The organism is Olleya marilimosa CAM030 (assembly GCF_000518485.1).
GTDB classification, from domain to species: Bacteria; Bacteroidota; Bacteroidia; order Flavobacteriales; family Flavobacteriaceae; genus Olleya; species Olleya marilimosa.
Map to the genome: position 1 here is coordinate 57,672 of NZ_JADR01000002.1, position 115,343 is coordinate 173,014.

Sequence of the window (115,343 nt, forward strand, 5' to 3'; positions counted from 1 at the left end):
ACTACAAATAGCACTGCTTTTGTAGATATTAGCGACCCAATAAACCCTTTATTTTTAGGTCGCATAGAAACCGTAAACAACAACACATCGTTTTGGCGAGATGTTAAAGTATACAATAATCATGCTTACATAGTGGCAGATGGTGTTGGTGCGCATGGTATGCAAGTTTTTGACTTAACCATCTTAAGAAACGGAGTTGATAGTGACTTAACCTTTGATGGTCCTCAGGTATTACGGTTTACTGGTAACGGAGGAACTGGTGATTTAACTATTGGAAGTTGTCATAATATTGTAATTAACGAGTCTGAAGGTGTTGCCTATTTAGTTGGCTGTAGTGGAGCTGCAAGTGGAGGACCTGTATTTGTAGATATTACTAATCCATCAAATCCAACTGTGGTTGGTAGCTATGCTGCAAAAGGATATACACATGACGCACAAGTTATAACCTACAATGGGACAGATAATAACGTCACTAGCCCAACAGTAAGTGGAGTTTCTAGTTACATTGGACGCGAAATTTTACTTGCCAGCAATGGTGGCTCTAATGACAGAGTTGTATTATTAGATGTTACAGAAAAGAATAACCCTCAATTTATTTCAGAAATCACCTATCCTAATCCTGGTTACGCACATCAAGGTTGGTTTACAGACGACCACAGATATTTTATTTTTGGTGATGAAACAGATGAGCAAAACTTTGGCTTTGGAACCAGAACATTTGTTTTTGACATGTTAGATTTGGACAACCCAGTTTTAATTTCGACTTATGAAGCTTCTTTTACTGCGATAGACCATAATGGATATGTAAAAGATGATAAGTTTTATTTGGCAAATTACCGAGCAGGTTTGCGTGTTTTGGATATTCCTACATTAATTTCGACTAACAATTCTAATTCAGAAATTGGATATTTTGACACATATCCAGCTAGTAATAGTGCTAATTTTAATGGCGCATGGAGTATTTACCCTTATTTTTCAAGCGGAAATATTATTGTTAGTGATATAGAAAGAGGCTTGTTTGTATTAAGACCAAGCGACATGGCTTTAAGCACAGACACTTTTAAAATAGATAATACATTTTCTATTTCTCCAAATCCAGCAACACAATCTAATATAACAATCAAAGCTTCAACAACAATAAACACAGTAGAAGTTTATAGTATACTTGGTAAAAAGCTAATTTCTAAAAGCAATATAAACACAGATTCGTACGTTTTACCTATTCCTGATTTATCTAACGGAATTTATTTAGTAAAAATCAACAATTCTGTATCCAAAAAACTAATAGTCAACAATTAACACCATGAAAAACATTACTAAAACAGTAAAACCATTTTTGCTTAGCCTAAGCGTTCTTTGTTTTTTTATCATATACCAAAGTTGTTCTAAAGATGACGAAAACGGAACAGGAGAACCTGTAGCAACAATTGCTGATATTGATCAAGATGGTATAGCAGATAATATTGACAACTGTATTAATATAGCAAATCCAAATCAAGAAGATACTGACAACGATGGTATTGGAGATGTTTGTGATGATGACTTAGATAACGATGGAATCCCTAATAATTTAGACAACTGTCCTTTAACTCCTAATCCAGGACAAGAAGATGAAAACAATAACGGAATTGGAGATGCATGTGATGTAGAAAATGCTCCTCTGTATCCATGTGTAGATGGTATGGCAGGACCTTATCCTTGCAATGGTTATGATTTATTAGGACAAATTAATGTTAATATATTAAGCGGTAGCACTAACCAAGAAGGAAGTGACATTTGGGGTTGGACAGACCCTTTAGATGGAAAAGAATATGCCATTATTGGATTATCTAATAGTACAGCTTTTGTGGATGTAACTGACCCAATAAATCCAATATTTTTAGGTCGATTAAACTCAAGTGCTGGATCAAACGCCTGGAGAGATGTTAAAACTTATAATAATCATGCATTTATAGTAGCAGATAATGTTGGAGCACATGGTATGCAAGTCTTTGATTTAACGCGATTAAGAAATGTAATTAACGCGCCACAAAATTTTACTGAAGACGCTCTATTTAATGACGTTGGTAGCTGCCATAATATTGTAATTAACGAATCTGAAGGTGTGGCTTACCTTGTAGGATGCACCTCTACAAATGGCGGAGGACCTATATTTGTGGATATTAGCAATCCTACAAATCCGGTAAATTTGGGAGATTACACAGCTGTAGGATACACGCATGATGCACAAGTAGTCACTTATTCTGGTCCTGATTTAGATTATACTGGAAAACAAATCTATGTTGGTAGCAATGGTAACACAGATCAAGTCGTAATATTAGATGTTACAGATAAATCCAATGTCATAGAAATAAGCAGTTTTACCTACCCTCAAACCGCTTATGCGCATCAAGGTTGGTTTACAGAAGACCAAAAATATTTTATTTTAGGTGACGAACAAGACGAACTTAATTTTGGTTTTAATACTAAAACACTTGTTTTCGACTTTACAGACTTAGACAATCCAATTGCACACGCAACCTATCTTGGACCAACAGCTGCTATTGACCACAATGGTTACGTTAAGGGTAACGAATATTATTTAGCAAATTACAGAGCAGGATTACGAGTTTTAGATATTTCTAACATAGCATCTACAACTAATTCTATGACAGAAACCGGATATTTTGACACTTATCCATCAAGTAATAGTGCTGCATTTAATGGTGTTTGGAGTATTTATCCTTATTTTGAAAGTGGCAATATAATTATAGGTGATATTGAAGGAGGACTACTAATTGTTCGTAAAAGCAATTAATTAAATGAAGCACAAAACAATACATAAAACACTAATATTTTGTTTAGCCACAATTCTATTATCGTGTAATAACGATACTGATAACGCATCACCAAATATCACCACATCCACTCAAGGTGTTATCGAAAATGTAAAAACTTTTGGTGGCTCCAAAAACGAAAGCGGACAAGCAGTCAAAAAAACAACAGATGGTGGATACATTATATTAGGTTTTACTCAGTCAACAGATGGAGATGTAACAACTAAATTAGACAACAGTTATGATGTTTGGGTTTTAAAGTATAATCAAGACAACCAATTAGAATGGTCTAAAACTTATGGTGGATCAGGTGATGAGAGAGGTAATGACATTATTCAAACCAATGATGGTGGTTATGCTATAACCGGCTTTACATATAGTAATGATGGAGATGTCAGCAATAACAATGGGCAAGAAGATTTTTGGATATTAAAAATAGATGCTCAGGGTAACTTGATTTGGCAAAAAACATATGGATTTTCCGGAATAGATACTGGGTATTCTATTTTACAAACCAATGATGGTGGTTATTTTTTAACTGGAGTTTTAGATGTTACAGCATCAAATGGAGCAGGAAACACTAAAAGCAATCAAACATTACATGCTGGTGGAGATTATTGGGCTTTAAAAATAGACCAATCCGGAACATTAGAATGGAGTAAATATTTTGGTGGTTTTTTCTCGGATACTGCCTACGATGCTATTCAGACAACAGATCAAGGCTTTATTATTGTAGGATCTTCAGATAGTGCAGATACAGATATTTCTAACAATAAAGGGTCATATGATTATTGGGTTGTTAAAATTTCAAGCTCAGGAAACTTAGAGTGGGAGAAAAATTTTGGAGGAGATGAAATTGATGAAGCAAGAGCAATAACACCTTCAGGAGATGGTAATTATTTTATAATTGGAGATACGCGTAGCGAAGATATTGATGTAAGCACCAATTTTGGAGCTGCAGATGTTTGGCTAATAAAAATTTCACCGCAAGGTGAATTACTATGGGAGAAAACCTATGGAGGAGAAGACTTTGACGTTGGTAGAGCAATATCTCCCACTCAAGATAATGGTTTTGTTATCTGCGGAAGTTCAAGAAGTTTAACTGGAGATTTAACTAATAACCAAGGTCAAAATGATGGTTGGATTTTAAAAATCGATGCCAATGGACTTATAAAATGGCAACAAAGTATTGGAGGCAGTAATATTGACTTTTTATACGGAGTAACACAACTTAATAATGGAACAATCATAACTGTAGGAGAATCAAGTAGTAATGATTTTGATATAACTGAAAATAAAGGGTTTACAGACTTACTTTTAATTGAAATTAAATAAGATGAAAAAAACAATTGCACTTTTATTGCTTTTAGCAATTACATTTTCTTGTAATGAAGACATGGATGATAACACAACATTGTCTGCAAGTGTTAACTTTAAATTTACTCATAATTGGAACAATACACCAATTAATAGTGCTAATCTAGATACTGAAACAGTCACAAACGCTAATGGAGAAGTTATAAACATGATTAGATTTAGATACTTAACTTCAAAATTCAAACTAACAAACACTGCAGGTGACACCTATAGTTTTGATGGCTTTAAATTTACAGATTTAGCACAAGACGATTCATACAATTTCATACCAGACATTAATGGTATTCCTTCCGGAACATATACCTTAAGCTTTATTTGGGGATTTAATGAAGAAGACAATATTGATGGAGCCTATCCAACACTAAATTCTGCTAGCTGGAATTGGCCAGAAATGCTAGGTGGTGGTTATCATTTTTTACAATTTGATGGTATGTATAATGTAGACACACCAAACCCTTCACCATTTAACTTCCATAATGGTACAGCAAGAGTTACAGATGGATTATTTGAACAAAATTTTGCAACCATAGTATTAGACACACCAATAATTATCACTAATGAAGCTACTATAGAGGTAAAAATGAATATTGCAGAGTTATTCACCAACCCTAATACATGGGATTTAAACGTATTAGACACTCCTTTAATGCCTAATTATGACGCTCAAAAAATGATGCAAGAAAATATTTTAAGTGTTTTTAGTATCGGTGAAATAACGCAATAATTATGAAAAATTGGTTAACATACAGCCTTCTTTTTATTACACTAATTAGCTGCTCTTCCGAAGAAAATTCGGAAGAAAACGCGTATGTTCCTATTCCTTTTCAATTAGAAATACCACCACTTTTTGAAGAAAAACTAATTGATCCAATAATTCCTGTAACTAATAAATTAACAGTTGAAGGCGTAGCTTTAGGTAAACGTTTATTTTTTGATAACATACTATCTGTTAATAACACAAAAGCTTGTGCAAGTTGCCATTCACCACAACATGCTTTTGCTGATCCAAGTCAATTTAGTGTTGGTGTAACAAATATTGAAGGCACCAGAAATAGTATGCCTTTATTTAATTTAGCTTGGAATTTTGACGACAGATATTTCTGGGATGGTCACGCCTTAGGGTTAGAAAACCAAGCGCTAGAACCTGTAGTGGATGCTAACGAGCTTGGAAACGATAGCTGGCAACCAATAGAGGCTAAGCTTAACAACCACCCAGAATACCCACAACTTTTTAAGCAAGCATTTGGATCCTCAACAATTACTAAAACTTTAGTAACAAAAGCAATCGCTCAATTTGAACGCACTTTAATTTCAGGAAACTCAAAATTTGATAAATTCTCTAACGGAGAAGTAGCTCTAACACCACAAGAGCAAAATGGATTAGATGTCTTTATGGACGAAACTCGTGGAGATTGTTTTCATTGTCATGGCAATCCAAATAATCCACTTTGGACAGATAACAAGTTCCACAACAACGGTTTAGACGCCACATTTTCAGATTTAGGCTTTGGCCTAGTAACAGGCAACCCTAACGATAACGGTAAATTTAAATCGCCATCATTACGCAACTTAGCTTACACTGCTCCTTTTATGCATGATGGAAGATTTGCAACCTTGGATCAAGTTATAGAGCATTATAGCACAGGACTTCAGGCTTCTTCTACCATTGACCCTTTAATGAAAAAAGTAGCACAAGGAGGTGTCAATCTTTCTGAGCAAGATAAAGCAGACTTAAAAGCCTTTTTACTGACACTTTCAGACCCTTCATTTTTAAACAACCAAGCTTTTCTTCCTGAATAAGAAAAACCTATAAAACCATATACTAATATAATGTTAGTTGATATGGTAAAAAGCGACTGATGTTGTATCTTTGCACTCTATTTAGATAAAATCTAATTAACAAGTATGATAAAAGTTTCTGATACAGCTAAAAAGAAAGTCATCGAATTGATGAATGATGATGGCTTTAACCCAAGCACAGACTACGTTCGCGTTGGTGTAAAAAGTGGTGGTTGTTCTGGATTGTCTTATGATTTAAAATTTGACAAAGCAAAAGAAGATGAAGACAAAGTCTTTGAAGATAATGACGTTAAAATTATTGTAGACAAGAAAAGTTTTCTTTACCTTATAGGTACCACTTTAGAATACTCTGGCGGATTAAACGGAACTGGGTTTGTGTTTAATAACCCTAACGCTAACCGTACTTGCGGTTGTGGCGAATCATTTTCACTATAATTAAACTGATAGACAAATTATGTCAAAATATACAGAGGACGACCTTAGAGAAGAATTAAAAACCAAAGAATACGAATATGGTTTTTTTACAGATATTGAATCTGAAACATTCCCTATTGGTTTAAACGAAGATATCGTTCGTGCTATTTCTATGAAAAAAGAAGAGCCAGAATGGATGACAGAATGGAGACTTGAAGCATTTAAGGTGTGGAAAGCAATGGAAGAGCCTGATTGGGCTAATGTAAATTATACAAAACCGGATTTTCAGGCTATAGCATACTACTCTGCTCCTGTTGCTGTAGATCCCAACAAAACCTTAGATGATGTAGATCCAGATTTACTAGCAATGTATAAAAAGCTAGGAATATCTGTAGACGAACAAAAAAAGATGAACAATGTAGCTATGGATATTGTTGTTGATTCTGTTTCGGTTGCTACAACTTTTAAAAAGACTTTAGCCGAAAAAGGTATTATTTTTATGCCAATTTCTGAGGCCATAAAAGAACATCCAGAATTAGTAAGAAAATATATTGGTACCATCGTACCAACAACAGACAACTTTTATGCAGCTTTAAATAGTGCTGTATTTAGTGATGGATCATTTTGTTATATTCCAAAAGGAGTGAAATGCCCAATGGAATTATCAACTTACTTTAGGATTAATCAAGGTGGTACTGGACAATTTGAACGCACATTATTAGTTGCAGACAAAGGTAGTTATGTATCATACCTAGAGGGTTGTACTGCACCAAGTAGAGACGAAAACCAATTACACGCAGCAGTTGTAGAGCTTATTGCTTTAGAGGATGCTGAAATAAAATACAGTACAGTACAAAACTGGTATCCTGGAAATGCCGAAGGAAAAGGTGGTGTTTACAACTTTGTAACTAAACGTGGTTTATGCGAAAAAAACGCTAAAATCTCTTGGACTCAAGTAGAAACAGGAAGTGCTGTGACATGGAAGTATCCTAGTTGTATTTTAAAAGGTGACAACTCTGTAGGTGAATTTTACTCTATTGCAGTTACTAATAATCACCAACAAGCAGACACTGGAACTAAAATGATTCATTTGGGTAAAAACACCAAATCAACTATTATTTCCAAAGGTATCTCTGCAGGAAAATCACAAAACTCTTATCGTGGTTTAGTTCAAATTAGTAGTCGTGCAGACAATGCTAGAAACTTTTCACAATGTGATAGTTTGTTAATGGGTAACGAGTGTGGTGCACACACCTTCCCATATATAGAAGCTAAAAATAAGACTGCACAAATAGAGCACGAAGCAACAACAAGCAAAATTGGTGAAGACCAAATATTTTATTGCAACCAACGTGGTATAGATACTGAAAAAGCAATTGCTTTAATTGTAAATGGATTTAGTAAAGAAGTACTAAATAAACTACCAATGGAGTTTGCTATTGAAGCTCAAAAACTATTAGAAATCTCGTTAGAAGGATCTGTCGGATAATACAAATACTATGAAAAAACTAACCCTAATTTTATTAAGCTTAACCTTTATGGTAGCTTGTAAAAAAGATAATAAACAAACTGAGGTTACTACCCAAACAAAAGCAGAACCAATCAAACTATTTATGTTTGATGGCGGAACAGTTCAGGTTAACAAATTAGAGATCTTTTCTCAAGACGATTTGTATAAAGGTGAAAGCAAAACTTTTGCTGATATGTTTTTTGTAGTACAACACCCAAAAGGCAATTTGCTTTGGGATGCTGGATTAGCAGAAGGTTTAGTAGGACAACAACCATTTACTACTCCTGATGGTGCGTTTACTGTTTCTAGAAATCAAGGTATTGAAGAGCAACTAAAAATTATAGGATTAGAAGCTAAGGATATTGATTACATAGCCTTATCACACACACATTTTGATCACTCTGGATCAGCATCTAAATTAGCACATGCCACTTGGATTGTACAAGAAGTAGAATATGACTTTGTAACAAGTATAGAGCAACAAAAAAACAATCCTGATAACTACAATGCTATTAAGGATTTAAAAACAACTAAAAAAATCAATGGAGATTTAGATGTCTTTGGCGATGGTAAAGTAGTTATCAAGTCAACTCCAGGTCACACACCAGGTCATCAATCTTTATTTTTAGATTTAGAGCAAGAAGGACCATTATTTTTAGCAGGAGATTTATATCATTTTGAAGAAAACAGAACTAATCATATCGTACCAAGTTTCAACTTTAGTGTAGAAGACACAAAAGCATCTATGGAAGCTTTTGAAACTTTTGCAAAACAAAAAGGAGCACGAGTGATTATTCAGCATTCAACAAAAGATTACAATAGTTTAAACCACGCACCAGAACCTATCCAATAAATTTAAGCATGAAAAAAGCAGCTATTTTTTTAATTTTTATTGCATTTATAAGTTGTAAAAAAGATCAAGGGACATCCTTTAAAGGAGATTTTGTGTATTATGCTAATGCTGCAGTATTCCAAGTTGGAAATGATATACATGGTGTAGTTTTAAATGATCAGGCAAATGCATTGGCAGAACAAGCTAAACAATATCAACAAGAGCCAACAGACATGGTAACCATTGAGGTTTTAGGAGAATTAATTCCTAAAAAAGAAAATGAAGACAGCTGGCCTTTTAAATTAAAAATAAATAAAATAGTAAGCGTTAGCGCTTTAGACCCGAATAAAAACGACGTTATCAAACTAGGAAAATAAACAGTATGTTACAAATAAAAAATTTACACGCAAGTGTTGAAGATAAATCTATTTTAAAAGGTATTAACCTTGAAGTTAAAGCAGGAGAAGTACATGCTATTATGGGACCAAACGGTTCTGGTAAAAGTACATTGGCTTCTGTAATAGCAGGAAAAGAAGAATATGAAGTAACAGATGGAACTATTCTTTTAGAAGGTGAAGACATTGAAGATTTAGCAGCAGAAGAGCGTGCGCATAAAGGTGTGTTTTTATCGTTTCAATATCCAGTAGAAATTCCTGGAGTTAGTGTGACTAACTTTATGAAAACTGCAATTAACGAAACACGTAAAGCTAAAGGTTTACCTGATATGCCAGCAAACGAAATGCTAAAAATGATTCGTGAAAAATCTGAACTTTTAGAGATTGATCGTAAGTTTTTATCTAGATCTTTAAACGAAGGATTCTCTGGTGGAGAAAAAAAGCGTAACGAGATTTTCCAAATGGCTATGTTAGAGCCTAAATTGGCTATACTAGATGAAACTGATTCAGGATTAGACATTGATGCCTTACGTATAGTAGCAAATGGTGTAAACAAGTTAAAAAGCAAGGATAATGCAGTTATTGTTATAACGCACTACCAACGCCTATTAGACTACATCGTACCAGATTTTGTACACGTACTTTACAAAGGTCGTATTGTTAAATCTGGAGGAAAAGAATTAGCACACGAGTTAGAAGAAAAAGGTTACGACTGGATCAAAGAAGAAGTAGACGCTTAAAAAGTTTGTAATGGTAATGTAATTTAACAGAAAGATTACCCTTAAAAACACAAATAATTATAATACGTTACAGCCTTACTAGACAATTATTGTTTTTTAAAAGCTGAATACCGAAGACTTACAATATGAGTTTAAAAGAAAAATTAGTATCCTCTTTTTTAGCATTCGAAAATCAAGTGGATTTAGAGTCTAAAATACACGATGTTAGAAGCGAAGCAATAAAAACGTTTGAGGCTAAAGGCTTTCCTACCAAAAAGGATGAAGCTTGGAAGTACACCTCATTAAATAGCGTTTTAAAACACGATTACAGTCTGTTTCCTAAACAAGACAATGCCTTAGAGTACAGTGATATTAAAAAATATTTTCTAGATGATATTGACACTTATAAAATCGTGTTTATAGATGGTAAATATTCGTCTAATTTATCTCAAACTACTCATGATGGTATTGATGTTTGCCTAATGTCTTCAGCATTACACAAACCTAAATACCAACTAATTATTGAAAACTACTTTAATAAAGTAGCAGGTAAAGAAGGATTAACCTCTTTAAATACCGCTTTTTCTAAAGAAGGTGCCTACATACACATTCCTAAAAACAAAGTGGTTGCAAAACCAATACAAATTGTTCATTTTTCTACAGGTAATGAAGCTGCATTAATGCTTCAACCACGTAACTTAATAGTTGTAGATGAAAATTCTCATGTACAAATTATTGAACGTCACCAAAGTTTGACAGATAATCCTGTTTTAACAAACTCGGTTACAGAAATTGTTGCTAACAAACGTGCCATAGTTGATTACTATAAAGTACAAAATGACAACATTAATGCATCATTAATAGACAGCACTTTTGTAGAGCAAAAACGCGAAAGCCATGTATCTGTGCATACATTTAGCTTTGGAGGAAAGTTAACTCGTAACAACTTAAACTTCTATCAAAACGGAGAGTATATGGACTCTACATTAAACGGAGTTACTATTATTGGAGATAAACAACATGTTGACCACAACACTTTAGTACATCACATAGAGCCTAATTGTGAAAGTCACCAAGATTATAAAGGGATTTTTAACGATAGCTCAACAGGAGTTTTTAATGGTAAGGTTGTTGTAAACAAGGAAGCACAAAAAACCAATGCATTTCAATCAAACAACAACATATTATTAAGCGATAAAGCAACAATAAACTCTAAACCTCAACTAGAAATTTTTGCAGATGATGTAAAATGTTCTCATGGTTGTACCATAGGACAATTAGACGAAAGCGCTTTATTTTATATGAAATCAAGAGGTATTCCTGAAAAAGAAGCTAAAGGGCTATTAATGTACGCCTTTAGTAATAACGTTTTAAAATCTGTGAAAATTCCAGAATTAAAACAACGAATAACTAAAATTATTGCCAACAAACTAGGTGTTAATATAGGTTTTGACTTGTAACAAATATGGATATTTTAAACACTTCAAACAAAACCTTTATTAAATTAATTAGTATTTGTTTAGTAATAGCTACTGTAACAGGCACGCTGTTTTATTTTACAAAAGGTGGTTTTTTTGATGGTATATTATTAACATTTGTAGGTCTATCTTGTACTTACATGTTATTAGTTTTATCTGTATTTGTATTTAAAAACTTAATTAACTTTATGGCAAAAGGTAACATAAAGCTAATCCATGTGGCTTTGTCACTTATTATAACTTTAGTAATGTGTGTTTATCTTTTTATACAACTGTTTAACATTGTAGCTAAACAGTTTTAAAAATACTATCAATTATGTTAGACATCAACTTAATACGTAAAGATTTTCCAATACTTAAAAGACAAGTAAATGGTAAACCGTTGGTGTATTTTGATAATGCAGCAACATCACAAACACCACAACAGGTTATTGATGTTATTGTAGATTACTACTCTAATTACAACGCAAACATACATCGTGGTGTCCACGCACTAAGTCAAGAAGCTACAGACAAATATGAAGCAGCTAGACATACAATACAAAACCATTTTAATGCTAAAAAAGCACAGGAGATTATATTTACTTCTGGTACAACACATGCTATTAACTTAGTTGCTAATGGTTTTAGCAAATTAATAAACCAAGATGATGAGCTTATCGTTTCGGCTTTAGAACATCATAGCAATATAGTACCTTGGCAAATGCTTTGCGAAAAAACTGGAGCAAAACTTAAGGTAATACCAATGACTTTAGAAGGTGAACTGGATATGGAAGCTTATACAGCTTTGCTTTCTGAAAAAACAAAACTTGTTTTTGTAAACCATATATCAAACGCTTTAGGAACCATAAATCCTATAAAAACAATAATCAATCAAGCTCATAATTTTGGCGCTGCTGTGCTGATAGATGGTGCACAAGCTTGTCCACACATCAAACCTGATGTACAAGCATTAGATGTAGATTTTTATGTAACATCTGCCCACAAAATTTGTGGTCCAACTGGTGTTGGTATGTTATACGGAAAAGAAGAGTGGCTTAACAAAATGGAACCCTATCAAGGTGGTGGAGAAATGATTGACCAAGTTACTTTTGAAAAAACAACTTATGCAGGCTTACCTCATAAATTTGAAGCTGGAACACCTAATATTTGTGGTGGTATTGCTTTTGGAGCAGCATTGGATTATATGAATGCTATTGGTTTTGATAAAATAGCTACTTATGAAAAAGAACTATTAGATTATGGAACAGAAAAATTGTTAGAAATTGAAGGTCTTAAAATTTATGGCACTTCAAACAATAAAACGTCTGTAATATCCTTTAATTTAGAAGGCATTCACCCTTATGACGTTGGTACATTACTAGACAAAATGGGAATCGCTGTTCGTACAGGTCACCATTGTGCGCAACCAATAATGAGCTTTTATAATATACCTGGAACCATTAGAGCGTCGTTTGCATTTTATAATACTAAAGCAGAAATTGATGCTTTAGTTTCTGGAGTTAAAAAAGCAAAAATGATGCTTTCATAAAATAACAACTATAAATTATATTAAAAACGCTCAATAGAAATATTGAGCATTTTTATATTCATATGTATTTTGTCGAAAATGTTTTAATACTTTATATAAAAAGTGAAAAATTTATATATTTCACAAATGTTTAACAAAATATTAATACATATGAAGAAAACACTTTTATGCATGGCTACTATTGCAATGCTATTTACATCATGTAGTAATGACAAATCAGAAAACCTATCACAAGATCAAACACAAATAGACATGTCTGACTTTTATCTTTACTCTGATGCAGATGTAGACGAAGCTTCCAGACAAGCTCAAGGTAGACCTGTATGTCACTCGATGGTTAACTTAAACAGACTACTTAACGAAAACCCTGGATTGGACAAAAAAATGTATGATATTGAATACCAAACTAGGTCACTAATCAGTGCAAAAGGGAAACCTGGAGGAGGAAATGGAAACGGAAATGGTGGAGGCTCTGGTGGAGGTGATCCAGTTGACAATTTAGGTGTTGTTAATATTCCTGTTTATGTTCATGTTGTATATAGTAATGCACAACAAAATGTAAGTGATCAACAAATTAACTCACAAATTAATGTTCTAAATAATGATTTTAGAGCATCAAATAATGATATAAATCAAGTACCTTCAGAATTTGCTGGATTAGTAGCAGATTCTGAGATAAACTTTACGCTAGCAGGAACATTTAGACACTCAAATTCTACTTCTGCTTGGAGTACAAATGATGCAGTAAAAGCTGCTTATCCACCTGTAACACCATCAACTCACTTAAATATTTGGGTTTGTAATATTAGTGGTGGAATCTTAGGTTATGCACAGTTTCCAGGTGGACCATCAGCTACGGATGGTGTAGTAGTACTTTACTCTAGCTTACCAGGAGGTTCTGCAGCACCTTATAACCAAGGAAGAACATTAACTCACGAAGTTGGGCATTACTTAAACCTTCGTCATATCTGGGGAGATGGAAGATGTAAACAAGATGACTTTGTTGCAGATACACCTTCTTCAGATGGACCAAATTATGGTTGTCCTTCTTTCCCTACAGTAAACTGTAGATCTACAGACATGACAATGAATTATATGGATTATGTAGATGATGCTTGCATGTATATGTTTTCAGAAGGTCAAAAATCTAGAATGAGAACCATATTTCAATCTGGAGGAGCAAGAGCTGCTTTAGTAGGAAATTAATATTTTATTGTTTTTATTTAAAAAGACGCCAACTTTGGCGTCTTTTTTGTATTATTAAGTTAAACAATCAATATTTTATTTATAATGAAAACAATTACTATAATTCTATTTTCTATACTTCTTAATAGTTGTGGTGCAACTCAAGATTCAAAAAGCAACTTAAATCCAGATATGGACAAAGCGACTCAAACATTAAATGGTGATTATAAAGTCACTTTATTAGACAATCAATCTATAACAAGTCAAGAAATAACACTAACATTTGATGATTCAAATAAACGCGTTTCTGGATTTTCAGGATGCAACAATTTTTTTGGAACGTATAATTTGGATAATGAGAGTTTAACTTTCAGTAATTTAGCATCAACTAAAAAATTCTGCCAAGAAGAGGCTAACACTTTAGAACAAAATTATTTAAAAGCGTTAGAAAAAACTACAAACTTTAAAGTTGCAAACAATACTATTTCACTTTTAAATAATGACACAGTTGTACTAAATGCAACACCTGTTATAGTTACTTCAGGTCAAAAACAAGACCAATCACTGTCTTTTAAATACACTGCTTTTGCAAGAGGAAGCTATACCATGATAAACATAGACCAAACCACAGTTACCTCTCAGTTTAGTAGATCAGAAAAGGAAAACACAAAAGCATGTAGTACGCAGGACTGGGACACGATAACTACACTGTCTAAAGCTATAGATATCAAATCTTTAAATACACTAGAACCACCAAGTACTGCTCACCAATATGATGGAGCAGCTTCATCCAACCTGACGATAACATTAAATGGCGAACAATACAGCACACCTACTTTTGATGCTGGTAATCCTCCTAAAGAAATTGCAGCATTAATAACAAAAATTTGGGAAATCGCTAAACCTGATACCAAAAAATAGATCAATAAATTCAAATCTATCTTTAAGAGTTATTTAGCAACTAATCAATGAATATTGATTAATTTTGCATTCTAAATTATTTTGATAAATGCAGACGATAAAAGAAATACAAGATGAAATTGTAGACGAATTTTCAATGTTTGAAGATTGGGAAGAACGCTATCAATACATGATTGATTTAGGAAAAACTTTACCACTTATTGCTCCAGAGTATAAAACTGAAGACAATATCATTAAAGGCTGTCAAAGTAAAGTTTGGGTACATGCCGAAATGGATGACAATAAAATTACTTTTACTGCAGATAGTGATGCTATAATAACAAAAGGGATTATAGCCATATTAATCAGAACGTTCTCTAATCAACATCCAAAAGACATATTAGATGCCAACACTGATTTTATTGATCAAATAGGTTTAAAAGAACATTTATCACCAACTAGAGCAAATGGTTTAGTTAGTATGATAAAACAAATAAAATTATATGCCATAGCATATCAAACACAACTACAATAACTATGAGTGATACAACTATAGATACAGCAGAATTAGGAGAAAAAATAGTAAAGGTTTTAAAAACTATTTATGATCCAGAAATCCCAGTCGATATATATGAACTAGGATTAATCTATGATGTATTTGTTAACGAAGATTATGATGTAAAAATCCTAATGACATTAACTACGCCTAACTGTCCTGTAGCAGAAACGCTTCCTTTAGAAGTTGAAGAAAAAGTAAAATCTTTAAACGAAGTTAAAGATGCCGAAGTAGAAATTACTTTTGATCCACCTTGGACTCAAGACTTAATGAGCGAAGAAGCTAAACTAGAACTTGGTATGCTTTAATGCCTTAAAAAATGGCTAGACATGCACCAAAATCGTTAAAAGAAAAAAACAAAACCAGTTTAAAAAAATCGTTTAGTGCGTTAATTTATATTCCTCGTTTTTTCAAAGAAATCTGGAATACCAATAAAAAACTTTTTTTAGGCTCAGCGTTTTGTAGGCTAATTGGTGCAGTTTTACCAGTAATTATTTTATGGATTGGTAAAATAATTATTGATGAAATTATACTTCAAACTAAATTAGAAGTTACAGATTTAACCCAACTTTGGACTTATGTTGGTGTTGAGTTTGGATTAATTGTTTTATCAGATCTAGTTAGTCGTGCCATACAATTAACAGACAGTTTATTAGGCGACGCCTACTCTATTGATACTTCCGTTAGGATTATTAAAAAGACTAATCAAATTGATATTAGCTTATTAGAGGACTCAGAGTTTTATGATAAACTAGAACGTGCAAGAACACAAACCACAAGTCGTGTTGGATTAATGTCTAACGCATTAGGCGAAGTACAAAGCTTAATATCCATAGCAACTTTGGTCGCAGGTTTAATCTACTTTGAACCGTATTTAATTATACTTTTAGTGCTTAGTATTATTCCTGCATTTATCAACGAGATTTGGTTTAGCCAACAACAATACTCATTAGCTCGAGGTTGGACTGCTGAAAGACGAGAATTAGACTACCTAAGGTTTATTGGAGCCAATGACAAAACAGCCAAAGAAATTAAATTATTTGGTTTAACAGACTTTGTTGTAGATCGTTTTAAAAACCTATCTCAAGAGTATTACGACCTCAACAAAAAACTAGCTATAAAGCGATCTGCTTTAGGTTTTGCTTTTAATGTTTTGGGGACTTTAAGTTATTATGGCGCTTACGTATTTATTATATATCGTGTAATATCTGGCGTGATAACTTTAGGAGAATTAACTTTCTTGTCAGGTGCTTTTAATAGACTAACTAGAAATTTACAAGACTTCTTTTCTAAATTTACCCGTATTTCAGAAAGCGCTTTATACTTAAAAGATTATTTTGAATTTATAGATATTTCAATTCAACCAAAACATAACGAGGATATACCTCTTCCTGAAAAAATAAAAGAAGGATTTGAATTTATAAATGTTAGATTTTCATACCCAGAATCTGACAACGAAATATTAAAAGGTATCAGTTTTAAAATTAAAGCAGGAGAAAAATTAGCTTTTGTAGGACAAAATGGAGCAGGAAAAACCACATTAACCAAATTATTATTACGTTTTTACGAACCCACTTCTGGCGAAATACTTTTAGATGGTATAAATATTAATCGTTTTGACAAAGCGCAATACCAAGCTTTTTTTGGTGTTATTTTTCAAGACTTTTTTAAATACGAATTTACAGTTAGAGAAAATATTGCAATAGGTGATATAAGTCAGATTGATAACCAAGAAAAAATTGAAAATGCAGCCGAACTAAGTTTAGCTAATCAAGTGGTGTCAGAACTAAAAAAAGGTTACGACCAACAACTAGGTAAACGTTTTGCAAAAGGACAAGAATTGTCTGGTGGACAGTGGCAAAAGGTAGCATTAGCTAGAGCTTACATGAAAGACGCTAAAGTGATGATTTTAGACGAACCAACGTCTGCATTAGATGCTAAAGCTGAAAGCGATGTTTTTGAACGCTTTATAGGCCTAACCGAAGACAAAACTAGTATAATAATATCGCACAGATTTAGCACTGTAAGACAAGCAAATAAAATTTTAGTATTAGATGAAGGTCGTGTACTAGAAATGGGTACACACGAGGATTTAATGGCTAATAAGTCATTATATGCTGACTTATTTAAACTACAAGCAGAAGGATACCAATAATTATTACTTATTTTAAATTATGGCTGAAGAGATTATTAATCGCGTTGCGAACAGCAAATTAATTACATTAGACCTTGAGGATTACTATCCAAAAGGACAGCGTGTTGTATTAGACATTAAAGATTGGTTGTTTCAAGAACTAGTTTTAAAGGAAAAAGATTTTAGAGAATATATTAAAAACCATGACTGGAGTCAGTACCAAAACCAATATGTAGCAATCACATGTAGTGCAGATGCTATCATTCCGGATTGGGCTTTTATGTTATTGGTCGTAAATCTCGAGCCTTTTGTCGAAAAGTGCCATATTGGAACACTAGAGGATTTAGAGACCGCTATATATCAAGACATAATTCAGGCTATTGATGGCACATTTTACCAAGATAAACCAGTTATAATTAAAGGTTGTAGTAACAAGCCAGTGCCTATAAACGCTTACGTTATGATAACAAATAAGCTTAAACCTTATGCTAAATCTATTATGTATGGAGAGGCCTGTTCTTTTGTGCCATTATACAAGCGTTAACAATTATGTTAATTATTCAACTTATTGATTTTTAGTTATTTACAAAATGTACGTGTTGTAGAAAAAATATATCTAAAGCGTATATTTGCAACCGTTTTATTAAAAACTTAAGATTTATGAAAAAATTATTATTAGTAGGTGCATTCTTTATTGGATTGGTTTCAATGAATGCCCAAACAAAAGAAGAGTTACAAACTCAAAAAGCAGAAAAACAAGCAGCAGCAGATGCTTTACAAAGCGAAGCTAACGCATTACAAGCACAAATTGACGCACTTCCAGGTTGGAGAAAAGGTCTTTTTGGTACTATTGGTGGAAGTATTTCTAACTTTAGCAACTGGTATTCTCAAGGTACACCAAACAACGCTTCTGGAAACATCGGAATCTCTTTAAATGCTTACGCTAACTTAATTGAAGATAAATTTTTCTGGAGAAACTCTTTAACCTCTAACCTTAACTGGGTAAAATTAGACGACAAAGACAATCCATATGATGATGATAATTTTAACCCAACTACAGACGTCTTTAACATCTCTTCTTTATACGGAAGAAACATTACAAAAAACTTTGCTGTTTCTGGTTTAGCAGAATATAGAACAACGTTATTAGACAACTTTAACGATCCTGGATATTTAGATGTTGGAGTTGGAGGAACTTGGACACCTTTAGAAAATCTAATCGTTGTTATTCACCCATTAAACTACAACTTTGTATTTGCAGAAAATGATGCTGTTTTTCAATCTTCTTTAGGTGCAAAAATAGTTGCAGATTACACAAGACAAATTGGTGCTGTTAGTTTTAAATCTAACTTATCTACTTTCCAAAGCTACAAAAGCGGAGATTTATCTAACGTAACTTGGACAAACTCTTTTAGCTACACGTTATGGAAAATGATTGGTGTTGGTTTTGACTTTGGTTTAAGAAGCAACAAACAAGAAGCTTTAAATTACGAGTTAGGTCAGTATGATCCTTTAGCATTACCATTACAAGCGGTTCCTACTTTTGGAAACGTTGATAACAAATTACAATCTTATTGGTTATTAGGTTTAAGCTACAACTTATAATCTATAACACTATAAAATAAAAAAGCGCGTTTCTAATCGAAACGCGTTTTTTTGTGTCTTAAAATTAAATAACACTAAATGTTTAAGTTACCAAAATAAGCTATTTAGGTTGACCACTAATTGTCCTTATTAAATTGACGCTGGTTATCTTTTTTGCTAAACAACCGTTTAAAAAAACCATCACGTTTTTCTTCTTCGCAATTCAACGCCTCTAAAACCTCACTTGAAGGTGATTCAAAACGACTTTTTGTAATTGTATTGTAATTTGAATCTGCATTTAATTTTTGATAAAACTTAGCAAAAATTGGTAATGCCGAGTTTGCTCCTTGTCCCATTCCTGTGGTTTTAAAACCAATGTTGTAATTATCATTACCAACCCAATTAACCGTTACCAAATTTGGAGTAATACCAACAAACCATCCGTCCTTATTGTCTTGTGTTGTCCCTGTTTTACCTGCTATATTATTGCTAAGTCCATAGGTAGAACGTAATCTAGCTGCAGTACCAGAATTAACTGTAGATTGCATTATTTGTAACATGACCTGTCTGGTAAAATTGTTGTAAGCTTTATCGGGATTTACTTCTGGTTTAAAGGATACGATTTCTACACCATTTTTATCTTCAATTTTTGTAATAAAATAAGGCTTTACAGACTGACTATTATTAACATAACTAGCATAAGCTCCTGCTAACTCTAAAATATTAATTTCAGCAACACCTAAAGCTAATGACGGTTGGTTTGGAAGCATACTAGATATCCCTAATCTCTTGGCTTGCTTTAAAACCTTATCAATACCAACTTGTTTTAAAACCTTAACTGCAATTGTGTTTAACGATTGACTTAACGCTTTTTCTAGATTATAATTAATATGTGGATCTACATTAGAAACTCCAGAATTGGTTGGTGTCCAGTTTTTATAATCCGTATATGTTATTGCTTCTGGCGAAAAATAGGTACAAGGTTCCATACCATTATCTATTGCTGCTGTATATACAAAAGGTTTAAATGTTGATCCTACTTGACGTTGACTTTGTGCTACGTGATCATATTTATAAAAACGATAATCTATACCTCCAATATATGATCTGATGGCTCCAGACTTTGGATCTAAAGCAATCATACCTGTATTTAAAAACTTTAAATGATGTTTTAAACTATCTATAGTAGAGATATTATGTTTTTTAGTTTCTGACCAATCAAATAATTGGACGTCATGCTTTATAGACAGTGAATCTATAATTTGCTCATGCTCCAAATCCATAGCTTCAAATCGTTTATACTCTGGAAGTGTTTTAATAGCGTTGTCGATTACCTTTTTATTAGTTTGCCAAGGTGCTTTATCACCATAAGAGGCTTCATAGTCTTGCTGCAATTTTGATAAATGTGATTGCATGGCTTGTTCAGCATATTTTTGCATTTGAGAGTCTAACGTTGTATGCACAATTAAACCGTCCTTATACAAGTCATAAGCCTCTCCATTTGGCTTTTTGTACGCTTGTAAGGTTGTTGCTAATTCTTTTTTTAATTGTGCCCTAAAATAAGGTGCTAATCCTAAATCGTGATTAAAGGATTGATAATCTAATAGTATAGGTTTTTGTTTGGCTTGTGTAAATTGATTTTGATCTATGTAATTATACTTAAGCATTTGCTTTAGGACTACATTACGTCTTGTTGTACTACTTTGTAAATTGCGTCTTGGATTGTAATAATTATTTGCTTTTAATGTCCCAACTAAAGTTGCTGCTTGTGGTAACGTTAAGTTTGTTGCAGATACATTAAAAAATTTACGTGCAGCACTTTCTATACCATAGGTATTATCCGGAAAAGGTACTGTATTTAGGTATAGAGTAAGAATTTCTTGTTTAGAATATATTGTTTCTATTCGTTTAGCAACTATTGCTTCTTTTACTTTGTTTATAATGGTACTAAAGACTATATGTTTATCTCTTCCAAATAAGTTTTTTGCTAGTTGCAAGGTTATGGTACTACCACCACCAGAGGATTGGTCCTGAAATAAAATGGTTTTAAAAAACACACGCATTAGACTTATATTATCTATTCCGTTGTGATCATAAAACCTAACATCTTCTGTTGCTATTAGTGCGTCCAATAGGTGTTTAGGAAACTGATTATAGGTTAAGGGTTGCCTATCGTAGATATAATATTTACCTATTAATTTACTGTCTTTATCTAATATTTGGGTCGCTTCTGCCTGTCTTAAATTTGTTAATTGGGACGTGTTTGGTAGTTTACCAAATGCACCAAAATAGATGCTGATGTAAAAAACAACTGCTAAAAGGACAGCTGCTACTATGGCTATTGAAGCCCTTTTTACCCATTTATTTTTAAATAACACGTGTAGTTTTTGTTGTATCATGTGTTGTTATAACGCTAAATTATTAGTTTTATTTGTTTACAAAATTATCTAAATAATTCTGTTTTATAAGTACCTAATTGCATTTACACGACTTACTTACTAGCTAACCTAATAGCGTTAAATTACATTGGGAAGTAAACTAAACTTGGCGGATTATTGCGATAAGGATTGAAACGGTATCCTTTTTTGAGGCACGAAAAAAAGATTTAGTGTAAAGCCTGGTTGCTTTTGGCTGTTTTCTGCCAAAAGCAAATTGCCCAAAATTTAAGTAGTCCTTTTTTTTAATAAAAAAACCCAAACTTAGTGGTTTGGGTTTTAGTAATATATTTTATTCTTCTTCGCCTAGATTATCGTAATCATAATCTGGATACAGGAAGTGATTGTAAGGAAAACGTGTGACGTGTATGTCTCTAACCTCATCATATACGCGTTTTTTAAAGTCTTCTAGATTACGTTTGTTTAAAGCTGAGATAAATAATGCGTTGTCCTCTCCTACACGATTCATCCAAGTCTTTTTCCACTCGGCAAGACTGTAATGCTCTTCTGTACGTTGGGCAATTAAGTCGGTCTCGTCAAAAGGTTTTGCTTGATAAGCATCAATCTTATTAAAGACCATGATTATTGGTTTGTCTGCACTTTTAATTTCGCCTAAAACTTTATTTACAGACTCAATGTGGTCTTCAAAATTTGGATGAGAAATGTCAACTACGTGTAATAGTAAATCTGCTTCTCTGACCTCATCCAATGTGCTTTTAAAACTGTCTACTAACTGTGTTGGTAACTTGCGTATAAATCCTACGGTATCTGTTAATAAAAAGGGTAAATTTTGGATGACTACTTTTCTAACGGTTGTGTCTAGGGTTGCAAAAAGTTTGTTTTCGGCAAAGACCTCTGACTTGCTAATGGTATTCATTAAAGTAGATTTACCAACGTTGGTATATCCAACTAATGCAACACGTACCATTTGTCCACGATTACCACGTTGGACAGACATTTGCTTATCTATAGTTTTAATTTTGTCTTTTAATAAGGCTATCCTGTCGCGCACGATACGTCTATCTGTTTCGATTTCGGTTTCTCCAGGTCCACGCATACCAATACCTCCTTTTTGACGCTCAAGGTGTGTCCACATACCTCTAAGTCTTGGTAGTAGGTACTCGCATTGCGCCAACTCGACTTGCGTTCTGGCATAACTAGTTTGTGCACGTTGTGCAAAAATGTCTAATATTAAATTGGTACGATCTAAAACTTTTACATTTAAAATCTTACTTATATTACGCTCTTGAGATGAGGATAACTCGTCATCAAAAATTGCTGTGGTTATATTATTTTCTTCTATATATAACCTTACCTCTTCCATTTTACCAGTTCCAATATACGTTTTTGGATTAGGCATTTCCATTTTTTGGGTGAAGCGTTTTTTTACTTCTCCACCAGCAGTGAACGTCAAAAATTCAAGCTCGTCAAGATATTCTTTAGATTTCTCTTCGTTTTGCTCTTTAGTAACGACACCAATTAATACTGCTTTTTCAAGCTCTATATCTTTTTTCTCTAACATATAATAATTTATACTACAAAGTTACATAATTGTATCCATAATAAAATCGCTATTTTTAGCCTTCTAAATTTAAGACATTGAATTTTAATTTTTTTAAATCTAAAACTAACAAACAGACCATAGCTTTTTATAATATCGAAAATTTATTTGATATTTATAAAGATGATTTAACACGTGATACTGATTTTAACCCAACATCCGAAAAGCGTTGGACCATTAAAAGATACAATAATAAATTAAGAAAAATTGGTTATGCTATATCTAATATTGGCAGAAAAGAAACCAACTCGCATCCAGCAATTATTGGTCTAGCCGAAATTGAAAATGAAGCTGTTTTAAAAGATTTAATAAGCTCTAAACATTTAAAGGAATATCCATACCAATTTGTACACTACGATAGTAAAGATGAACGAGGTATTGATGTTGCATTTATTTATGATACGACTAAATTTAAAGTTACAAACTCTGAAAGCTTTACCTTTAGTTTTACCGAAGCAGATGGGTCGCCTGATTACACAAGAGACATTTTATTAGTATCAGGATTATTTTTGGATGAACCTGTACACTTTTTAGTTAACCATTGGCCTTCAAGACGCACAGGAGATATAGAAACTGAATACAAACGCATTACAGCATCTTCCAATCTTCAAGCTATTGTTGGCACTTTAAAAGAAAACATAACTAACGCCAAAATTATTATTATGGGAGATTTTAACGATGATCCTGCAAGTAATAGTATTGAGCAATTAGTAGCTAATCAAGGTTTATTTAATCCAATGGAGACCTTACTATCTATTGACAGAGGTACCACAAGCCATAACTTTGAATGGAATTTATTTGACCAAATTATTATAACACATAACTTTTTAGAACGTCAATCCAATACCTTAAGATTTGTAAAAGCAGATATTTATGATGCTGATTTTTTAAAACAAATGGATGGCAAATATAAAGGCACACCTTATAGAACTTATGTAGGTAAGCGCTATAAAGGTGGATACAGTGATCATTTTCCGGTTTACATGATTTTAAATAAAAAATAAAATTATATAACGTTTGGCAAAAATCTTGTAAGGTTTAAAATACACTATGTATTTAACTTTGAGAAAAATAAACACTACAAGATGGATAATATAATTAGATATGAGGTTGGTAGCAATGCAATACAGCATCTACTTGCTGTAAGCAATACGATAGAATTGTCCTATCAATATTTAAAATCTGAGACCAAAAACGACATGGTTAAATCTTGGATTGATAATAAACTAAGTTTTATACATGCTTTTAAACAGCAGTCTTTATCCATATTAAACACAGTAACCATCCAAAAACCAAGCAAGCCTAGTGTGTTAATGAAGCTTAACATGTTATGGTTTAACATAAAACGTAAGTTTTATAAAAACGATAGTCAGATTATTATTAATGAGTGTTTAAAACTTAACTCGTATTTTTTAAATGAAGTTAATAAGGAAATTAAATCTGGTATTTTATCTAAACCAGCTTATTCATTATTAAACAATTTGAAAAACGAGCTTTTAATTACTAAACAGGAGTTTTACATCTCTAAATTAAAACTTAGTTAAAACCCAATTGGTTTACTTTGTTTTTAAACATAATGGCAGCACTAGTATATCCTCCTTCTGTACCATCTACAAAATGGATGTGCTTTTCTTCCCTATCTTCAATGTAACAAGACATTATTGATGCATGTGTGGTGTGTAAACCATAAATGATTTTTTTCTTAGACTCCAAATCATCTAAAAATATTTGTAAACGCTTAATTTGCTTTTCATTACCAGAAATTACAGTATTAATTGAACCGTCTAACATAATAGTATCTGATAATTGACTAACACGATAAATGTATAATTTTCCAGCTTTAAAAAACTTAAAGTAGTATTTACCAAACACTGTAATTAACCAATTATTAATTAAATACTTTGATTGGTTTTTACCAACTTTAACATACATCTCTTTGCGGATCTTTTCAAGCGTAGTATTTAATTTTAGCTTTAATGTAGTAATAGGGTTTCGATTATCTAAATTACCAAAAATATAGTTAATCTCATTCATTATTGTGCCATAAATCTCAGCTTGCTTTTTTTCATCTTCGCAATTAACAAGCAGGCAAATTACTTTTTTTTGAGGCTCATTTGGATAGATCTCGTCCCATCTACACTCCATTCCTTCCAAGTTTAATGCAATGTTTTTATCCTTAATAGGATCGGCTATTTCAAAACTTTGCTTAATATAATTTTCAGCAAATTTTATTCCGTTGCCTAAAACAACAGGAGTTGTAAGATATTTATTATGTCTTAGCTTTGTAATTCTTAAGGTGACCTTATTATTGTACACCTCTTCCACTTTGATATGTCCTACCCTAAGATTTAACTTAAGTGTATTAGCTATATGCTGACTATAATTATTTAAAGCTTGTATTATAGGTTGCACCAAATTATTAGGAATAATAAAAGTAGAACCATCACCTCCAAAAAAGTAAGGAATTTGGATTTTTTTATCAATACCTTTTATAGTGTTTAATACAGTAATAATACTTCCTGTTGCACACAAGTTTACATCATTATGCAAGCCATTAGCAACTGCAACTGTAGAGTTTTTAATATCTGTAACTACAATGGACCAATTTTTAGGCACACTGGAAAACAAACTTTCGTCCTTTAAAAGCTCGGTTAAAGGTAATTTGTTTTTTAGAATACTCTTATAAAAATTAATATCATCTTTCATATGTGCGTAAAGCATTCTATAAATAACACTTAGCTGACAAAGGTAGTCCTTAATTTTATATAAAATTCATCCTTTTGTGAAATCATATAACAACTTGACAAAATTGTGTAACAAATAAATTAGTGTCCCAATTTATCTTTGTAACACAATATTAATACTACTTGAAAGCTTCATTAAGGATAGTTTCATATTCTGATCTTGGTTGGTTATAAATATAGTTAGTAGAGTAGTATTTATTTAAAACTAAAATTATGAAACCTAATAAACTTCTTTTAATAATTACATTAATTTGTATCACTCCATTATTAATTATGTCTACTAATAATGATGTAGAAATTGTGAGTCATTTACAACCTATAAATAACTCAAATACTAAAGTCACTAAAAATAACACCTTAGATTTAGAAATTGGTGATGAGTATTTTGATATTAAAATTAAAGTACCACATTATAGCGTGTCTAAAAATGCTAATCAAAATGTAGTTATTAACACCAAAAAACACACATTTATTTTAGACGAAAAAGCAACTGAAAACACCAATAAATATAACGTGTCAAACATTGCTAAAATCACCAACATTATTATTAAAAAGTAAATTACATAGATTAGTTTATTAATAAGTATTATCTTTATTTTGCAACTAAATTTTTAATATGACCTTGTTTTTTAAATTCGATTTTAATGCCATTTGTCAAATTGTTTTAGAACAAACCTTAAAGGACAATGACATTAAATATAAACTTGTTGGATTTGGAGAAATTGAAGTATTAGAGAAACTAACCTCTGATAAACAAGCCACATTACAAGCTGCTTTAGATAAATACCAGATAGAAATTGTTGAAAACCAAAAAAGCATCTTAGTCCAAAAAATTAAGGATACTATTATTGATATGGTATTTAATGAAGACACTGTGGTAAACGTTAAAAGCTCAGTTTACTTAGCAGATACTTTAGGACACAGCTATGGTTATTTATCTAACTTGTTTTCGGAAGTGACTTACACGTCTATTGAAAATTTTATAATTCTACAAAAAATAGAATACGCCAAACAACTTGTAATCAAACAAGATTTAAGTTTAACCGAAATAGCTTTTAGGTTAAACTACTCTAGCGTTGCACATTTAAGTACTCAATTTAAAAACACTACAGGAATTACTCCTTCTGCTTTCCAGAGGATAATTGCTAAAAGAAAGGCGTTTAATCAAGATAACAACCAAGACTAGCTATGCAAGAGGATTATATAAATATAACGTTAGCAGATGATGATGAAGATGACAGATTGTTTTTTACAGATGCTTTTGACGAGATTAAAATAACCACTAGAGTTAAAACTTTTAATGATGGTGTTTACCTAATGGACTATTTAAATAGTAAAGATGCTACCTTACCAAACGTATTGTTTTTGGATTTAAACATGCCAAGAAAATCTGGTTTGGAGTGTTTAAAAGAAATTAAACAGAATCCTAAATTTAAGGATATTGCAATTGCAATTTATTCTACCTCAGCATCAGAAGAAGATATAGAAAACACTTTTGTTCAAGGAGCTAATATTTACATTAAAAAGCCAAGTGATTTTAAAACTTTAAAAAAAGTTCTTTCGGAAGTAGTTACAATTAACTGGCAATATCATACCAATAGCATGAATAAAGATAACTTTTTACTTCGTTTTTAAAATATGATTAAGACGCTTTCAAATAATATTTCATTTTTAAGGACCACCTTATATATAAGTGCATTTGTAATTTTGGTAGTCGGAGCATTAACCTACAGAAGTATTACGGAAGTAACAAAATCTTCCGAGTTAATTACACATACTTACAAAGTAAATGTCGAGCTAGAACAGATTTTATCAAATCTTAAAGATGCAGAAACTGGTCAACGAGGTTATATAATTACCAAAGACTCTGTTTTTTTAGAACCTTACATTTCTGGTCGAAGCAAAATTAATAACAGTTTTGCAGAGCTAAAAGTATTAACCAAAGATGATACCATATTAAAAGAAAGCTTAATCAAGGTAAACAGCCTTATTAACAAACGGTTATTAGCTTTTCAAACCTCCTACAGGTCTTTACCAAAAGGTGATATTGAGGATCCAAATTTTATTGAAAATTTTAGAAATGGTAGAGCCTTAATGGACTCTATCAGAGACAATATTAAAGGAATTATTAAACTTCAAAACAATTTATTGAAGCAACGACGTAGTGAATATGAAAGCGACTTAATGGCAACACCATTATTACTATTTTCATTATTACTTTGCTCTTTAATCTTAATGTATGTTGCCTACAATAGTATTTACAAAAACATTAAACGTCTAAAAGCGACTAACGAGGAGTTAGAGATTTTTAAAGAATCCACAAACCAATCAGAAATTGTTAGTAAACACGGAAGCTGGACCTATAATGTTAAAAGGGACGAGTTTACCTATTCCGATAATTTATACAGATTATTAGGCGAGCAACCACAATCTTTTAAACCTACCATTGAAAACTTTTTGACTTACGTACACCCAGATGATGTAGAAAAGCTAACCATGCAAGTTGAGCAAATGAAGGAAAACATTGAGTTACCTTACATTTACTATCGTGTTGTACATAAAAATGGTAATATTAAGCATTTAAAAGCCTACGGAAAATCTGTTGTAAATGAAGATGACGAAACCGTATTACTAGGGACCACTGCAGATATTACCGATGAGATTATTAGCTTTAGAATATTAGAAGAACGTAATGCAGAACTAGAACGTAATAACAAAGAATTATCTTCTTTTAACTACGTAGCCAGTCATGATTTACAAGAACCACTAAGAAAAATCCAAACCTTTTTATCTAGACTGATAGACGAGGAAGAGGGCAAACTATCTGCAAAAGGAAATAAATATATTGATCGTATACAAAATGCTGCTACCAGAATGCGTTTGTTAATCGATGATTTATTACAATTTTCTAGATCTAACAAAGCAGACAAAGTCTTTGAGGAGTCTAACATTAATCTGCTTTTAGAAGCTGCAAAACAGGATTTAGCAGAAGTTATTTCTGCAGAAAACGCTGTAATAACCTCAGACACATTCCCTACTATAACCGTTATACCTTTTCAAATTCAGCAATTATTTGTAAACTTAATAGGTAATGCGATCAAGTACAGAATGGAAGGGAAAATTCCTAAAATAAATATAACACATCAAATTGTCGAAGCAGAAAACGAGGATAATATCATAAAACCTAAATACTCTCACTACCATAAAATAACATTTACAGATAATGGTATTGGTTTTGACAACCAATACGCAGACCAAATATTTGTGCTTTTTAGTAGGCTACACAACAAAGATCAATATTCTGGTACTGGAATAGGGTTATCCATTTGTAAAAAAATAGTAGAAAACCACAAAGGGTACATTACTGCTAGTGGTCAACCAGAAAAAGGAGCTGTATTTACAGTATATTTACCAATAGCCTAATAAACTCCTGTAATATTAGTTACAAAACCTTACCAACGTAAGGTTTTTTTTGTGCCCAATTTTAATTAAAATTTTAATAAAGGTTGAAATCATATAACCATCACTTAAAATGATGTAACAGCAAAAGTGTTGTTATATCTCATCTTTGCACTGTAGTTATAGAGCAATTTATTTGAAAATGATAATTCTATAAACAAAACAAAAAATGATGTAACATAAAAATTTGAAGTCGGTTGCATCTTTGTAATATCAAAATGTAGAAATGAAAAATGAAGTATTTTAAAAACAGAAAGATTACAGTCTTATTCATATTTATTGTAATCATGATTGGTATCAGTTTTAATTCATGTGACGAACTTATAAAAAGTAAAAAACTAGAAAATAAAAAATCAGAATTAAAAACTCAAGCGATTAACGAAAATAAAAATGAAGCTAAATTACTTTTAATGTTATCTAAAGACAACCAAGAAGTTATTAACCTAACCAAAGCGTTGCAAGAAGTAATTAATAAAGATAGTATTGTTGATTTAGCTAAAAAAATTGAAGAAACACACGTCCAGTTTGCAGAGGATTTACAAGAAGTAGCTACAGATAAATTAATTTCAATACCAAATTACCCTGAGGCACCTTTAAATAAATCAATAGTAAACTTAACAGAAGAAGATAAGTTTAAAGCGCTAAATAAACTTAAATCAATAATTGACAATCAATTATTTATACTTAATAAATTATCTAAAACATCAAACAGTAAAGACTTTAAAACATTAATTGTCAAAGCAGATTCAAAAATAAATGACAGCTTAAATAAGACAAAAAATATTTTAAACGTACTAAACACAAACAGCTAATAAAAATCAAACTAACTATGAAAAAATTAATATTTACCCTAGCAATTATAACATCAACGATCTTTTCTGTAAATGCTGCAGAGTTGGATTTATTAGACACACAGTTATTTAATAATAACACTACAATAATAAATAAGGACCCAGAAAAGAAAAAGGTTGTAAAAACTAAAATATACCAATGGACTGTAAAAACATCGACAGGTGTTTTTACAGGGACAGCAGATAATTTAGAAGCTGCTAACAACCAGATAGCATCACTAACACAATCTTCAACAATCTTACAAAAAGAAATCTCTAGTATTTACCTAAACAATGCTAAAAATACAGATCGTATTTATACTTGGGGAGTCGTAACAGATCGTGGATTTGCAACTGGTGTTGCAACATCATTAGACCAGGCAAATAAAATGGTAAAACTTATGGGAAATACTGAAGTTGCCAAATCAAAAATTATCGAATCATTTAAATCAACTAAATAATAATAACAACTAAAACACAATATCATGAGAGGACTACTTTATATCATAGCAGTAATACTTGTAATTGGATGGGCATTAGGATTTTTTGTCTATAGCGCAAGTGGATTAATACACATTTTATTAGTAATCGCAGTAATTGCAATATTACTAAGATTAATAGGTGGACGAGGCGTATAAACCCTACCTAAAAAGCAATCATACTTTAAACAAATTCAATTAACAAATAAATTATAAAATGAAAAAATTAATATTATCAGCCATAGCCATAACAATAACTGCTTTTACAGTAAACGCTCAAGACATCTCAAAAAATGCATTGGGTTTAAGATTAGGAGATAATGACGGTTTAGGAGGAGAAATTTCTTACCAAAGACACCTAAACGATAATAATAGGCTAGAGTTTGACTTGGGTTGGAGAGACTCAGACAACCTTGATGTTTTTAAACTTGTAGGTTTATACCAATGGGTAATGCCTTTAGACGAAAGCTTTAATTGGTACGTTGGTGCTGGTGCAGGAGTTGGATCTTATGACTCAGGTAATAACGACGGAACTTTTGCTTTAGTAGCTGGAGATATTGGTATCGAGTATAATTTTAATATCCCATTACAACTATCCTTAGACTTTAGACCAGAATTAGGATTTGATGATAATTACAGCGACGATGTAGATTTTGATATCGCTTTAGGGATACGTTACAGATTCTAAAAAAACAATAACACACAAAAACAAAACATTATGAAAACGACAAAAAATAATCAAGACTTAGTTAATTCATTACAAGAATTATTACAAAAAAATTACGATGCAGAAGCTGGTTACAAACAAGTTATGACCAAAGCGCAAAGCGAACCTTTAAAAAATTGGTTACAACAAAAAGCTTTACAACGTAACACTTTTGCTACAGAGTTAGATTTTCAAATTAGAAAGCACAACGCAGAGCCTAAAGCTTCTGGAACTATTAAAGGAGACTTACACAGAGGGTGGATTAACGTTAAATCTAGCTTGACTACAGATACAGATGAAGCCTTAATGGAAGAATGTATTAGAGGAGAAAAAGCTAGTGTAAAAGAATATGAAGATCAATTAGAAAACTTTGCTTCAGACACAGAAATCAAAACCATTGTGCAGTCACAATTAACCACTGTAAAATCTGCATTAAACACAGTTAAAAGGTTAGAAGACATCATAGGATAATCCTACCTTTTACAACAACCACTAAAAACCAAAAATTATGAAAAAGCTAATTTATACCGTATTGACTTTAGCTGTATTAACTACCTCTTTTATGGCTTGTAGAGAGCAATCAGAGAAAGAAGAAGTTATGCAAGAGATGAAAGACGAAGGCGCTGAAGTTAAAGTCAAGGACGACAAAATCAAGATGGAAACCGAAGATAAAAAGGTGAAAATCACTGATGACGAAATAAAAACCAAAGAAAAATCTTAAAACATAAAATCATGAAAAAATTATCATATACCTTTTTAGTTATGTTTTGTTTAGCATTAACGCTATCAGGATGTAGAGAAGAGACCACAGGAGAAAAAGTTGAAGATGCTGTAGAGAGTGTAGCAGACGATGTTGAAGATGCAGTAGACTAAATATCAATTATAAACAATCCAATATAAGGCTCGCAATTTGTGAGCCTTTTTTATAAACTAATAGCAAATGACATCAAAAACAAAAAAACGTAGGGGCTTAAAAAAGAAAAGGTACATCGTACCAATAGCTATTGTAGTCATAATAATTGCTTTTAGATTATACTTACCAATACTTGTAAAAGATAACGTTAATAAAGTTTTAGCAGACATACCTGGTTATTATGGACAAGTAGACGATATAGACATCGCTTTAATTAGAGGTGCTTATGTAATTAATGGGATGTATTTAAATAAAGTAAATGCCAAAACACAAGTGCCTTTTTTAAAATTTCCTAAAACAGACATTTCAATAGAATGGAAATCATTATTTACAGGACACATTGTTAGTGAGATTATAATGTATAGTCCAGAAGTAATTTATGTAAAAGAAGATCAAACTAAAACTGCTAATGATGCAGACGTGGACGATTGGACAAAAGCACTAACCGACTTAGTTCCTATTAATATTAACCATCTAACAGTTAACAATGGTAAACTAGCTTATGTAGAGCTTAACACAGATCCTAACATAGATATACAGTTTAACAATATTATTCTTAAAGCAGACAACCTAAGAAATGTAAAAGAGAACAATCGCATACTACCCTCTCCTATTACAGCAACAGCAACTTCAATTGGAAAAGGTAACGTCACACTAAATGGTAACATAAATATTATAAAACAAATTCCGGACATGGATATCTCCTTTGCTTTAGAAGATGCAGATGTTACAAGTCTAAACCCATTTACTAGACACTATAGTGGTATTGACTTTGAAGAAGGCAAATTTGGGCTTTACAGCGAAATAGCTATTGCAGATGGGTATTTTAAAGGTTACATGAAACCGCTTTTAAAAGACTCTAAATTAATAGGAAAAGATGATGGTGTACTTGGTGTTATTTGGGAAGGTTTTGTAGGTTTTTTCAAATTTGTTTTAAAAAATCAAAGTACAGATACTATTGCCACAAAAATACCAATGGAAGGTGATTTAAATAATATACAATCTGGTATACTTCCAACCATAGGTGGTATATTTAAAAATGCTTGGATTAGCGCTTTTAAAGGCGAAATTGATGATGACATAGAGTTTAAAGACGCTTTTACAGAACAAGATTTAACTAGAAAAGAAAAAAGAGCTCTAAAAAAACAAGAAAAACAAAAAGAGAAAGAGAAGAAAAATAATGAAGAAGAAAAATAAATTAAAAAAGGAGGCAAATCGCCTCCTTTTTTTTTAACCTATAGGTATTATAGTAAATTACTTTCCTAACATTAATAACTCATTACAAACCACCTCAGTAGTGTAACGTTTCATACCATCTTTATCTTGCCAAGTTCTAGTTGTTAATTTACCATCAATTGCAACCTCTTTCCCTTTAACAACATATTTTTCTATTATATCAGCAGTTTTTCCCCAAGCAACTATTTGATGCCACTGTGTATCTGTAATTTTTTCGCCATTAGTATTTTTATAACTCTCGTTAGTAGCTAATGTAAATCTTGCTAATTTTTTACCAGATTCAAGATTAATAATTTCTGGATCTTGACCAAGATTTCCAATTAACTGTACTTTGTTTCTTAACGTATTCATAAGATAAGGTTTTTAAAAAGCCAAATATCATTAGTTCCATTTGACACTGCAAAGATGAAACAACACCCTAATTTTAGTCGGTAGTTACGCATTTAATGTCGGTTGTAAACGTTTGTTGTCGTTTGTAAACGGAAAAAGCGTATATTAGTAAACCAATTAACACATTATGAAACAGTCAATTACCATACTTATTTTGTTGTTTATTTCAATAAGCTACTCACAAACTAATACTGTAAAATTTGAAGACCACATGACGTCTCCAAAAGCCAATTTAAGTCAAGTCTCATGGATAGCTGGTCACTGGAAAGGTGAAGCTTTTGGTGGTATTACTGAAGAAATATGGAGTCCTCCTCTAGGTGACTCCATGATGTTTAGTTTTAAATTAATCAACGATGGTAAAGTTATTTTTTACGAACTTGGTGGTATTAGACAAGTGGATGACACCTTAATTTTTCAGCTTAAACATTTTGGTAACGACTTTAAAGGTTGGGAAGAAAAGGACGAAACTGTAGATGCTAAATTGATAAAAATAGATAACAATCGTGCATATTTTGATCAATTTACATTTGAAAGAATTAGTGAAACCGAAATTAATATCTACGTTGTAATTGAAGAAAATGGACAAACCGAAGAAGTAAAATTTAATTACAAAAAAGACTAATGACTTTTAATATAGAAACCGAAAGATTACTACTTCGCGAGTTAAGAGCTACCGATTTAGAAGGTATGTTTGAGTTAGATGCTAATCCAAATGTACATAGATATTTGGGTAACAAACCCATTAAAACTAAAGCCGAAGCTAAAAAAATATTAGACAGTGTTAAACAACAATATGCAGATCGTGGTATTGGTAGATTTGCTGTTATTGAAAAAGCAACAGGTGATTTTATTGGCTGGTCTGGTATTAGATTAAACACAGAATACAACATGAATGGATTTACAAAATACTATGATGTTGGTTATAGATTAATTGAACGTTATTGGGGAAAAGGCTATGCTACCGAGACTGGTAAAGCTGCTGTAGATTATGCCTTTAAAGTCATGAAACTACCTGTACTTTATGCAACCACTGAGGCTGGTAACCAAGCCTCACACAAGGCACTTTTAAAAATAGGATTACAATATGTCAACGATTTTTATTTTGAACAAGAACAATTAAACTTACGTTGGTATAAAATTGAAAACAAATAAATTATGATTAAAACCTGTCCAGAATGTGGAGATAAAATAGTTGGACGTATAGATAAAAAATTCTGTAGTGACGGTTGCAGGAATGCGTATAACAACAAAGTTAATAAGGATGGTAAAAACTTAATCCGCAACATTAACAATCGTTTACGCAAAAATTGGCGCATATTAGAAAGTCTTAATCCTGAGCAAAAAACCAAAACCACAAAAACTAAACTTGAAGCTAAAGGTTTTGATTTTAACTATTTTACAAGCACATATACAACCAAAGCTGGTACAATATATTACTTTGTTTATGACCAAGGCTATTTACCTTTAGAAAACGACTTTTATGCTTTAGTAAAACGTCAATAAGCATACTAAATCTATTTCCAATTATGTCCTTTAAGTTGCATTGCAGCTTTTAAAATATCCTTTTGGCTAATTTGACCAACCAGTTTTCCATCTTCAACAATTGGAAAACGTCGTCGTTTAGACTCTAAAAACTTGGCAGCAGCATCAAACACATTTAAATTACCATCAATGGTTTCAACATTTTTAACCATATGTTTTTCAACGCTATTATTTTCAGTTGGCATATTATAATAGCGACTGTCACTAATCTGCTTAATACAATCACCTTCGGATATAATACCTATCAATTCATTTTTATCATTTACAACTGGTCCTCCAGAAATTTTATACTTAATTAAAGTATCAATAACGTCTTCCACACTTTGCGTGGATTTAAAAGTTATTAAATCTCTAGTCATGTAATCACTAACCTTTAAAGATTGATTAGTGTCTAACTGTTGTCCCTTTCTTGGACCTTCAAAACTTTTAATTCCCATAATTTTAATTTTTTATTCACTTAAAGTTACTGATTTTTAAACTTTTAACCTAAACCATTAACAAACTAAATATTCAATTTTATAATATTATAAGATAAAAACACAGCTTAACAGCAATTAAAATCAACCTATTAATAATTAGTTATTTAAGAAAAATACTTCAAAAAAAAATTATAGTTTTGAAGCAATTAAAATATTTAAAATGAAAAACATACTTTATCTAGTAATTTTATGCTTCGGTCTTGGAGCAACTGCACAAACTAATGATGCTTTATCAAAACATTATGAAGCTTATTATAAACAAATGAAGGCTCAAGGAGATGTACAAGGTATAATTAATGCTTTGACGCATCTTAACCTTTTAAAACCATCTGAAGCAAGAAAAGACACTTTAGCTTACGTATATTTAAACGAAGGTAAGTTTACGCAAGCCTTAAATACTATTGGTATTGCGCAAAAGTCTACAGACTCTGACATTGCTTTAGAAGTAAAAGCTGTAGCTTTAAAAGCTTTAGGTGATTTAAATAAGTCTATTCCTTTTTTCAAGGCTATGCATGACAAATCTCCAAACGCTCCTGTGGCTTATGAGATTGCTGAAATTTATTTAAACTTGAACAACCTAACTGAAGCTAAAAAATATATTGATTTAGGTTTAGCGACTGTAAAAGACACGCAAGGAAAAACATTTTACGAAACACAACAACCTTATGCTGTACCTTTAAAAGCAGGTTTATATTATTTAGATGCTTTAGTTTTATTAAATAAAAATAAAGACACTAATATTAGTGCTGCATTATTAATTCTAGATAAAGCTTTAGCAATTGAGCCTGAGTTTAACATGGCATTAATAGCAAAAAACGCGTTAACAGCTCAACAAAATCAACCTAAAAACTAAGCTAGTTATTGGTTATAAAAAAAGCCTTCCCAATGGGAAGGCTTTTTTTTATGTTAGAGTATACTACCAGATTCTTACACGATCTTCTGGTGCGATATACATTTTATCTCCTTCTTTAATATCAAACGCTTTATAAAATGCATCAATATTTAATAAAGGTTGCACAGCTCTTGTCATTCCTGGAGAATGTGGATCTGTTTTTATTCTAGTTTTTAATGCATCATCACGCATTTTGGTTCTCCAAACGGTAGCCCAAGACATAAAGAAACGTTGTTCTGCAGTAAAACCATCAATATCTTCTGGTCTTCCATTTTGCTCAAAACTCATTTGTAAAGCGTCATAAGCAGCTAAAACACCACCTAAATCTCCAATGTTTTCTCCTAATGTAAAAGCACCATTAATATTGGTTTCTGGTAATACTTCAATACCTGAATATTGATCAGCTAAAGCTTTTCCTAAACCTTCAAATTGTTTTAAATCTTCATCGGTCCACCAGTTATTTAGGTTTCCATCTTTATCATAACGTGATCCTGAATCATCAAAACTGTGTGAAATTTCATGTCCAATTACAGCTCCAATTCCTCCATAGTTTACAGCATCGTCTGCAGTATAATTATAAAAAGGTGGTTGTAAAATAGCAGCTGGAAATACAATTTCGTTGTAAGCTGGATTAAAGTAAGCGTTTACCACTTGAGGAGCCATATACCATTCCGACTTATCAACTGGTTTTCCTAATTTTTGGATATCATCTTTAAAATTCCAAGCAGTAGCATTTAAAGAGTTTTGTAAATAAGACCCACCTTCTTCAACACTATTAATTTTTAATTCAGAATAATCATTCCATTTGTCTGGATAAGCAATCTTAACTTTAGTTGCTTTAAGTTTTTCAATCGCTTTTTGTTTAGTTTCTGGACTCATCCAGTCTAATTTATTTATACGATGCTCAAACGCTAAAATGACATTTTCAATCATTTTTTTAGCTTTTACTTTAGCCTCTGCAGGAAACTTCTTGTCAACATATAATTTTCCTAATGCTTCACCAACTGTACCGTTTAATGCACCTAAAGCACGCTCTTCTCTTGGACGTTGTGCTTTTGATCCATTTAATTCTTTTCCATAAAACTCCCAGTTAGCAGTTTCAATATCTGTGCTTAAATAACCAGCAGCACTATTAAATGTTTGCCATTTTAAGTATGCTTTCCAATCGTCTACATTACCATCAGCCAATACTTCTTGTAATCTATTAAAGTAACCTAAATCACCTATAATTACTGTATCTAATTGTTTTACACCTATACCAGAAATAAATTTTTTCCAGTTAACTGCTGGCACCATTTTTTGAACCTCTTCAATAGATCTTGGGTTGTAACGCTTACGTGCGTCACGACGATCTACTTTATCCATTTTAGCCTCTTCTAATCTAGTTTCGAAAGCTAAAATTTGTTCTGCTTGTGCTTTAGCTGTTGCTTCATCATCACCTAAATATTGGAACATTCTGGTGATATGTGCTACATACTTTTCTCTTTTTTCTTTTGAGTCTGCATCATCTTTAATATAGTAATCTCTGTCTGGCAAACCTGTACTTCCTCCTCCTAAATAGGCAACGTTACGGTTACTGTCTTTAGGGTCAGACCCTACACCAAATCCATAAAGACCACCTCCACCTTGAGGTTCCATTTCAATCATGTAAGCTTGTAAGTCTTCGATATTTTTTATAGCCTCAATTTTAGCTAAATAGGGTTTTACTGGCTCTATACCTAACTTATTACGACCAATTGTGTCCATAATAGTTTGGTAAAAATAAACTGCTTTTTCTTGATCAGAACCTGGTAATACTTTAATGTTTTCAAGATCTTTATTATCAGACATTGCAGCTTTTAAAATTGCTAATGCATCTGCATCTGTTTTTTTACGCAATTCTTGGAAACTTCCCCAAGTAGCTTGATCGTCCGGAATCTCGTTATTATCTAACCATTTTCCGTTAACATATCTAAAGAAATCTTCTTTAGGTTGTGTTGACTTATCCATGTAATCTAAATTGATCCCAGGAATGACTTCTAATTTTGCAGTTGGCTCTGCTGGCTTGTCCTCTTTACATCCCATAATGGTAAGACAGCCAACTATACCAATTACAGTTGATTTTTTAAGGTTGATTTTCATTTTTTTGATAGTGTTTATATTACGTGTATAATAATTGTTTAAGGTATAAAAAACGCGCCTACTAGCTAATAGTAAGGCGCGTTTTTTAAGTTTAAATTAACTTTTAATTAACAATTAGCTTTTTAGTGATTTTGCCAACATTAGTCTGTAAGTTTAAAAAATATACTCCTGTTGAAAAGCTACTTAGGTCTAATTGATATAATTTATCATTAGTTTGAGCTTCAAGTTTATTATAAATTAATTTACCTGTTAAGTCATAAACCATCACATCAAAACTTTGATTTGTTACAGTTTTAATATTGAACAAGCCTTTTGATGGATTTGGATACACCATGAAGTTAGAAGACTTAAACTGATCAACACTTAAGTTATCTGTACCTCTTATAACAAAATTATCAATAATAACACCTTCTTCCTGAACAGCTTGATCAGATTGAAACACAAATCTAAACATTATACTAGTCTCTGCATTTAAAGCTGTTAAGTCATAGGTATACTCTGACATTGTAGCAGATTGAGTATCTGTTCCGGACCACTGAGAGCCAATACAGTTAAAACAAGAATTATTTTCACCTTGTGCAGTATCATTATTGTACCAATTTGGATCTGTTGCTGTACCTAAAACAGTCCAAGTTAATCCTTGATCAATGGAGTACTCCATATATAAAATATCCCAATCGTCTTCAAGTTGAAAAGCCATATCAAACTTAAGCTCAGGACTTAATAATGTTGTTAAATCAAAGCATTGTGACACTAAATAACTTTTTACATTATTATCATAATCACCAGTTAAATTTGTACCATATACTTGGTTAGATAAATCTGAAGATGGGTTGTTTAAGACTGCTCCCGTTGGAACACCTCGTTGCCAATATTGTGTTGCAGCACTTTCGTCAATAACCAACAATGATTCTGCAGGTGTTTCAAAGGTATTTACTACTTGTGTTACACCACTATCATTAACATAAATAATTTTTTCTTCAGAGTCATTATTACTTGCATAAGCATCACCAGCAATAGTTGATGATACTTTAAATGTATAAATTCCTTTAGATAAACTTAAAGCTGGCAAGTCAACTAATGTTGATGTTTCAGAAAGTAAGTTTCCTGTCCAGTTATAATTATTGGAAATACCATCTATTAAATAATTAAAATCTACAGACGTAATAGTACTTAACCCATTGTTTTTAATTTCTACTTGTGGTACTATATTAGTATTACAATCTACTGCAGTACTAATACCATTAAGCGCTACCAATTTAACATCTGTAGCTGCCAATTCGGTTGGAATACTAGATTGCCATATACCTCTACCATAAGTTGCAGCAGTAATTTTATCGTCTGAAACATTTATTTCTACATCTGTTACTGCAACATTAGGTAAGTCGTTGTTAAACAAATCCCATGTTAAAGTATCATCATCATATCTATAAACCCCTAAACTTGTTCCTAAAAATAATGGATTTTTAGAATGTAATCCTTGATGTTTAATACTATTTTTAGTTACCGTTGGTAGGCCACTTGTTATGTCTGTAAAATTGTTTCCACCATCAACTGATTTTAAAACTTGACCAAAGAACCCTGAGGTTGTAACATATATTATAGCGTTATCAGAATTATTTACTTCAACAGAAGTTATATTAGAACTAAAAGTTGCCACAGTTGTAAATGAAACTCCTGCATTAGTACTTTTTCTTAACGAAGCATTTATTACCACATAGATATTATCTGGATTAATGGGATCAATCTCAATAGCATCTATATTAGTCCCAAATGAAGGTGATACAGCCACCCAATTATTTCCAACTAATTTATATAGTGAATTAAAACCAGAGTACAGTTCGCTATTAGCACTCATAGCCAAAGGTGTAATCCAATTACCATCTTCTCCAGCAGGAGCACCTACACTACCTGTTATTGCTCCACCTGCATTGGATGATATATATAATCCGCCTCCATTTTGCGTAAATCCATAATAATTATTAGAGTTTGCTGGATCAATAGCTGTATCCATACCATCTGCTCCATAGTAATTTTGCCACTGTCCATTATTAAATGCATGACCTCCATTATCTTGTAATCCGCCAACCATTTTATTAGAGCTTTGTTTTGATACTGCTACTCTATAAAATTGACTAATTTGCATTCCTGCTGTTAAGTCAGTAAAACTTACACCTGCATTTTGAGACTTATAAAAACCTCCATCAGTTCCTGCGTATAAGTCACCATTAAAAAATCTTAAAAAGTGAATATCTGCGTGAGAATAAGAAGATGAAAATGGAGCATTCCAATTATTAAGTTTAGTAAAACTTGTTTGATTACCAGTAACAAGCCCTTTCCAAATATTTAAAACACCTGTATAAATTTCGTTTTCATTTGTATCCGAAACAGCAAAAGCAAGATCATACCAAGACTGTGTGGATTCAAAAATATCACCATTATTTGCCAATGAAGCTACTTGTGTGAAATTAGCACCAGCATTTGAAGACTTATAAACACCTCTAAAACCGTAGCTGTTATCCGAAAGCAAAACATAGACCACTTCTGGATTTGCAGGAGTTACATCAATAACTATTCTAGAAACACCATTAAAGGGTAATCCTCCTGTAACCATAGTAAAAGACTCTCCTCCATCAATAGATTTATAAAACCTGTTACTAGAAACTGCATATAAAGTATTTGGATCTGTAGGTTTGATTTTAATGTCTTTAATATTTAATCCTACAGTACCATTTGAGGCGTTAGACGCATTAAGATTGCTCCAGTTTACACCACCATCAATTGTTTTGTAAACACCATTATTTGTAGCTACCCATAATATATTAGAGTTTGTTGGATGGATATAAATATCATTCATTGAGTCCGGAGAATTACCTGGATTTAATCCTGTAGTATTCCAAGTTAAACCACCATCTAAAGATTTCATGACACCAACACTATATGAGTCTCCTGCATCATCGTCTCCTGTAGCTATATATATAATATCACTATTATTGCCATCTATTGCAATACCTGACACACCTATTTGCGGTAAATCATCGGTTGTAGTTGTCCATGACAAACCAGAATCTATAGATTTCCATAAACCACCAGCAGGAGCTCCTGCATAAATTGTTGAAGGTGTATTAGGGTCTTGCACAACAACATTTACTCGACCTTGACCAGAAGACCAAGATCCAGTGTTAGAATGTGTAAAAGGACCAACTGGTTGCCAATCACTTTCATCCACCATAACGTTACTGCTTCTTAAACTAGTTTTGGTGCTTTTAACTTCTAAATAAGTATTCCACAACTCCAAAGATGTTGGTAAAGTACCATCTTCTTTTACAAAGTTTGACCAATAGGTTTGCCATCTTTTAAATGGTTTATAACCACTACCTTTAACACTAGGATCTCTAGTTTCCCAATACGTATTAAAAGCATCAACTATATCTTGAAACTTTACAGTTGTTGATCTGTCGCTAGAGGTTGCATTTAAGTTGCTCATCCAAGGTGCATCTTGATTAAACTGAGCAAAAGTTAAAGTGCTAAATAGCACAAAAACTAAGAGTAACATTTTTTTCATTTTTACTAACATTTTAAAATCAAAAATAGATGTTTTTTATTTAACTACTGACGTATTAACAAAAAAAATCGACAAAATACACTTGTTTTTAAACATTTAGTGCTTTTTTAATAATTTTAACTTTAAAATACTATCGGATTCCTTTTTTAAATTAGTCACAGCATCCACATCATTATTAGGGATAGCAATAGATAAAACATAATGTTTTACCTTCCATTGATTACCAACTTTTTGGATAACACCAGAACCTCTACAAATTTCCATTTGTGTATCTAATAATTCATCAAACCAAGCTAATTTTTGGTTATCGTAAACATAAATATTTCTTGACAAAGTAGTAAAGCTCCAAGCTTTTCCTTTATCAAAATATGGTTTTGAGAATGCTTTAAATTGTTCATTCTGCCAATTTTCGGTAGCATCAGTACCTATAAAAACACCATCATCAGTCATCAAATTAAAATATGCCTCAAAATTAGCTTCAGCAGCAGCTTTATGCCAAGCTTCTAAATTAGAATTTATATCCTCTTTAATTGAAACAACATCAACATGACCTTCTCTTATTTTACAAGAAAAAAATAGAATAAAACATAATAAATAATAGGGTAAACGCTTCATATTAATAAGGTTTTATAATAGTTTGACTGTCTTTTTCTATCTTCTTATTTATTTGAAGATTTAAATTAGAAAATGCCACAAACACTTGTTGTATTGCCAATAGTTTATCTTTTTTAGTACTTGTGTTTAAGCTTTCAATTTCTTGAAACTTATAAAGCATCGTTTTTAATACCAAAACTCTAGCTTTAATAGGCTCTGTATTTATCTGTTCCGGAATTGTCTCTTCTAAATCTTTAAGACTAGACACAAACAAATCTGTATCTGCATTAAAAAACGAAAAATCAGGAAGTTTAATTTTTTCTATTCCGTTTGCGACATTTAAATAGGGTTGCCAACTAGAAATCACCTTATTAGTCTTTGAGTCTAAACCAATATCTTTATAATTAACTTTAGCAATATCCTTCTTAGTTAACTTTAACGAATCCACTACAACAGTATTGTCTTCTGTTGGTACTTCTACATTTTCTACTTTATTTTCTTTCTTGCAAGCTGTTAATAACAACACTGCAATTACTAATAATTTTATAAATCTCATGGTTAAAAACTAAATGTTTGACACACAAATATATTAGATTAAAGAGTTAAATATTATTAAAACTGAAAATTGTTTAATCTGACCACATTTATATTTTTTTTATTAATAAATCTTTAAAATGTTATTACTTTTGAGCGCATATTTTATACATAATCCAACAAAATGAGCGAAAAAATATTAATTATTGGAGCTGGAGGACAAATAGGTTCAGAATTAACCTACAAACTTAGAGCTATACATGGTGATGCTAATGTTATTGCAAGTGATTTAAATTATAATAACTTAGAGCTAGTAAATTCTGGTACTTTTGAAATAATAGATGCTATGGATTATGCATCAATTAAAATATGTTGCGAAAAACATAATATTGACACCATTTACTTAATGGCTGCTTTATTAAGTGCAACTGGAGAAAAATACCCAATGAAAGCTTGGGATTTAAATATGCAGTCTTTGTTTCACGTTTTAAATCTAGCAAAAGCTAAGGCTATTAAAAAGGTATTTTGGCCTTCAAGTATTGCTGTATTTGGACCTACTACTCCAACTGAAAACACTCCACAATATACGGTTATGGAACCAACTACTGTTTACGGAATTACCAAGCAAGTTGGTGAGCGTTGGTGTGAATATTATCATCAAAAATATGATGTAGATGTAAGAAGTTTACGTTATCCTGGTATTATTAGCTGGAAAACATTACCTGGTGGAGGAACCACAGATTATGCTGTAGAGATATATCATGAAGCTTTAAAAAACAAAAACTATGAGTGTTTTTTAACTGAAAACACAGCATTACCAATGATGTATATGGATGATGCTATTAATGCAACTGTAAACATTATGGCTGCAGCGTCAGATAAAATAAAAATTAGATCTTCTTATAACCTTTCCGGAATTAGCTTTACCCCAAAAGAGATTGCAGAGTCTATAAAGAAAGAAATTCCAGAATTTAAGATTAGCTACAAACCTGATTTTAGACAACAAATTGCAGACTCTTGGCCAAGCAGTATTAATGACACAGAAGCTAGAGAACAATGGGATTGGAAACATCAATTTGATTTAGATGCAATAACCAAAGATATGTTGACTAACCTAAGTGATAAATCTTAATTCACTAATTTATCCTATGTAGTTTATTAAATTAAGTGCTCAAAAAGGCGTTTTAGGTTAATTTCAATTAAATTTATATTTTATAGAAGCAAACACCTAATAATAATGAGATTAAGGATATATGTATTATTTATTGTACTAGTAACAAGTCAACTTGTACATGCACAATACACGCCTTTCTTTGAGAATTTTTCGTTTTCGCAATATAATGCAGGAAATCAAAATTGGGGTGTTTCTAAAGCAGAAAACGGTAAAGTTTACGTAGCCAACAATAATGGATTATTAGTATACAATGGTTTAAATTGGGAGCTAAACACACTACCAAACAAGACTACAATCCGTTCTGTTTTAGTTGTTAAAAACAAAATATACACTGGATCGTATGAAGAATTTGGTTATTGGAAATATGATGAAAAGGGAGCATTAATCTATCATTCGCTTTCCCATTTATTAAACCAAAACAAATCACTTAATGAGGAGTTTTGGCAGATTATACAACATGAGAATAAAATAATTTTCAGGTCTTTTCTAAATGTATATGTATTTGAAAATAATACAATTACAAAAATAAAATCGTCCAACACTATCATATCTTGTTCTGTAGTTAACAATACTGTTTACGTCAACACTTTAACCAACGGAATATTTACTCTTGAAGACAAAACTTTAAAGCCATTTTTAAATAGTAAAGAGTTAGTAGATACTAAAATTATAAGCATAGCTAACTATAAAGACAGCTTACTTATAACTACTGCTTTAAAAGGTAGCTATACCTATCAAAACAACAGCTTACAACCAACCACGCTTCCCATTAATGACTTAATAAAAAAACACCAACTTAATAGTTTTTTAAAATTAAAAAATGGAAATATGGTGTTTGGCACTATAAAAAATGGGGTTTATGTTACAGATAATTTAGGACACGTCCTTTTTAACATTAATAAAGAAAACGGTTTAGTTAATAACACAGTATTAAACCTAATTGCAGATAGTGATGCTAATATTTGGGTTTGTTTAGACAATGGATTGTCTAAAATAAACTTAAAAAACAATATTACATATTACAATGATGTTTCAGGTAAACTAGGTGCAGTATACGATGTAATAAAATACAATAACACAATATATATTGGAAGTAATACAGGCTTGTATTATCTAAACAATGATCAACAATTAATATTTATTGAAGGGTCTCAAGGTCAAGTTTGGGATTTAAAAATAATAGACAACCAATTATTTTGCGGACATAATAACGGTACTTATTTAGTCGAAAACAAAACCATTAAACTAATTTCAAACTTTACAGGTGGTTGGACTATCAAAAAAATACCAGAGAATAACAGCTATGTTCAAGGTACTTATGGTGGATTAGTAAAGTTTAATAAAACACAAGACCGTTGGTCAGCAACGCATTTGGGACAACCCACAATTCCAATAAAATATCTAGAGTTTGAAGACAAAAATACTATTTGGGCAGCTCATGCTTATAAAGGATTAATAAAAGCTAGACTTAATAACACATTAGATTCTATTGTAGATTACAAACAGTACACCAACAAAACAATAGCATCAGACTACAACATAAAAGTCTATAAAATTAAAAACAACATTTGCTTTAAAACTAACGATGGATGGAAAACCTATGAGCCATTAGTAGATAGCATAGTTACTTATAAGTTTTTAAACGAAAAAATAGGTCCACAATCAGATGTTGTTTCAGAAGATTTAACCAATAGCCTATTTTTTAAAAACCAAAAAGGAATCATTCAATTTAAAGCCAATAACAATGATAAATTGGTTTTAACTAGAGACTATTATGATGACAGACTAATTGTTGGTTATGAAAACATATCACAAATCAATGACTCCATTTATGCGCTTAACTTAAATAATGGTTTTTTACTATTAAACGCAAATCAAAATTTTACCATTAATAAACCTATAAAACCATTAATAGAAAAAATACAAGTAAACGACATTAGGGTAAAAATTGACACTTCTGTTATAGAGTTACCTAATAACGGAAAAATCAGTATTTCTATAGCTTCGCCAAACTCAAACAATCATTTTTTTGAATACAGTTTAAGCACAAACGCAACTAAATGGGATAAAGTTGATAATGAAAACTTAGTCTTGTCAAACATCAAAAATGGAGACTTTTCAATATTATTCAGGACTTCCAATAAAGCAGGCGAAACCTCTCCAATAAAAACAATAAACCTTCATGTATTACCACCATGGTATAAGTCCAACACAGGCTTTATAATATACGCATTAGCCTTAGTTTTAGTTTTAGGTATTATCTACCTACTTCATAAAAGAAAAATGAAGAAAGAGCAAAAACTATTAGAAATAGAATTTAAAAAAGAGCAACAACAGATTTTAAAAGAAAAAAATATCGAAAATGATCGTAAGATTATTAAACTTAAAAATGAATCGCTTCAAAACGAAATCAAATTAAAAAGTAAACAATTAGCAAATACAGCAATTGCTTTAGTAAAGAAAAACGAAGCTTTACTGGAAATTAAAAAAGAACTTCAAATTAACGAAGGTCAGTTTCAAAACAAACAAGTTAGCAAACGTCTTCAGAAAAAAATAGATCATACCATTGGTCATAAAGACGAATGGGAAATATTTGAATACAACTTTAATCAAGTACATGAAAAATTCTTCAATCAACTAAAAACTAAACATCCAAAACTATCACATAAAGACTTAAAATTATGTGCATATATTAAGATGAATTTAGTAACAAAAGAGATTGCTCCTTTAATGAATATTTCAACCAGAGGAATTGAAACACACAGATATCGTTTAAAACGAAAATTAAACTTAACGTCAGAAGACTCGCTTACAGACTATCTAAACAGCTTCATTTAAGCGCATTTTTATCTAAATTATAACATAAATTACTACGTCAATACTACGTCACTATAACGTTTTAGTGCAGTGTTTATCAATTAAAGCTTTACTTTATAATACGTCAACACTAGCTTTGTTAACGTTGCCTTAACCTTGACGTAATCAAAATGTATTTGCATTTTAAATTTAACAATAAATAGATTGTAATTTTACTTCACTAACATTCTAAAATAAAAATACATGAAATTAAAACTTAATTTTCTATTCTTCTTTTTATTGAGCATTAGTATTTTAGCTCAAGATAAAACTGTAACAGGAATTGTTACAAGTGCAGAAGATGGCTTACCCTTACCAAATGTTAATGTTATAGTTAAGGGTACAGCTAAAGGAACAAGTACTGATTTTGATGGTAACTATACTATCACACTTTCTCAAGGCAATATACTAGAGTTTAGTTACATTGGTTTTAAAACAAAAAACGTTACTATTACCAATAACAACGTTTTAAATATTGCTCTAGAAGTAGATGCTCAATCTTTAGAAGAGGTTGTCGTTATTGGTTATGGTGCACAAAAAAAAGCCGATGTAACTGGAGCAATTACTACTATAGACTCAGAAGACATACAAAAAACACCTAACAGTAATGTAATGCAATCATTACAAGGTAAAGTAGCTGGTGTGCAAGTAACAAGTGTTGGATCACCAGGAGATTCGCCTTCTATTAGAATACGTGGTGTAAACTCTTACGCTGCAGGTGGAACACCTCTATTTGTCGTGGACGGAATGTTTTATGACAATATTGATTTTTTAGACAGTAGCCAAATACAAAGCGTGTCTGTTTTAAAAGATGCCTCCTCTATTGCTATATTTGGAAGACGTGGTGTTAATGGAGTTATTATCATAGAAACCAATGGTGGTAAATTTGAGAAAAAACCAGAAATAACCTATAATGGATACACAGGGATTCAGCATGCACAAAATGTTGTAAAAATGGCTAATGCCGAACAGTTTGTGACTATGGCTTATGAGTCTGGATCAGAATCTGATATACAATTTGTACAAAACGCAATCGAAAGATTTGGTAGAAGCAGAATAAACCCTAATGTACCAAATGTAAATACAGATTGGTATAACGAAGTGTTAAGAGATGCGACAATTACAAGTCATAATATTGCTATTAATGGTGGTAGTGAGTCTTCATCATATGGTGTAAATGCAAGTTACTTTTCGCAAGATGGTATCCTAGATATGAAAAACGAATATGAGCGTTTTAATATTCAATCCAATCTTGATTTTAAAGTTTCTGACAGACTTAAAATTGGTGTAAATTCTATTTTTAGTAATGCAACAAAATATAATCCAGAAAATGGCGCATGGTTTCAAGCCTATTTTGCAGTACCAATTTTACCAGTATACGATTATGCAAATACAGGCGCAGACCCTATCCCTTTTTCAGATGCAACAATTTTAGGTTACAGAGGATCTCAAAACCCTTTTCCTCAAATGACTTATAATAACAATCAATTAAAGATTAAAAAAATATTAGCTAGTGTTTATGCAGAGTATGATCTTGTTCCTGATAAGCTTTCTTTTAAAACATCTTATAGTCATGACTACTCTACAATAGCAGAACGTAATGTAAGGTTACCATATTTTATCTCGCAAAACTCACAAAGAGAAACCTCTTCTATTAGAAGAGCCAATTTAACTTACTCTACTCAATATTGGGATAACACCTTAACTTATAAAGACAACTTTGGTGACCACAGTTTTAAACTATTAGCAGGATCATCTTATGGTGACGAGCAAACAAACAGCTTTAGCGCAACTGGTAATGATGTGCAAGGAATAGATTTAGAAAGCTCATGGTATTTAAATTTTGCTGACCCAACCTCTTTTGCTAGTCAGGTTAACGAAATTGGTGACCGTTTTTACACTTTAGCCTATTTTGGAAGGTTAGAGTATAGTTTAAAAGATAAGTACTTATTAAATGCAACCGTAAGACATGAAGGTGACGCCAAATTCCCTAAAAAAATATGGGAAACAACACCAGCATTTGGTATTGGATGGGTTATCTCTAAAGAAAATTTTATGCAAAATAGTAATGTTATAGATTTTCTTAAACTACGTGCAAGTTGGGGACAATTAGCCAATGGACAATTAGGTGGAAGTGCTGGAACCAGAACGGTATCGCAATTAACTACTGCTATTGGAGACACTCAAACCAATGGTATTATTAGCTCTAGCAACTTTACAGATTTAGAAAGAGAAATATTAGAAGAAACCAATTTTGGTATTAGCGCAAGACTATTTAATAGCAAATTAACATTAGAAGCAGATTACTTTATTAGAGACACTAAAAAACTAGTTGTACCTGTTGACCAAGCAATTGTAAGTAATACACTTTTAGTTAATGCTGGTGAAATGAGAAATCAAGGTTTAGAGATTGCTGCAAACTGGAGCCAACCAATTAATGATAATTGGAGCTTTTCGGTAGGCGGAAATATTGGAACTTTAGACAATAAAGTAACAAAAATAAACACAGACCAAGGCTATTACGATACTGGTAGTGCAGAGTTTAGACAAAGACTAATGGTCGGAGAACCTGTAAATGCTTTTTACGGATGGGAAATTGACGGAGTATATCAAAACGAAGCACAAGTTGCTGCAGACCCTACAGCTCAGTATGAGCTTACCGAAAACAATAACCAGTTAGTACCTGGAGATTTTATGTACAAAGACCAAAATAATGATGGTAAAATTGATGCAGATGACAGAGTGGTCTTAGGGTCTTACTTACCAGATTTTACTTATGGTGCTAATATGCAAGTAAGCTATAAAAACTTCGATTTTTCTGTTGCAATAGCTGGTCAAAGTGGTAATGAAATTTTAAACCGAAAAAGAGGTGAAGTATTATTTACTAACGACACCAATATTGATGCAGATTTTGCAATAAACAGATGGCATGGAGAAGGCACAAGTAATGATTACCCATCTTCTGAAGGTAGAAGAAAAGGTTGGAACCAAAAAATGAGTTCTTTCTTCGTTGAAAATGGGTCTTATTTCCGTGTACAAAACATACAACTTGCATACACTATCCCTTCTAAATTAGTTGGTGGTAAAAATATGCCAGAAACTAAAATAACCTTTACAGCAGATCGTCCATTCACATCTTTTAGCTACAACGGATTTAGTCCTGAAGTTGCAAATGGTGTAGATAGACAAACATATCCAATTCCAGCTGTATATACTGTTGGTGTTAATATTAAAATTTAAAAATGCTTAAAATGAAAAATTTAAAACAACTTTTAAAGCCTCTAGCATTAATGTTAGTTGCATTTATGACCATAGTATCATGTAGTGATAAACTAGAGGAAAACGACGGTCAATTGTCTGCAGACGATTTAGATTTTACTGCATCAGAAGACATGATTTTACCTTTAATTGGAGCTTATTCTGAAACTTACTCAAGAGGTTGGGAAGACCCATTATTAATTGGTGTAAGAGGTGATGATGTAAACGCTGGAGGTGTTGGAGATGCTCAAGGTGGTTTTACTAACGCTGACCTTTACAATTATGATAATGGTTATTGGATGTATAATCAAGTTTGGGAAAACTTTTACGGAGACATTACAGACATTGTAAACTCTGGAGAAACAATTTTAAAATATAAAGAATTTGCTTCTGGAGACTATGTTAATTTAGCTGACCAATATATTGCAGAAACTAAAGTGTTAAGCGGTTTTCAACACTTACAAATGTCACGACTTTGGGGAGACATTTTTATAATAACCAACTCTAACGTATCTACAGACATTGATAATGGTGTAGACACTAAAGAAGAAGTTATGTTATACGTCTCAGAACTTATGGATGAAGCCATCCCTTTCCTAGCTGACATGAGACCAAATGAGAGAACAGATGTTCCTGGTGGAGTTACTAAATACACAGCTTTAGCAATTAAAGCTTTAGCAAATTTAGAACTAGAAAACTATCAAGCTGTAGCAGATATTACTGAAGAAATTATAAGCTCTAACAAGTTTAGTTTATATCCAGATTTTTATGAATTATTTAAAAAACCAGGAAAACTAAGCAACGAAAGCTTATTTGAACTACAGTTTTCAGACTACAATACTGATACAGGTAGTACTAACAACCACTTATACGCTCCTTTTGGACCTTCTAGCTGGACACCTGCTGTATCTACAGCTTCTGGAGGATGGGGTTTTTATGAACCTAGTTTAAAGTATATTAAATTTATGATAGATAGAGACGATGAAACACGTCTTGTAACTAGCGTATGTTTTACACCTCGTGGTATTGCAGAGATTATGCTAGATCCTAGCTACTCAACATTACCAAGTTACATTAGTAATGTAACTCCTGATGGAGACGTGTTTAATGACTATACTAGAGCCATGTTTGCAAGCGGAAAACACTACTTACCATCTAACCAATTAACTCCTGGAAGAAATGATTACGGTTCTAGCAAAAACTTTAATGTTATACGTTATTCAGAAATTTTATTAATGTATGCCGAAGCATTAACTCATGGTGCCACAGGTACAATTATGACTGCAGACCAAGCAGTAAACATAGTTAGAAACAGAGTTGGAATGGATCCAATATCTGGTGTAACAACAGATGATGTTATGGATGAAAAATTTGCCGAATTAGGTATGGAATGGGGAATCAGATATTTTGATATGATTAGACTTAATAAGTATGACGAATTAAGTTACGAAGGAAGAACCTTTACTGCACAAGACGAACTTTTACCTTATCCACAAGCACAACTAGACTTACTTCCATTAGAATAATATTAAAAGCCTTTAATTATGAAAAATATTAGTAAACATATATTATCCTTAGTGGCATTAATCTTAATGTCATCTTGTTACGAAGGTATAGACCCTTTAACAGAAGTTGATCCAGGTCCAGATGCTGGTGCACCAACTGTAAATGTAATTTTTCCAACAGAGGGTTCAGCAATTCAAGACATTGCAATTGAAAGCGCAATTGATATTCAATTTGAGGTATCGGATGATATCGAAATTCAAACAATATCCGTTAAAGTAGATGGTAGTCAAATTGCAACATTCAATTCATTTTTAGACTATCGTAATTTTAGTACTACTGTACCTCATAGTGGTATTACTAGCGGAGAACACACAGTAGAGGTTTCTGCTACAGACATATCAGGAAACACCACTAATACTTTAGTTAACTTTAGCAAAGAGCCACCTTATTCGCCTGTATTTAATGGAGAGTTTTTCTACATGCCTTTTGATGGAACATTTACAGAGCTTGTAACCATAACAGATCCAACACAAACAGGTAATCCTTCATTTGCAGGAGAAAGCTTTTTAGGTACAAATTCCTACAAAGCAACAACAGACTCTTATCTAACATTTCCTTTAGATCAAACTAATTTAGGAAACCAATTTACTGGAGCCTTTTGGTATAAAGTTAACGCTTCACCTGATAGATCTGGAATCTTAACAATTGGTGATGATGAAGTGGACAGAAACCAAGGTTTTAGATTATTTAGAGAAGGTAGCACTACAGAACAACGTATTAAAATAAACATTGGTACAGGTACATCTGACAGCTGGAATGATGGAGGTGTTATAGATGTTACTGCTGGAGAGTGGATTCATATTGCATTTACTATTTCTCCTACAGAAAGCGTTATTTATTTCAACGGAGTACCAGTAAACACAATTGCACTACCTAATCCTATAGATTGGACTGGATGTAATGATATTAATATAGGTGCAGGTGGTCCAACATTTAGCTATTGGAATCATTTATCGGATAATAGTGCAATGGATGAGTTAAGATTATTCAACGTGGCAATGACACAAACAGAAATCCAAAACATGATTAATGTGACCAATCCATATACACCAATCTATAATGGCGAAACATTTTATATGCCATTTGATGGAAGTAATACTGATTTAATTAGCTTACAAAATGCTTCAGAAGTAGGTAATCCACAGTCAACCACTGAAAGTTATGCAGGAAGTAATGCTTTTACAGCTACAACAGACTCTTACCTTACTTTTCCAATAAATAATCTTTTTGGAGACAATCAATTTAGCACAACTTTTTGGTATAAAGTAAATGCAACACCTGATAGATCCGGAATTTTAACTGTTGGTGATGATGCAGATGATAGAAACCAAGGGTTTAGATTATTTAGAGAAGGCAACGCTACAGAGCAACGTATAAAGGTAAACATTGGAACAGGCACTGCTGAAAGTTGGAATGATGGAGGCGTTATTGATGTCACTGCTGGAGAATGGGTACACATAGCCCTAACAGTCTCTCCTACAGAAAGTAAAATTTATATTAATGGAGCAGAAACACTTACGTCTGCACTTGGAGCAAGTATTGATTGGACAGGTTGTACCCAAATGGTTATTGGTGCTGGTGGACCAACATTTGATTATTGGGGACACTTATCTGACAGTAGTATAATGGACGAATTACGCATGTACAACACAACCCTTACACAGACTGAAATCCAGTCTATGTTATAATATTTATTAATAGCACCCTTTTTATTTTGATTTAGTTCTCCTATGCTTTAGCTGTATTATGGTTTTAATACAGCTGAGGCAATTAATCTCATAACTCAATGAAAATCCTTCCTAAATACTATACCGTTATCTTATTAATTTTCACAGTGTTAACTAGCTGTAAAAGTAAAAAAGAAACACCTATATCAGATTTCAAATCAGTCAAATTACAATTGACAGACAACCAATTGTTAGACACAATACAAAAACAAACGTTTGATTATTTTTGGGAAGCTTCAGACCCAAATTCTGGTTTAGCCAGAGAGAGAGTTCACATGGACAACATCTATCCAACCACTCCAATTAACACAGTAACAACTGGAGGAAGTGGGTTTGGATTAATGGCTATTTTAGTTGGTGTAGAAAGACAATGGATTACAAGAGAGCAAGCATTGGACAGATACTTAAAAGCTATTACATTTTTAGAGACAGCAGATCGCTTTCATGGTGCTTGGCCACATTGGCTAAATGGTGAAACCGGAAAAGTAATTCCCTTTAGTAAAAAAGATAATGGTGGTGATTTAGTAGAAACTTCGTTTTTAATTCAAGGACTGCTAACGGTTTCTGAATATTTTAAAAATGGAAACCAAAAAGAACAACAATTAGTCAGCAGAATAGACAAATTGTGGAAAGATGTAGAATGGGATTGGTATACAAAAAACGGAGAAAATGTCCTGTATTGGCACTGGTCACCTGAATATCAATGGGAAATGAATTTCCCTGTTGGAGGCTATAATGAATGCTTGATTATGTATGTTTTAGCAGCTGCTTCGCCAACACATCCAATCAAAAAATCAGTATATGACAATGGTTGGGCTAAAAAAGGAGACATTGTAACCTCAGAGAGTATGTACGATATTCCATTGGTTCTAAATTATTACGAACACGACGACTCGCCTATAGGACCATTATTCTGGGCACACTACTCCTACCTTGGTTTAAACCCTAAAATAATTAAAGATAAATATGCAGACTATTGGCAATTAACAACAAATCAGGCTAAGATACATTATCAATATGCTGTTAAAAACCCTAAAAAATATAAAGGCTATGGAGATAGTCTTTGGGGACTAACTTCTAGCTACTCCATGAAAGGATATTCAGGACACAGACCAGGAGCAGATTTAGGTGTCATCAGTCCAACTGCAGCGTTATCTTCATTTCCTTACACACCAAAACAAAGTATGCAAATGCTTAGGTACATGTACACTAAACAAGACACTTTAATAGGTAAATATGGACCTTATGATGCTTTTAGTTTAGAACACAAATGGTACTTACCAAGATATTTAGCAATTGACCAAGGACCAATACCTGTAATGATAGAAAACTACAGGACAGGATTGTTTTGGAAACTTTTTATGGGTAATAAGGGTTTGCAAAGTGGACTCGCCAAATTAGATTTCAGTATCAAAAACTCGATATAAAGATGAAAAAAACACACCTCATATTACTTACTATAGTGCTACTGTTTTCTTGCGCATCAGACGAAGGTCCTGGCTACCAAGAACCATACATACCAAACAGTAACAATCCAGTCATCGAGCCCTTAACAGATCAAGAACTAATGGATTTAGTGCAAGAAAAAACCTTTAAATATTTTTGGGATTTTGCAAACTCACCTTCTGGAGCTGCCAAGGAGCGTTATCATCCAAATAACCCGTCATTAAATCAAAATGTAGTAACAACAGGAGGTAGTGGTTTTGGCTTAATGGCTATTATTATTGGTATTGAAAGAGGCTATATTACAAGAGACCAAGGCATACAAAGACTAACTACCATACTCGATTTTTTTGAAACCGCAGACCGTTTTCATGGCGCATGGCCACATTGGATTGATGGAGCCTCAGGACAAGTCATCCCTTTTAGTCCTGAGGATAATGGTGGAGACCTAGTAGAAACAGCATTTTTAGCACAAGGACTAATTTGTGTAAAAGAATATTTTAAAAACGGACCAACGCAAGAACAAACCTTAGCAAATCAAGCAGATGTCCTTTGGAAAGGTGTAGAATGGGATTGGTACACACAAGGTCAAAATAAATTATATTGGCATTGGAGTCCAACAAATCAATTTGCTTTAAACCTAGAGTTAAAAGGCTATAACGAAACACTAATTGCATTTATACTTGGTGCTGCCTCACCAGAACATAGCATAACAAACTCTGTATACACAGAAGGTTGGGCATCTAATGGAAATATAGCAACTGCCGAAACACAATATAATATCCCAATAATTTTAGATCATGCAGGATCAGGGACTGGACCTTTATTTTGGGCACACTACTCCTATTTAGGACTAAACCCAACAAATTTATCAGACCAATATGCAAACTATTGGACTTTAAACAAAAACCACACAGAAATCAATTACGCATATTGCGTAGACAATCCACTAAATTATTTTAAATATGGATCAGATTGTTGGGGTTTAACCGCTAGCTACTCACGTAATGACGATGGTACCATTGGATATTTAGCACATCAACCAGGAAACGATATTGGAGTAATATCACCAACTGCTGCCATAAGCTCTATACCTTATACACCAGAAAAATCTTTAGCAGCAATGCAATTTTTTTATAGTAAAAGTGACATTTTATTAGGTCCAGCTGGTTTTTATGATGCCTTCAGCCCAAAAGATAATTATTGGGTAGCAGAGGCCTATTTAGCAATTGACCAAGGTCCACAAATAATTATGATTGAAAACTACAGGACAGGTCTGATTTGGAATCTTTTTATGCAAAATCAAGACGTACAAAATGGTCTAAACACTTTAGGTTTTAACTATTAAAATCATTAAAAATGAAATTAAAAATAATACTACTAATTCTTTTTGTAAGCTTTAATACAATCCTTAATGCACAAACCGAAGCTTTTACAGAACAATCCTATATCAAAGATAATGATACCTTAAATTATAGGCTATTATTACCAAAAGATTTTACCAAGGACAAACAATACCCAGTTGTTTTGTTTCTTCATGGTGCAGGAGAGCGTGGTAACGACAACCAAAAACAACTAGCACATGGCAGTAAATTATTTTTAAGTCAAACAGCTAGAGACTCTTTTCCTGCAATAGTAATTTTTCCACAATGTCCAAAAAATGACTATTGGGCTAATGCAGAGGTAGACAGGACTACCTATCCTTTAACTATTACGTTTCCATCTGACCTTCCTCCTACTAATGCATTAAATTTAGTTATGCATTTAATGGAAGATATAACTCAAAAACCTTATGTAAATAAAGACCAAATATATGTTGGAGGTCTTTCAATGGGTGGCATGGGAACCTTTGAAATTCTTTACAGAAAACCAGACCTTTTTGCAGCAGCTATAGCTATTTGTGGTGGTGGTAATCCAAGTACCGCAAAATTATTTGCCAAAAAAGTACCAATGTCCATTTATCATGGCGCAAAGGATGATGTGGTAAAACCTCAACTATCCTTAGCGATGGTTAACGCTATTTTAGAAGCAGGTGGCACACCAAACTTTACATTATACGCTAAAGACAATCACAATAGTTGGGACTCAACTTTTGCTGAAACAGAATTATTATCATGGCTATTCTCTAATACAAAATTAAAAAATGAATAAACTATTTAACTTAAAAACAGCAACTATAGTATTAGTTACTGCAACCCTTTTTTCTTGCAATACTAATAGTAATTCAACAAAAAAAAATTCAGAAAACCCTTTTGAAGCACAAGTAGATTCCATCCTAAATTTAATGACTATTGAAGAAAAGCTTGGTCAATTAAATCTACCATCATCTGGAGATATTACTACAGGAGCATCTGAAAGTTCAAATGTTGCAAAAAACATTGAAGATGGTAAAGTTGGAGGTCTTTTCAATATAAAAACAGTCGAGAAAATTAGAGAAGTTCAAAAAATAGCTGTCGAGAAAAGCAGATTAGGTATCCCTTTAATTTTTGGAATGGACGTTATACACGGTTACAAAACAACATTTCCAATTCCATTAGGGTTATCTGCAAGTTGGGACATGGAAATGATTGAGAAAACAGCAAGAGTTGCAGCTACTGAAGCTAGTGCAGATGGAATAAACTGGACCTTCTCTCCTATGGTAGATATCTCAAGAGATGCACGTTGGGGAAGAGTGTCTGAAGGTAGTGGAGAGGACACGTATTACGGAAGTCAAGTAGCACGAGCAATGGTAAGAGGTTACCAACAAAACGATTTAACTGCTAATAACACATTATTATCTTGTGTTAAACATTTTGCGCTTTATGGAGCCTCAGAAGCTGGAAGAGATTATAATACTGTAGACATGAGTCGCATTAGAATGTATAACGAATATCTTCCTCCATATAAAGCAGCAATTGATGAAGGTGTTGGATCTGTAATGGCATCATTTAACGAAGTAGATGGTGTTCCTGCTACAGGAAATAAGTGGCTTTTAACGGACTTGCTAAGAGATGATTGGGGATTTGATGGCTTTGTAGTAACAGATTACACAGGTATAGAAGAAATGGTTTATCATGGTGTTGGAGATTTACAACAAGTATCTGCACAATCACTAAAAGCTGGTTCTGATATGGATATGGTTGCCGAAGGGTTTTTAAACACACTTAAACAATCTTTAGAAGATGGTAAAGTATCTATAAACGATATTGACACTGCTGTTAAACGCATTTTAACAGCTAAATATCAATTAGGATTATTTGATGACCCATACAAGTATTGTGATGTAAATAGAGCTAAAACTGAAATTTTTACTCAAGAAAATAGAGATTTTGCGCGTACAGTAGGTGCAGAATCTATGGTGCTTTTAAAAAATGAAAATCAAACATTACCATTAAAAAAATCTAGCACTATTGCTTTAATTGGTCCTTTAGCTAATACAAGCGTCAATATGGCTGGTACTTGGAGCGTGGCAACGGATCAAGAAAAATCTAAAACAGTTTTAGACGGTTTAAAATCGGTAGTTACCGATAAAGCTAATATTTTATACGCTAAAGGAAGTAACGTAGATTACGATTTAGAACTTGAAAAAAGAGCTACCATGTTTGGAAAAGATATTCCGCGTGATGACAGAACAGATAAACAATTATTAGACGAAGCGTTGGCTATAGCCAAAAAAGCAGATGTTATTGTAGCAACATTAGGAGAAACAGCCGAGTTTAGTGGAGAAAGCAGTAGTCGTACAAATTTAGAAATTCCGCAAGCTCAAAAAGATTTGCTAAACGCCTTATTAAAAACAGGCAAACCTGTTATCTTAGTTCTTTTTACAGGTAGACCACTAGTTTTAGTCGAAGAAAACGATACCGTTCCTGCTATATTAAATGTATGGTTTCCTGGTAGTGAAGCTGGACTATCCATAGCAGATGTTTTATTTGGAGATGTTAATCCGTCAGGAAAACTAACAGCTACATTCCCAAGAAACGTAGGTCAAATTCCGATTTTTTATAACCATAAAAACACAGGAAGACCTTTAGGAAACAAAGAAGGTAAATTTGAAAAATTTAAAAGTAATTATATAGACGTCAGAAACGAACCTTTATACCCTTTTGGTTATGGTTTAAGCTATACCACATTTGAATATAGCAATCTAAAACTTGACCAAACCTCTATCAGTATGGATGGAAAAATCAACATAACTGTAGACGTAACAAACACTGGAAATTATGATGGAAAAGAAGTCGTACAATTATATATTAGAGATGTTGTAGGCTCTGTAACTAGACCTGTAAAGGAGTTAAAAGGATTTAAAAAAGCATTTATCAAAAAAGGTGAAACTCAAACAGTAAGTTTTGATATTTCTGTAGAAGATTTAAAGTTTTATAATTACGATTTAGATTTTGTGGCTGAACCTGGTGATTTTGAGGTTTTTGTAGGCACAAATTCGGATGCATCCTTAAAGACTTCTTTTAAATTAACTAAATAATTTTCAACCATGAAAAAAACAATAGTTACTCTATTATTAGGTTTGATTTTTGTAGGATTGAATGCACAAGACATGTATTCGCCTTCAAAAAATATTAAAGTAACTTTTAATATCAATAAAAAAGGACAGCCAACTTATCAGGTCAATTATAAAAATAATCCAGTTGTTTTACCTAGTATAATGGGTCTATCCATTAAAGATGCTAATAACTTAACTAATGATTTTGAAGTTACTAAAACAGAGACCCTTTCTTTTTCTGAATCTTGGCAACCTGTTTTAGGAGAGCAGTCTTCAATTTTAAATAAGTACAATCAAACTAGAATATTTTTAAATCAAAAAAACACCAATAATAAGCTAAACATTGTATTTAAAATTTATGATGAAGGTGTCGCTTTCAGATATGAGTTTCCGTTGGATAAGACTGTAAAATACTTTACTATTTCTAACGAGAACACACAATTTAATCTAACAGGTAACCATACCGTATTTTGGATTCCTGGAGATTATGACAGTCAAGAATATGCTTATAATAAAACTAAAATCTCAGACATTGATAATTCAAAAATAGACTTAAACAATGGTGTTGGATTAAAATCTATTACTAGTCAATATCGTGTGCAATCACCATTAATGCTTAAATCTAGTGATGGCTTATATATTAATATTTTTGAAGCAGCTGTAGTTAACTATCCAATAATGCACTTGGATGTTGATGTTAAAAACTTTCAATTTACTTCTAACTTAGTGCCAAATGCATTAGGAGATAAAGCCTATTTAAGAACACCTTCTGTATCACCATGGCGAACAATAATGGTTAGTGATGATGCTAGAGATATTGTTAGTTCTAAAATGATATTAAATCTAAATGAGCCTAATAAAATCGAAGACACATCATGGATTAAACCTATGAAATATGTAGGGATTTGGTGGGAAATGCATGTAGGATTATCCACTTGGGATTATGCAGGAAGTCAAAACGCTCAAAACGCTGGAACTGCATTTGGTGAAATGATTCCCTCCGGAAAACATGGAGCTACAACAGAGAATACTAAAAAATATATTGATTTTGCTGCTAAACATGGTTTTGATGGTGTTTTAGTTGAGGGTTGGAATACTGGCTGGGAAGACTGGTATGGCAAATGGAAAGAGGATGTATTTGATTTTACAACACCTTATCCTGATTTTGATATTGAAGCAATTTCAAAATACGCTAAGTCTAAAGGTGTTAAAATGATAATGCATAACGAAACCTCTGGATCTGTTGCAAATTATGAACGGTATTTAGATCGTGCATTCACGTTAATGCAAACGTATGGTTATCCTGCTGTTAAAACAGGATACGTCGGAAAAATAATTCCGCGAGGCGAGTTTCATGATGGACAAACCATGGTTAATCACTTTAATTTTGTCGCACAACGTGCTGCAGATTTTAAAATTATGATTAATTCCCACGAAAGTGTTAGACCTACAGGATACCATAGGACGTATCCAAACTACATTGCTGCAGAAGCTGCTAGAGGAAATGAATTTAATGCATGGAGCAATGGTAATCCACCAGATCACGAAACCATTTTACCTTTTACACGTTTATTGGGTGGTCCAATGGATTATACTCCTGGTATTTTTGAAATTAAAATGAATGCTTACGATAGCACTAAAACAGAACAAGTACATACCACTTTAGCAAAGCAACTAGCCTTATATGTTACTATGTATTCACCTTTACAAATGGCAGCTGACTTGCCTGAAAATTATCAAAAACACCTAGACGCATTTCAGTTTATAGTTGATGTACCATTGGATTGGCAAAACTCTATTTACTTAGAAGCAGAACCAGGAGAATATCTAACAGTAGTCCGAAAAGACAAACATACAGACAACTGGTTTTTAGGCGCTATAACTAATAAAGACCCTAGAAAAACAAGTATCTCTTTAGATTTTTTAACTGCCGGAAAAAAGTACAAAGCAACGCTGTATCTAGACGGTAAAGATGCAGATTGGAAAGACAACCCTAAAAGCTATCAAATAATAACTAAAGAAGTCACTAGCAAATCTGACTTAAAGTTAAAGCTGGCTCCTGGTGGAGGAGCTGCAATTAGCTTTGAATTGATAGACTAATACATATAAGACAACAGATTTATGCAAAAAACAAATATAAATATGAGAAGCCTATTGCTTTTACTAATAGCAACAGTAATTTTTTCTTGTAAATTAGAAAAAGACAATCAAACAACAGAGTCTTTAAACGCTAATAATGGTAATAAAAGAGATTACAAAACCTATTGTAACCCAGTAGATATTGATTATTCATACATGTCACATTACAGAGCAGAAAATAAAGTGTCTTACCGTTCTGGTGCAGATCCTGCTTTAGTTAATTTTAAAGGCAAGTATTACATGTTTGTCACACGATCTCATGGCTATTGGATGAGTGATGATATGAGTAATTGGACATTTATTACACCTCAAAACTGGTATTTTAAAGGAAGTAACGCTCCTGCAGCAGCTGTAAAAGACGGTAAAATAATAGTCTATGGCGATCCGTCTGGAAGAGGTCCAATTATAGAAACTGATAATCCTGAGTTAGGTGACTGGAAAACAAAGTATGCGGTTTTAAATCCTCCTGGTGGCATTCAAGATCCAGATTTATTTGTGGACGACGATGGTAAAGTATATTTATACGAGGAGTCCTCTAACCTATATCCAATTCGTGTGGTTGAGCTTGATGCTGATAACTATTACGTTCCAAAAGGAGAGCAACAAGACTTGTTTAATTTACATCCTGATAAATATGGTTGGGAGCGTTTTGGACAAGACCATAAATCAGACATCAAGCCTTATTTAGAGGGTCCTTGGATGGTAAAACATAATGACACCTACTATCTAGAATATGGTGCACCAGGAACACAATGGAATGTTTATGCAGATGGTGTCCGAACTAGTAAAAGTCCGTTTGGTCCTTTTGAGTATGCACCTTACAACCCTATATCATACAAACCTGGTGGTTTTTTAAAAGGTTCAGGACATGGAAGCACAGTTAAAGACAATAATGGTAATTATTGGCATTATGCAACTATGGCTATTTCTGTTAATTATAAATTTGAACGTAGAATAGGCATGTATCCTGCAGGTTTTGAAGACAATGGTCAAATGTATGTTAATACTGCTTATGGTGATTACCCACACTTTTTGCCTGACACAAAGGTGGACAAGCATAAAGAGCGTTTTACAGGTTGGATGCTATTATCCTACAACAAACCTGTGACTACAAATTCTGGATTAGTAACTAAAGAGATAAATGTTGTAGATGAAAGTGACAGTGGTTATATGTTAGGACAGATTAGAGAGTTTGATATTTCTAAAATTAATGATGAAGAAATAAGGTCTTATTGGGTATCTGAGGTCAATGACGATTCTATTTACGTACAGGTAGATTTAGAAAAGAAAATGAGCATTAAAGCCATTCAAATTAATTTTCAAGATTTTAATAGCGATATATATGGTAGACCAGACGATTTAAGACAGCAATTTGTTATTGAAGGGTCAATTGATGGTAAATCTTGGCAAACCATCTCAGACTACTCAAAAAACACTCGTGACATGCCTCATGGTTATATAGAATTAAACAAACCTATGAATGCAAGATATGTTAGATACAATCATGTGTATTGTAGCAATAAATACTTGTCAATTTCAGAATTTAGAATTTTTGGAAATGGTTTTGAAGCTGTACCGCAAACACCAGCTAATTTTAAAGTAGAACGACAAGAGGATCGCAGAAACACCAATTTAACTTGGGACAAGGTAGACAATGCAACTGGTTATGTTATTTATTGGGGAATTTCAAAAGATAAATTAAACCTTTCTGCTTTAATGTACGATTCACCTAATTACGAATTAAGAGCATTAACAACAGACCAAAGTTATTATTATCAAGTAGAAGCTTTTAATGAAAATGGAATTTCTGCTAAAAGTGAAATCATATTTACAGAATAGTTTATCACTTAAAAAGTTTAAAAAAGCCACTAATTATAGTGGCTTTTTTTATGTCTTCTACTTTAGCATTCTAAACACTTCTATTAATTAGCTTTAATCAATAACGCTAGAGCAATCTAAATCAACACTATAAACAAAAAAATCCGATACATTTCTGTATCGGATTTATAACTTGCTCCTCCTCTTAGGCTCGAACTAAGGACCCTCTGATTAACAGTCAGATGCTCTAACCAACTGAGCTAAGGAGGAGTGTTTTTCGCTATTGCGAGTGCAAATATAAAACGTTTTTTGACTTCTGCAAAACAAAAATTAATTTTTTTTAATTAAATATTGCTTTAAAGATATCATTACCGTTTGCAAACAGCACTAAAGCAATCAAAATGAAGAATCCAACTAGCTGTGCTTTCTCTAAAAACTTTTCACTTGGCTTACGTCCAGAGATCATTTCGTATAATAAAAACATAACATGTCCACCATCTAAAGCTGGAATTGGAAGTAAATTAAGCACACCTAACATAATTGATAAAAATGCTGTTAAACCCCAAAAGTCTGGCCAACTCCATGTACTTGGAAACACATCGTAAATAGCTTTAAAGCCACCTACACCCTTATAGGCTCCTGTACTTGGATTAAAAATTGCTTTTAATTGCCCAAAGTAAGATACTATTTGACTTTTAAATTTTGTTGCTCCTACACCAAAACTTTCAATAAAACCATAGTCTTTTCTAACAATATCATAATATCCTAAAGCTTCTAACTCTTTAGGACTTGCAGACGTGATTATATCTAATTTACCTTTATCGTCTACAATTAACTCTCTTTGCACTGTGGTGTTTCCTCTTTTAAATACAGCAACTACTGTTTTACCTTTAGAGGCTTCTAACACAGGCTCTATTTGATCATAAAATTCTGCTGGCTGACCATTTAAAGTATACATGATGTCACCCGTTTTAAGATCTACATTTTTGTTTAAAGATGTATCTAAAACTTTATTGACAATAAAAGGTTTACGCATGCCAAACAAGCTTCTATCCTTGCTTGAAGATAATTGACCTAAAAAGTCTACTGGAAGAGTAACGGTGTTTACCACTCCATTTCTTTCATAGGTTACGCTATTGGCTCCAATAATATTTTTGCTAATATCTGATCTATTAATAATTTTTACATCATCAACTTTTATAATTTGATCACCTGTTTTAAAGCCTAAGTCTGTTAATAATGGATTTTCAATTAAAAAACCACCTTTAATACTAGAGGCAGCTATATCTGTATCTCCATAAGCAAAAGATCCTAAAATGTAAATAACTAATGCCAAAACAAAGTTTACAAAAACACCACCTAACATGATAATTAAACGTTGCCAAGCTGGTTTAGATCTAAATTCCCATGGTTGAGGTGGTAAAGCCATTTGCTCTTTATCCATACTCTCATCAATCATTCCTGCAATTTTAACGTAACCTCCTAAAGGCAACCAACCAATTCCGTATACGGTTTCACCAATTTTCTTTTTAAATAACGAGTATTTTACATCAAAAAATAAGTAGAATTTTTCAACTCTTGTTTTAAATAATTTAGCAGGAATAAAATGCCCTAATTCATGTAAAACAATTAATAATGACAGACTTAACAAAAACTGTCCAATTTTTATAATAAACTCCATGTAGTGTTTCTATTCTTTTTAATAATCGCCAAAAGTAAGTATTTACACTTAGTTTAAAAAGCAATAGCTTTAATGGTTTTAAGAATTAACAAATTTTATGAGTAATGTCATGGAACTTGCTAAACTTTTCATTGTATTTTTGCATTATAAAATTAAAACCTACAAAATGCTTTCTTTTTTCAAGGATTATAAGTTGTTTGCTATTGTTTTTGGTATAATTTCAATAATAATAATTTCTATTTTTTACAATATTCTAAAAGTAGACAAACCTTTACCAATTTATCAACCAGCAATGGTTAATACTGAGTTGGTTGATAGCACAATACAACATCAAATTAACTACCATAAAATAGCCGACTTTAGTTTAACCAATCAAAACGGTAAAACAATTACACAAGCAGACTATAAGGATAAAATTTACGTAGCCGATTTCTTTTTTACAACCTGTCAAACCATATGTCCAATTATGACTGATAATATGGAAAAAATCCAGAAAGAAATTATGAATGATGATGAAGTTATGCTACTATCCCACTCCGTAACTCCAGAGATTGATACTGTTGAGCAGCTAAAAAAATATGCTATAAAAAAAGGAGTTAATGATAAAAAATGGAACTTAGTAACTGGAGATAAAGGTGAAATTTACAGACTAGCTAGAAAAAGCTATTTAGCTGTAAAAGACGACGGAATGCCTGACGACTATGGGATGGTCCATACTGAAAATTTTATGCTAATTGATAAAAAAGGTCAAATTAGAGGATATTACGATGGTACCAAAACAGAAGATATTACCACACTATTAAACGATATTAAAAAGTTAAAAAAGGAATACGAAGAGTAGTTTTTGGCTTTCAATTTTTTTAAGCTGAAATTTTGCCATACTTTTGCTTCTTTAAAATCAATCTAAATAAGCTTGAACCATACATTAGACACATTAAAAAGAGGAGAACGCGCTATAATTATAGACGTGTCTTCACATTTGATACCATTAAAACTCCTAGAAATGGGATGTTTACCAGGCAATAGTGTAGAGCTGGTTCAGGTGGCTCCTTTTGCAGACCCACTATACCTTAACATAAACGGAAGTCATTTAGCTATTAGAAAAGAAACCGCTATTCATATCATTATCGAAAAAGAAGTTTAATGAGTAAGCAAATTAACATTGCCTTAATTGGTAACCCAAATACCGGAAAAACATCTGTTTTTAACGCCTTAACAGGTTTAAACCAAAAGGTAGGAAACTATCCTGGAATAACCGTTGAGAAAAAAGAAGGGATTTGCAAACTACCTAGAGGTGTTAAAGCGCACATTATTGATCTTCCTGGTACCTACAGTTTAAATGCATCATCTTTAGACGAAAATGTGGTTATCGAGCTTTTACTTAATAAAAACGATAAAGATTTTCCGGATGTTGCAGTAGTTGTAAGTGATGTTGAAAACTTAAAACGAAACCTACTACTTTTTACACAAATAAAAGATCTTGAAATCCCTACCATCCTAGTCATCAATATGGCTGACAGAATGAAATACAAAGGAATTTCTTTAGACATAGAGCATCTAGAACAAGAACTTAAAACTAAGATTGCAGTTATAAGCACCAGAAAAAATGAAGGTATTGAGAGCTTAAAACAGTTAATTTCTAATTATAAAGAACTATCAACTACGCCTTGCTTAAATGCGTCAGAAATTGATAAAGAGTATTTTGACAAATTAAGAAAAGCCTTCCCTAACCAATTACTGTATAAGTTATGGTTAGTAATTACCCAAGATGTCAATTTTGGTAAAATGGACCGTAATGAAGTCGAGGCTATTGCTAGTTTTAAAACTAAATCTAAAAGCGACTTAAAACGATTACAACAAAAAGAAACCATTAAGCGCTACCAATTTATAAACAATACGCTTAAAAAAGGACAAACTATTGATGCTAGTCAAGCAAAGGATTTACGCACTAAATTTGATCGTATACTAACACACAAAGTTTGGGGTTATGTCATTTTCTTTTTTATACTACTAACAATTTTTCAAGCCATTTATGATTGGTCAACAGTCCCAATGGACTTTATTGACGGACTGTTTGCTAATTTAAGCGATTGGGTTAAAAACGCATTACCTGAAGGTGCTTTTACTAATCTTTTAGCCGAAGGTATTATATCTGGTTTAGGTGGAATAGTGATATTTATTCCTCAAATCGCCTTCTTATTCTTGTTTATTTCAATTCTTGAAGAAAGCGGCTACATGAGTCGTGTCGTGTTTTTAATGGACAGAATTATGCGACGTTTTGGATTAAGCGGTAAAAGTATTGTGCCTTTAATTTCTGGAACTGCTTGTGCTATTCCTGCTATAATGGCAACTAGAAATATTGAAAGTTGGAAAGAACGATTAATTACCATATTAGTAACGCCTTTTACAACATGCTCTGCAAGATTGCCAGTATACCTAATTATTATAGCATTAGTTATTCCAGAAGGACGTTTTCTAGGGTTAAGTTACCAAGCTTTAACCTTAATGCTATTATACCTTTTAGGCTTTGGAGCTGCAGTAGTTTCTGCTTACATCTTAAATAAAGTTTTAAAAATTAAAAGTAAAACTTTTTTTGTGGTAGAAATGCCAAACTATAAATTACCTTTATTTAAAAACGTAGCAATTACTGTATTAGAAAAAACCAAATCGTTTGTTTTTGGAGCAGGAAAAATAATATTAGCCATCTCAATTATACTTTGGTTTTTAGCTTCTTATGGTCCTGGAGAACAATTTAATAATGCCGAAAATATTGTCACTACAGAGTATGCTTCACAAAATTTAAACGAGGAAGAATTAGGACAAAAAATAGCGTCACATAAACTAGAACATTCCTTTATTGGTATTGCTGGACACGCTATTGAACCTGTAATAAGACCATTAGGTTACGATTGGAAAATAGGAATTGCAATAGTAAGTAGTTTTGCTGCAAGAGAAGTTTTTGTAGGTACTTTGGCAACCATTTATAGTGTTGGTAACGATGATGAAGACACTATCAAAAACCGAATGGCTGGAGAAGTCAATCCAATTTTAGGAGGTCCTTTATTTAATTTTGCTTCTGGTATTTCATTACTACTTTTTTATGCTTTTGCAATGCAATGTATGAGTACATTAGCTGTGGTTAAAAAAGAAACTAATACGTGGAAATGGCCAACATTGCAATTGATAATCATGACAGCAATTGCCTACATTTCGGCTTTAATAGCTTATCAATTTTTAAAATAAAATTATGAACGCAATTATCCAAAACATACTGGTATTTATCACGCTAGGATTTGCTTTGTTTTTTCTTTATAAAAAATATTTCGTTAAAACGAAATCAAAAAAAGCATGTGGAACTGACGACTGTGGTTGTCATTAAAAGTTTCCAATCCATAGACTTAATACACTACTTGTATTAAAGTATTCTATAATAAAAAGCAACGTTACTACTTCTAATATTTTTATGATTGTATTAATAATTTAATTGATACTATTAAAATCTTGTTAGCCTATTTTAGAGTGTTCAAAAACTAACACCTATTACTTTAGTAACTTCATCTTAATCATTTGCCTCTTTTACTAGTCCTATTTCAAACTTAGTGTCTAGCCTTAATAAATACAAATTGCACAAAAGGTTAATGATTTATCAATCCATTTTACTCTACACCACAAACAGGATTCCCTTAAAAAGCATGTCAGTTATTCATTAATTTTAAGTTTCGATTCAAACAAAAAAACTATAAAACGCTTTAATACAGCAACTTATATCTATCACCAAGAGATATTAAATTATTGATTTTTATTTTTAAAAGAAATTTATTGTGTTATGGTTAATTCAATTACAAAATTTTAGCTACATTTGAATAATATTTAAGTAACCTTAAAAATTTATTAAAGCAATAGTAAATGTCAGTAGCAATAGAAAATTTTGTAAAAGCAATCTACAAAAGTAAAATCAACGATATCACAGACACCAAACCTGGCAACATTGCAAAACTTCTTGGCATATCAAATGCAGCAGCAACAGATATGGCAAAAAGTTTAGCCACTAAAAACTTAGTAAACTATCAAAAATACAAAGCTTTAGAGCTAACTGACGAAGGAGAGAAATTAGCACTTAAAGTGATAAGAAAGCATAGACTTTGGGAAGCTTTCCTTCACAAAACCTTTGATATGTCTTTACATGAAATACATCGTGAAGCAGAACTACTTGAACACGAAACTTCAGACTTTTTAGCAAATACAATCAGTGCCTTTTTGGGTAATCCAAAATTTGATCCTCATGGTGATCCTATTCCAAACCAAAATGGCGAAATCACAACAAAAGACACCTCTATTTTACTTTCAAAAACTAAAGAAAATAAAACCTATGTCATTGCTAGATTAATGAGTGACGACAAAGAATTTTTTGATTTTTGTGCGATTAACGGTTTAAAATACGGAAACCAGCTAACTGTAATTAAACAGTTTAGCAAAAACAAAATGACACAAATAACAATAAATAATAATACAATTTTATTAAATCAAGATTTTACAAAAATTATTTACGTTAATGAAACTAACTAAAACACCCATAGCTTCAGTGATAACAAGTTTTGTACTATCTATTTCAGCTTTAGCTCAAGAAAATATCCAATCACAACCATTAATAACAGATAGACCAGATCAAACAGAATCACCAAATGTGATTCCAAAACGGTTTATTCAGATTGAAACTGGAGCTTTTTACAATACTTTTAAAGAGAATAACATCCAAACAGAAAATTACACATATAATACAACATTAGTGCGTTATGGCGTATTAGATAATGTAGAATTACGTTTAGGATGGGACTTTACAGAAGGGTCAACAACTATAAACAGTACTAAACTAGATAATATTACAAGTGGTTTTTCGCCTTTATTATTAGGAATCAAAACTAGTATTGCTATAGAAAAGGGACTATTACCAGAAATTGGCCTCTTGGGTCACCTATACCTACCAGTAACAGCAAGTACAGATTATAAACCAGAAACAACAAGCATTGACTTTAGGTTTGCATTTTCCCACACTTTAAGTAACAATACTAATGTATCCTATAATTTAGGAGCTTATTGGGGAAGTGATTCTTCTGAAGCCTCATACGTCTACACTATTGCTTTTGGACAAGGCATTACAGAAAAATTAAGTGCTTACGCAGAACTTTATGGTGATTTACCAGAAAACAACAAAGCAAATCATCTTTGGGATGCTGGACTAACTTATTTAATAAATAATAATTTACAATTAGATGCAACAATTGGAACAAGCATTACTAAAGGACAAGATCTATTATTAAGTTCAGGTGTTAGCTTTAGAATACCATCAAAAACCAAAAAATAACATGAAAAAACTTTTATTTATACTTTTAGTTTATGCAACACTATCAAGTTGCAATACAAACAAAAAAGAAAACGGTAAACTAAACGTTGTCACCACAACCACAATGATAACTGATTTAGTTAAAAACATTGGTAAAGACAGTATTAATATTAACGGTTTAATGGGAAGTGGTGTAGATCCTCATTTGTATAAAGCAAGCGAAGGTGATGTAACCAAATTAGTTAATGCAGATGTTATTTTTTATAATGGTTTACACCTAGAAGGAAAACTTGTCGAGGTCTTTGAAAAAATGGGAAGCAGTACAAAAACACCAATTGCTTTAGGGGAAGAAATAGATAAATCAACCCTAATTGGATCAGATTATTTTGCTTCTAATTACGATCCACACGTTTGGTTTAACATTGAGTACTTTAAGCAATTTACCAAAAAAGTTACTGCTGTTTTAATTGAAAAAGACGCAAAAAATGCTAAATACTATAAAGCAAATGAAACAGAATACTTAGCAAAGTTAAATACATTACAAAAAACAATTACAGCAAAAATTGAAACACTTCCAAAAGACAAACGCATATTAGTAACAGCACATGATGCTTTTAATTATTTTGGAAAAAACTACGGATTTGAAGTCGTAGGCTTACAAGGTTTATCTACAGCAACTGAAGCTGGAGTAAAAGATGTTCAAAATTTAGCTAATTTTATAATTGAAAAACAACTTAAAGCAGTTTTTGTTGAAAGCTCAGTACCAAAACGCACTATTGAAGCGCTACAAAAAGCAGTAAACGCTAAAGGACATGATGTACAAATTGGAGGTACATTATATTCTGATGCTTTAGGAAGCGCAGGAACCACTGAAGGCACTTATATTGGCATGTTTGAATACAATGTCAATACTATAGTAAATGCCTTAAAGTAATTAGTTAGTAAAAAAACTTAGGATTAACCAATAATTTCATAAAAGATAATGTCCTATTTCAATTCGAAGAATTGAGTGCCAAGGCGAAGAATAAATGAAGAAAAGCTTCGAAAATAGGAGAACGCAGTTCGACGCGAAGTTTTCGAATTGGTTTTCAGTTTAAAAACTGAAAAATTCCTTGGCTTGGATGTCCTTTTTTGATTCGTTTTTTGGACAAGCAAAAAATGAATAAAAAATATTAAAAACCATGAGTGGCAATAAGAGCAAGACTACTTCTTCCTCAGGAGTAATAGCAGTAAAAATAGATGACCTAACAGTAGCATACAACTACAAACCTGTACTTTGGGATATTGATTTAGAAATCCCAGAAGGTGTCCTTATGGCTATTGTTGGACCAAATGGAGCTGGTAAATCAACACTAATCAAATCTATCTTAGGTATATTAAAACCTATAGCAGGAAGCGTCACTATTTATGGCAAACCCTATAGCAAGCAACGCAAGCTAGTCGCTTACGTACCACAAAAAGGAAGTGTAGATTGGGATTTTCCAACGACTGCTTTAGATGTTGTAACCATGGGAACTTATGGTAGTTTAGGATGGATCAAACGACCAGGACAAAAACAAAAAAAAGCAGCTTTAGAAGCTCTAGAAAAAGTAGGCATGCTACCCTTTAAAGGTAGACAAATTAGCCAATTATCTGGCGGACAACAACAACGCATCTTTTTAGCACGAGCATTAGTACAAAATGCATCTATTTATTTTATGGATGAACCTTTTCAAGGGGTTGATGCAACCACAGAAATAGCTATTATTAATATTTTAAAAGAATTACGTAAAGCAGGCAAAACAGTTATCGTAGTGCATCATGATTTACAAACCGTTCCAGAATATTTTGATTGGGTTACTTTTTTAAATGTAAAGAAAATAGCAACAGGTCCAGTTAAAGACATCTTTAATGATGATAATTTAACTAAGACGTATGGTATTAACTATAAAGTAAGTATTCAAGAATAATGGATTTACAAGAATATTTTTCTTTAGTCTTTAGCGACTACACACTACGAACCATTACACTTGGAACAGCAATTTTAGGTGCAGTCACTGGTATGTTAGGTAGTTTTGCTGTGCTTAGAAAACAAAGTTTACTTGGAGATGCTATATCACATGCTGCCTTACCAGGAATTGCAATTGCATTTTTAATTACAGGTGCAAAAGACAGTAATACTTTACTTTTAGGAGCCTTAGTAAGCGGATTAATTGGAACCTTTTGGATTAGAGGTATCGTCAAAAAAACACATTTAAAAAGCGATACTGCTTTAGGATTAATATTATCGCTTTTTTTCGGGTTTGGTATGTTATTACTGACTTTTATTCAAAAACAACCCAATGCTAATCAAGCAGGTTTGGATAAATATTTATTTGGTCAAGCAGCTACTTTGGTAGAAAGCGATGTTTGGCTAATGGCTATAGTTACAGGATTATGCTTATTTGTATTGTTACTATTTTGGAAAGAATTTAAAATCTTGCTCTTTGATGCTGATTACACTAAAACTTTAGGCTTTAACACTAAAGTCATCGATATTTTAATTACCAGTTTTATAGTTTTAGCTATAGTTTTAGGACTACAAACAGTTGGTGTTGTTTTAATGAGCGCTATGTTACTGGCTCCTGCAGCAGCAGCAAGACAATGGACTAATAGCTTGTCAAAAATGGTACTTCTAGCAGCTATATTTGGAGCCTTTTCTGGAGTTTTTGGAACAGCCATAAGTGCTAGTCAAACTAATCTATCTACAGGACCAGTCATTGTATTAGTAGCTTCAATTTTTGTAGTATTCTCGTTCGTATTTTCTCCAAGTCGAGGCTTATTATTCAAACAAATTAGATTTATAAAAAACAGACGCGATTTAGAGCTTCATAAAACCTTAGCATTTATGTATCATATTGCTGAAACACACGAAAATATTTCGCATCCACATACTATAAAGCTCCTTAATAACTTTCAAGGATTTACACGTAAAACACTTCAAAAGCTAGTAGAAAAAAATTACGTAACTCTAGATGGAAATATGTGGAGCTTAACAGAAGCAGGTTTTAAAACTGCAGCCAACTTATACACTAAACAAACGACTGAAGATGAATAGTGCTCAAATAGAAATACAATTAATTGCTAGTTTAGTCGCAATTGCATGTGCTATTCCTGGTACCTTTTTAGTGCTACGCAAAATGGCAATGATAAGCGATGCCATAAGCCATTCCATTTTACCAGGAATTGTAGTCGGTTTTTTTATTACGCAAGATTTAAATTCGCCATTATTAATTGTATTGGCAGCATTAACAGGTGTAATCACAGTGGTATTAGTAGAATATATTCAAAAAACAGGTTTAGTAAAGGAGGATACAGCAATAGGCTTAGTGTTTCCTGCATTATTTAGTATTGGTGTTATTTTAATCGCTAAAAATGCTAACGATGTCCACTTAGATGTTGATGCTGTTTTGGTAGGCGAATTAGCTTTGGCTCCTTTTGATAGGCTAATCGTTTCTGGTGTTGATATTGGCCCAAAATCGTTGTGGATTATTGGCATAATATTACTAATTACAATTACGCTTTTGATTGCCTTTTTTAAAGAATTAAAAGTAAGTACGTTTGACAAAGGTTTAGCTGCGTCATTAGGCTTCTCTCCTGCTATTATTCATTATGGATTAATGACAGTGTCTTCCGTAACAACCGTTGGTGCTTTTGATGCTGTTGGAGCCATTTTAGTTGTAGCATTAATGATTGCGCCTGCTGCAACCGCTTATTTACTAACTACCAATCTAAAAAAGATGCTAGCTTTAGCTATGTTTTTTGGAATATTTAGTGCCATTTCAGGTTACTGGTTGGCGCATTTGTTAGACGCATCCATTGCAGGATCTATTACCACAATGTTAGGTTTAATATTTTTAGCTGTGTACTTATTTGCACCAAACAAAGGTGTAATTGCAGTTATGTATCGCGAAAAACAACAACGTACAGAAGTTAGCCTATTAACCTTTTTACTGCATTTAAAAAACCATAATGAGGTTGAAGAACGTCACGTAAATCATTTAAGAGAACACATAAATTGGCAAAAAGTAAGAGCCAAAACTGTATTAGAATTGGCTCTTAAAAATAATATGATTGTTGTTAATAATGATATTGTATCATTGACTAAAAAGGGAGACACCTTTACCTCCAAAGCAATTGATTATATTATCACTAATAAAGATGCGCAGATAGAAGATATGAAGGACGATTTCTTTTTGTTTAGAGGTTAATTAAAATCCTTATTTAAATTTCGTAATTCTGTTTTTAATTGGTCAAGACTAACTTCTTTAAAACTTAAGTCTAACATTGTAATTTGCTTTGTACTCACATCTTTAAGCCCTAAAAACAGTCTATCATCAACCTTTTTAATAGCGACTAAAATAACTGCTTCATTTGCTGTTACTGTTCCAAAATCATAACTATCACCAACGCTTCTACTTGGTAAAATCGAGTTTAAAGATTTAAATACCATCTTGACATCTGCACCATTAGCATCTTTAATTTTAAGTTTAAATTTTACTGCGTTTTTGGTGCTTCTTATAAAACGATCACAATTAATCCAACCTAATTTTGAACCATAAAAAGCATATCTAGACACATCGTTAGCTGTTACAGTACCAACTAATCCTGTGGTCGTGGAATCTTTGTTTTGTAATCGCTCCTCAAATTTTTTCTCAAAAGATGTTTTATCCTTTACAGTAATTAGATTTGGGTTGTTTTTTGTACTAACTCCAAGACTAAAATTAATTGGCAAGCTATAAGGTACAATTACAGTATAATCACGTTGCTTACCTGGCTTTAGTTTTGGTATTAATTTTAAAACTCTAATAGCCTCTTTAGCCAACAATGTATGCGCTGCAAAAACTTGAATATCAACAACCTCTCCTTCTTTATCAATTTTAAACGATGTTAAAATCTTATGTTTTCCAGTTAGGTTTAAATCTTCAGCGATACTAGTATTAAAATTTTTAGATATTAGTTTTGAAAGCGCTTGATCAAAACATTGTTTTTTCGCTGCGTTTGTACCATTTTCACAACCAGGAAACACAGGAACTTCTTCTACATATTGAATCGGTACTTCCACGTCTTCTTCTTCAATTAAAACCATTTCAGTAGAAGTTAAAACAGCATTACTTTTGTGTGTGATATTATCTAAAGTCCAATTAACGCCATCTTTAATTTCTTCACCTAAAAAAAGCTGCATATCTTTTTTCTTACTTCCACGTGAAGAGAATACATATTCAATATTACTTCCAAGTTTTAACTGTAATTGTTTATTATCTTTTAATGCTTTTATAAACAGCATTCCTCCGGTTTCCAATTGGTTGCCATCAGATTTTGTGGTTAAATTAGCCAGTAACATATCTGATAATTTATAAAACTCTGTAACTTCTATATTAACCTTTCCTCTAGCTAATTTCCCGTTTGCATCAATAAAACATTTTGCTGGAATGATTATAACTGTACCTTCTTTACAGGTTAGAGTCGTTTCTTTTTCTGTATTAATTTCTATAATCTGTGGTGCTTTTTTTACTGAATTATAAAATGAAATAAGGCTTTTGCTTGTGTTTTTAGATGTTTTTGAAACCGCAACACCTTCTTTAACCGAAACTGTATTTTCCTTGTGTCCTTTTGCTGATTTTACTTCTGAAACTGTTTTTTGATACGGTACCGTTTCATTAATTACTAAAGTATCATTAACTGGTTTTAGTTTTGCTAATTTTGGGAATTTACTATCAAATTCTGTTTTAGAGAAATAACCTAAATTCTCTATTAAAATAGTGTCTTGAATAATAGTAATTCCTCCATAAACATTTGTCTGTTCTATATTTTCGATTGATTTTGTAATTTTTTTAATAACAACAAATTTGTGTTTTGAAGAGTCCGTTAGTTTTACTGAAGTTTCTGTTCCAATACGTTTTTCATTTTGAAAAGACTCCTTTTGATTCTCACCATTTGATTGATTAAAAAACAAATAATAGGACATAAGCAACAGCCCTAAGGTCACTATAACTAAACCTGAAACTTTAAGCCACTTTGTCTTAATATAACTACGCTTAGCAGATGCAATTTCAGCTTTAAGGTGTGTACGTTTTATACCTTCTAAGACTATTAAATGCTCTTGATAAATTGCATTAAATTCCGCATTAGTTTTAAGTTTGTTTTCAAAAGCTAAAACCTCTGTATTTGATAATTCTTTATTTAAATATTGATTGATTAAGTCTATATGTTGTATGTGATTTTCCATGTCTGAGCCGAATTAAGATTGGGTATTATTTTGATAGATGTCCTTCGCTTTTTTTAAGCACTTGTACTTTTGGTTTTTAGCCACTTTTTCTGACTTAAACTGCATCATCGTTGCAATGACTGAAAAAGTTATTTTTTGTACATAAAACAGTTGTAACAACTGCTGACATCGTTCTCCTAATTCGCGAAAAGCGTTCTCGGCAAAGCGATATTTTTTTTCTTCTAATACATGTTGAAATATTGAGACTTCGTTATCCTTCAACTCATGAAGTTCTTGAGTAGTAAATTTGGTTTGCATGTCTTTCCAAACAAATCTGGATACGGAATACAAATAAGTGTAAAATGAAGCAGTTAATTTAAAATTAGACTGCTCTAAATTACGATTAAGAATAATTAATGCTTCCTGAAACACATCTTGTGCGTCTGACTTTTCTCCACCTTTGGATAAGACTAATTTTTCTATTCTAGGATATAAACTATACAGTTGTTTAAACGCTCTGTCACGTTGACCTGTTTTAAAGAATTCTAATATTTTTTTATCGTTCATAAAATATCTTTATTCTTTAATGGTCAAAACTTAAAAAGGTCTCCTATAGTTTTATTAAAACCCTCTTTCTTTTTGTAAAAATTCGTAAGCTTTTTGAACTTGTTTAAACTTATCTTCTGCTCCTTTTCTATGCTCTTCTCCAAGGTGCTCTACACGATCTGGATGGTATTTTTTAGCCATATTACGGTAAGCTTTTTTAATTTGATCAACTGTAGCTGTTTTGTCTATTTCTAAAATAGTATAAGCATTATCACTACTATTATAAAACATAGCTTTTATACTGGAATAATCGCGACTACTAATGCCTAAATAGTTAGCAATTCTATTAATTTGATCCTCTTCATCATCGGTAACCATGCCATCTGCTTTTGCAATTCCGAATAAAAAGTGTAATAATTGCAAACGTGATGCATGATCCATCATTTGTTGGATTTGCTTACAAACATCTCTTGTAGACACGTTTTGATTACTTATATTTTTAAATAATTTAAATGCTTTATTTGCACGATCTTTTCCATAAAGCTCTACAAATTTATTACGCACAAAATCCAATTCGCGTTGGTCTTGGACACCATCTGCTTTTATAATTACAGACGCTAAGATTAGTAAACTTACCTCAAAATCTCCAGACGTTGTTTGCGCACGACGTTGTTGTTGGGTTCTGTAATTAGGCTGTGTTCTATAATTTGGTTCTCTTTTTTGCTGTTTGTTTGGGTTACCATTTCCTAAAAGGTTTCCTTTTTCAGACATTGCATCTCCTAGACTACCAATTGCCAACCCTATAATTGCTCCTATTGGACCACCTAACGTCCATCCTAAAGTTGCACCTATCCATTTTAATCCAGCCATAAATTTTATTCTAATTTTAAAAAAGTAAATATACTACTTTGTTAGTATACTTTAAATTGCTTTTGTTACTGTTGTTAGCAGTTTAATGCGTTAAGGATTACTCATGCATCCTATTTTAAAGAAATCGTGATTGCTTCGCAATTGAGCAGTCTGTCTGAGCTCCTCGCAGAGAGCGAGAAGCGATAGCCTGACCTTATGACACCATAAGTGTTATAAGGTAACGTCATAATAATATTTGCATGGTTTTTGATTATCTTTGCATGAGATAGATTTATAAATAAAAAATTACAAGAATATGTATCCAGCAGAATTAGTAAAACCAATGCGTGAGGACTTAACTAACGTAGGTTTTGAAGAATTACATACAGCTGAAGCAGTAAATACTGCAATTGCAAAAGAAGGAACAACTTTAGTGGTTGTTAATTCGGTTTGTGGTTGTGCAGCTGCAAATGCAAGACCAGGAGCAAGAATGAGTTTAGCAAATGACAAAAAACCTACACATATAGTAACGGTTTTTGCAGGTGTTGATAAAGAGGCTGTTGATCAAGCAAGAGCACATATGGTACCTTTTCCTCCAAGTTCACCAAGTATGGCTTTATTTAAAGATGGAGAATTAGTACATATGTTAGAGCGTCATCATATTGAAGGTAGACCAGCAGAATTAATTGCTGAAAACCTTATTGATGCATATAACGAGCACTGCTAAGCCTTTTACAAAGCAAAACTTAAGCTAAGTATTATAGAAAAACCACGTTTTTTAAACGTGGTTTTTCTATTTTTGATAGATAGAATTTTTATTATAAAATGAGAAAAATTATTGCCTATCCTTTATCTGTTATTTACTTCCTGTTTTTTGGGTTAACATTAGTTATTTTTCATCCAATACAATGGATTTGTTTTAATGTTTTTGGTTATAAAGCACATAAAAAAAGTGTGGATTATCTTCAGTTTTTCTTAATGCGATGTGTAAACCTGTTAGGATCCACTCATAAATTTATAAACCCTTACCCTTTAGACAATTCTCAACCTGTCTTAATTGTCTCTAACCATCAAAGTATGGCAGACATACCTCCATTAATGTGGTATTTTAGAAAACACCATGTTAAATTTGTTAGTAAAAAAGAATTAGGTAAAGGACTACCAAGCGTATCCTACAATTTACGTCATGGTGGCTCTGTATTAATAGATCGTAAAAACCCTAGACAAGCGATTGTCGCTATTAGGAAATTTGCAGATTATATAGAAACTACTAATCGTGCTGCTGTTATTTTTCCGGAAGGTACCAGAAGTCGTGATGGACAACCTAAACCATTCCATACTAAAGGTCTTGAAACCCTAATAAAATATGTGCCTAGTGCAATTATTATTCCTGTAACTATCAATAATTCATGGAAAAATTTGCGTTATGGTAAATTCCCTATGGGTATTGGAAATAACATCACATTTACAGCACACAAACCGGTTAAACCTAGTGATTTTGACTCTACTGAAGCATTATTAAATCACATAGAAACTACCATTAAAAATAGCATAAAAATATAACGTTATGTCATCAAAAAATGTAAGATTAGAAGTCATGTCTTTTTTAGAAAAAGATATAGATGCTTTAATAGATAAATACTTAATTCCTGTTGAAAAAATTTGGCAACCCTCAGATTTTTTACCAAACTCTGAAGGTCCTAACTTTTTTGAAGAGGTAAGAGAAATTAGAGAATTGTCTAAAGAATTGTCTTATGATTTTTGGGTGGTTTTAGTTGGAGATATGATTACTGAAGAAGCATTACCAACTTACGAGTCTTGGTTAATGGATATTGAAGGCGTTGAACAAGATGGTAAAAACGGTTGGGCAAAATGGATTAGACATTGGACAGGCGAAGAAAACCGTCATGGTGATGTTTTAAACAAATACTTATACCTTTCTGGTCGTGTTAACATGCGCGAGATAGAACAAACTACACAACACCTTATTGCAGATGGTTTTGATATTGGTACAGCAAGAGACCCTTACAAAAACTTTGTTTATACCAGTTTTCAAGAATTAGCAACTTATGTTTCACACAATCGTGTAGCAAAATTAGCCAAAGAAAAAGGAAATAAACAATTGGCTAGAATGTGTAAAATAATTTCTGGAGACGAGATGAGACACCATCATGCTTATAGCGAGTTTGTAGAGCGTATTTTTAAAGTAGACCCTAGTCAAATGATGCTAGCGTTTCAATACATGATGAAACAAAAAATTACAATGCCAGCTCACTTTTTAAGAGAATCTGGAGGTAAAATCAGTACTGTTTTTGACGAATTTTCTAACACTGCACAACGTATTGGTGTTTATACATCTATGGACTATATAGACATTTTACAAAAACTAATCAAGCGTTGGGACATTGATAAAATTACAGACCTTAACGACGACGCTGAAAAAGCACGTGACTACCTGATGAAACTTCCAGAGCGAATGTTACGTTTAGCAGACCGAATTAAGATACCTGAAAATTCTTATCAATTTAAATGGGTTGAACCAGCCAAACTATAGTTTATGTCAAACCAAGAGCTAATTGAAACCACTAAAACCTTTGTAAAAGACACTTTAAAAGATGCCGAAGGTGGACACGATTGGTTTCATATAGAGCGTGTTTACAAAAATGCGCTTCTAATAGCTAAAGGCGAAACAGTTGATCCATTAGTTATTGCGCTTGGCGCATTATTACATGACATTGCAGATAGTAAATTTCATGATGGCGATAGTACCATTGGGCCAAAAGTTGCTGGTGCTTTTTTGTTAAAACACAACGTAGACTCGGCAACCATTAATCATGTTATAAAGATTATTGAAAACATCTCCTACAGTTCTAATTTAGGCACAGAAAAAGCCTTTAAATCTTTAGAATTGGATGTTGTACAAGATGCTGACCGTTTAGATGCTTTAGGCGCAATTGGTATTGCACGTACCTTTAATTATGGTGGTTTTAAAAACAGAACCTTGTATGATCCAGAGATTGCACCAAATTTAAATATGACTAAAGCTGAATATAAGGCTTCAAATGCACCAACAATTAATCATTTTTACGAAAAATTACTGCTTTTAAAAGATAAAATGAATACCACTACTGGTCATAAAATTGCTAAACAACGACACCAATATATGGTAGACTTTTTAAAACAATTTGATGCAGAATGGAAAGGTGTGAAATAAAAAAAGGTTATTTTAAGTTAGTAAATACTAACATTAAAATAACCTTTTTTACTAATTAAAAGTGCTTACTCCATATAAGTAAAAGTAGTTGTATATACACTTACGCTATCATCCCCTAAATCTGTAGACGTTACAGTTCCGGTTGAAGGGTAATTTTGAGCATCATAAACATAATTAGCAACAATCTGATAGATTGGTGTTAAATCTTCATCTTTATACGTGATTTTTTTAATGTTATTTGTAGGTAACAATAATCTAGCTTGTACAATTTCTGGTGCTTGAACATCCATACTAAAGTTTAAATCTACATTATCCAACACATCAATAATTCCGGCTGCTTCTAGCGTGTAAAAAAATGGATTTGGTGTTGCATCATATTCAATTTCTGCATAATATTCTACTACATTCATTGTATTATTAAAAAAATCAAACTCTTCTTCTAAAAATCTAATACTAACAGGATTCATGTTACTATCATATTGCAAAACTTCTCCAGTTTCAAAAGCATCATAAGGCGATTGATACAATTCTTCTACATTTAATGTTTCACCTTCTCCTGTTACATTTGTTAAGTTGTTATTGTCATAAACTAAAAAGCTAGTTTCCACACCATCTGTGATGTTAGCGACTTGATTATTTCCGTTATAATTAATAGTAACAGATTGGTTTTCTGAAGCATCTTGAGCAGACACAACTGACAAATTAGTGATTAATTTAACAGATGCATTTTGATTTGCTTGGTTAAATTCGTCGGTTGCAGAGTCTTCACTACAGCTCATAAAAACAGCTAAAACGGTAAGTAATGTAATTTGTAATTTTAGTTTCATAAATAAATTATTGATTGATTAAATTATTAAATAGAGCACGAAAATAAAAAAATTCACAAATTTTAAGACTGCACCATGGATTTTATTTCGCTTCTATATTTTGAAGCACTTTTTCCGACCACTTCATTAAAAACTTTATTAAAATGAGAAAAGTTGTTAAAACCACATTCAAAGCATATATCTGTAATGCTACTTTGACTTTCGGTTAATAATTTAGTTGCATAAAAGACACGATATTCATTAACAAATTGCGTAAATGTTTTTCCTGTAATCTTTTTAAAATAACGACAAAAAGCTGGTACAGTTAGACTTACCTCCTCTGCTATTTGATCTAAAGTAATATGATTTTGAAAATTTTTATTGACGTATTTGTAAATTTTATCAATCTTGTTAGTGTCTTGTGGTTGGGTTTCAAAAACGTAACCATTTTCATTAAGCAAAGTATAATCATTAGTTAACGCTAACAACTCTAAAATTTCCAACAACTTAGTAACACGCTTTATACCCTCATACTTAGGCAGTTTTTCTATTTTAGGACCTACTATTTTTTTAATTTCTGGTTTAAACAGAATTCCCTTTTTTGCGCGCTCCAACAATTGCAAAATATTTTTCATTTCTGGTAACGCATTAAGCGCGTCACCTAAAAATTGAGGATGAAATTGCACCAAAGTTTCTTTTCCTTTAGAAGTTAAACGGTCTGTAAACCCATTGTGAGGTAAATTAGAGCCAATAAGTATTAACTGACTATTATTAAAGTAAGACAAATGATTACCAATATGTCGTCTTCCTTTGCCTTTATTAACATACACCATCTCAACTTCTGGATGAAAATGCCAAAAGGCATCACTCCTTTTACGTTTTTTAGTCTTTTGAACCGCAATTATAGAGCTTCCAAAACTAGGTGTTATTTTTTTTAATGTAGGTTTAGTATTCACTGCAATAAACTTTTGACAAAACTACAACATCTTACAGTATTGTTGTATGCTAATTTAGCACTAATGTATACTATTTTAACCTATAACGTTTTCGTAATGCATTATTAAGTTAAAATAGCACATAAATATACCAATTGACTTGTTATTATAACTGGACTTCTATATTAACTTTGTACCAGTAATCCTTAAAAAGATTTAGATTATGAAAAAATTTATGAAACACATTTTAGCTTTAGCAATCGTATTTGCTACGCTAAGCAGTAACGCAACAGAAGTAGTATCTTTTACAAAAGAAGAGGACGGAAAAACATTATTAATGTTTGACAATGTTAATCAAGGTGATCAATTATTAGTCAAAGATGCTTTTGGAATTATTTTATATAAAGAATCTATTGAAAAAAGTGGTCAATACAATAAGTCATTTGATTTAACATCATTACCTGATGGTAATTATATTTTTGAATTAGATAAAAAACATCAAATTAGAACTTACCCATTTAAAGTAGATTTATCTGTAGTTACTTTTAACAAAGAAAAACTAACAGTAATTAATAAACCAATAGTAAACGCTAAAAACAATGTGGTTTATGTAACGTCTTATAACGAAAGTCCAACGGATTTTAAAATTGAAATTTTTTATAACACTAACGGAAGTATTTATGAAAAGATACACACTGAAACCGTAAAAGACACTACTACTTTTGGTAAAAAATTCAAATTATTAGAAGATAAAAAAGAAGACTACAAAGTTGTTATTTCATTTAAAGGACACACTTTTACATCTGTTGTTAACTTCTAAAACTCATTTGCCACAAAAATAAAAAAAGACGCACTATTGCGTCTTTTTTTATATCTAAAGGTTTAAAATAGTATTATTTTCCAGGAAAATCTGCTTTACGTTTTTCTAAAAAAGCAGTAGTACCTTCTTTAAAGTCCGCTGTACCAAAACAAGCACCAAATTCCTTAATTTCTATATCAAATCCATTAACACCATCTGTGTAGTTAGCATTTATTGCTTGAATAGCTTTACCAATTGCTACGCTTGAGTTACGCATGATTTTACCAGCTATTTTCTGGGCAAGAGGCATTAATTCTTCTAAAGCAACAACGTGGTTAACTAATCCATAATTTAATGCAGTATCTGCATCAATCATTCCTGCGGTCATAACCATTTCCATTGCACGACCTTTACCAACTAATTGTGGTAAACGTTGCGTACCACCATAACCAGGTATAACACCTAAGCTAACTTCTGGCAATCCCATTTTAGCATTATCGCTAGCAATTCTAAAATGTGCAGCCATAGCTAATTCTAATCCTCCTCCTAAAGCAAAACCATTGACTGCAGCAATTACAGGAGTTTGTAAATTTTGAACAAAGTCAAATAACATTTCTTGACCTAATGCTGCTAATTTACCACCATTTTCTACTGTAAAATTTGCAAATTCGCTAATATCAGCACCTGCAACAAACGCTTTTTCTCCGCTTCCTGTTACAATAATTACCTTAGTATCTATATCCTTATTTGCATGATCAAATGCGTGATGAAGCTCTGTAATAGTTGCTTTATTTAGTGCATTTAACTTGGATGGTCTATTAATTGTAATAGTTGTTATTCCGTTTGCTGTGTTAGTAAGTATGTTTTCGAAATTCATATGTAAATGTTTTAATATTCTTTTGGAAATGAAACTGTAAAGGTTGTTCCTACGTCTTTAACAGATGTAAAGGTAATTGTTCCTTGATAGGTTTCTACTATATTTTTTACCATTGCCAAACCTAATCCCATTCCGCTAGATTTAGTAGTAAATTTTGGCTCAAAGACTTTATCTTTATTTTCATCAGAAATCCCAATTCCGTTGTCAGAAATAGTTAAATCAACACGACCATTATTGTCCGTTACTTTTACAATAATTTGCGGTGTTCTGTCACTTGGGATTGCTTGTATACCATTTTTTACCAAATTAGTAATGACTCTAATTAATTGAGTACGATCAAATTTGGCTATAATTTCATCTTTTTCCGGTTCAAACTCGATATAATCTTCATTAAAAATATCCAATGCTAAGTCAACAATTTTAACCACATTAAGTAATTCATTTTGTTGTGCTGGCATTTTAGCAAAGTTAGAAAAAGCACCTGCAATTGCACTCATGGTATCTATTTGCTGTATTAATGTTTTACTATACTCATCTAGCTTTTGTACAATGTCAGGATCTTCTGGGTTAAACTTACGCTGAAAACTTTGAACCGTTAATCGCATTGGTGTTAACGGGTTTTTTATCTCGTGGGCAACTTGTTTAGCCATTTCTCGCCAAGCTTGTTCACGCTCGCTTTTAGCAAGCTTAACAGCACTTTCTTCTAACTGATCAATCATGCTATTGTACGCCTTTACTAACGTAGAAATTTCTTCTGTTGTACTTTCAATTTCTATCTTTTCATTGCGCTTTTCTAGACGTGTTTGATTCATTTTATCACTAATAGTCTTTAGTGTTCTAGTTATGTATTTTGATAAAAAGTAGGCTAAAACTATGGCGATAATTAACATTAATAGATAAGTATATCCTAGGCGTTCAAAAAACTCGTTTAGCTCTCTAGATAAAAAGTCATCATTTTCTAAATACGGTAGATTTAGTATTGCCAAAGGTTTAAACTTTTCGTCTACTATGTAAGTATATGAGGACCTGAAACTTTCACCTTTTTCCTCTCTTTTTTCTACAAATCTATGATTAGTTGTATTGGACAATGTATTAAGCACCTCAGCTTTTACACATTTTTCGGCAATATCATAAGGTAATGCTGCTTTAGATGAAATTAGCAAACCACCTTCTAAATCGTATAAATTAACCTGAAGTCCATGGACATTGGCTATTTTATAAATTTCATCTTTAAAAATTAAGGGTAATTTTTCTGGAACAACCTCAAAAGAGGTTTCTTTAATAATAAAGTTAATGTGACGTTTTATGCTAATTTCTTTTCTTTCTAAACGTAACTTATGGTAATCCTGAGTCTCTTCACTATACTGATAAGCAGCAACTAATGCAATTAAAATGGATGCCAAAAGGACCAAAAAAATCATCGCAAAAAAGATGCGAAGTCGTAAAGAAAGTCTAGTAATTTTCATTGTTTAAATATAACAATAATCACACCAAAAACATAAGATATAGTATTGCTTAGATTAAGCTTTTGGATTTTTCTCTCTGATGCGCTTATAAACCTTAAAGCCTAACATTAATAAAACCCCTAAAACAAAAATACCTATAACGCCAAACATCCAATTTATGGCGCTTTTTAGTATGACTAAAAAGACTACAGCAAATAGGATAAATGTGGCACCTTCATTATACATACGCATAAAATTTGAAGATTTTTTAACTACATCATTTTGCAATTGCTTAAAATAAACATGAGTTTGAAATTGATACAAAAACAATAATATCACAAAAGTTAACTTAACGTGCATCCAAGGTTGTTGTAACCAAAACGGTTGTAAAATTAGTAGCCATACCGCAAAAATTGTCGCTAATATTGCACTTGGCCAAGTGATAATAAACCATAAACGCTTAGCCATTAACTTTAACTGTTCTCCTAAAATCTCTTTATCTGGAGAAGGTTTATGAAATGCTTCTATTTGATATACAAATAATCTTGGTATATAAAATAAACCTGCAAACCAAGTGACCACAAAAATAAGATGTAAAGATTTTATGTAATTATAATACTCCATTGTTTAAATATAACTAGTTAAATATAGGCAATTACTGATTTAGTTTTAGATTAACTTCCCTACGCAAAAAGAAAGCGGTCACTAGGGTAGATAAAATATCCGATATTGGAAATGCTACCCAAATACCAAATTCGCCAAAATACATTGGTAATATATACATTAACGGAATAAAGAAAATAGCTTGCCTAGTTAATGTTAATAACAAAGCAGGTAAAGCCTTACCTACTGCTTGAAAGTAAGCAGCACCTATTAACTGAAGTGATAGTATTGGTATTGCTGCAAAAGTCCAACGCATATTGTTTGGTGTGACTTTTAAAACATCTAAATCTGTAGTAAATAGCTTAGTAATTACTTCTGGAAATACCATTAAAATAACAAAAACCATGGTTGCTAAAATAGTAGCATACTTGATAGCTACAAAAATCACCTCTTTTACACGATTATATTGCTCTGAACCAAAGTTATATCCTGCAATAGGAATAAACCCTTGCGTAATTCCAAACACAGGAAACAATGCAAACATACTCATCCTTCCTACAATTGCATAGGCTGTTACAGAGGTTTCGCCTCCATAATCAAACAATGCATTATTAACCAGTAAATAGGTAACACTTACTACAGCTTGTCTTGCTAGTGTTACAAAACCTAACGAACCTATTTCGGCAACTATTTTTTTATGTAATTTAAAATGAGAAACGTTTATTTTTAATTCGGAATTTTTAGATAAAAAATACCATAAAATAAACAAAAAAGACACGATATATGAACCTGTTGTTGCCCAAGCAGCACCAGACATTCCCTTATCTAAAACACCTATAAAAATATAATCCAACACTAAATTCCCAACAGAAGGAATTAACATAGCATACATGGCAAATTTAGGTTGCCCTTCTGCACGTATAACACTATTACCCATCATTACAAATCCCAACACAGGAACTCCGTATAGGATAATCTCATAATACACTTTTGCAGGATCAAAAATAGCGCCTTTTCCTCCAAAAGCAGGAATTAATTGGTCTACAAAATAAAGCCCAGAAGCTGCAAAACTTACAGTAAACAATAATGTTAAAGCGACTTGATTACCAAAAGTTTTTAATGCTTTTTCTTTATTATTTGCACCTAAAGCACGAGAAATAATTGAAGAGCCTCCAATACCAATACTCATCCCTAAGGCAGCAATAAAAAAAGAGACTGGCAACACAACATTTATGGCTGCTATTGCTGTAGATCCAATCCATTGACCAACAAAAATAGTATCCACTAATATATTTAGTGACATTACCAAAATACCAATAGAGGCAGGCACTGCTTGTTTTATCAAGAGCTTGCTTATAGATTCTGTACCTAAATTTGAAGATGTATTAGTTTGCATTACACTTTAACAGCAGTTTTAGACCAATCATTAATCCAATCTGCTAATAAGTTTACCCAATTTTGATCTGTATTTAAACAAGGTATTGTTGTAAAGTCTTTACCACCAACTTCATGAAAAATTTCTTCTCCTTCCATTGCTATTTCTTCTAAAGTCTCCAAACAATCACTAACAAAAGCAGGTGTGACAATTGCCATATTTTTGATTCCTTTTTTTCCTAAACGCTCTATAGTACGATCTGTATAAGGTTGCAACCATGGATCAAAACCTAATCTAGATTGAAACGATGTAGAATACGTATTATCTTCCAACCCTAAGTACTCGCCTACTAGTCTAGTAACTTCTTTACATTGATGTCTGTAGCAAAACTCGTGTGCTTTGCTTGCGGTTTCGCAACAGCTACCATCAATTTTACAGTGTCCATTAGTAATATCGCTTTTTCTAATATGACGCTCTGGAACACCATGGTAAGAAAACAGAAGATGTTCGTAATTTTTACCTTTTAAATGTCCTTTTATAGACTCTGCCAACACTTTAATATATTCTGGCTTGTTATAAAACGCTGGCAAACTATCTATTTTAAGATTAGGAAAGTTAGCTTTTCTAACTTCTTCTGCTAATACCAAAATAGTTTCGGTAGTTGCCATAGCAAATTGAGGATACAACGGAATTAAAAAGACGTCTTCCACACCTTTATCAACTAATTCTTGCAAGCCTTTTTTAATGGTCATGCTTCCATAACGCATAGCTAATGCTACTGGATAATCAACTTTTTCTTGAACCTTTTCTTGTAACTGCTCTGAAAGCACAATTAAGGGTGACCCATTATCCCACCAAATTTTTTGGTAAGCTTTTGCGCTTTGCTTAGGTCTAGTATTTAAAATTATTCCTTTAACCAAAAGCGTTCTAGCCCAAAGCGGAACATCTATTACACGTTCGTCCATTAAAAATTCTCCTAAATATTTTTTAACATCTTTTGGAGTTGGACTTTCTGGCGACCCTAAATTAACAAGTAGTATTCCTTTTTTCATCTGGTTTCTTTTTCAGATGCAAAAATACAACACTAATTTAAAATATATAATAAACTTAAGAGGTTGATTATACTTATAGCTTATTATAATATAATCAAAATCTTTCAGTTAAAATTAAGTTTGATATATTTACGAGTAGATATTAAAATATATGAAAAATTACCTGTTTGTACTTTTCTGTGCAATTTCATTGACAACATTTTCTCAAAATCAAAATAATAATCAAAGTTTGCTCTGGGAAATTTCCGGAAATAACCTAACCAAACCATCCTATATTTATGGCACAATGCATGTTAGTGCAAAGGTAGCCTTTAGACTTGATGATGTGTTTTTTCAAGCGTTAGAAAATAGCGAAAGCATAGCATTGGAGTCTGATCCATCCACTTGGTTAGCATTTAACTACCAAACCACAACTTTGACACCTCAAAACTACTCTCAGAGTTATGATAAAAACTTTTACTCCACACTTTTTGGAATAGAACATCCAGAAGAAGTTGCCATTAGAGGAAGCATAAGGTCTGATAACAGAATGATTAACGGTTATTTATATCGTAAAGATGGTTATGCAGATAATTTTGAAGAAGAAACCTACTTGGATATGTTTATTTATCAAGCTGGTAAAAAGAAAAAGAAAAACATTTATAGTTTAGAAGATATTGAAGAGTCTCGTTATTTAGTCTCTAAAGCTCAACGTAATGCTAGAAAAAACAAAATTGACCCATGGTTAACTAAATTATACGAAAAAGAAAACCCTTACTTAGTTCAAGAAAACACCTATAGAGATCGCAATTTAGCCTTATTAGACTCTATTGGAGTTGCTTCTAACACAGAGTATTTTAGAGAAAACATGCTATACATACGCAATGCCAATATGGTACACGTATTAGACTCTCTTATGCAATCGCAGTCTGTATTTGCTGGTGTTGGTGCTGCGCATTTACCAGGAAATAAAGGGATGCTTAAAATGCTTGAAGATAAAGGCTATACAGTAAAACCATTACTATCTAAACAAACCACTGTCGCACAAACTAAAAAAGAAGAAATTGAAGCTTTTATTGCACCTACAAGCCTCTCTAAACAAAGTACACCTGATGAGTTTTTAACCCTAAAAGCATTTACAGAATTGTATGAGTTTTATTATGGTGGTCAAAAATATTACATATCTCCTGATATGACTAATGGTGCTTATTTAACCATTAGCAGGTTTAATACTTTTGATTATTTACCAAACGAAAAAGAAATATCATTAAATAGATTAGACAACTTTTTATTTGAAGATATACCTGGTGACATTATTAAAAAAGAAGCGCTAAACCATCCTTATCCAGGCATTAGTATTTTAAACAAGACTAAAAAAGGCGACTATCAAAAATATCATATATACAAAACCCCTTTAGAAGTTATTGTTATAAAATTTGCTGGTCAAAAGGAGTATGTTTTAAAAAATGAAGCACCAATATTTAAGTCTATTACTTTTAAAACACCAACTAATACACTTCAAACATTTACATCTACCTACAACAAATACCAAGTTAATTTTCCAGAATATTATACTACTGATAATGTCCAAAATGCAGGTCAAAAACTAATCCAAGGAAAAATAAAAGACGATTATTATTTTGTTAAAGAAGTCGCTTTTAATGATGTTTACTATATCGAAGAAGATAAATTTGAAGCTAAATATATTGTCACTAACTTTTTTAAAGATTTTGAAATTGAAGATTATACAGGAAAGTACAACAACAACAACAACAAATATTACAGTTATGAAGGTATAGCAAAAAAGGACTCAACGTCTTTAGAAAACATTCATTTAAAAAGTATAGTAAAAGATGGTAGTTACTTTTTACTAGGCTATGTTGGCAATAATAAAGACCTAGCAGACAACTTTTTTAAATCCTTTAAATTTACAACTGTCAAACAAGAAGGATTTACAAAAATAATAGATACTTCATTGCATTTTTCTGTAGTCACAAATACTAAAGCAACACCACCTTACGATTATTATAGCTACCGCAAACCTAAAGATTACGAAGAAAAAACTAAGCGTACTACCTACTACTCAAAATCCAACGAGCAAGTGTACATAAGCAAACTAAAGTTTCATGATTTACAGATGTACAAAAATGTAGATAGCTTGTGGAATGAAATTGATACAGATTTAAAAGCTGTAGAAAAAATTGATGGATTTAAAAAATACATCATTTCTGACAAGAAAAAATACAAAAAAGACAACCAATATTTTTACGAATACACTTTAAAAGACTCCTTAAGTGCAAAAGCAATTTTAGTTAAAAATATACTTAATAAAGGTGCCCTTTTTGAGATTAAAAGTCTGACAGATACGCTGTCAAAACCAACGCCTTTTATCACTAATTTTTATAACACATTTCAACCTTTAGACACGTTGTTAGGCGAATCTGTTTTTAGTGACAAAACAGACCGTTTTTTTAAAGCACTTCGCGATAATGACAGCATTGTTTTTAAAGCAAAAAACAAAGTCAAGTTTAATAAATCTAACGCAAGTACAATGATAGATTTAATTAAAAACTTTGACTTTCCGGACAATAAAGAAGATTTTAAAACTTTTTTAATTTCAGAATTAGCAAAACTTGACGACCCAAGAACAGATGCGTTTTTAAACAACCTTTATGAAGAGTCTTATTCTAAGCCAGATATTCAAAATACTATTTTAAGGTCTCTTTTAAATAAGCCTACTAAAAAATCTTATGCAACATTTTTAAACCTGCTTAATAAAGACTTACCATTAAGCGGATCTATAGGCTCAATGTTTTATAATTACAACGACTCATTAGCACTTAAAAAAACCCTTTTTCCTGACTTACTAGAATATACTTCTATTGAAGAATATAAAGAACCTATTTACGAGCTTTTAGCAAAACTTAAGGACAGCAGTGTTATTAAAACTAAAGCCTATAAAAAGTATAGAAAGCAATTAATTAAAGATGGTAAAATTGAAGTTAAACGAAGTTTAAAGTCTAAAGCAAGTTACAACTACAGATCTTATAGCAGCTCATTATACGCTTTTGTTAAATTAATTTTCCCCTTTAGAAAAGAAGCCGAAGCTAAAAACTTTTTTAACAAACTGTTAGATAGTGACAATGTATCTGCACTTACAACCTACTATGTCCTATTAGAAGAAGCAGGAGAAACTATACCAGAAAAATTAAAAGAAAAAACAATAAACGACTATAAAAATCAAGCGTTCTTAGTAGATAGAATGTATAGCAAAAAACTATACAAACCGTACCTAACCCAAAAAATTAGCCAAGAAATGTATGCTAAATCCACATTGTTTGCTAACACAACTATTGAAAAAGAAAGAGACTCAATACATTTTTTAGGCAAAAAAACATTTAAAACAGACGACGATAAAGATGGTGACATGTACTTTTATATGTTAGTACAAAAAGAAGATAAAGATGAAACAAAACGTTTCTATTATGCTGGGTTTTTAAAATCACAAAAAAAGGACAGACTTCAAACCGAAGTGTATTACGACTCTGGTTACAGTGGTAATTACATTGACGAAAACGAAGAAGAAGACAAACTAATTAAAGATGTTTTAGACTTAGTCATACATAAAAACCGAAGACGATTAGACGATAGTGGTTACTAAATAAAAAATGCGCTTAACTAATTAAGCGCATTTTTTTATATAGACTGTATGTACTTTTTAGGTGTAATACCATACTTTTTTTTAAAAGCAGCAATAAAATGACTAGCAGTACTATATCCAACCCGTAAACCAACCTCATTAACATTATGTGACCCTGTTTCTAAAAGTTTTCGTGCAACTTCCATTTTATAATCAAATAAAAAACTAAAAACAGAATCTCCATAAATTTGCTTAAAACCTTCCTTAAGTTTTTTTAAGGATAAATTTATCTCATCAGACAATTCCTGTAAAGTAGGTGGCTCAGCCATTCTAGCAATAACAATATCTTTGGCTTGTTTAATTTTAGCAACATTGGTTTCATCCACTAAAAATGGACACTGCTCAATATTAGCTTCTTCACCTCTGTTAAAATATAAACTTAGCAACTCATAGGCTTTCCCTTTAAAATACAAGGTTTTAATGGATGAATTTAGATTATAATTTATAATTTGATTTAAAGCAATAGCCATAGATGGCGAAATCTTTCCGTCTTTGTAATACTTTTTATCTTTATTGTCACTACTTAAAAACGTGATATAATCCGCTTCTTGCGAAAACAAACCATGAAACTTTTTAATAGATATTAAAACAGAAACTAACCAACAGTCTGGCTTAACAAGTAAATTAATTGGTAAGTCCTTTTGCGGATTATAAAGTAGTAATGACGTTTCTTCTGCGATATTTAAAACGTAATTACCATTGTTAAATATAAAGTCACTATTACCCTTTAAACAAAAATGAAACTGAATAAAACCGCTATCAATAAAGCGTTCAACAATCTGATTATTAGCGGTTTCATTTTGATAAGTTAAAACAAAAACATCTTGATCAACCTGTGTTTCGTTAAACGAACCTTCAGCGACATTTTTAAAATCTTTAATAACTGCCATAAAATAATTTTATTTAGATTGATTCTAAACAATAAGCTTTAAAACCATTGATTTCACTACAAAAATATGATAAATATCATAGTAAGGTCATTTTTAACGCTAAAAAACCACAATCGTTATTAAAAGTTCTTATAGCGTTACTTTTTAAATTATATACAACATAAATTTGCTCTCAATAAAGTCCCAGTCAGGTAAATGGAGCACTATCACATGTCAACAGGCACATATTTTTACGCTTTAGGTTTAAGTTATAAAAAGGCAGATGCAGAAATTAGAGGTCATTTTAGTTTAGATGAATCCGCTAAAGAAGCCCTTTTAAATCAAGCTAGATCTAACGGAGTAGAAAGCCTTATCGTAACGTCAACTTGCAACCGTACAGAAATTTACGGATTTGCAGAACACCCATATCAGTTAATTCAATTATTGTGCGATAACACAAAAGGAACCGTTGAAGAGTTTCAAAAATACGCATACATCTATAAAGGTAAAGAAGCTATTTCGCATTTATTTAGAGTTGGTTCTGGATTAGACAGCCAAATTTTAGGTGATTTTGAAATAATTGGACAACTTAAAAAAAGTACTATCGAGTCTAAAAAACATGGTTTATTAAACCCTTTTATTGAGCGTTTAGTAAACTCTGTGATACAAGCTAGTAAACGCATTAAAACAGAAACCGAAATTTCTTCTGGTGCAACTAGCGTCTCTTTCGCTTCTGTGCAATACATTTTAAATACCATTGAAGACGTTACCAATAAAAACATCTTACTATTTGGTACAGGAAAAATTGGACGTAATACCTGTGAAAATTTAGTAAAACATACTAAAAACGAGCAAATCACATTAATAAATCGTACCAAAGGAAAAGCAGAAGCAATTGCTGGTAAGTTTAATTTAGTGGTTAAGGATTATGCCAACCTACAAGAAGAAATAAATGAAGCTGACATATTAATTGTAGCTACTGGAGCACAAAATCCAACGGTTGACAAACAATTAATCCAATCTAAAAAAGACTTGTTAATTTTAGATTTATCAATTCCTAAAAACGTAGACGAAAACGTGACAGATTTACCTAACGTTAAACGCATACATTTAGATGATTTATCGCAAATTACCGATGAGACTTTAGAGCGCAGAAAACTGCAAATACCTTTAGCTGAAAGTATTATAGAAGACATCAAAGCTGACTTTATAGGATGGTTAGAAACCAGAAAGTTTGCTCCAACAATCAAGGCATTAAAACATAAACTACAAGACTTTAAAAATGCCGAGTTAGATACGCAACGTAAAAAGATGGCTAACTTTAACGAAGAACAAGCCGAAATTATAAGTAATAAAATTATTCAAAAAATAACCAATCATTTCGCGCATCATTTAAAGGATGATGCATTCTCAACTGACGAAAGTTTGGAATTAATTAAAAAAGTGTTTCAACTAGAAAACACCACTAAGCATGTCTAAAATAATTAGAATCGGAACTCGTGATAGCGAGTTAGCTTTATATCAAGCAAAAGCAGTACAAAGTCAATTACAAGCATTAGGTCACCAAACCGTTTTAGTACCACTAAAATCTACAGGAGATATCGTCCTTGACAAACCACTATACGAGTTAGGTATTACAGGAATTTTTACACGCACTTTAGATATAGCCATGCTAAATGGAGATATTGATATTGCAGTACACTCCCTAAAGGATGTACCAACACTACTACCTAAGGGTATTGTACAAGCTGCAGTTTTAAAGCGTGGTAATGTAAGAGACACGTTGTTATTTAAAAATAACGAAGAGTTTTTAGGATCTAGAGACGCAACTATTGCAACCGGAAGTTTACGTAGACGCGCACAATGGTTAAATCGTTTTCCAACACACACTGTAGTTGACCTAAGAGGTAACGTCAACACACGATTACAAAAACTAGAAGACAGTGATTGGAATGGAGCCATTTTTGCTGCTGCAGGTATTGGTCGTTTAGACTTAAGACCAGAAGACGCTGTAAATTTAGATTGGATGATTCCTGCACCTGCACAAGGTGCAATTATGATTGCTGCTTTAGCAGAAGATGAAGAAACCTTAGCAATACTAGCAGAAATAAACCATCAAGAAACTGAAATTTGCACCAAAATAGAACGTGACTTTTTAAATAAACTTGAAGGTGGATGTACAGCTCCAATTGGTGCTTTAGCTTTTATAAAAGATGAAGAACTAACCTTTGAAGGAATACTTTTAAGTAAGGACGGAACAAAAAAAATACAGGTTAAACGCGTTAAAGCTGTAGGAGAACATCATGATATTGCAGAGTGGTGTGCTAATTACATTTTAGAGCGTGGTGGTAACCGTTTGATGGATGAGCTTAAAGAGTCTCACGTCCCAACAAACATCTACTCTACTAAATCATTAACTGATGATCAACGCTTTTTATTTAACGAAAAAATAAAAGCCGAAAGCTCAGACTTCGTTAAGATTAGCCTAAACAGAATACACCCAAGATTTGTTAAAAACCAAATTGAAAACGTAGTCATTACTAGCCAAAATGCAGTAGAGGCTTTATTGAATAACTTTTCTGCTATTGAGCTTCAATTTAAAAACATATACTGTGTTGGTCGTCGCACAAAAAAGATGATTGAAAAACGTATTGGTAATGTCTTACATACTGAAAAAAATGCTAAAAAATTAGCCGAGTATTTAGTAGATTTTATGGAAGGTACAGAAGTAACATACTTTTGCAGCGACTTAAGACTAGATGATTTACCATCTATCTTAAAAGAAAACAACATTACAGTTAACGAGATTGAAGCCTACCAAACCAAGTTGGACAGTATTAATATTCCAGAAAGTGTTGAAGGCGTAATGTTTTATAGTCCATCAACAGTACAGAGTTATAAAAAAGAAAATGACGCTAAAGGCATTGCATTTTGTATTGGTGAAACTACAGCCAAAGAAGCAAGTAAACACTTTGATGATGTACGCATAGCTAAAGTCCCAACGGTAGAAAGTGTAATAGAGTTAGTAAACGAGCATTACACTTAATAGTACCTTAAAAGGATAATAATTAAAGATCAAGTAATAATAATTTAATAGATTTTCCGTCTACGCGGAAAGGACACAAAGATATGTTGAAAAACGATTTATTTTTAAGAGCATTAAAAGGAGAAACAGTAGAGCGTCCACCAGTTTGGATGATGCGTCAAGCAGGTCGTTACCTTCCAGAATTTATGGAAATAAAGGCTAAGTATGACTTTTTTACACGTTGTCAAACGCCTGAATTAGCAAGCGAAATTACTGTACAACCAATCCGTCGTTACGGTATGGATGCTGCTATTTTATTTAGTGATATTTTAGTTATCCCTCAAGCAATGAATATTGAGGTACAAATGAAACCTAATTTTGGTCCTTATTTACCTAATCCAATTCGTACACAAAAGGACGTAGATAATGTTATAGTACCTGACGTAAAGGAAGCTTTGAACTATGTTTATGAAGCAATAAAAGCAACCAAAGAAAAACTTAATAACGAAGTACCATTAATAGGTTTTGCAGGTTCACCGTGGACCATCTTATGCTATTGTGTACAAGGTCAAGGCTCTAAAAATTTTGATAAAGCTAAAGAGTTTTGTTTTACAAATCCTATTGCAGCACACCAATTATTACAAAAAATAACAGATACAACTATTGCTTACTTAAAAGAAAAAGTAAAAGCAGGTGTTAATGCAGTACAAGTATTTGATTCTTGGGGAGGCATGTTATCTCCTGTAGATTATCAAGAATTTTCTTGGCAATATATTCAACAAATTATAGATGCATTAAAGGACGAAACACCAGTTATTGCATTTGGTAAAGGTTGTTGGTTTGCATTAGGTGAAATGGCTAAATCTGGAGCATCTGCTTTAGGTGTAGACTGGACATGTTCTGCTAAAAATGCACGATATTTAACTGGAGGAAACATAACGCTTCAAGGAAATTTTGATCCAACAAGATTATTCTCTCCTCCTGCAGAAATTAAAAAAATGGTACACCAAATGATAAACGATTTTGGTAAAGATAAATACATTGTAAACCTTGGTCATGGTATTTTACCAAACATACCATTAGAAAATGCTAAAGCATTTATAGACGCTGTAAAAGAGTATAAAGCGGATTAAAAATGAAACTTTCATTTAACCAAACAGCAAAAAAATATGCTTTAGTTAAAAAAAGTTGGACACCTCAACAAAATTTATTTTACGGTTTTCTAACTTATATTGCTCTAGGTTTCATATTACTCTGTTTGCCAATATTTCAAAAACAAAGCGCTTCTATTTTAGACCATTTGTTTATTGCTACTTCTGCTGTATCAACTACAGGATTGGTTACAGTTTCAATTTTTGACACCTATAATATTTTTGGACAATTTATAATAATGGTCCTGGTTCAATTAGGTGGTATTGGATATTTATCCTTTACCACCTATATGATTTTATCTACTACCAGAAAAATAACCCTATGGCATAAAAAAATATTATCCACAGAATTCACACTACCTAACACAATTAAAATTACAGACTTTTTAAAATCTGTAGTGTTATTTACACTAATAATGGAATCAATAGGTGCTATTCTGTTTTTTATAGCTTTTAAAGCACAAGGCATGCCAACCTTTGAGGCTATTTGGTCATCTGTTTTTCATAGCATAAGCTCCTTTTGTACAGCAGGCTTTAGTTTATTTAACAATAGTTTTATGGACTATGTTGACAATAATTTTGTCAATTTTATAATCTCAATGTTAGCTATTTGTGGATCATTAGGTTTTATTGTTATTACAGATTTTGGATTAAAAATTAAAAACAAATCACACAAAGTTAGTTTTACAACAAAAATAATTATCTACGGATTTTTAATGCTACTTACTTTTGGTACAGCATTTTTTTATTTTGAACCATCCATAGTCAATTACCATTCCGATTCAAGATTTATAGCTGCCTTTTTTCAATGTATGTCAGCCATGACCACAGTAGGATTTAACACTGTAGATTTTGGATATTTTACTCAGGCAATGATGTTAATTTGCATCTTTTTAATGTACATTGGAGCCTCACCATCTGGAACAGCTGGAGGAATTAAAATCACAACACTAACTGCTGTTTTTGCAGTCATGAAAAGTAGACTAACCGGAAGTAAAACTGTAACTTTTTTAGGGAGACAAATTCCTTTTGAAAGATTATACATTGCCACCTCTGCTTTTATCTTTTACACAATCATAATACTTATCGGAACTTTTTTAATAACTTTAACTAACGATTTTAAATTTGAAGAAATCCTGTTTGAAGTTTCTTCTGCACTTGGTACTGTAGGTTTAAGTACAGGTATTACAGGAGACTTAAATACAAGTGGCAAATTGGTAATTATTGCTTTAATGTTTATTGGTCGTTTAGGTGTTTTAACTTTTGGATTAGCCATCTGGTCAAGACAAAGACAACAAGAAAAACCAAATGTTATAAAAGAAGATATCGCAGTTTAAAAATGATACAAAACATAATAAAAGGAATAAACGGATACTCTGGTGCATTTGCACTAATTTCAAAACTTAAACTTTGGAAGTATTTTTTTATTCCTATTGTTATTAGTATTCTAACTGCAACTATCATTGGTTTTACCGCTTATGGACTATCCGATAATATTGGACAGTTTATCGCAAAAATTTGGTTTTGGGAATGGGGTAAACAAACCTTTACAACCATATCTACAGTCCTTGGTGCTATAATTATTATAGCATTAGGCATAATCCTTTACAAACACATTATTATGGCATTATCGGCTCCATTTATGAGTCCTGTGTCAGAAAAAATAGAAACGCATTTAACAGGTATAGTTAAACACAATCACAGAAAAACATCGTTTCAAGAGCAACTTTGGCGTGGGATTAGAATTAACATCAGAAATTTAGGTCGCGAGCTACTAATTACCATTCCAATTTTACTTCTTAAATTTATTCCTGTAATTAATATCTTTTCTACAGCATTATTAATAATCATACAATCCTATTATGCTGGTTTTGGTAATATGGATTACACCTTGGAGCGTCATTTTAATTACAAAGACAGTGTAAAATTTGTTAGAGCTAATCGTGGACTAGCTATAGGTAACGGACTAGTTTTTATCCTGTTTTTATTTATTCCAATAATTGGTGTAATTTTAGTACTACCCTTAAGTGTAACAGCAGGAACAATCAGCACTGTAAAACGTCTTAAACCCGAAAATCAAAACCTAATCTAATGATTGCAACTTTTGATGATTTTGAAATCAATCCCATCCACAATGGAGATGCATGGAAAATTTGTGATTTCATGGTTACTAATCAAGATAGGTTAAAACGTTATTTTCCTAAAACATTAGAGCAAAATCTAACACCGACTTTATCACAACTATTTGTAGATAAAAAAGTAAAACAATTTAATAATAAAGAAGAGTTTTTATTCACTTTAAAAAATGCTGAGACTAGAGATTTAGTAGGACTAATTTATATAAAAGAAGTGGACCATCACATCAAACAAGGTGAGTTTGCTTATTGCATTGATTACAACTTTCAAGGCAAAGGACTAATCACAAAGTCTGTTGCTGCATTATCATCTTACGCCTTTAAAAATCTAGATTTAAACACACTACAAATCATCGTTTTTAAAGACAATATTAGCAGTGTTAAAGTGGCAAATAACAATAGTTTTAAATGGATTAAAACCTTAAAAAACGAATTTACTCCAATTGGCGAAAAACCTCTTGATATGGAGTTATATGAATTATACAATGAAAGATAAATTTTTTGAATACATACACCAATTACAAGACAGCATAACCGCTGGATTAGAAAAAATAGATGGCAAAGCAACCTTTCAAGAAGACATTTGGAAACGACCAGAAGGTGGTGGAGGACGCACACGAGTTATAGAAAACGGAAATGTTTTTGAAAAAGGTGGTGTTAATATTTCCGGAGTTCATGGTAAATTACCAGACAGCATGCAAAAATATTTTGGTGTTGAAGATGCCGATTTTTTTGCTTGTGGATTAAGTCTAGTTTTACACCCTAAAAATCCAATGGTGCCTACTGTACACGCAAATTGGCGTTATTTTGAAATGTATGACAAAGACGGAAATATTGTAGACCAATGGTTTGGTGGCGGACAAGACCTAACACCTTATTACTTATTTGATGAGGATGCAACACACTTCCATCAAACTTGTAAAACAGCTTGCGATAAGCATAACCCAGAATTTTACCCAAAATATAAAGCACGTTGTGACGAGTATTTTTACAACTCACATCGTAATGAAGGACGTGGTATTGGAGGTTTATTTTTTGATTACTGCAAAGCTTCAGAAGACATGAACATGCAAAACTGGTACGATTTTGTAACAGAAGTTGGTGATAGTTTCCTAGAAGCATATGTACCTATTGTAGCAAAAAGAAAAGAATTAGATTACACCAAAGCACAACGTGATTGGCAAGAAATACGTCGTGGTCGATATGTAGAGTTCAACTTAGTGCATGATAAAGGAACCCTTTTTGGTTTAAAAACCAATGGTAGAATAGAGAGTATTTTAATGAGTCTTCCGCCTCATGTACAATGGGTTTATGACCATCATCCAGAAGCTGGTAGCGAAGAGGAAAGGTTAATTAAAATATTGCAAAACCCTAAAGATTGGGTCTAAAATGAATTGCTACTGCGGAAATACTAAGCATTATAAAACCTGTTGTGAAGTCTTTCATTTAAATAATGGACAAACCGAAACAGCAGAACAATTAATGCGTTCTAGATATAGTGCATTTGTATTAGCAAATGGCGATTATTTAATGCAAACTCACCATAAATCAACCAGACCAAAATCCCAAAAAAAAGCGATTGTAAAATGGGCAAAATCAGTAGAGTGGATAAAGTTAGAAGTACAAGACACCACTAAAGGATTAGTAAACGATAAAGAAGGTACAGTTACCTTTAACGCCTATTTTTATGAAAATGGTAAAGTAGATATTATTCACGAAAAATCTGCTTTTATAAAACAAAACAACAAATGGTATTACTTAGGTTATGCCAAAAACTAAAAATAATATGTATCCAATTAAAAGAAATAGAAGATTAAGAACAAACGAAGCGATTAGAAGCTTAGTAAGAGAAACTATAATCTCTCCAAACGATTTTTTAGTACCACTTTTTATTGTCGAAGGAAAAGGTATAAAAGAAGAAATTGCATCTATGCCAAACTACTATCGTTACAGCTTAGATTTATTACAAGCCGAAGTAAAAGAACTTTGGAAACTAGGCTTAAAATCGGTATTACTATTTGTAAAAGTTCCAGACCATTTAAAAGACAATAAAGGGACTGAAGCTATAAATCCAGATGGATTAATGCAACGTGCTATAAAAACAGTTAAAAATGTATGTCCAGATATGCTAGTAATGACAGATGTTGCACTAGATCCTTATTCTGTTTATGGACACGACGGAATTATAGAAAACGGAATAGTTGTTAACGATGACACGGTAGATGTTTTAGCAGAAATGAGTATATCACATGCTGAAGCTGGAGCAAATTTTGTTGCACCAAGTGACATGATGGATGGTCGTATTTTAGCTATTCGCGAAGCTTTGGAAGACCAAGGATTTACAGACACAGGTATCATGAGCTATTCAGCTAAATATGCCTCAGCTTTTTATGGTCCTTTTCGTGATGCGTTAGACTCAGCTCCAGTAGATGCACAAGATATTCCTAAGGATAAAAAAACCTACCAAATGGATTATGCTAATCGCTTTGAAGCACTACGCGAAACTGAAATGGATATAGATGAAGGAGCAGATATTGTAATGGTAAAACCAGGATTATGCTACTTAGATATTGTCCGAGAAATTAAAAACGAAGTTGATGTACCTGTTGCTGTATATCAAGTTTCTGGAGAGTATGCAATGCTTAAGGCTGCTGCCGAAAAAGGTTGGTTGGATCACGATGCTGTAATGATGGAACAAGTTACAGCTATTAAACGTGCTGGTGCAGATGTAATTGCAAGTTATTTTGCTAAAGACGTTGTAAAAATTATTAATAATATATCTTAACAAAGTCTAAAATCACGCTATTAAATGATATTAAGATTTAAATTTTTATTATTCATTTGTGCTTTATGTCTAACCAACATTACTTACGCACAATTAGAAACCCATTTGATTTCTGGCGAAGGCTGGGCAAAAGGAGATTACGTTGAAATTGGCATAAATGCTAAAGGTGTTTATGGAGCAAGCACATATAACAAACCTGCTTCGTTTCATGATAACAGAGAGTCAGATATAAATAACCTCTTTGGGTTTATCGCAAACCCTTTAGCAGATGGATGGGTAGATTATGATGGAGATTTTTTTACGCCAGGAGATCCAGAAGAGGGTTTTTGTGTATCGATAAATGGGATAAATTATAATAACAACAATAACTCTTCTTTATTTCAAATACCAGGAGAGGTTAAAGGCGTTAATGTGATATCATCCGATTGTTTTGATGATACTGCTCAAATATTTTGGGAAGGAAATGTTGATGGTTTAAATATAAAAAGATATTATAGTGTAACCAAAGATGGACTATTTATTCAAATGTCCACAACTATTAAAAACATTTCAAATGTAGTTAAGCCTAGTGTTTTCTTTATGCACAACGTAGATCCCGATAATAATGTTACATTAAGTGGAGAACACTCTACAGATATCGAGATTGTGTCACAAGCAAGTTCTGCAGTAGATAACATTAGCTTAGTAACAGCCTCTCAAGCACCTCTTTTAATTCCTGAAGACATGGATGGGTCTAACGTTAGTTTTTTCTGCAAAGATGAATTAGCAAGAGTTTCTTTTGGTGGTTTTAATAACAGAAGTGCTACAGAAATTTGGAACGGAATGACGTTTTCTGGTGCAGAAGGAGACCTAACACTTGATGAAGATGTAGCAATCTCGATTGCATTTAATTTGGGTGATATTGCACCAAACGAAGCAAAAAAATTCACTTATTATTATATTCTTAAAGAAATTGAAGAATCTTTCATTCCTTTAATTGTAAATATTTTTAAAGAAAACCCATCCATATGTGATGGCACTGATGGAAAAATTATTTTTTCTGGATTAACCGCTGGAGAGTCCTATGTAATAAGTTACAAAGATGATGGTGTACTAATACCTAGTCAAACTTTTATTGCAGATACTTTAGGTGATATTGAAATTAGCAATTTAGATTCCGGAATATACTCTGATGTGACAATAAATTTTGCAGGTTGTGACACCAACATAAACACGCTTTTTGAGCTATCAGACCCTGTACCACCAAATTTTAATTTAACCCATGTAGACTTAAGTAATTGTGCAAGTTTTGATGCACAAATTAACATTCAAAACTTAACACCTTATACAAACTACTTAGTATCTTACACTTTAGACAACACAACTTTTTATGGTCCAGAGGAGTATACTGCAAATTTTAATGGCGAAATAAATTTATTAAACCTAGATAGAGGTATATATTCAGATTTTATTTTAGAACAATATGGATGCTATACTGCAAGCAATCAAATTGTAGAAGTATTAGGTCCAGCAATACCAACAGCTTATAGCATACCACCACAGTTTTATTGCGATCAGGATTACGATTACGTTACATCAATAGATTTATCTTCAAATAATACTTTTATATTAGGTCCAGATAATCCCTTAGACTATCAAATAACTTATCATTTAACAGAACAAGATGCTATTAATGGTGTTAACCTAAATACAACAGCTTATACAACATCTGGATTAAATAGTTTTACACTCTACGCAAAAAAAACAGATTTAAGTCATTTTTGTTATTCTTATATTCCTTTTACAGTAACCATAAATTTACCGCCAACTTTTAGTGTTAATGATGCTATAATTTGCGTAAATATTGATGATACTGTAAACACAGATTATAGTCCTGCTGTACTATCAACAAATTTATCAAGCGCAAACTATACATTTGAGTGGTATTTTGAAGGTAACTTAATGCCAGGAGAAAGCGGAAGTTATTTAATAGCTAATAATTACGGATTGTACGCAGTGACAGCTACTAGTTTAGCTACACAATGCGCATATACCAATCAAGCAAATGTGTTTCCGTCTGGACCACCTAAAACTCTTGAGGTAGAAATTATATCAGAACCTTTTTCTGAAAATCATACTATAGAAATCATAACTACAGGTCATGGTGATTATGTTTATAATATAGACAATCAAACCAATCAAAACTCTCCAATATTTAATGATATTTCTGCAGGACACCACAGTTTTACTATTACAGACTTTAATGGTTGTGGACAGGTAACTATAGACAAAACTTTGATAGATTACATGCATTTTTTTACACCTAATAATGATGGTCATAATGATAATTGGCAGATTATAGGAGTAGAAAAATTAATACAACCAAAAATTTACATCTTTAATAGACATGGTAAATTTTTAACAACGGTTAATCCTAAAGGTTTAGGATGGGACGGAAAATATAACGGAACATTATTACCTGCTTCTGACTACTGGTTTAAAGTAGAATTTTTGGATCAGGACAATATAGAACGCGAATTTAAATCGCATTTTACCTTAAGACGTTAAAAAAAACTAACAACAAAACGCTTTAACCACTCTATACAACCCTTAAACTATTAATAATTACAACTTTTATTTCAAGGTAACTAATTAAATTATTATCGTAAATTTGTATCACACTAATTAAAAATCTATCCATGGGATTATTATTATTTTACGGAGTTATATCAATCTTTTTTTCGTTTTTATGTTCTATTTTAGAAGCAGTGCTTTTAAGCGTTACACCCACATTTATTAATGTGAAAAAACAAGAAGGGAAGGCTTTCGCCGAAAACTTAGAAGAACTAAAAAAAGATGTAGATAGACCTTTAATTGCTATTTTAACCCTAAACACAATCGCACATACAGTTGGTGCCATTTTAGTTGGTAAAGAAGCTGAAGGACTTTACGGAAGTGGTGATGGATACGGAGTATTTATAGTGTCTGCAGTTATGACTATTTTAATATTAGTTGCTTCAGAAATTATCCCAAAAACCATTGGTGCAACCTACTGGAAAAGTTTAGCTGGTTTTACAACAACAGCACTTAATCTTTTAATTTTCCCATTAAAATGGACAGGTTTGTTATGGGTCATGCAACTTACAACAAAGTTAATTGGTGGTAAAGGTCATGGTAGCGTGTTAAGTCGCGAAGGATTTTTGGTCATGGCTGATATGGCACATGAAGAAGGTGTCTTTGAAGGAAACGAAAGCCGAATTATTAAAAACCTTTTAACCTTTAAAGAGGTCTTTGCTAAAAATGTAATGACACCACGTACTGTAATGCAATCTGAAAACGAAAACACAACTGTCGAAGATTTTTTTAACAGAAACATGAACCTTCGTTTTTCAAGAATTCCTGTATATTCTGAAACTGAAGATAACATAAAAGGTTTAGTTTTAAAAGACGAAATTTTTAAAGAAATGGCTTTAGGTAATGGATCCAAAAAGTTAATCGAATTAAAACGAGACATTATAATTGTAGACCGTAACTTACCTATCCCAACACTTTTTGAGCAACTTGTTGAAACTAGAAACCACATGGCTTTAGTGGTAGACGAGTATGGATCTGTTAGCGGAATTGTTACTATGGAAGATGTCATAGAAACACTTTTAGGTATGGAAATTATGGACGAAAGCGATAATGTTAGTGACCTACAAAACTTAGCAAGAAAAAGCTGGGAAGCGCGTGCAAAAAAATTGGGTATCATAGACGAAAATAATCCTGAATAATAAATGGATACATGCATTATCAAATCGCCTTTAGGTTTTACTAAAATAACAGGTGATGTTAATGGTATTGCATCAGTAATCGTTTTAAATTCAGAAGAAAAAGTTTCAGTTAAAATACCTAAAACTTTAAAAGACTGTGTGCTTCAGCTTAACCAATATTTTGAAGGTTCGCGAGAACAATTCAGCTTAAAGCTAAACCCAAAAGGTACAGATTTTCAAAATCGTGTTTGGCTAAGCTTACAAACTATCCCGTTTGGCAAAACCACTTCTTATCTTCAACTCTCAAAACAACTAGGAGACCCAAAAGCTATCAGAGCAGTTGCTAACGCTAATGGTAAAAATCCATTATGGATTATAATACCATGTCATAGGGTTATAGGTACAGACGGAAGCTTAACAGGATATGCAGGAGGTTTACACCGCAAACAATGGTTGTTAGATCATGAAAGCCCATATAAACAGCAATCTTTATTTTAATGTACAAAGTAGTAACCCAATTTTTAACACGTTTTGTTAAACCAGCAACAATATATAAATACGGTTTTAACTGGTCACCAATGTATAGACGCACAACCGCAAGACTTACAGAGGTTAGCGACGATTTACACTACGTCAAAATACGCTTAAAACTTAACTATAAAAACCGCAATTACGCTGGATCCATGTTTGGTGGTAGTATGTTATCTGCTACAGATCCTATTTACATGATACAACTAATTCAAATTTTAGGTGACGACTATGTGGTTTGGGACAAAGCGGTTACTGCCAAATACAAACGTCCTGGTAAAAGCACAATTTATGGCGAATTTGTTTTTACAGAAGAAGAAATCGAAGCCTTAAAAAATCAATTAAAAACAGAACAACAAGTTGATATTATCAAAACAATGCAATTGGTAAATACCAAAGCTGAAGTTATTGCAGAATTTTCAAAAACGCTATACATCGCACAAAAAACATACTACAAACAAAAACTAGCTGCAAGAAAAGCAAAATAACTAGCATTAATTTATTATTTCATTATATTTAAGTTCTAAACTAATTAAATAAAATGAAATTTTTAAAAAAGCTTTTAAAAGTGCTTGTAGTTCTATTTGGATTACTAATCGCAACCCTTTACATAACAGACACAGATTATCTAATTAAGGCTGTACGCACCATATATATGCGTGGATACACAACAGCATTTTTAGATGACTACAAAAAGTTTGATAACCAAGTGGTAGAAAATGGTACACCTCAACCTTGGCCTAATCACAAGGATTATAATTCGGTTAAAGAAACCTCAACACTAGACAAAGCAAACAAAGATTGGGGAACAATAGCTTACGTCATAATTAAAAATGATAGTATTTGGTTTGAAAACTACTACGATGGTTACAATAAAGATTCCAAGTCCAACTCCTTTTCTATGGCTAAAAGCTATGTCTCAGGACTTATGGGAAAAGCTATAATGGAAGGTTACATTAAAAGTTTAGACCAACCAGTTTGTGACTTTTTACCAGCCTTTTGTGATGGTGATGCAGCAAAAATGACTGTTGGAGATTTATCTAGCATGTCCTCTGGTACCAATTGGGATGAAGCATACTATTCCCCTTTATCTATTACAACACGTGCTTATTTTGACGATGACTTAGCTAAAGTTATGAATGGTTTAAAAGTTGTAGACCAACCAGGTCAAGCTTTTAAATACGCTAGTGGTGATACACAAATGTTAGCTATGGTTATTGAAAAAGCAACAGGTAAAAAAATGTACGATTATTTAACCGAAAGCTTTTGGAAACCATTAGGAAGTGAAAACGAAACGTTATGGCAAGTCGATAGCGAAACCCATGATTTAGTAAAAGCCTACTGCTGTATTGCTAGTAATGCTAAAGATTTTGCAAGATTTGGTAAACTATACAAAGACCATGGAAAATGGAATGGAAAACAAGTATTAGATTCGGCTTTTGTAGCAAAATCCCTAAAACCTCGTTTTGCAGCTAGTCCAGAATATGGCTATGGTTGGTGGTTAAAAACCCAAAATGAAAAAGACTTTTTTATGATGCGTGGTCATTTGGGACAGTACGTTATTGTGCAACCGGATGACAATGTAATTATTGTAAGATTAGGGCATCAAAAATCACCAGATGAAGGTGTTGGTGTATTTACTAATGATATTACTTTATACATTGATGAAGCTTATAAAATGCTTAATATGAAAAACTAAGGTATTATGATTACCAAACTCAACCTTGAAAATATCTTGTTTTTGGACATAGAAACTGTTCCAGAGACACAACATTTTTCTGATTTAGATAAAACTAAGCAAGACCTTTGGGACGCCAAATCACGTTACCAACGTAAAGAAGAGTTTACTGCTGAAGAGTTTTACGATCGTGCTGGAATTTGGGCAGAGTTTGGAAAAATTATATGTATTTCGGTTGGCTATTTTACCATCCAAGGTGATACGCGTCTATTTAGGACAACCTCTTTTTATGGTGAAGAACGTAAACTTTTAGTCGAATTTAAAAACCTTTTAATTTCTCATTTTAGTCAAGCCAAACACCTACTTTGTGCACATAATGGTAAGGAGTTTGACTTTCCATACATCGCTAGACGTATGATTATCCATAACATAGAATTACCTTATAAATTAAATCTTTTTGGTAAAAAACCATGGGAAATTCCGCACTTAGACACTATGGAATTATGGAAATTTGGTGACTACAAAACCTATACATCATTAAAGTTAATGACTAACGTTTTAGGTATACCAAGTCCAAAAGATGATATTGATGGCAGCGAAGTTTACAAAACATATTATGTAGACAATGACATTGATCGTATTATTATTTATTGCGAAAAAGATACCATTGCTGTAGCTCAAATATTTTTGCGCTTAAGAGGCGATTCCATTCTTACCGATGATGAAATTATTCATGTTTAAAAAACACAAATAAATAAAAAGCCTCAACTTTCGTTGAGGCTTTTAGCAATAAAAAATTGATTGATTAATTAAGACTAATTGTTATTGCTTTATAAACTTTCTAGTTTCAATAGTATCATTTACTTCAAACTGAATTAAATATAAACCAGCTTCAAGTTGACTAACATTAATACCATTGGATGTTGTAATACCTTTAGCAACATGTTGTCCTAACATATTTACTACAGTAAATGGTAAGTTATCTACATTTGATTTAACAAAAACAGCATTGCCTTTTACAGGATTTGGATAAACAGAGATTTCAACGCCTAAATGTTGTACAAAACCTTCGTTAGATGTTCTTGCTGTTCCGCAAGCACCTAAATTAACCCATCCACTTGCTGTTCTTTCATATAAATTACCTAAATAGGTTACTTGATCTCCCACTGAGTAAGATTGGCTACCATTGTATTCTGCAACTCCTGCACACTTATCTGCAGATCCATTAGTTAAACTTATAGCATCAACTGCCATATCACCTTGCCAAGTAGTACCTGTTGTTCCATCAAATCTTAATCTAACTGAATTTCCTGAGTAAGAAGACAAATCTACGTTGGCATCTAACCAAGAATTACCTTGATTACCTGATCTTGTCCATACAGTAGACCAAGTAGATCCATTGTTAGTACTAATTGCTAAACTTAAACTTCCCATAGCAGATGTACCATACATATGGTATTTAAAGCTAAAGTTTCCGTTATTTATTCCAGACAAGTTAAAGCAAGGAGACACTAATATAGCTCGCTTAGTAGAGTAATTTGGTGCTGAAGACTCCATGTAAACATATTGAGACCCTTCACTTGCACTTGATGGACCTGTACTGCTTGAAGGCGTAGATCCACTTCTTCTTGTCCAATCAAAATCGTCACCACTTCCTTGAGTCCATGATCCAAAACTAGATTCAAAACCTTCATTATAAGGAAATGAAGAAATTGCTCCAGAACAACCTGTTGTACTTGCTGGACTTACTACAATACTTCTAGATACTTGATTTGCTGCATTACCTGCCGCATCACTAACATTGTAGTTTCTTGTATATGTACCTGCTGAGTTAGTATTTACTGTACCAGAAATTACAATACTTGATGTTATATTTCCATCAACATTATCTGTTGCAGTAGCACCTTGTTCTGTATATGTATCTCCAACGGTTAAGTTAATTGTAGATCCTCCTATTAAAGTTATAACTGGCTTAACTGTATCTGCAGCTCCAACAGTAATATTTACTGTATAATCTTCAACTTCTCCATAAGAAAAAGTTTCACAAGATGTAGGTACTGCGTTATATTTCATAGATACTCTTAACCTTGTACTACCTGTAACAGCACTACTTGGTATTGTAAAGCTTCCACTAGCTGGAGTTGCTGTTGATGCTGCTTTAGAGAAAATTTGCTCTCCTGAATCTGTAAAATCACCATCGTTATTATAGTCAATCCAAGCTGCATAACCCTCTGCATATGTAGTACCTGTCCAAGTTGGCGTAATAGTTATAGTATTAGAAGATCCTTTAGTCAAATTAGTCGTTATGTTAGTAAAATCTGAATATAATTGCGCTCCTGAGGCATTGTTAATAGATCCTACTTGAACACGACTAATATACTCGTCACTTACACTATTCCCTTGAGAAGCACAATATTGTGTACCTGTTGTACAAGGTGTACATGCAGATCCACCACAATCCACTCCAGTTTCGTCACCATTTTGAACACCATCTGTACAAGTTGGTGTTGTTCCACCTCCTCCACACTTATCTGATAATCCTAAAGCTGCACGAGGTCCTCCACTAAGTAAAGTTGCTCTCATACGTGCTTTTTGTCCTTGTGTAAATAAATTCATACAAGAGTCATTGGTGTAATCCATATAGTTTTGTACCATATCTGTAGATCCACAAGATACTTTTCCTACTGGACAACCACCATTTGATGTTTGGTGTGTTGGTGTATCGCTTACAAAATCGTTACCACAATTAGAATCTCCCCAAATATGACGTAAATTTAAAAAGTGACCAACTTCGTGAGTTGTTGTTCTTCCTCCATCAAAAGGAGCGCTAACATTACCAACTCTACCAAAATAATTATATCCCATAACAACACCATCTGTTGCAGCACTACCACCAGGAAATTGAGCATATCCTAAAATGGTATTTCCTCCACTTGTCATTTGTGGTACAATCCACATGTTTAAATACTCACTAGTATTCCATGGGTTAACACCACCAGTAGACGTTCGTTTCATGTCATCTGATGTTCCCCAATCTTGGCGTGTAACTTGTTTTCTAGTAATACCTGTTGTTGCATTTCCGTTAGGATCAATGGTTGTTAAGCAAAACTGAATTTCAGAATCTGCTGCCTGAGACCACGTATTATCAGCATCAGGATTGGTACGTCTAAAATCTTCGTTTAAAACATCAATTTGCGATTGGATTTGCGCTACGCTAATATTTTCTGTACTATTTCTATATAATACATGCACAACAACTGGTATTGTAATAATACTACCATCTATTCGCGCATTTTGAGATTGCGCTATACGCTGTTGTGTAAAAGCTTCAATCTGTTCCATCCTTTGCTCTAAGGTTGGATCTAATTGTTTTCTGTGTTCTAAGTTCTCCATTGTAGAACAATTTCTATCTTGCTGAGCAAAAACAGAAAGCGTTAATAAAAAACTTAATAATGATAAAGTAATTGTTTTTTTCATGCTAATTAATTAATGGATTAAGGTAATAATTATCAATTTGGTGGTTAAATTATTAAAATTTTAACAATAAATCATTTGTTACAGTTTCTTTTTCGATTAAAAACAGGTTATTTAAAAACATTCGCTTTTAAGTGTGGTTATACCCACAATCAATTGAAAGAAATTAATTACTTTTACTCTATATGAGCGAGATTTTACTTAAAACTGACAGTCTAACTATTAACGTAAAAAAGGAGTCTGATTACAAGACCATTATCAACAACATTTCCTACCATATTAATAAAAATGAGATTGTTGGAATAGTTGGAGAGTCTGGTTCTGGTAAATCTGTATCGTCATTAGCTATTTTAGGCCTATTACCAAAATCTGTTTTTAAATTTACTTCAGGTAGTATTGTTTTTGACAATAAAGATTTGACTACTTTAAATAATAAACAACTACAAACCATACGAGGGATTAAAATTGGAATGATTTTTCAAGAACCTATGAGTTCTCTAAACCCATCTATGACCTGTGGTAAACAGGTAGAAGAGGTTTTATTTCGACATACCAATTTATCAAAAAAACAAGTTAAGGCTGAGACATTAGCATTACTTAACAAAGTAAAACTTCCAAATCCTGAACGCGTTTATAAAGCTTATCCACATGAAATTTCTGGTGGACAAAAACAACGTGTTATGATTGCTATGGCTATAGCCTGCAAACCTCAATTATTAATTGCAGACGAACCAACAACTGCTTTGGACGTTACTGTCCAAAAAGAAATAATTAGTCTTTTAAAAGAGCTGCAAACCGAAACTAAAATGAGTATTATTTTTATTACTCACGATTTAAGTTTAATCTCTGAAATTGCAGACCGAGTACTTGTTATGTATAAAGGACAAATTGTAGAACAAAATACGGCTAACTCTATTTTTAACAACCCAAAAGACAATTATACAAAAGCACTTATAAAATCTAGACCATCTTTAGACGTTAGACTTAAAACGTTACCAACTATAGCAGACGTATTAAAAAATGAAGTTTCGGAAGTAGTAGTGACTAGTAATATGCGTCAAATTCAGCATAAAAAAATATACGCAAAACCTCCTTTATTAGAAGTTAAAAATCTTGAAAAAGAATACATTTCTAAATCAGGTTTTTTTGCTAAAGCAGAAACATTTAAAGCAGTTAATAATGTTAGTTTTAATTTGTATGAAGGTGAAACTTTAGGTCTAGTTGGCGAGTCTGGTTGCGGAAAATCTACCTTAGGAAATGCCATCTTGTTATTAGATAAAGCTACTAAAGGTCAGATATTATATAAAGGTAAGGACATTACCAATTTAACCAAAGCTGAAACAATAGCTATTAGAAAAGATATTCAAATAATTTTTCAAGATCCCTATGCGTCATTAAACCCAAGGCTTACTGTTGGTAATGCTATAATGGAACCTATGAAAGTGCATAAATTGTATGCATCTGATACAGAAAGAAAAGATAAAACCTTAGAGTTATTAAATCGTGTTGGATTAGATGCTACAGCCTTTAATAGATATCCACATGAGTTTTCTGGAGGACAAAGACAACGTGTAGGTATTGCACGCACAATTGCTTTACAACCTAAATTAATAGTATGTGACGAGTCCGTATCTGCTCTAGATATTTCTGTACAAGCACAAGTATTAAATTTATTAAATGAATTAAAGGAAAAGTTTGGTTTTACTTACATATTTATCTCTCATGATTTAGCAGTTGTAAAATACATGAGTGATCAATTATTAGTTATGAATAAAGGTGAAATTGAAGAATTAGCTGATGCTGATATTATTTACAACACACCTCAAAAAGCCTATACAAAAAAGCTAATTGCTGCTATCCCAAAGGGACTATAGCATAAATACTTTTTTGGTTAAATAGAAAACGCTGCTAATAAAATTAACAGCATTTTTAAATCCTTTTCTTAAATTCTTAAAAAACATAGTAGGTTAAGTTTTTGATAAATTTGAAACAAAAAAGTATTAAAAATAGATTAAGTCATGGTAGACTTGGGTTATTTCTAATGGTTAGGTTTGGGATTGTAAACATACAACCTCTTTTCATAATAATCAGACAAAAAGCATAATTATTCGATGAAATGCACTTAATTTTAACATTTAGTGCGTTTATTGGACTTTTTACTTTGTCTTTTTAGCTGGCTTAGTAGTCAAAACACCTCTAGTAGGATAGTAACTTCTACCATAATTAGATCGTTTATCCTCACCTAATCTAGCTGCCACTTGGTTAGTCATTTTAATTACAAAAACCTCCTCAGCATTTGGAAACGACAAATCGCGTCCATCTGCATCTATTTTTTGACCTTTAGACTTATGGTTTCTTTTTCTAGACAAG

At 32.3% G+C, this 115,343-nt stretch carries 103 protein-coding genes and 1 tRNA gene (2 of these 104 cut by a window edge); 80 read left to right on the forward strand and 24 right to left on the reverse strand.

All coding sequences use genetic code 11. From position 1 onward, the window contains the following. The 20 genes from M890_RS0104250 to M890_RS0104345 all read left to right on the forward strand — a co-directional run. Positions 1-1,299, forward strand: partial view of a choice-of-anchor B family protein gene (locus M890_RS0104250; RefSeq protein WP_036597153.1) — the 3' portion only. The gene continues 255 nt to the left of window position 1, outside the view; only the last 1,299 of its 1,554 coding nucleotides appear in the window; its start codon lies off the left edge, out of view; it ends in the stop codon at positions 1,297-1,299. 4 nt (positions 1,300-1,303) lie between these two features. Continuing rightward, on the forward strand, positions 1,304-2,797 hold the full coding sequence (locus M890_RS0104255; RefSeq protein ID WP_028282337.1) for a choice-of-anchor B family protein: 1,494 nt from the start codon (positions 1,304-1,306) through the stop codon (positions 2,795-2,797). 4 nt (positions 2,798-2,801) lie between these two features. Continuing rightward, on the forward strand, positions 2,802-4,151 hold the full coding sequence (locus M890_RS0104260) for a hypothetical protein (protein WP_051437443.1): 1,350 nt from the start codon (positions 2,802-2,804) through the stop codon (positions 4,149-4,151). A 1-nt stretch (position 4,152) separates the two neighbouring features. After that, a complete protein-coding gene (locus M890_RS0104265) occupies positions 4,153-4,917 on the forward strand; it encodes an MbnP family protein (protein ID WP_028282339.1) in 765 nt (254 codons plus the stop codon). A gap of 2 nt (positions 4,918-4,919) precedes the next feature. Further along, complete coding sequence (locus tag M890_RS0104270) at positions 4,920-5,993, forward strand: cytochrome-c peroxidase (RefSeq protein ID WP_198018196.1); 1,074 nt, start codon at positions 4,920-4,922, stop codon at positions 5,991-5,993. Positions 5,994-6,098: 105 nt separating this feature from the next. Further along, a complete protein-coding gene (locus M890_RS0104275; RefSeq protein ID WP_028282341.1) occupies positions 6,099-6,428 on the forward strand; it encodes a HesB/IscA family protein in 330 nt (109 codons plus the stop codon). 19 nt (positions 6,429-6,447) lie between these two features. Next, the gene (gene sufB / locus M890_RS0104280; protein ID WP_028282342.1) at positions 6,448-7,896 is read left to right on the forward strand and encodes a Fe-S cluster assembly protein SufB; all 1,449 of its coding nucleotides are present in this window, start codon (positions 6,448-6,450) and stop codon (positions 7,894-7,896) included. 10 nt (positions 7,897-7,906) lie between these two features. Next, entirely contained in the window at positions 7,907-8,770 is an 864-nt protein-coding gene (mzmL, locus tag M890_RS0104285) for a quorum-quenching N-acyl-homoserine lactonase MzmL (RefSeq protein ID WP_028282343.1), read from the forward strand. An 8-nt stretch (positions 8,771-8,778) separates the two neighbouring features. Continuing rightward, on the forward strand, positions 8,779-9,126 hold the full coding sequence (locus M890_RS0104290) for a hypothetical protein (RefSeq protein WP_028282344.1): 348 nt from the start codon (positions 8,779-8,781) through the stop codon (positions 9,124-9,126). A gap of 5 nt (positions 9,127-9,131) precedes the next feature. Continuing rightward, the gene (sufC, locus tag M890_RS0104295) at positions 9,132-9,884 is read left to right on the forward strand and encodes a Fe-S cluster assembly ATPase SufC (RefSeq protein ID WP_028282345.1); all 753 of its coding nucleotides are present in this window, start codon (positions 9,132-9,134) and stop codon (positions 9,882-9,884) included. 125 nt (positions 9,885-10,009) lie between these two features. After that, positions 10,010-11,323 carry a Fe-S cluster assembly protein SufD gene (gene sufD, locus M890_RS0104300; protein WP_028282346.1) on the forward strand — a complete coding sequence of 438 codons (1,314 nt, stop codon included), beginning with the start codon at positions 10,010-10,012 and terminating at the stop codon, positions 11,321-11,323. Between the two features lie 5 nt (positions 11,324-11,328). Further along, entirely contained in the window at positions 11,329-11,643 is a 315-nt protein-coding gene (locus tag M890_RS0104305) for a hypothetical protein (protein ID WP_028282347.1), read from the forward strand. A gap of 14 nt (positions 11,644-11,657) precedes the next feature. Continuing rightward, positions 11,658-12,872: an aminotransferase class V-fold PLP-dependent enzyme gene (locus M890_RS0104310; RefSeq protein ID WP_028282348.1), complete on the forward strand. Its 1,215-nt coding sequence runs from the start codon at positions 11,658-11,660 to the stop codon at positions 12,870-12,872. Between the two features lie 150 nt (positions 12,873-13,022). Further along, positions 13,023-14,078: a zinc metalloprotease gene (locus tag M890_RS0104315; protein ID WP_028282349.1), complete on the forward strand. Its 1,056-nt coding sequence runs from the start codon at positions 13,023-13,025 to the stop codon at positions 14,076-14,078. A gap of 84 nt (positions 14,079-14,162) precedes the next feature. Beyond that, complete coding sequence (locus M890_RS16370; RefSeq protein WP_028282350.1) at positions 14,163-14,978, forward strand: META domain-containing protein; 816 nt, start codon at positions 14,163-14,165, stop codon at positions 14,976-14,978. 88 nt (positions 14,979-15,066) lie between these two features. After that, on the forward strand, positions 15,067-15,492 hold the full coding sequence (locus M890_RS0104325; RefSeq protein WP_028282351.1) for a SufE family protein: 426 nt from the start codon (positions 15,067-15,069) through the stop codon (positions 15,490-15,492). A 2-nt stretch (positions 15,493-15,494) separates the two neighbouring features. After that, the gene (locus M890_RS0104330) at positions 15,495-15,821 is read left to right on the forward strand and encodes a DUF59 domain-containing protein (protein WP_028282352.1); all 327 of its coding nucleotides are present in this window, start codon (positions 15,495-15,497) and stop codon (positions 15,819-15,821) included. A gap of 11 nt (positions 15,822-15,832) precedes the next feature. Continuing rightward, entirely contained in the window at positions 15,833-17,668 is a 1,836-nt protein-coding gene (locus tag M890_RS0104335; RefSeq protein WP_028282353.1) for an ABC transporter ATP-binding protein, read from the forward strand. A gap of 19 nt (positions 17,669-17,687) precedes the next feature. Continuing rightward, on the forward strand, positions 17,688-18,191 hold the full coding sequence (locus tag M890_RS0104340) for a DUF2480 family protein (protein ID WP_028282354.1): 504 nt from the start codon (positions 17,688-17,690) through the stop codon (positions 18,189-18,191). A 116-nt stretch (positions 18,192-18,307) separates the two neighbouring features. After that, positions 18,308-19,252, forward strand: coding sequence for a DUF3078 domain-containing protein (locus tag M890_RS0104345; protein WP_028282355.1), 945 nt, complete (start codon positions 18,308-18,310; stop codon positions 19,250-19,252). A gap of 116 nt (positions 19,253-19,368) precedes the next feature. Here M890_RS0104345 and M890_RS0104350 read toward each other — a convergent pair whose 3' ends face one another. Beyond that, positions 19,369-21,630, reverse strand: a complete 2,262-nt coding sequence (locus M890_RS0104350) for a penicillin-binding protein 1A (protein WP_028282356.1) — start codon at positions 21,628-21,630, stop codon at positions 19,369-19,371. Between the two features lie 328 nt (positions 21,631-21,958). Beyond that, complete coding sequence (gene hflX / locus M890_RS0104355; RefSeq protein WP_028282357.1) at positions 21,959-23,188, reverse strand: GTPase HflX; 1,230 nt, start codon at positions 23,186-23,188, stop codon at positions 21,959-21,961. Between the two features lie 77 nt (positions 23,189-23,265). On the opposite strand from hflX, the gene M890_RS0104360 reads away from it, so the two are divergent. Then, positions 23,266-24,231 carry an endonuclease/exonuclease/phosphatase family protein gene (locus tag M890_RS0104360; protein ID WP_028282358.1) on the forward strand — a complete coding sequence of 322 codons (966 nt, stop codon included), beginning with the start codon at positions 23,266-23,268 and terminating at the stop codon, positions 24,229-24,231. 81 nt (positions 24,232-24,312) lie between these two features. Continuing rightward, positions 24,313-24,771 carry a hypothetical protein gene (locus M890_RS0104365; RefSeq protein WP_028282359.1) on the forward strand — a complete coding sequence of 153 codons (459 nt, stop codon included), beginning with the start codon at positions 24,313-24,315 and terminating at the stop codon, positions 24,769-24,771. Here M890_RS0104365 and M890_RS0104370 read toward each other — a convergent pair. Next, the gene (locus tag M890_RS0104370; RefSeq protein ID WP_232219128.1) at positions 24,764-25,948 is read right to left on the reverse strand and encodes a DUF3095 domain-containing protein; all 1,185 of its coding nucleotides are present in this window, start codon (positions 25,946-25,948) and stop codon (positions 24,764-24,766) included. The genes M890_RS0104365 and M890_RS0104370 overlap by 8 nt on opposite strands. A gap of 236 nt (positions 25,949-26,184) precedes the next feature. On the opposite strand from M890_RS0104370, the gene M890_RS0104375 reads away from it, so the two are divergent. From M890_RS0104375 to M890_RS0104425, 12 genes are all read left to right on the forward strand, one after another. Then, positions 26,185-26,529, forward strand: a complete 345-nt coding sequence (locus M890_RS0104375; RefSeq protein ID WP_157243256.1) for a hypothetical protein — start codon at positions 26,185-26,187, stop codon at positions 26,527-26,529. Between the two features lie 58 nt (positions 26,530-26,587). After that, entirely contained in the window at positions 26,588-27,157 is a 570-nt protein-coding gene (locus tag M890_RS0104380) for a helix-turn-helix transcriptional regulator (protein WP_028282362.1), read from the forward strand. Between the two features lie 2 nt (positions 27,158-27,159). Next, positions 27,160-27,606, forward strand: coding sequence for a response regulator (locus M890_RS0104385; protein ID WP_028282363.1), 447 nt, complete (start codon positions 27,160-27,162; stop codon positions 27,604-27,606). A 3-nt stretch (positions 27,607-27,609) separates the two neighbouring features. After that, positions 27,610-29,394, forward strand: coding sequence for a sensor histidine kinase (locus tag M890_RS0104390; RefSeq protein ID WP_051437444.1), 1,785 nt, complete (start codon positions 27,610-27,612; stop codon positions 29,392-29,394). 269 nt (positions 29,395-29,663) lie between these two features. Continuing rightward, on the forward strand, positions 29,664-30,242 hold the full coding sequence (locus M890_RS0104395) for a hypothetical protein (RefSeq protein WP_028282365.1): 579 nt from the start codon (positions 29,664-29,666) through the stop codon (positions 30,240-30,242). A 17-nt stretch (positions 30,243-30,259) separates the two neighbouring features. Next, positions 30,260-30,721, forward strand: coding sequence for a hypothetical protein (locus M890_RS0104400; RefSeq protein WP_028282366.1), 462 nt, complete (start codon positions 30,260-30,262; stop codon positions 30,719-30,721). Between the two features lie 24 nt (positions 30,722-30,745). Next, positions 30,746-30,898: a lmo0937 family membrane protein gene (locus M890_RS16700; protein ID WP_143404008.1), complete on the forward strand. Its 153-nt coding sequence runs from the start codon at positions 30,746-30,748 to the stop codon at positions 30,896-30,898. A 58-nt stretch (positions 30,899-30,956) separates the two neighbouring features. Continuing rightward, complete coding sequence (locus M890_RS0104405) at positions 30,957-31,427, forward strand: hypothetical protein (RefSeq protein ID WP_028282367.1); 471 nt, start codon at positions 30,957-30,959, stop codon at positions 31,425-31,427. A 30-nt stretch (positions 31,428-31,457) separates the two neighbouring features. Then, positions 31,458-31,916 carry a ferritin-like domain-containing protein gene (locus tag M890_RS0104410; RefSeq protein ID WP_028282368.1) on the forward strand — a complete coding sequence of 153 codons (459 nt, stop codon included), beginning with the start codon at positions 31,458-31,460 and terminating at the stop codon, positions 31,914-31,916. A gap of 37 nt (positions 31,917-31,953) precedes the next feature. Next, positions 31,954-32,166 (forward strand): hypothetical protein, encoded by a 213-nt coding sequence (locus M890_RS0104415; RefSeq protein WP_028282369.1) that lies wholly within the window; start codon positions 31,954-31,956, stop codon positions 32,164-32,166. Positions 32,167-32,177: 11 nt separating this feature from the next. After that, on the forward strand, positions 32,178-32,318 hold the full coding sequence (locus tag M890_RS16830; protein WP_191099631.1) for a hypothetical protein: 141 nt from the start codon (positions 32,178-32,180) through the stop codon (positions 32,316-32,318). 67 nt (positions 32,319-32,385) lie between these two features. Beyond that, the gene (locus tag M890_RS0104425; protein WP_028282370.1) at positions 32,386-33,555 is read left to right on the forward strand and encodes a DUF748 domain-containing protein; all 1,170 of its coding nucleotides are present in this window, start codon (positions 32,386-32,388) and stop codon (positions 33,553-33,555) included. Positions 33,556-33,612: 57 nt separating this feature from the next. Here the strand turns inward: M890_RS0104425 and M890_RS0104430 are convergent, their stop codons facing one another. Then, complete coding sequence (locus M890_RS0104430) at positions 33,613-33,945, reverse strand: single-stranded DNA-binding protein (protein ID WP_028282371.1); 333 nt, start codon at positions 33,943-33,945, stop codon at positions 33,613-33,615. 166 nt (positions 33,946-34,111) lie between these two features. Between M890_RS0104430 and M890_RS0104435 the strand changes: the two genes are divergently transcribed. The 3 genes from M890_RS0104435 to M890_RS0104445 are packed head-to-tail and all read left to right on the forward strand — an operon-like array spanning position 34,112 to position 35,487. After that, positions 34,112-34,606, forward strand: coding sequence for a DUF6265 family protein (locus tag M890_RS0104435; RefSeq protein WP_051437445.1), 495 nt, complete (start codon positions 34,112-34,114; stop codon positions 34,604-34,606). Beyond that, positions 34,606-35,136, forward strand: coding sequence for a GNAT family N-acetyltransferase (locus M890_RS0104440; protein ID WP_028282373.1), 531 nt, complete (start codon positions 34,606-34,608; stop codon positions 35,134-35,136). The genes M890_RS0104435 and M890_RS0104440 overlap by 1 nt, the downstream gene beginning before the upstream one ends. Before the next feature lie 3 nt (positions 35,137-35,139). Then, a complete protein-coding gene (locus M890_RS0104445) occupies positions 35,140-35,487 on the forward strand; it encodes a hypothetical protein (protein ID WP_028282374.1) in 348 nt (115 codons plus the stop codon). An 11-nt stretch (positions 35,488-35,498) separates the two neighbouring features. Here M890_RS0104445 and M890_RS0104450 read toward each other — a convergent pair whose 3' ends face one another. Next, entirely contained in the window at positions 35,499-35,963 is a 465-nt protein-coding gene (locus M890_RS0104450) for a CBS domain-containing protein (RefSeq protein WP_028282375.1), read from the reverse strand. 202 nt (positions 35,964-36,165) lie between these two features. Between M890_RS0104450 and M890_RS0104455 the strand changes: the two genes are divergently transcribed. Next, positions 36,166-36,858, forward strand: coding sequence for a tetratricopeptide repeat protein (locus M890_RS0104455; RefSeq protein WP_028282376.1), 693 nt, complete (start codon positions 36,166-36,168; stop codon positions 36,856-36,858). 63 nt (positions 36,859-36,921) lie between these two features. Here M890_RS0104455 and M890_RS0104460 read toward each other — a convergent pair whose 3' ends face one another. The 4 genes from M890_RS0104460 to M890_RS0104475 all read right to left on the reverse strand — a co-directional run bounded on the left by M890_RS0104460 (position 36,922) and on the right by M890_RS0104475 (position 43,733). Continuing rightward, entirely contained in the window at positions 36,922-39,018 is a 2,097-nt protein-coding gene (locus tag M890_RS0104460) for a M13 family metallopeptidase (protein ID WP_028282377.1), read from the reverse strand. 103 nt (positions 39,019-39,121) lie between these two features. Beyond that, positions 39,122-42,574 (reverse strand): T9SS type A sorting domain-containing protein, encoded by a 3,453-nt coding sequence (locus tag M890_RS0104465; protein ID WP_232219129.1) that lies wholly within the window; start codon positions 42,572-42,574, stop codon positions 39,122-39,124. A 105-nt stretch (positions 42,575-42,679) separates the two neighbouring features. Continuing rightward, complete coding sequence (locus M890_RS0104470; protein WP_036597155.1) at positions 42,680-43,198, reverse strand: nuclear transport factor 2 family protein; 519 nt, start codon at positions 43,196-43,198, stop codon at positions 42,680-42,682. Between the two features lies 1 nt (position 43,199). Next, entirely contained in the window at positions 43,200-43,733 is a 534-nt protein-coding gene (locus tag M890_RS0104475) for a hypothetical protein (protein ID WP_028282380.1), read from the reverse strand. A gap of 162 nt (positions 43,734-43,895) precedes the next feature. On the opposite strand from M890_RS0104475, the gene M890_RS0104480 reads away from it, so the two are divergent. The 11 genes from M890_RS0104480 (at position 43,896) to M890_RS0104530 (ending at position 64,190) form a co-directional block, all read left to right on the forward strand. Beyond that, positions 43,896-44,843 (forward strand): NAD-dependent epimerase/dehydratase family protein, encoded by a 948-nt coding sequence (locus tag M890_RS0104480; RefSeq protein WP_028282381.1) that lies wholly within the window; start codon positions 43,896-43,898, stop codon positions 44,841-44,843. A gap of 105 nt (positions 44,844-44,948) precedes the next feature. Continuing rightward, positions 44,949-47,723, forward strand: a complete 2,775-nt coding sequence (locus M890_RS0104485; protein WP_036597158.1) for a helix-turn-helix and ligand-binding sensor domain-containing protein — start codon at positions 44,949-44,951, stop codon at positions 47,721-47,723. A 222-nt stretch (positions 47,724-47,945) separates the two neighbouring features. Continuing rightward, entirely contained in the window at positions 47,946-50,981 is a 3,036-nt protein-coding gene (locus M890_RS0104490) for a SusC/RagA family TonB-linked outer membrane protein (RefSeq protein WP_028282383.1), read from the forward strand. Between the two features lie 11 nt (positions 50,982-50,992). After that, a complete protein-coding gene (locus M890_RS0104495; RefSeq protein ID WP_028282384.1) occupies positions 50,993-52,525 on the forward strand; it encodes a RagB/SusD family nutrient uptake outer membrane protein in 1,533 nt (510 codons plus the stop codon). 18 nt (positions 52,526-52,543) lie between these two features. Further along, entirely contained in the window at positions 52,544-54,253 is a 1,710-nt protein-coding gene (locus M890_RS0104500; protein WP_028282385.1) for a LamG-like jellyroll fold domain-containing protein, read from the forward strand. 98 nt (positions 54,254-54,351) lie between these two features. After that, on the forward strand, positions 54,352-55,719 hold the full coding sequence (locus tag M890_RS0104505) for a glucoamylase family protein (RefSeq protein ID WP_028282386.1): 1,368 nt from the start codon (positions 54,352-54,354) through the stop codon (positions 55,717-55,719). Between the two features lie 2 nt (positions 55,720-55,721). Further along, a complete protein-coding gene (locus M890_RS0104510; protein WP_028282387.1) occupies positions 55,722-57,083 on the forward strand; it encodes a glucoamylase family protein in 1,362 nt (453 codons plus the stop codon). Positions 57,084-57,094: 11 nt separating this feature from the next. Beyond that, a complete protein-coding gene (locus tag M890_RS0104515) occupies positions 57,095-57,886 on the forward strand; it encodes a carboxylesterase family protein (protein ID WP_028282388.1) in 792 nt (263 codons plus the stop codon). Next, positions 57,879-60,194, forward strand: coding sequence for a beta-glucosidase BglX (gene bglX / locus M890_RS0104520; protein WP_028282389.1), 2,316 nt, complete (start codon positions 57,879-57,881; stop codon positions 60,192-60,194). The genes M890_RS0104515 and bglX overlap by 8 nt, the downstream gene beginning before the upstream one ends. Positions 60,195-60,203: 9 nt before the next feature. Next, positions 60,204-62,312, forward strand: a complete 2,109-nt coding sequence (locus tag M890_RS0104525; protein ID WP_028282390.1) for a glycoside hydrolase family 97 protein — start codon at positions 60,204-60,206, stop codon at positions 62,310-62,312. A 21-nt stretch (positions 62,313-62,333) separates the two neighbouring features. Further along, positions 62,334-64,190 (forward strand): family 43 glycosylhydrolase, encoded by a 1,857-nt coding sequence (locus tag M890_RS0104530; RefSeq protein ID WP_028282391.1) that lies wholly within the window; start codon positions 62,334-62,336, stop codon positions 64,188-64,190. Positions 64,191-64,365: 175 nt separating this feature from the next. Here the strand turns inward: M890_RS0104530 and M890_RS0104535 are convergent. Both M890_RS0104535 and rseP read right to left on the reverse strand, forming a co-directional pair. Next, positions 64,366-64,439, reverse strand: a tRNA-Asn gene (locus M890_RS0104535). A gap of 70 nt (positions 64,440-64,509) precedes the next feature. After that, positions 64,510-65,850, reverse strand: a complete 1,341-nt coding sequence (gene rseP, locus M890_RS0104540; protein ID WP_028282392.1) for an RIP metalloprotease RseP — start codon at positions 65,848-65,850, stop codon at positions 64,510-64,512. Between the two features lie 166 nt (positions 65,851-66,016). Between rseP and M890_RS0104545 the strand changes: the two genes are divergently transcribed. From M890_RS0104545 to M890_RS0104585, 9 genes are all read left to right on the forward strand, one after another. After that, entirely contained in the window at positions 66,017-66,691 is a 675-nt protein-coding gene (locus tag M890_RS0104545; RefSeq protein ID WP_028282393.1) for an SCO family protein, read from the forward strand. A 72-nt stretch (positions 66,692-66,763) separates the two neighbouring features. Beyond that, a complete protein-coding gene (locus tag M890_RS0104550) occupies positions 66,764-66,994 on the forward strand; it encodes a FeoA family protein (protein ID WP_028282394.1) in 231 nt (76 codons plus the stop codon). After that, positions 66,994-69,093, forward strand: coding sequence for a ferrous iron transport protein B (feoB, locus tag M890_RS0104555; protein WP_028282395.1), 2,100 nt, complete (start codon positions 66,994-66,996; stop codon positions 69,091-69,093). Before M890_RS0104550 ends, feoB begins: the two co-directional genes overlap by 1 nt. A gap of 663 nt (positions 69,094-69,756) precedes the next feature. Then, on the forward strand, positions 69,757-70,416 hold the full coding sequence (locus tag M890_RS0104560; RefSeq protein ID WP_028282396.1) for a metal-dependent transcriptional regulator: 660 nt from the start codon (positions 69,757-69,759) through the stop codon (positions 70,414-70,416). Continuing rightward, entirely contained in the window at positions 70,403-71,212 is an 810-nt protein-coding gene (locus M890_RS0104565) for a transporter (RefSeq protein WP_036597160.1), read from the forward strand. The genes M890_RS0104560 and M890_RS0104565 overlap by 14 nt, the downstream gene beginning before the upstream one ends. Position 71,213: 1 nt before the next feature. Next, positions 71,214-72,125 (forward strand): metal ABC transporter solute-binding protein, Zn/Mn family, encoded by a 912-nt coding sequence (locus M890_RS0104570; RefSeq protein WP_028282398.1) that lies wholly within the window; start codon positions 71,214-71,216, stop codon positions 72,123-72,125. A gap of 247 nt (positions 72,126-72,372) precedes the next feature. Then, positions 72,373-73,140 (forward strand): metal ABC transporter ATP-binding protein, encoded by a 768-nt coding sequence (locus M890_RS0104575; RefSeq protein ID WP_051437446.1) that lies wholly within the window; start codon positions 72,373-72,375, stop codon positions 73,138-73,140. Next, positions 73,140-74,267: a metal ABC transporter permease gene (locus tag M890_RS0104580; RefSeq protein WP_028282400.1), complete on the forward strand. Its 1,128-nt coding sequence runs from the start codon at positions 73,140-73,142 to the stop codon at positions 74,265-74,267. The genes M890_RS0104575 and M890_RS0104580 overlap by 1 nt, the downstream gene beginning before the upstream one ends. Continuing rightward, positions 74,260-75,420: a metal ABC transporter permease gene (locus M890_RS0104585; RefSeq protein ID WP_028282401.1), complete on the forward strand. Its 1,161-nt coding sequence runs from the start codon at positions 74,260-74,262 to the stop codon at positions 75,418-75,420. The genes M890_RS0104580 and M890_RS0104585 overlap by 8 nt, the downstream gene beginning before the upstream one ends. Here the strand turns inward: M890_RS0104585 and M890_RS16375 are convergent. From M890_RS16375 to M890_RS0104600, 3 genes are read right to left on the reverse strand one after another with little or no spacing between them, the layout of a single operon-like run. Further along, the gene (locus tag M890_RS16375; RefSeq protein WP_051437447.1) at positions 75,417-77,438 is read right to left on the reverse strand and encodes an energy transducer TonB; all 2,022 of its coding nucleotides are present in this window, start codon (positions 77,436-77,438) and stop codon (positions 75,417-75,419) included. The two genes, M890_RS0104585 and M890_RS16375, sit on opposite strands and share 4 nt — an antisense overlap. Before the next feature lie 12 nt (positions 77,439-77,450). Continuing rightward, positions 77,451-77,984 carry an RNA polymerase sigma factor gene (locus M890_RS0104595; RefSeq protein WP_028282402.1) on the reverse strand — a complete coding sequence of 178 codons (534 nt, stop codon included), beginning with the start codon at positions 77,982-77,984 and terminating at the stop codon, positions 77,451-77,453. Positions 77,985-78,038: 54 nt separating this feature from the next. Beyond that, a complete protein-coding gene (locus M890_RS0104600; RefSeq protein ID WP_028282403.1) occupies positions 78,039-78,833 on the reverse strand; it encodes a TerB family tellurite resistance protein in 795 nt (264 codons plus the stop codon). A 295-nt stretch (positions 78,834-79,128) separates the two neighbouring features. Here M890_RS0104600 and M890_RS0104605 point away from each other — a divergent pair, with 295 nt between their 5' ends. From M890_RS0104605 to M890_RS0104620, 4 genes are all read left to right on the forward strand, one after another. Further along, a complete protein-coding gene (locus M890_RS0104605; RefSeq protein WP_028282404.1) occupies positions 79,129-79,539 on the forward strand; it encodes a BrxA/BrxB family bacilliredoxin in 411 nt (136 codons plus the stop codon). Between the two features lie 98 nt (positions 79,540-79,637). Then, entirely contained in the window at positions 79,638-80,375 is a 738-nt protein-coding gene (locus tag M890_RS0104610; RefSeq protein ID WP_028282405.1) for a lysophospholipid acyltransferase family protein, read from the forward strand. A 4-nt stretch (positions 80,376-80,379) separates the two neighbouring features. Next, positions 80,380-81,366, forward strand: coding sequence for an acyl-ACP desaturase (locus M890_RS0104615; protein WP_028282406.1), 987 nt, complete (start codon positions 80,380-80,382; stop codon positions 81,364-81,366). Between the two features lie 3 nt (positions 81,367-81,369). Then, positions 81,370-82,026 carry an HD domain-containing protein gene (locus M890_RS0104620; RefSeq protein WP_028282407.1) on the forward strand — a complete coding sequence of 219 codons (657 nt, stop codon included), beginning with the start codon at positions 81,370-81,372 and terminating at the stop codon, positions 82,024-82,026. 65 nt (positions 82,027-82,091) lie between these two features. Here M890_RS0104620 and M890_RS0104625 read toward each other — a convergent pair whose 3' ends face one another. Together M890_RS0104625 and M890_RS0104630 are read right to left on the reverse strand one after the other, a co-directional pair. Continuing rightward, on the reverse strand, positions 82,092-82,853 hold the full coding sequence (locus tag M890_RS0104625) for a hypothetical protein (RefSeq protein ID WP_036597162.1): 762 nt from the start codon (positions 82,851-82,853) through the stop codon (positions 82,092-82,094). A gap of 62 nt (positions 82,854-82,915) precedes the next feature. Then, on the reverse strand, positions 82,916-83,788 hold the full coding sequence (locus tag M890_RS0104630) for an AraC family transcriptional regulator (RefSeq protein ID WP_028282409.1): 873 nt from the start codon (positions 83,786-83,788) through the stop codon (positions 82,916-82,918). Between the two features lie 214 nt (positions 83,789-84,002). Here M890_RS0104630 and M890_RS0104635 point away from each other — a divergent pair, with 214 nt between their 5' ends. After that, a complete protein-coding gene (locus tag M890_RS0104635) occupies positions 84,003-84,587 on the forward strand; it encodes a hypothetical protein (RefSeq protein WP_157243257.1) in 585 nt (194 codons plus the stop codon). A 73-nt stretch (positions 84,588-84,660) separates the two neighbouring features. Here M890_RS0104635 and M890_RS0104640 read toward each other — a convergent pair whose 3' ends face one another. Genes M890_RS0104640 through hemH form a run of 5 tightly spaced genes read right to left on the reverse strand, consistent with a single transcriptional unit; the run spans position 84,661 to position 89,918 of the window. Beyond that, entirely contained in the window at positions 84,661-85,443 is a 783-nt protein-coding gene (locus M890_RS0104640) for an enoyl-CoA hydratase/isomerase family protein (protein ID WP_028282411.1), read from the reverse strand. 11 nt (positions 85,444-85,454) lie between these two features. Continuing rightward, positions 85,455-86,909, reverse strand: coding sequence for a sensor histidine kinase (locus M890_RS0104645; protein ID WP_084553556.1), 1,455 nt, complete (start codon positions 86,907-86,909; stop codon positions 85,455-85,457). A 54-nt stretch (positions 86,910-86,963) separates the two neighbouring features. Continuing rightward, positions 86,964-87,512 carry a CopD family protein gene (locus M890_RS0104650; protein ID WP_028282413.1) on the reverse strand — a complete coding sequence of 183 codons (549 nt, stop codon included), beginning with the start codon at positions 87,510-87,512 and terminating at the stop codon, positions 86,964-86,966. A gap of 31 nt (positions 87,513-87,543) precedes the next feature. Next, positions 87,544-88,887: an MATE family efflux transporter gene (locus tag M890_RS0104655; RefSeq protein ID WP_028282414.1), complete on the reverse strand. Its 1,344-nt coding sequence runs from the start codon at positions 88,885-88,887 to the stop codon at positions 87,544-87,546. Next, complete coding sequence (gene hemH / locus M890_RS0104660; RefSeq protein WP_028282415.1) at positions 88,887-89,918, reverse strand: ferrochelatase; 1,032 nt, start codon at positions 89,916-89,918, stop codon at positions 88,887-88,889. The genes M890_RS0104655 and hemH overlap by 1 nt, the downstream gene beginning before the upstream one ends. A 151-nt stretch (positions 89,919-90,069) precedes the next feature. Between hemH and M890_RS0104665 the strand changes: the two genes are divergently transcribed. After that, a complete protein-coding gene (locus M890_RS0104665; RefSeq protein WP_028282416.1) occupies positions 90,070-93,558 on the forward strand; it encodes a TraB/GumN family protein in 3,489 nt (1,162 codons plus the stop codon). A 35-nt stretch (positions 93,559-93,593) separates the two neighbouring features. On the opposite strand, the gene M890_RS0104670 is transcribed toward M890_RS0104665, so the two are convergent. After that, positions 93,594-94,487: a helix-turn-helix transcriptional regulator gene (locus M890_RS0104670; protein WP_028282417.1), complete on the reverse strand. Its 894-nt coding sequence runs from the start codon at positions 94,485-94,487 to the stop codon at positions 93,594-93,596. A gap of 195 nt (positions 94,488-94,682) precedes the next feature. On the opposite strand from M890_RS0104670, the gene hemA reads away from it, so the two are divergent. From hemA to M890_RS0104745, 15 genes are all read left to right on the forward strand, one after another. Continuing rightward, positions 94,683-95,945 (forward strand): glutamyl-tRNA reductase, encoded by a 1,263-nt coding sequence (gene hemA, locus M890_RS0104675; protein WP_028282418.1) that lies wholly within the window; start codon positions 94,683-94,685, stop codon positions 95,943-95,945. Beyond that, positions 95,938-97,512, forward strand: coding sequence for a hydroxymethylbilane synthase (gene hemC, locus M890_RS0104680; RefSeq protein ID WP_028282419.1), 1,575 nt, complete (start codon positions 95,938-95,940; stop codon positions 97,510-97,512). The genes hemA and hemC overlap by 8 nt, the downstream gene beginning before the upstream one ends. Positions 97,513-97,595: 83 nt before the next feature. Continuing rightward, a complete protein-coding gene (gene hemE / locus M890_RS0104685; RefSeq protein ID WP_028282420.1) occupies positions 97,596-98,624 on the forward strand; it encodes a uroporphyrinogen decarboxylase in 1,029 nt (342 codons plus the stop codon). Positions 98,625-98,626: 2 nt separating this feature from the next. Then, complete coding sequence (locus M890_RS0104690) at positions 98,627-99,979, forward strand: TrkH family potassium uptake protein (RefSeq protein WP_028282421.1); 1,353 nt, start codon at positions 98,627-98,629, stop codon at positions 99,977-99,979. Between the two features lie 2 nt (positions 99,980-99,981). Then, positions 99,982-100,734, forward strand: a complete 753-nt coding sequence (locus M890_RS0104695) for an EI24 domain-containing protein (RefSeq protein WP_028282422.1) — start codon at positions 99,982-99,984, stop codon at positions 100,732-100,734. Continuing rightward, positions 100,734-101,273 (forward strand): GNAT family N-acetyltransferase, encoded by a 540-nt coding sequence (locus M890_RS0104700; protein ID WP_028282423.1) that lies wholly within the window; start codon positions 100,734-100,736, stop codon positions 101,271-101,273. Before M890_RS0104695 ends, M890_RS0104700 begins: the two co-directional genes overlap by 1 nt. After that, complete coding sequence (hemF, locus tag M890_RS0104705) at positions 101,263-102,165, forward strand: oxygen-dependent coproporphyrinogen oxidase (protein WP_028282424.1); 903 nt, start codon at positions 101,263-101,265, stop codon at positions 102,163-102,165. Before M890_RS0104700 ends, hemF begins: the two co-directional genes overlap by 11 nt. Before the next feature lies 1 nt (position 102,166). Beyond that, on the forward strand, positions 102,167-102,556 hold the full coding sequence (locus M890_RS0104710) for a YchJ family protein (RefSeq protein WP_028282425.1): 390 nt from the start codon (positions 102,167-102,169) through the stop codon (positions 102,554-102,556). Positions 102,557-102,563: 7 nt separating this feature from the next. Then, on the forward strand, positions 102,564-103,562 hold the full coding sequence (gene hemB / locus M890_RS0104715) for a porphobilinogen synthase (protein ID WP_028282426.1): 999 nt from the start codon (positions 102,564-102,566) through the stop codon (positions 103,560-103,562). A gap of 24 nt (positions 103,563-103,586) precedes the next feature. Next, positions 103,587-106,109 (forward strand): T9SS type B sorting domain-containing protein, encoded by a 2,523-nt coding sequence (locus M890_RS0104720; RefSeq protein WP_028282427.1) that lies wholly within the window; start codon positions 103,587-103,589, stop codon positions 106,107-106,109. A gap of 131 nt (positions 106,110-106,240) precedes the next feature. Further along, entirely contained in the window at positions 106,241-107,314 is a 1,074-nt protein-coding gene (locus M890_RS0104725; RefSeq protein WP_028282428.1) for a CNNM domain-containing protein, read from the forward strand. A gap of 3 nt (positions 107,315-107,317) precedes the next feature. Continuing rightward, positions 107,318-107,791 (forward strand): methylated-DNA--[protein]-cysteine S-methyltransferase, encoded by a 474-nt coding sequence (locus tag M890_RS0104730; protein ID WP_028282429.1) that lies wholly within the window; start codon positions 107,318-107,320, stop codon positions 107,789-107,791. Continuing rightward, entirely contained in the window at positions 107,791-108,309 is a 519-nt protein-coding gene (locus M890_RS0104735) for a DUF4442 domain-containing protein (RefSeq protein WP_028282430.1), read from the forward strand. Before M890_RS0104730 ends, M890_RS0104735 begins: the two co-directional genes overlap by 1 nt. A gap of 53 nt (positions 108,310-108,362) precedes the next feature. Continuing rightward, on the forward strand, positions 108,363-109,520 hold the full coding sequence (locus tag M890_RS0104740; RefSeq protein WP_028282431.1) for a serine hydrolase domain-containing protein: 1,158 nt from the start codon (positions 108,363-108,365) through the stop codon (positions 109,518-109,520). Positions 109,521-109,526: 6 nt separating this feature from the next. Further along, positions 109,527-110,240: a 3'-5' exonuclease gene (locus tag M890_RS0104745; protein WP_028282432.1), complete on the forward strand. Its 714-nt coding sequence runs from the start codon at positions 109,527-109,529 to the stop codon at positions 110,238-110,240. 81 nt (positions 110,241-110,321) lie between these two features. Here M890_RS0104745 and M890_RS0104750 read toward each other — a convergent pair whose 3' ends face one another. After that, positions 110,322-112,976 carry a GEVED domain-containing protein gene (locus M890_RS0104750; RefSeq protein ID WP_028282433.1) on the reverse strand — a complete coding sequence of 885 codons (2,655 nt, stop codon included), beginning with the start codon at positions 112,974-112,976 and terminating at the stop codon, positions 110,322-110,324. Between the two features lie 182 nt (positions 112,977-113,158). On the opposite strand from M890_RS0104750, the gene M890_RS0104755 reads away from it, so the two are divergent. Then, on the forward strand, positions 113,159-114,847 hold the full coding sequence (locus M890_RS0104755; protein ID WP_028282434.1) for an ABC transporter ATP-binding protein: 1,689 nt from the start codon (positions 113,159-113,161) through the stop codon (positions 114,845-114,847). A gap of 282 nt (positions 114,848-115,129) precedes the next feature. On the opposite strand, the gene M890_RS0104765 is transcribed toward M890_RS0104755, so the two are convergent. Further along, a protein-coding gene (locus tag M890_RS0104765; RefSeq protein WP_028282435.1) for a hypothetical protein crosses the window boundary here: on the reverse strand, positions 115,130-115,343 show its end. Its footprint extends 413 nt past the window's final position; the window shows 214 of its 627 coding nt (coding positions 414-627); its start codon lies beyond the right edge, outside the window — the gene reads right to left on this strand; its stop codon occupies positions 115,130-115,132.

Coding starts and splice junctions, on each gene's coding strand:
- M890_RS0104255 (WP_028282337.1), top strand. CDS start 1,304: ATGAAAAACATTACTAAAACAGTAAAACCATTTTTGCTTAGCCTAAGC.
- M890_RS0104260 (WP_051437443.1), top strand. CDS start 2,802: ATGAAGCACAAAACAATACATAAAACACTAATATTTTGTTTAGCCACA.
- M890_RS0104265 (WP_028282339.1), top strand. CDS start 4,153: ATGAAAAAAACAATTGCACTTTTATTGCTTTTAGCAATTACATTTTCT.
- M890_RS0104270 (WP_198018196.1), top strand. CDS start 4,920: ATGAAAAATTGGTTAACATACAGCCTTCTTTTTATTACACTAATTAGC.
- M890_RS0104275 (WP_028282341.1), top strand. CDS start 6,099: ATGATAAAAGTTTCTGATACAGCTAAAAAGAAAGTCATCGAATTGATG.
- sufB (WP_028282342.1), top strand. CDS start 6,448: ATGTCAAAATATACAGAGGACGACCTTAGAGAAGAATTAAAAACCAAA.
- mzmL (WP_028282343.1), top strand. CDS start 7,907: ATGAAAAAACTAACCCTAATTTTATTAAGCTTAACCTTTATGGTAGCT.
- M890_RS0104290 (WP_028282344.1), top strand. CDS start 8,779: ATGAAAAAAGCAGCTATTTTTTTAATTTTTATTGCATTTATAAGTTGT.
- sufC (WP_028282345.1), top strand. CDS start 9,132: ATGTTACAAATAAAAAATTTACACGCAAGTGTTGAAGATAAATCTATT.
- sufD (WP_028282346.1), top strand. CDS start 10,010: ATGAGTTTAAAAGAAAAATTAGTATCCTCTTTTTTAGCATTCGAAAAT.
- M890_RS0104305 (WP_028282347.1), top strand. CDS start 11,329: ATGGATATTTTAAACACTTCAAACAAAACCTTTATTAAATTAATTAGT.
- M890_RS0104310 (WP_028282348.1), top strand. CDS start 11,658: ATGTTAGACATCAACTTAATACGTAAAGATTTTCCAATACTTAAAAGA.
- M890_RS0104315 (WP_028282349.1), top strand. CDS start 13,023: ATGAAGAAAACACTTTTATGCATGGCTACTATTGCAATGCTATTTACA.
- M890_RS16370 (WP_028282350.1), top strand. CDS start 14,163: ATGAAAACAATTACTATAATTCTATTTTCTATACTTCTTAATAGTTGT.
- M890_RS0104325 (WP_028282351.1), top strand. CDS start 15,067: ATGCAGACGATAAAAGAAATACAAGATGAAATTGTAGACGAATTTTCA.
- M890_RS0104330 (WP_028282352.1), top strand. CDS start 15,495: ATGAGTGATACAACTATAGATACAGCAGAATTAGGAGAAAAAATAGTA.
- M890_RS0104335 (WP_028282353.1), top strand. CDS start 15,833: ATGGCTAGACATGCACCAAAATCGTTAAAAGAAAAAAACAAAACCAGT.
- M890_RS0104340 (WP_028282354.1), top strand. CDS start 17,688: ATGGCTGAAGAGATTATTAATCGCGTTGCGAACAGCAAATTAATTACA.
- M890_RS0104345 (WP_028282355.1), top strand. CDS start 18,308: ATGAAAAAATTATTATTAGTAGGTGCATTCTTTATTGGATTGGTTTCA.
- M890_RS0104350 (WP_028282356.1), bottom strand. CDS start 21,630: ATGATACAACAAAAACTACACGTGTTATTTAAAAATAAATGGGTAAAA.
- hflX (WP_028282357.1), bottom strand. CDS start 23,188: ATGTTAGAGAAAAAAGATATAGAGCTTGAAAAAGCAGTATTAATTGGT.
- M890_RS0104365 (WP_028282359.1), top strand. CDS start 24,313: ATGGATAATATAATTAGATATGAGGTTGGTAGCAATGCAATACAGCAT.
- M890_RS0104370 (WP_232219128.1), bottom strand. CDS start 25,948: ATGCTTTACGCACATATGAAAGATGATATTAATTTTTATAAGAGTATT.
- M890_RS0104375 (WP_157243256.1), top strand. CDS start 26,185: ATGAAACCTAATAAACTTCTTTTAATAATTACATTAATTTGTATCACT.
- M890_RS0104380 (WP_028282362.1), top strand. CDS start 26,588: ATGACCTTGTTTTTTAAATTCGATTTTAATGCCATTTGTCAAATTGTT.
- M890_RS0104385 (WP_028282363.1), top strand. CDS start 27,160: ATGCAAGAGGATTATATAAATATAACGTTAGCAGATGATGATGAAGAT.
- M890_RS0104390 (WP_051437444.1), top strand. CDS start 27,610: ATGATTAAGACGCTTTCAAATAATATTTCATTTTTAAGGACCACCTTA.
- M890_RS0104395 (WP_028282365.1), top strand. CDS start 29,664: ATGAAGTATTTTAAAAACAGAAAGATTACAGTCTTATTCATATTTATT.
- M890_RS0104400 (WP_028282366.1), top strand. CDS start 30,260: ATGAAAAAATTAATATTTACCCTAGCAATTATAACATCAACGATCTTT.
- M890_RS16700 (WP_143404008.1), top strand. CDS start 30,746: ATGAGAGGACTACTTTATATCATAGCAGTAATACTTGTAATTGGATGG.
- M890_RS0104405 (WP_028282367.1), top strand. CDS start 30,957: ATGAAAAAATTAATATTATCAGCCATAGCCATAACAATAACTGCTTTT.
- M890_RS0104410 (WP_028282368.1), top strand. CDS start 31,458: ATGAAAACGACAAAAAATAATCAAGACTTAGTTAATTCATTACAAGAA.
- M890_RS0104415 (WP_028282369.1), top strand. CDS start 31,954: ATGAAAAAGCTAATTTATACCGTATTGACTTTAGCTGTATTAACTACC.
- M890_RS16830 (WP_191099631.1), top strand. CDS start 32,178: ATGAAAAAATTATCATATACCTTTTTAGTTATGTTTTGTTTAGCATTA.
- M890_RS0104425 (WP_028282370.1), top strand. CDS start 32,386: ATGACATCAAAAACAAAAAAACGTAGGGGCTTAAAAAAGAAAAGGTAC.
- M890_RS0104430 (WP_028282371.1), bottom strand. CDS start 33,945: ATGAATACGTTAAGAAACAAAGTACAGTTAATTGGAAATCTTGGTCAA.
- M890_RS0104435 (WP_051437445.1), top strand. CDS start 34,112: ATGAAACAGTCAATTACCATACTTATTTTGTTGTTTATTTCAATAAGC.
- M890_RS0104440 (WP_028282373.1), top strand. CDS start 34,606: ATGACTTTTAATATAGAAACCGAAAGATTACTACTTCGCGAGTTAAGA.
- M890_RS0104445 (WP_028282374.1), top strand. CDS start 35,140: ATGATTAAAACCTGTCCAGAATGTGGAGATAAAATAGTTGGACGTATA.
- M890_RS0104450 (WP_028282375.1), bottom strand. CDS start 35,963: ATGGGAATTAAAAGTTTTGAAGGTCCAAGAAAGGGACAACAGTTAGAC.
- M890_RS0104455 (WP_028282376.1), top strand. CDS start 36,166: ATGAAAAACATACTTTATCTAGTAATTTTATGCTTCGGTCTTGGAGCA.
- M890_RS0104460 (WP_028282377.1), bottom strand. CDS start 39,018: ATGAAAATCAACCTTAAAAAATCAACTGTAATTGGTATAGTTGGCTGT.
- M890_RS0104465 (WP_232219129.1), bottom strand. CDS start 42,574: ATGTTACTCTTAGTTTTTGTGCTATTTAGCACTTTAACTTTTGCTCAG.
- M890_RS0104470 (WP_036597155.1), bottom strand. CDS start 43,198: ATGAAGCGTTTACCCTATTATTTATTATGTTTTATTCTATTTTTTTCT.
- M890_RS0104475 (WP_028282380.1), bottom strand. CDS start 43,733: ATGAGATTTATAAAATTATTAGTAATTGCAGTGTTGTTATTAACAGCT.
- M890_RS0104480 (WP_028282381.1), top strand. CDS start 43,896: ATGAGCGAAAAAATATTAATTATTGGAGCTGGAGGACAAATAGGTTCA.
- M890_RS0104485 (WP_036597158.1), top strand. CDS start 44,949: ATGAGATTAAGGATATATGTATTATTTATTGTACTAGTAACAAGTCAA.
- M890_RS0104490 (WP_028282383.1), top strand. CDS start 47,946: ATGAAATTAAAACTTAATTTTCTATTCTTCTTTTTATTGAGCATTAGT.
- M890_RS0104495 (WP_028282384.1), top strand. CDS start 50,993: ATGAAAAATTTAAAACAACTTTTAAAGCCTCTAGCATTAATGTTAGTT.
- M890_RS0104500 (WP_028282385.1), top strand. CDS start 52,544: ATGAAAAATATTAGTAAACATATATTATCCTTAGTGGCATTAATCTTA.
- M890_RS0104505 (WP_028282386.1), top strand. CDS start 54,352: ATGAAAATCCTTCCTAAATACTATACCGTTATCTTATTAATTTTCACA.
- M890_RS0104510 (WP_028282387.1), top strand. CDS start 55,722: ATGAAAAAAACACACCTCATATTACTTACTATAGTGCTACTGTTTTCT.
- M890_RS0104515 (WP_028282388.1), top strand. CDS start 57,095: ATGAAATTAAAAATAATACTACTAATTCTTTTTGTAAGCTTTAATACA.
- bglX (WP_028282389.1), top strand. CDS start 57,879: ATGAATAAACTATTTAACTTAAAAACAGCAACTATAGTATTAGTTACT.
- M890_RS0104525 (WP_028282390.1), top strand. CDS start 60,204: ATGAAAAAAACAATAGTTACTCTATTATTAGGTTTGATTTTTGTAGGA.
- M890_RS0104530 (WP_028282391.1), top strand. CDS start 62,334: ATGCAAAAAACAAATATAAATATGAGAAGCCTATTGCTTTTACTAATA.
- rseP (WP_028282392.1), bottom strand. CDS start 65,850: ATGGAGTTTATTATAAAAATTGGACAGTTTTTGTTAAGTCTGTCATTA.
- M890_RS0104545 (WP_028282393.1), top strand. CDS start 66,017: ATGCTTTCTTTTTTCAAGGATTATAAGTTGTTTGCTATTGTTTTTGGT.
- feoB (WP_028282395.1), top strand. CDS start 66,994: ATGAGTAAGCAAATTAACATTGCCTTAATTGGTAACCCAAATACCGGA.
- M890_RS0104560 (WP_028282396.1), top strand. CDS start 69,757: ATGTCAGTAGCAATAGAAAATTTTGTAAAAGCAATCTACAAAAGTAAA.
- M890_RS0104565 (WP_036597160.1), top strand. CDS start 70,403: ATGAAACTAACTAAAACACCCATAGCTTCAGTGATAACAAGTTTTGTA.
- M890_RS0104570 (WP_028282398.1), top strand. CDS start 71,214: ATGAAAAAACTTTTATTTATACTTTTAGTTTATGCAACACTATCAAGT.
- M890_RS0104575 (WP_051437446.1), top strand. CDS start 72,373: ATGAGTGGCAATAAGAGCAAGACTACTTCTTCCTCAGGAGTAATAGCA.
- M890_RS0104580 (WP_028282400.1), top strand. CDS start 73,140: ATGGATTTACAAGAATATTTTTCTTTAGTCTTTAGCGACTACACACTA.
- M890_RS0104585 (WP_028282401.1), top strand. CDS start 74,260: ATGAATAGTGCTCAAATAGAAATACAATTAATTGCTAGTTTAGTCGCA.
- M890_RS16375 (WP_051437447.1), bottom strand. CDS start 77,438: ATGGAAAATCACATACAACATATAGACTTAATCAATCAATATTTAAAT.
- M890_RS0104595 (WP_028282402.1), bottom strand. CDS start 77,984: ATGAACGATAAAAAAATATTAGAATTCTTTAAAACAGGTCAACGTGAC.
- M890_RS0104600 (WP_028282403.1), bottom strand. CDS start 78,833: ATGGCTGGATTAAAATGGATAGGTGCAACTTTAGGATGGACGTTAGGT.
- M890_RS0104605 (WP_028282404.1), top strand. CDS start 79,129: ATGTATCCAGCAGAATTAGTAAAACCAATGCGTGAGGACTTAACTAAC.
- M890_RS0104610 (WP_028282405.1), top strand. CDS start 79,638: ATGAGAAAAATTATTGCCTATCCTTTATCTGTTATTTACTTCCTGTTT.
- M890_RS0104615 (WP_028282406.1), top strand. CDS start 80,380: ATGTCATCAAAAAATGTAAGATTAGAAGTCATGTCTTTTTTAGAAAAA.
- M890_RS0104620 (WP_028282407.1), top strand. CDS start 81,370: ATGTCAAACCAAGAGCTAATTGAAACCACTAAAACCTTTGTAAAAGAC.
- M890_RS0104625 (WP_036597162.1), bottom strand. CDS start 82,853: ATGAAACTAAAATTACAAATTACATTACTTACCGTTTTAGCTGTTTTT.
- M890_RS0104635 (WP_157243257.1), top strand. CDS start 84,003: ATGAAACACATTTTAGCTTTAGCAATCGTATTTGCTACGCTAAGCAGT.
- M890_RS0104640 (WP_028282411.1), bottom strand. CDS start 85,443: ATGAATTTCGAAAACATACTTACTAACACAGCAAACGGAATAACAACT.
- M890_RS0104645 (WP_084553556.1), bottom strand. CDS start 86,909: ATGAAAATTACTAGACTTTCTTTACGACTTCGCATCTTTTTTGCGATG.
- M890_RS0104650 (WP_028282413.1), bottom strand. CDS start 87,512: ATGGAGTATTATAATTACATAAAATCTTTACATCTTATTTTTGTGGTC.
- M890_RS0104655 (WP_028282414.1), bottom strand. CDS start 88,887: ATGCAAACTAATACATCTTCAAATTTAGGTACAGAATCTATAAGCAAG.
- hemH (WP_028282415.1), bottom strand. CDS start 89,918: ATGAAAAAAGGAATACTACTTGTTAATTTAGGGTCGCCAGAAAGTCCA.
- M890_RS0104665 (WP_028282416.1), top strand. CDS start 90,070: ATGAAAAATTACCTGTTTGTACTTTTCTGTGCAATTTCATTGACAACA.
- M890_RS0104670 (WP_028282417.1), bottom strand. CDS start 94,487: ATGGCAGTTATTAAAGATTTTAAAAATGTCGCTGAAGGTTCGTTTAAC.
- hemA (WP_028282418.1), top strand. CDS start 94,683: ATGGAGCACTATCACATGTCAACAGGCACATATTTTTACGCTTTAGGT.
- hemC (WP_028282419.1), top strand. CDS start 95,938: ATGTCTAAAATAATTAGAATCGGAACTCGTGATAGCGAGTTAGCTTTA.
- hemE (WP_028282420.1), top strand. CDS start 97,596: ATGTTGAAAAACGATTTATTTTTAAGAGCATTAAAAGGAGAAACAGTA.
- M890_RS0104690 (WP_028282421.1), top strand. CDS start 98,627: ATGAAACTTTCATTTAACCAAACAGCAAAAAAATATGCTTTAGTTAAA.
- M890_RS0104695 (WP_028282422.1), top strand. CDS start 99,982: ATGATACAAAACATAATAAAAGGAATAAACGGATACTCTGGTGCATTT.
- M890_RS0104700 (WP_028282423.1), top strand. CDS start 100,734: ATGATTGCAACTTTTGATGATTTTGAAATCAATCCCATCCACAATGGA.
- hemF (WP_028282424.1), top strand. CDS start 101,263: ATGAAAGATAAATTTTTTGAATACATACACCAATTACAAGACAGCATA.
- M890_RS0104710 (WP_028282425.1), top strand. CDS start 102,167: ATGAATTGCTACTGCGGAAATACTAAGCATTATAAAACCTGTTGTGAA.
- hemB (WP_028282426.1), top strand. CDS start 102,564: ATGTATCCAATTAAAAGAAATAGAAGATTAAGAACAAACGAAGCGATT.
- M890_RS0104720 (WP_028282427.1), top strand. CDS start 103,587: ATGATATTAAGATTTAAATTTTTATTATTCATTTGTGCTTTATGTCTA.
- M890_RS0104725 (WP_028282428.1), top strand. CDS start 106,241: ATGGGATTATTATTATTTTACGGAGTTATATCAATCTTTTTTTCGTTT.
- M890_RS0104730 (WP_028282429.1), top strand. CDS start 107,318: ATGGATACATGCATTATCAAATCGCCTTTAGGTTTTACTAAAATAACA.
- M890_RS0104735 (WP_028282430.1), top strand. CDS start 107,791: ATGTACAAAGTAGTAACCCAATTTTTAACACGTTTTGTTAAACCAGCA.
- M890_RS0104740 (WP_028282431.1), top strand. CDS start 108,363: ATGAAATTTTTAAAAAAGCTTTTAAAAGTGCTTGTAGTTCTATTTGGA.
- M890_RS0104745 (WP_028282432.1), top strand. CDS start 109,527: ATGATTACCAAACTCAACCTTGAAAATATCTTGTTTTTGGACATAGAA.
- M890_RS0104750 (WP_028282433.1), bottom strand. CDS start 112,976: ATGAAAAAAACAATTACTTTATCATTATTAAGTTTTTTATTAACGCTT.
- M890_RS0104755 (WP_028282434.1), top strand. CDS start 113,159: ATGAGCGAGATTTTACTTAAAACTGACAGTCTAACTATTAACGTAAAA.